The following is a 115,343-nucleotide window of genomic DNA, read 5'->3' as shown; positions in this document are numbered from 1 at the left end:
GCTCTGGTAGTAAGTTTTTCCCGGGTTTACCTTTCCGAACATTTCCTTGAGGATGTAATGGCAGGATCATTAATAGGTGTAATAGCAGCATTTATATCCTATTTGATTATACATAAATCGCAAAATAAATTCCTCGACAACCAATTGCGGATCAGCTTATACAATACAGAAGAAAAGAAACTAAATGAATCAAATTAAGACACAAAAGCTTGACCTGAACTATCTGTTAATTGCTGGATTAAGTGCCTTAATCTTAATTCCTTTTTTAGGGCGAGTACACCTTTTTGATTGGGATGAAATAAATTTTGCTGAATCCGCCAGAGAAATGCTGGTATCTGGCGACTACTTAAATGTTCAAATTAATTTTATTCCATTTTGGGAAAAACCACCACTCTTTATATGGATGCAAGCAGCATCCATGAAAGTATTTGGAGTAAATGAATTTGCTGCCCGCTTCCCTAATGCCATCGCAGGAATATTTACAGTAATTGCTTTATACCATATTGGAAAAAAGCTCTTTGATAAAAAGTTCGGAGGGTTGTGGGTAATGGTTTATTTGGGCTCTATACTACCTTTTTTCTACTTCAAATCAGGCATAATAGATCCCTGGTTTAATTTTTTCATATTCCTAAGCATTTATTTTTTCAATAATTATATCAGTTATGAAGGGGCCAAACAGAAGCTTCATGCTTCATTGTTATCAGGAACCTTACTAGGTTTAGCTGTTTTAACAAAGGGACCTGTTGCTATTTTGTTGTTTTCCCTTTCTGTTTCAGTCTTTGTTCTGCTTCGTAAATTTAAAATACGGTTCTCCATCTGGCATTTGGGAGTCTTTACTATTGCTCTGCTATTAACAGGGGGCTTTTGGTTTATAATGCAAATTATTACTGGCAATGCTGATATCATATGGAGGTTCATTACTTACCAAATTGAACTCTTGCAAACCAAGGGTGCAGGGCATGGAGGCTTTTTTGGCTATCATTTTATAATAATACTACTAGGTGTGTTTCCCGCCTCATTATTTGCGCTACCAATGTTTAAAAGAAATAGTGATTACTCTCCAATTCAAAGTTCTTTTAAAACGATAATGATCATTCTTCTTTTTGTAGTGCTGATAGTTTTTACCATTGTAAAAACCAAGATTGTTCATTACTCTTCTATGGCCTACTTTCCGGTTACCTTTCTGGCCACTTGCTTTATCCATGGTTTACTCAACAAGAAATGGCGTACGCCTGCATTTATGAATTTGCTGATTGTCCTGATAGGACTAATACTATCCCTTAGCTTTATATTACTCACGCTGATTGCGCATTTCAAAGATGATTTGTTAGCTAGCGGATTAATTAAAGACCGATTTGCTTCCGCTAATTTAATGGCCAATGTTCAATGGTCAGGTTTTGAAATACTTATTGGCTTTATACTTCTTACCGGGGTAATCCTTTATAGCCTTTTTATCCTTAAAAAAAGGCCTACTTATGCTATTTACAGTTTGTTTTTAAGCTCCATCCTTTTCATTAATCTAAGCTTGGTATTTATTGTCAATAACATTGAAGGCTATTCTCAAAGAACCGCAATTGAATTTTATAAAAGTATCCGAGATGAGGATGCCTATATATTGCCTTTAGGCTTTAAAACTTATGGTCATTATTTCTATGCTCAAACTCAAGAGCATAATAATCCCAATTATTATAATAGAAGCTGGCTGTTGGAGGGTGAAGTGGACAAGGATGTTTACCTGATTACTAAAATCCATTATGGAGAAAATCTGATGAAAACGAGGCCCGATCTGGAATTGGTTTATGCTAAAAATGGCTTCATCTTTTTAAAAAGAAAATAAAATTCTCAATTATGATTAATCAAAAAATAATCACTGTTGTACTTCCTGCCTACAATGCAGCACGCACACTAGAACAAACTTATGCTGAAATCCCATTCGACATTGTGGACCATGTGATACTTGTGGACGACTGCAGTGGAGATGAAACTATACCTATTGCAAAAAAACTAGGGATCCAACATATTATTCTTCACAAAGAAAATAGAGGGTACGGAGGCAATCAAAAAAGCTGTTATAATAAAGCGCTGGAACTAAAATCAGACATAGTAGTAATGTTACATCCTGATTACCAATATACTCCCAAGCTGATTCATTCCATGTGCTTTTTATTGGCAAATGATGTTTACCAGGTAGTTTTCGGCTCCAGGATACTTGGAAAAGGCGCACTTCAAGGAGGTATGCCTCTTTATAAATATGTCGCTAATAGAGTACTTACCTTATTTCAGAATATACTGATTAACCAAAAACTTTCGGAATATCATACTGGCTACAGAGCTTTCTCTAAAAGAGTGCTTGAAAATATAGCCTATGAATTGAACTCTGACGATTTTATATTTGATAATCAGATGATAGCCCAAATATTTAATGAGGGCTACGATATTGCTGAAATTAGTTGCCCTACTAAATACTTTAAAGAAGCTTCTTCCATTAATTTTAAAAGAAGTTTTATTTATGGATTGGGAGTACTAAGAGTTTCCCTGGAATATTTCCTGCATAAGAAAAAAATTAAAAGCTCATTCTATCTAAAAGGTAAATATCACAATGAATACCTCTACCCCACTGCTCCAGGCTTTATCGAGTAGGGCTTGCTTTCTTACCTTCGATAAATCCTACAAACATTAATTTATTTTTTTTCAGCGAGTCTGGATAGATTGGTTTCTCAAATTAATGATGAAAGAAAAACCTTTTAGTACCTAATGCAGAGATATTTAGAAAATTTTATACAATAAAAAAATATAGAATTATATTCTTCATTGCGCACTTAAAGCAAAATTTTCATCACCCTTTATATACTAAATCAAAATAGTTGCGTTTATAATACAGGTGTGTGAATAATCATGTTAAACGATAAATGATTATTCTTATGGAAAATTCAAAAAATGCTACCCGCAGCTTGTATGCAAAAGGACCTTTATTTTTTAATATTGGTTTAATCATTTCAATTACCCTCTGTTTTATTGCCTTCGAGTTTAAGGTGCATATTACTGATGAGGAAACAGTTGTTCTTCCTGAAGACCCTGGAATTATAATTGTTATGACCGATGTAAAAAGAACTGTGCAACCCCCTAAAGTAAGGCCGGAATTAATCAAACCTAAGAAAGAGATTCTTCCTAACATCGTAGATAAAGAGCCTCCTGTAAAGAATGACACGAAAGAGCTTGCTCCAGTTGACATAGAAGAAATAAATAATGCCATGGATGCTGATGGTCCTCCTGAAGAAATTGTAGAAGACAACACTCCATATCTTCTTGGTGCTTTAGAAGTAAAGCCTGAATATAAAGGTGGTATGGATGCTTTTTACAAATTTTTATCTGAAGAAATAAAATACCCTCGAAGAGAGCAGCAAAGAAATATTGGAGGGAAGGTTTACCTATCATTCGTGATTGAAAAAGACGGTTCTTTATCAGATATAACGGTCTTAAAAGGAGTATCTGAAGGATTGGATCAGGAAGCAATTAGAGTGTTGAAAGCCGCTCCCGCCTGGAATCCCGGAAAACAAAGAGGTCAGCCCGTAAGAGTTAAAATGACCATACCAATTACCTTTCAACTCAACTAAATTTATTAGAATAATTGAATGATTTCGTGAACAAAGTTGTTTATAAAACATTCCTCCCTGCAAGGTCTCCGGAGAATTTACAGTAATGATTTATCAAGCCTTCATCTCCGGAGGCTTTTTTTAATTGTAAGCGAAATGCATTTAAGGAGTGTACTGAAAACTATTTTATTAGTAGCTTACTCTCCTTTCCATTTGCCAATCATTATTCGTACTTTTGCACTTTCATTTTAGCAGCATATGAGCAACTTAACAAAAGAAATTAGTAAGAGGAGAACCTTTGGCATTATTGCCCACCCTGATGCAGGTAAAACCACTTTAACTGAAAAATTATTACTTTTTGGAGGTGCTATAAATACTGCAGGAGCTGTAAAATCAAATAAAATTGATACTGCAACCAAATCCGACTGGATGGAAATAGAGAAACAGAGAGGTATTTCTGTTGCTACATCGGTGATGGGCTTCGATTACAAAGGAATGAAAATCAATTTGCTTGACACACCAGGTCACCAGGATTTTGCTGAAGACACTTACCGTACCTTAACGGCTGTAGACAGCGTAGTGATGGTGATAGATTGTGTAAAGGGTGTAGAGCAGCAAACGGAAAAACTGATGGAAGTCTGCCGTATGCGCAATACTCCTGTTATTTGCTTTATTAATAAAGTAGACCGCGAAGGACAAGATCCTTACGATCTGATTGATGAAATTGAAGAAAAGCTTAACATAAAAGTTTGTCCTCTTACCTGGCCTATTGGCATGGGAAAAACTTTTAAAGGGGTGTATAATCTTTATACAAAAAACCTTTTGCTTTTTCAGCCCAGCAAAAAGAAACTTTCAGCAGAAGCTGTTGAAATTAAAGATCTGGAAAGCCCTGTTTTAGATAAAAATGTTGGAGATACTTTAGCCAACCAACTGAGAGAAGATGCAGAACTAATTGGAGGAGTTTACCCCGAGCTTAATGTGCAGGATTACCTTGAGGGAAAAGTAGCACCTGTGTTTTTTGGCTCCGCAGTGAACAGTTTCGGTGTGAAAGAAATGTTAGATACTTTTATCAACATTGCCCCACCACCAAGAGAACGCGCTACTGAAGAAAGAACTATTAAGCCCGATGAATCTTCTTTTTCAGGATTTGTATTTAAAATACATGCTAATATGGATCCTAAACATAGAAACAGAATTGCTTTCGTTAGAATTTGCTCCGGGACTTTCCAAAGAGGCAATAGTTATCTGAATGTGCGTCACGATAAAAAATTCAGGTTCTCTAATGCCACAGCATTTATGGCACAGGATAAGGAAACTATAGATGAAGCTTTCCCGGGGGATATAGTGGGTTTGTACGATACCGGAAATCTTAAAATTGGAGACACCCTTTCTGAAGGCGAAAAAGGGTTATACAAGGGAATCCCTAGCTTCTCTCCCGAAATATTCAGAGAAGTGATCAATAAAGACGCCATGAAAACCAAACAACTGGATAAAGGTTTGAGCCAGTTAATGGATGAGGGAGTGGCACAGCTATTTACCTTTGAAATGGGTGCCAGAAAAGTTGTTGGCGTAGTGGGCAACCTCCAGTTCGAGGTAATTCAGCACAGGTTAAAGAATGAATATGGTGCTTCCTGCGATTTTGCCCCTATGAATTTATTTAAAGCGTGCTGGATTAGCAGTAAAGACAAGAAAAAACTGGATGAATTCATCAAATCCAAGCATCGTCACATTGCCAGGGATAAAGATGGTAAATTAGTATTTATGGCTGAGACAAGAGCCTGGCTACAAATGGTTCAGGACAATTTCCCTGATATTCAATTCCACTTTACTTCAGAATTTTAAGCTATGACCTACCAGGAATTTTTGCAAATAGTAATGTACGAAGACAACCACTTACTAGTGGTCAATAAACCTTCTGGAATGCTTGTGCAGGGCGATCAAACAGGTGATACACCTTTATCCGAGCATGCTAAACAATATATAGCACAAAAATATAATAAGCCTGGTGCGGTTTTCTGCGGTACTCCTCACAGGATTGACAGACCGGTATCAGGTATTGTAGTATTAGCGAGAACTTCAAAAGCTTTGGAGAGAATGTCAAAAATGTTCCAGAACAGGGAAGTGGATAAGACCTACTGGGCTATCACTGAAAAAAGACCTCCAAAAACAGAAGATACAATTACTCACTGGTTAAAGAAAGACACTAATAAAAACTTTACCCATGCCTACTCCAGTGATAATAAAGGAGGGTTGAAATCAGTACTTGAATACAAGTTGATTAGTGCTATGGGCGATAGGAATTTGATCGAAATCAAACCCATTACCGGCAGACCTCATCAGATAAGAGTGCAGCTGGCTAAAATAGGTTGTCCAATAATAGGAGATGTAAAATATGGCTTCCCCAAACCAACAAAGGATGGCTCTATCGCTTTACATGCAAGAGCAATCTCGTTTGAGCACCCTACCAAAAAGGAACCTCTAAACGTGGTAAGTCCCATCCCTAAAGCTTTTGTGTGGTCACACTTTGAAGGCATTATTTAATGATTTTATGCCATTGATGTAAATACCATTGTACTTTTGTTTTTAACTGATGATCTTCATTTTTGATGAAGCCACTTACTATAACAACTCTATTCTTTTTACTTTCTTTCAACCTATACTGTCAGAACAAAAAAGCAGACTCTCTGTCAATTATGACAATTATTACTGATGTATTTGATGGCATGCGTACTTCAGATACCAGTTTAATGATTCGGCATTTTCACGAAGATGCTGTTATGCAAAGTATTGGTTCGAATAAAGACGGGACGAATAAACTTTCTCCAACCTCATTACCAGAAGGATGGTTCAACGCAGTAGCACAACCCAAAGCCCAAATATGGGATGAAAGAACCTGGAATTATCAACTTCAATTTGATGATAAATTAGCTACTGTATGGATGGATTATGCTTTTTATATAGATAAGAGCTTAAGCCACTGCGGAGTAAATTCATTTACTTTAGCGAAAATAGATGATGTTTGGAAAATAATTTATATTATTGACACACGGAATAGGGACAATTGTAATATCCCTCAACACATTCAACATCATTAATTAACTACTATAAACTAAAAACACATGGAAGAAAAAGTAAGCACATCTAAATTTGCCTTACAGCAAGGATTAATTCTCGCCTTAATAGTAACTATTTATACGTTAGTTATCCAACTTACAGGCCTGTATCAACAAGCATGGGGCAATTATTTATCATATCTAATATATTTAGGTTTCATTATTTATATCTTTAAAAAATTCAAAGATTTGAATAATGGATTTATGACCTTAGGCCAATCTTTAGGGCTAGGAACACTAACCACCCTGGTTTCAGGTGCTATTTCTTCTACAGTATATGCACTCTACATCCAGTTTGTCGATGATTCCAGCATAAAGTATGCAATGGAAAAGCAAGCCGAAGAAATGTACAATAGTGGCATGAGTACAGAACAAATAGAAGCCGCTGAAAAGATGTCAAGCATGTTTCAGGGACCATTATTTCTTATTATAGCAGGAACTATCGGAACAGTTATTCTAGGGTTTATAATCTCTTTAATTGTGGGTCTCATAATGAAACGGAACCCACCACAAGAATTTTAAAATAATTGATACTACAATTAAACTGAGACTGTTTCATAGAGGCAGTCTCTTTTTTTATTAACAGAATAAAGATGTTTGAAAAATTAAAGAACAGATGGAATCTAAAATCAGGTTGGCAGGTAGCAATAGTGCTTCTGGTATTTGCCAGTACAGGTTTTACTGTAATGTTTTTAAAAGAACCTGTATTATCACTCTTTGCAGCAAAAGAAGAACGTAATTGGATTTTCACTACTATCTACTACATCCTTATTCTACCTGTCTACTTCCTCATTCTTCTCTTTTATGGATGGGTATTTGGGCAGTCAAAATTCTTCACCGGATTTGTGAAGAAGACATTTAGCAGGTTTAAAAAGAAGAAAAAGTAAAATCTTTCTCATTAAAAGAAAGAACCTACTGAGGCTTTTAAAGCGGAAAACGATAATAAAAAAGCCGACTCACTTTCATGAATCGGCTCTCTCTTAATAATATTTTAGCTTTAGCTATTCTTCAATCACCTTTTCAGCTAACACAGTAATGCTGTTATTTAGCACTTCCACAACACCACCCTCTACTACCATAGTAGTTACATCTTTACCAGTAGCATAAGATAAATTACCTTTTGCCAATGAGCTGATCATAGGTGCGTGATTATTTAAAACCTGGAAAGAACCATCGCTTCCCGGGAAAGTAGCTGAATCTACATTTCCGTTAAAAACTTTTCTTTCCGGAGTAATTATTTCTAAATACATGTTAGTCCTTTTTTTAAAAGTGAATTAAGCTTCCGCTAACATTTTCTCACCTGCTTCAATTGCTTCTTCAATTGTTCCTTTCAGGTTGAATGCTGCTTCAGGAAGATGATCTAATTCTCCATCCATAATCATGTTAAAGCCTTTGATTGTGTCTTTAATATCCACTAAAACACCTTTCAATCCTGTAAACTGCTCTGCCACATGGAATGGTTGAGATAAGAATCTTTGCACTCTTCTTGCCCGGTAAACAGTTTGTCTGTCTTCTTCTGAAAGTTCGTCCATACCTAAGATAGCAATGATATCTTGCAGTTCTTTGTATCGTTGTAAAATTTCTTTTACTCTTTGGGCACAATCATAATGCTCATCACCAACAATACTTCTTTCCAGGATTCTTGAAGTTGAATCCAATGGATCTACAGCTGGGTAAATACCTAACTCAGCAATTTTACGAGATAATACGGTTGTAGCATCCAGGTGAGCAAAGGTTGTAGCCGGAGCAGGGTCAGTTAAATCATCCGCTGGCACGTAAACCGCCTGTACTGAAGTAATGGATCCATTTTTAGTAGAAGTAATACGCTCCTGCATTTGTCCCATTTCGGTAGCCAAAGTTGGTTGGTAACCTACTGCTGAAGGCATACGACCTAAAAGGGCAGAAACTTCAGAACCTGCCTGAGTAAATCTAAATATATTATCAATAAAGAATAGAATATCTTTTCCTTGTTCGTTGCTATCTTTATCACCGTCTCTGTAGTATTCAGCCAATGTTAATCCTGAAAGAGCAACTCTTGCACGAGCACCCGGAGGCTCATTCATTTGACCAAAAACGAAAGTAGCTTTAGACTCTTTCAAAGCTTCTTTGTCTACTTTTGATAAATCCCAGGTACCTTCTTCCATTGATTTCATGAACTCTTCACCGTATCTTACGATACCTGATTCCAACATTTCACGAAGCAAGTCATTTCCTTCACGCGTTCTCTCACCCACACCGGCAAATACTGAAAGACCACCATGTCCTTTAGCAATATTGTTGATCAACTCCTGGATCAATACTGTTTTACCCACACCAGCACCACCGAACAATCCAATTTTACCACCTTTTGAATAAGGCTCGATTAGATCAATAACTTTAATACCAGTGTATAGCACTTCTGATGAAGTAGTAAGGTCTTCAAATTTAGGCGCTTGTCTGTGGATAGGTAACCTTGTTTTACCTTCCGGCTGACTGATTCCATCTATGGCATCACCAATTACGTTAAAAAGTCTTCCTTTTATATCCTCTCCAGTTGGCATTGATATAGGCGCTCCGGTATCAACTACTTCCATGCCTCTTGTTAAACCTTCTGTACCATCCATCGCAACGGTTCGTACTCTATTTTCTCCAAGATGCTGCTGACATTCCAAAACGATAACTGTTCCGTCACCTTTTGTTACTTTAAATGCATCTAAAATGTCAGGAAGTTTGGAGCCTTCAGCTTCAAAACTCACATCTACTACCGGACCAATTACTTGGGTAATTTTACCAATATTCGCCATATTTATTTATTTATGATAATAATGAGTGCTATGTTCTCTTTCAGGGTGCAAATCTAAGGCTAAAATCGTTTATAACAAAGCTTTCCTGATCAGCATTCAATCTGTTTTTTAAATTAAATCCTAATTTTATTCTACTTTAAACATGAAATGCTACCAGTCTCAAAATAATGAATATTCCGCTCGTGTAATTCAACCCCTAAAATGAGACTAAAAATTTATTTGTTTGTTAATTTAGAACACAAAAATAAATGTAAGTACACATATGAGAAAAATAATAATTAACATGATGCTTTTGGGGCTTATAGCGCTTTATTCCCAGGAGACATCTGCACAATTGTTTGGAAAAAACAAAAAAGAAGAGGAAAAGAAAGAACAACCTTCGAAGAGTAAATCCCCTTATAAAAAGTACTCCGAGGTAATTACAAAAGAGGCAGTTAGTGATGAGGGACTATTCACTTTTCACAAAGTGGACGACAAATATTATTTTGAAATTCCGCAAGACCTGCTTGAAAAGGAAATATTAATTGTTTCAAGAATTTCAGGGCACGTAAAAGGCCTGAATTTTGGTGGCGCAGGTATGAAATCCAGACCTCAGCAGGTAATTCGTTTCCAGAAAAAAGACAATCAGCTACTGATTAGATCTGTTTCGTACAACTCGGTGGCCAATGAGGAAGACCCTATCTACAAATCAGTAAAAAACAACAACTTTGAACCCGTTATTCATTCCTTCAAAATTGAAGCATTAGGAAAAGACTCTTCTACTTATGTTATTAATATAGAAGATTTCTTCACTACTGATATTCCTATGATTGGTGGTTTGTATGACTATCAGAGAAAAAATTTCAAAATCTCTTCAGTAGATAAAAGCCGCTCCATGATTATGTGGGGAAAAGCCTTCCCTGAAAATGTGGAAATAAGACATATTCTTACCTACAAAGGTTCAGAAATTCCTGATAACCAGTTAACAGGTGCGCTCTCAATTGAACTGAATCAATCAATGATCTTGTTACCGGAGGATCCGATGGTGCCAAGAAATCATGATGATAGGGTGGGCTATTTTTCCATTCAACAAATTGACTATTCAAAAGATGAGCAAAAAGCTGCTCGCAACAGGTTTATTACAAAATGGAGGTTAGAACCATCTGATTGGGATGCATATAACAGAGGTGAAGCAGTTGAACCTGTAAAGCCAATTGTTTATTATATCGATCCTGCTACACCTGTAAAATGGAGAAAATCCATTAAGCAAGGAGTAGAAGACTGGCAGTCGGCTTTTGAAAAAGCAGGGTTGAAAAATGCTATTATAGCAAAAGATGCTCCTACAGCAGAGGAAGATCCGGATTGGAGCCCTGAAGATGTGCGCTATTCTGTAATCAGATACATTGCCACAGATATCCAAAATGCGCAAGGACCACATGTACATGATCCTCGCACAGGAGAAATTCTTGAAAGCGATATTTTATGGTACCACAATGTGATGAATTTATTAAGAAACTGGTATTTCATTCAAACCGCTGCAATTAACCCGGAAGCTCAGAAAATTAAATTTGAAGATGAGTTAATGGGTGAATTGATTCGTTTTGTGGCTGCTCATGAAGTAGGTCATACTTTAGGGTTACCACATAACATGGGTTCAAGTGTAGCATATCCTATAGATTCCTTAAGAAATGCTGAATTCATGAAAACTCACGGAGTAGCTCCTTCTATCATGGATTATGCCAGGTTTAACTATGTGGCACAACCAGGCGATGGGGTGACCAACTTCTTCCCTAAAGTAGGTGAATATGATGACTGGGCTATAAAATATGGTTACAAGCCAATAGCAAATGTAAGCAAGCCATCTGATGAAGAAGACACTCTGAATGAGTGGATTCTTGAGAAAGCAGGGAATCCATTGTACCGATATGGTAGACAAAGAGGAAATCCAACTGATCCTTCAGCTCAAACAGAAGACATAGGAGATGACTCTATGCTGGCATCAGAATTAGGAATCGCCAACCTGAAACGAATTACTGACAAATTATTGGTTTGGGGAGTAGAGGAAGGCAAGAACTACGATGAACTACAAGAGCTTTATAATAATGTAGTGGGTCAGTTTAACCGTTATATGGGCCATGTTACTGCTAATGTGGGCGGTATTTATGAGTTCTATAAAACTTCAGATCAGGAAGGCGCTGTATATATTCATACTGAACTTGACAAACAAAAAAGAGCCATTAAATTCCTGAATGAGCAGTTGTTTGCTACTCCGGAATGGATTATTCAACCTGCTATTCTTACCAGAATTGAAGAAGAAGGTATTGTGGATAGAATTAAAGCTTTGCAAACCCGCACTTTAAGCAATCTAATTTCCAAGGACAGAGTAAAAAGAATTCTTGAAAATGAGGCTTTGAACGGAAAAGACGCTTATTCCGCCACTACTATGATGGACGACCTGAGAACCGGTATTTTCTCAGAGTTGAGATCAGGCGCTAAAATTGATACCTATAGAAGAAATGTACAAAAAACTTTTGTAGAACACTTAGGAGGACTTGTGAATTCAGAAGATAAAGACATCAGAACTACTGATATTCCTTCTTTATCCAGGGGTAACTTAGTGGCTTTGAGAGCAGAAATTAACAGAGGAATCGCAAGACAATCGGATCAAATGTCACGATATCATTTACAGGATTTAGTGAGCAGAATTGATCAGATTCTTAATCCGAATGGTTAATTAGTTAAATTTAATTAAATAAAAAGGCTATTGAGAGAAATTTCAATAGCCTTTTTTGTTGATTTTGATTAGGGCACTCTTGATAAATATTCCAATGTTAGAAAACCAAATGAACTTTGCTCTATAAAGCGGGCGGAAGGACAAAAAGGCGGTGAACGCGTGGAATTGCAGCAAGGGAGTCAGCCAAAGGCTGGTCAGCATTTGGCTGGCAACTGAACTTCAAGGTAGATAACTTGAAGCTACTCAGCGATTGTCGACTTCAGATTTTTGAACTCATCCCGATCCGCCAACTGGCGAACCACCCTTCTCTTTTATGAAGAGAAGGGAATATTTGCAGCAGTCATTGTTACGGAACAATAGTAAATTTAATTAATAATATTGATTCTTACGAGATTTCTCCCCTCTATTCTCGGAAGAGAGGGGACAGATTTGTCGAAGACAAATCAGGGGTGAGTTCTAAAAGTCAGCATACCAACCAGCCATCAGAGCTAGATATATAGTATGCAAAAGATTAAGAATAAAATTTGGGTTAATAATTCAGAGCTTTAGTTAAAACCTCAATGCTCAATGAAATTTCTCTTTACTGCGATTTGCACTAATTTTGGTTAATTCTTAATTGTGCACCTTCTACTTCTTAGACTTCTCGGATTTTGTATTATTTGAGCCATTTCTACTGCTTTTAAAAGCACAACCACCATTTAGTACCCATTCAAAATTCCCATCTCACGCTGAAATGATGCTTTCGGTTATTTGATCAGACTATACCAGTTTTCTCTGACAAAAATGTGGTTGCCAAAACACAAGTTTTGAATTTTAGCTCATAATTACAAACGATTGCATTGGAATTCATAAAATTCAAATTACTGACATTCAGATATTTAATTATCAAGGTGTAGTAAAAGTGTATTGGATTATATTAAGAAGTACTCAAAGTGTACCTAAAAAATATGTTTCATTAATAAACATAATTATAATGCCCAAATAATCGATTGTCAAGCCTGAAGCTGTTGGGTTAAAAGCTAAGGGTTGAGAATAGAAAATTATCTAAAACGGAAAGGAGGCAGTTTTTAATTATTAAAGTTAACCCAAATCTAATCAGTACTAAGCTCTAAAAATTAGTTGAGAGCAAAAATAATTTTTAACCAATTAATTAAAACGTATATGGAACATTTTAATAGAACGATTAAGAAAAACACATCTTTATTTGTAATGATGCTGTTATTTTCTGCTTTTTTTATTCAAGTACCGGCTCAGGGTCAGTATATTAAAACTCAGGGAACCCAAATTGTAGGACCAAATGGGCAGCCTTTCCAGATGGTAGGTATCAACCTTGGCAACTGGCTGGTTTGGGAGGGTTACCTGATGATGGGTGATTTCCAATACCGCACGCACACCCAATTCTTTAATAGCGTAAAAGATGCTTTTGGAGGTAATTTGCAGCAGGCTATGGAATTCGAGCACCAATGGCGTTTAAATTACGTTAACCTGCAATCGATTACCGAACTTGGTAATATGGGCTTCAATTCTGTAAGAGTACCTTTTCATTATAATCTTTTTTGGAATGGTTCCGGATTAACGGATAGAGGTTTCCAGTACTTTGACAGAGTAATTAATTACTGCCGTGATAATGGTATGTATGTATTATTGGATATGCACGCTGCCCCTGGTTACCAGAATCCCGGTGACCATAGTGATAACGTAAATTCAAATTCAGGTCAGCCAAGAGGGAGTGTGACTTTTTGGGATGGTAATAATGTAAATATTGCAGCCCAGGTATGGCGCCACATTGCCAACCGCTATAAAAATGAGCCGGTTGTTTGGGGTTACGACCTGATAAATGAGCCTGTTCCGCAGGATGGCAGAGAATATGAGCTATTACCGTCCATGATTGCTATGAGAAATGCCATCCGGGAAGTAGATAATAATCATATTATTGTAGCCGAAGGCAGCTGGTGGGGATCGGATATGCAAAAGCTGGATTGGACTGACCCTCAGGTACAGTCAAATTCGGGCGTAAATTACCGTTGGGACAATAACCTGGTTTACCAGACCCACCATTATACCTTCGGAAATGCTGCCAGCATCAACGATATGAACGGCAGAAAAGCGCTTACCGATAAATTAAATGTTCCCCTTATGTTGGGAGAATACGGTGAGGATACTAATCCTATCATTCGCCAGCTTACCGACTGGTGTACCAATAATAATGTAGCTTACTTTCCATGGTCATTCAAGAAAATGTACCATGACAGGACCTTGTGGACCATTAATCCCGATGCAGGATATAACAGGGTGAGAGATTATATTAGGGATGGAGGGGCACCACCGGCAAATGCCTATAATGATATGATTGGCTTTGCTCAATATAGCATTGGCAACGGAAGTCCGCTCATTACCTATCATTCGGGTTTTTATGATGCCATAAAATACACCGGAAATAGTAATACGAATCCTAATGCATCTTCCGGCTCAGGTGTTCCCATAGGCCAGACTATTTGGCTACGGGGAACCAATGGTAAGTTTGTATCTTCAGAAAACGGTGGCACAGGCATGATGTGCAACAGAAACTCAGTAGGTGGTTGGGAACAATTCACGGTTGTTGATGCCGGAGGAGGAAAAATTGGCCTGAGAGGTACCAATGGATTGTATGTTTCCTCTGAAAATGGTGCTTCAGCGATGATGTGTAACAGAGGTTCAATTGGAGGATGGGAAGCTTTCGATTGGGTAGATACCGGAAATGGAAATATTGCGCTTAGAGGAACCAATGGTCAGTATGTGTCTTCCGAAGATGGCGTTTCTCCCATGATGTGTAATAGAAGCTCCATAGATGGATGGGAGAATTTTACGTACGGAATAGTGGGAAGCAATACACAAGCTAATTCCAATCAAAATGCTGCACTGGAAATGAAAAAGGATGGCTTTTTTGTAGGAAGCGTTTATCCTAACCCGGCAACATCCGGCTTTACAGTAAGTGTTTCTGATCCATCAGTGGTGAAAATTGCGAATATAAACGGCAAAATTGTATTTAATGCCCGGGTGGAAAAAGACGTGAAGATAGATCAGTTGAGAAGCGGTTTATACCTTGTTATTATGACCAGTAATGATAAAGTTCTGACCAGAAAGGTGATTGTAGAGTAAGTATAAAGCAAAGCAGTCTGCAGAACTGTATTTTCTAAATAAATGGAGTGGCTGATGAGAATGACACTTTTCAGCCATTCCTTTTTTCAATGGTTCTACTTCAATTTTATCTTTCCTTTCTTTTTGCTTGAACAAAAAGAAACAAAAATTCAAGGCTGTATTCATTTCATCTGATGTCAATAATATTTTTAGTCAGATGGAATCTCGGGAAAATGATATCTTAAAAAGATATAAATACAAAAGGCTCGATTTCTTAACGACATTTTTTAACGACATTTTGTAGTTCTAACTGGGAAACAAAAAAACTCTCCACTAGCCAGCGGATCAAACATTTTGTTTCTTATCCAATTAGAAATACAAAATCCCTAAAATGAATAAGGCCAATCCGTCTAACGTTATTTAAACTGACAACTGAACCTCAAAGGAGATAACTAGTCTTTTGATGCAGCAGAAAATAGAGATAAAGCTGTTGGTTTTCTGCTGATTTTGATCTGTGCGGCTATCCCCTTAAGGGGATTATAGGGGTGTTTTTTGAGATAGAATAGTTACGCCAGTTAAGAAAATTATATCTTGTTATATAGTAGAAAAAGAAAAGAAAGAGTTTTAAAGCCTGTACCGACTTATCGATAAGTTTCAGTTAGAGAAGTGGAAATAGCATTGGTGGTAAATTATATTTTTTAGGTATTCTCAATTAAAGTAGCAGTGGAAGCTTTAATAAAAAAGAAAGCAATTCCTCACCCCTAATCAATTAGTAAATGCTCTTTTCGATCAACAGCAAATTTTGCACTTCGAGTTTATCAACGGGTGAACTATATTTGTTCCAAATCAAATCCCAAAACCTTTTAAGATAATCCCTTCATAAAAGCTTTCCAGGAGTTGATTAAGTATTGATTTTTTCAAATAAAGTTATGGCAGAATGTACAATTTGTGGAGGATTCACAAAATTTGATGGTGGGCTTTGTTACTCATGTTATAAAGAGAATGGAGAGCCGAAGAAAGCTACAGTGGAAGTTGAGCAATTGCCCCTCAATGTTATGAAGGTGGATGATAAAAAGAAAGATAACCCTTGGGTTTCTGGAGTGATTAAAGGTAGAATAGCAGAAACAATAGTGGAGGAGTTATTTCGATCATTAGGGTTTCAAGTGTTTAGCTATGGAATGGAAAATTCCATTCCAGGTATTAAGGATTTATTGAAAGGTGTTAAGGGTGAGGTGTCTAAAAACATCAGGCAAATGCCTGATTTTGTGATTTTTAAAGACAAACAAGCCCACTTTATAGAAGTAAAGTATAGAGCAAGTGGAGAGTTTAAATTAAAAGATATCTCAAAGTACGGTGATTATCCTTTTGAAAATGCTTTAATTGTGCTTGTCACTAAAAGACATATTAAGTGTATTTCTTTTCAAGAACTGATGGAAGGAAAAGAAATCACTCCAACTTGTCGTAATTATTTAGGTAATAGAAAAGAATTTGATACTGATAAAGAGAAAATCAAAGAGTATTGCGGCTATGCTGTAAAGTTCTTTGAAAATGTATAGTTGTTAACAAATGCACTTTAAATATCGCAAGCGGCCACTTGTGCTTTTGAATATTCTTCAAAATTCCCACACATTAACCCGGTCAGTTTATCTAATAACCTAAGGATCAATCGCATTTTTTCAGTGAAAAATACTATTTTAATAATGAATATGACAACTATTATCCTATATTTACAACTAATCAATTGCCGAAACCTTTATACCCAATCAATTCATAAAGCTTTCTGGGAGGTGAGGATATAATTATTGCTGATATAACTCTTATTATTAGGGCTATTACTAATATAAAACCAATCGTACATTTAAGTACATTTGGTTTTTGCCACCACACAAAGCCAACTCTAAAAAACCAAAAGAGCTAAAATTTTACATCCCTCTAATAAATCTTAGTTATTATTCTCTATAAGTAGCATTTTTTACTACTTTTGTAAAAATTATACTAAAGTGAACGCTAAAGCATTTATCAAGCATCTTTTGTCAATTGAGAGTTATTCCTTTTCTCTTGAAGAAATAGCAAAAAATACTGACGGAGAAGGAACTTCACTAAAATTTCAGCTTGCCAGATTAATAGAAAAACAAGAAATAGTAAACTTTAGAAAGGGGTTTTATTTAATTATACCACCTAGATACTCAAAACAAGGAAAAATCCCAATTCAATTATACGCTGAAAAGCTTTTCAAAAGCTTGAATCGCAATTACTATTTGGGATTTTATACTGCAGCAAAATTTCATGGAGCTAGTCATCAACAATCCCAACAAGAATATGTGATGACAGAAAAACCCAAAATGGGTGACATCCAAAAAAAAGAATTGAAAATTCGGTTTTTCACGGCTTCTAAATGGTCAAACAAAAATATTCAAGAAAGAAAATCGGATGCAGGGATTTTCAAAATCTCCAGCCCTGCCCTAACAGCTGTTGACTTAATTCATCATCAATCCAAATTGGGAGGAATCAATAGGATGTTAGCTGTTTTTGAAGAACTCTCAGAAGAGATAAATCAAGATGATATACAAAATCTCTTAACATGGTACCCACATAAAAGTACATTACAAAGACTTGGTTTCATACTAGAAGAAATGCAAGTAGACGAGACATTGACTCAGCCTATTTTGGAACATCTAATAACAAATAAATATTTCCCAGTATTGCTCTCTCCAAAAACGAATCAAAAAGCTGGAGCTGTTAACAACCAATGGAAGGTAGATGTAAATAGTAAATTGGATAGTGACTTATGATACCTAAACCTGACATAGCACAATGGCAAGAACATGCTCCATGGAAAGACTTTTCTCAGGTAGAACAAGATCTAATTATCAGTAGGGCATTGGTGGAAATTTTCTCTGATGACTATCTAAGGGAACATTTAGCTTTTAGAGGTGGGACCGCATTACATAAACTCTACTTAAACCCCGCTTCAAGATATTCTGAAGATATTGACTTGGTTCAGATTAAGCAAGGCCCCATCAAACCAATCATGGAGCGGATTGGCGAAGTGATTACCTTCTTTAAGGAAGGTAGAAAAACGCAAAACAGAGGGCATGGAATCAAAGCACTATACCGATTCACATCTGAGTATGAAGAAATTCGGATGCGATTGAAACTTGAAATCAACTGTCGGGAGCATTTCAATGTATTGGATTGGGTAGACTTCCCTTATACCGTGCAAAGCGAATGGTTTGAAGGCAATTGTAAAATACGTACGTACAGTATCAATGAGTTGCTAGGTACCAAACTCAGAGCACTATATCAAAGAAGCAAAGGGCGCGACTTATTTGATCTGGATTATGCCAGACGTAATATGGACATCAATATTGATGAAATCCTTGAGTGTTTTCGAGCGTACATTGAGTTTCCTACTGATAAAAAACCTCCAAGTCAAAAGGAGTTTTTGCAAAACATTGAAGCGAAAGAAAATGACCCGGACTTTGTAGGAGATATGGAAGCCCTATTACGGCCGGAAATAGAATACAATCAACAAGAAGCCTTTGAATGGCTGAAAACAGAATTAATTGAAAGGATATAAATGAGCAATATAACATCTATCATAAAATTAATTAGAAACATCATGAGGAAAGATGAAGGGCTTGAGGGTGATACCCAACGGATTTCTCAGATGGTGTGGATGCTTTTTATGAAGATATTCGCTGATAAAGAAGAAGAATGGAAAATATCAAGAAAAACATATAAGAGTCCAATCCCTGAGAAGCTAAAATGGCAAAATTGAGCAGCAGACTAAGATGGTCTGACAGGAGAAGAATTGATAACATTTATAAATGACAAATTATTCCCTGTATTAAAAACTATTGAACCAAACGATACAGATCAATCAGTAATTGTGAAATCAGTTTTTAATGACACATACAATTACATGAAAAAGGGAACATTGTTCTGTCAAGTAATTAACGAGATAAATAAAATTGATTTTTCAAATAAAAACCTGGACAGACATGGTTTTAATGACATTTATGAGACAATATTAAATTAAAAGAACGTAAGCATTTGATAAAAGTATTGGGCTTGTCTAAGTGGCAAACCGAAAGGGTAGTGTTCATAGCCCTCTACGTCTCTTAGCCAATCGTTAGAATTCACAGTATGACGGAAGAAAGTTTAAAAGATTTTATATTACACTACTCAAAGAAAGACTTTGAAGATATAAGCTTCTATTGGAATGGAAGACATGGAGAGGATTTTGAAGACCTAAACTATGACTTAAGAATGGATGTTTGTGAGTATCTTGTCAAAGACTTAAGGTTGGCTCCAGACCAACTTATAGTCGATTTATACACTGAACTTGCCAAATCAGCAGAACAGACATTCGGAGTTTATAATAAGTTTCATTTATTCGCAAATGAGCTGCTTTTAAGAGGCGGAAGTAAATACATTGACATCTATATTAACGGTGCTACAAGAAGCATGGATACAAGTCTAATGAGCAGTCGACTGGATCTTCCTAAATCCATATTAAATGAAATTACTGAGTTTTTAGAACAAAAAATAAAGACAGAACCTCGAAATAAAGTAACTCAACATTATTTACATATGTTAAAACGCTTCACATTTCTAAGAGATAAAAAAAATATAAGTGCCAACAATTAAGCATTTGTATGGTCGGCACGAACTAATATAGCCTGTCTACCCTCTGACGGCACTCTTGCCAGGTGTCTTTGCTGCTATCTCTAAGTAAATCAGTTCATTTAACCCACCCCCCTTTTTATCCATTATCACCCATCTCCAAAGCTCTTGCATAAGTAAGTCCATCCAAGCGAAAGCTTTGATCTCCTGCAGGCAATTCCAATCCCCACTTGTTCATAACCGGGCCTCCGAAAGTCCGTAGAATTGAATTATTGGTGAAAATCAAATTAATAAGCCCACCGTGCGGATTGCCGTGGTAATTAACTGAATTTTTTATATTTTTAATCAGCTACGAATTTACTCACTCGCATGGGTAAGAATGGCCGAACGAAGAAATAAGAAATTTCGTACCTTTGAATATGGAATGGAGAAAACACATAACATCGGATGAAACTGTACTACTTGGAAAGCCTACAGTAAAAGGAACTCGTGTATCTGTTGAACATATCATTGGACTCCTTGCGCAAGGATGGACAGAACAACAAATTCTTGAAAATTATCCTCGAATGAATCAGGAATCACTACAAGCTGTTTTCTCTTACATCCAGGAATGCTTAAAGGACGGCCTTTTATACATTAATTCTTAAATTCACCCAACTTGAAGTATCTAGCTAATGAGAATGTACCATTCTCCAGCGTCACTTATCTCAAATCAAAAGGTTACGACATTAAAGCAATTGGAGTTGACGACCCTAGTATTACGGACGAAGAGGTTATGCAGATTGCTATTGATGAAAACAGGACTATTATCACTTATGACAGCGATTATGGTGAATTAATATTCAAACATGGATACAAACCGCAAGCAGGTGTCATTTTCATCAGGACTCAGCCAACTGAACCATTAGAAACAGCAAAGATTTTAGAAGAGCTCCTTACTAATAGAATTATTTCATTTCAGCGCAATTTGACTGTCATTGACTCCAACACGATTAGACAGAAAAAATATTAACGCTTGGCTTGCCAATCAAGTAGTAAGTCTTAAGCCATAAACTCACAGTGAGGCTCTCCCACTTTGGAGTACGCGCACCGCGTGTGTCTTTGCCAATATCTCTCACCAAAACAGTTCATTTAACCACCCCACTTTTCATCCATTATCACCCATCTCCAATGCTCTTGCATGGGTAGGCCCATCTAAGCGAAAGCTTTGGTCCCCTGCAGGCAATTCCAATCCCCACTTTTTCATTACCGGGGCCTCCAACGCTTTTTGCCTGTATTCATCAGGGGTCATAATCGGAATACCGTAAATAATAGGGAAATAACGCTGACAATCTGAGCAAGTCAAAAGTCCTTCAATAATTTCGTTCTCCTCCTGTTTGAAAATATTGACATTTAAATCACCCTTATCAAAAGGGCAGCACATTTTCTTTAATAGTCTACTTTGCATAATTTTCTATATCTAATCGCTATAATCTAAATCCTGTAGTTTTGCTTTATATTTTTTGGCAGCCGCTTCCGGGTCGGCCTCATTTAAGATCCCTGAAATAACCGCAATGCCATTGAAAGGTAGCTCCTTCAATTGCCCAAAATTTTCCTGATTAATTCCTCCGGAAAGAAAAATGGGCATATTGCTAATTTCCTTTGCGTTCTTGATGCTATCGGGCTGCACAATATCACAGCTTTGCACGGAAGGAGATGGAAATACCGAGCAAAAACTAATGTAAGACAAGCTATTTTGCTCTGCCAGTTGCACTACCTCCATATTATTGGTGACGGTAAGGCCAATATATTGGTCTTTCAACCTAGGCTGAATAGTTTGAAAATCGGCCGGCAGCTGGTCAAAATGCACTCCGTCTAATCCTGTTTCCAGTGCCAGGCTCCAATCCTGATTCATGAGCAGTGGCACCTGAAAATCCTTTGTCAATTCTTTTGCCCGTTGAATAAATTCCAATTTTGCTCCCCTGGGCTGATCATTTGGCCAATGGTCCCAAATTTGTACAATGTCTACGCCCCCTTTCAAAGCCGAATGCAGTTTCTTCAACAAGCTTTCGTGCGCTTGACTAGGGTCAATGACCAAATAGAGTCCTGCTAGTTTCTTCATTTCCACCCTGCTTGAAATGCTTTAAAAAATGCGGCCCAATAAGGATCTACTCCATCAAAAACAAAAGACCTCTGTTCACCATTCTTTTCCACAAGCTGCTTAGCAAAACCTTCCGTGAAAACGCCAATTTTACAAGCTTCCACTCCTTCTTTGGAAAGGCCCTGGATCAAGCGGTCTTCATTTCCCGGCTTTACTGCCATCAGCATAGAGCCGGCACCGATGGAGATAAAGGGATCAATTTCAAACAGCGCTGTAATCTGCTTCACCTCCTCATTAATCTTAATTTTATCTAATTCCACTGTGAAACCGCAACCAGAAGCATCCGCCATTTCGGCCAATGCGCCTAAAATTCCTCCTTCTGTTACATCATGCATGGCATGCAATTCACTGTTCGGCTCCAGGATGCTGGAGGCCGCTAATGCTTCTTTCAGTACAGAAAGATCCCAAAAGTTGTGGGCGGCTATTTTCTGGGTTTCTTCACCGCACTTTTCACTAACCGTTTTAGGGAAAGCATTGGCCAAAAGGGAGGAAGATGATAATGCCGCATGTTTTGTCATGATGATGCTGTCCCCGATCTCCGCATTATTACTGCTCAATATTTTGTCCCTGGGAGCCTGCAAAAACATAGTGCCTCCTCCGGAAATGGTTGATTCCTGTCCCGGAATCTGACCTGTATGGCCACCCGTAATACTTATGTCCAATTTTTTGCATAGTGCATCAATGTGACCCCAATACAAGTTAAAATCTTCCCGCGACAAGCTGACCGGCAGATTAAGCACAAACTGAGCATACTGAGGAGCAAAGCCTGTAGTTGACATATCATTGGCCAATAAGTGCACGGATAAGTGGGCCGAAATTTCCATGCCCAGGGACGGAATCAGGGAAAGCGGATCGCTGGAAGTGGCCAGCGCTTTTCCATTACCCAGATCAACAATGGCGGTATCAACGCCAAATCTAGGCCCACAAATCACTTCTTCTCGTTTTGCCCCGCATTTATTCAGTAAATCCTCTTTAAACACCTGGGCATCTACTTTTCCAAATTGTTCATCGAATGCCGCCATTATACATCATTAAATTGTACATATAAGCCGAAGAAATCGCCATAAGGCAACTTCCACTGCTGCCGTGGAAACCACTTGGGTAAGCCAGTCGCATTCCACTCAATGGTATAGTCCCGGTCGGGGAGTGCCTCAGCGATGAGTTCTTTTAAGGAAGCAGGCGTATAAAAATTAGCCGTTACGTAATAATTGTTCCGTCCAAACAACTGCTGTACTCTTCTTCGCACCAATTTGGGCGTATTGCGATTCATCATCCCAAAAATGATTCCGTATTTACCTACTCTTGCCGCTTCACGGATTACCTCTATCGGTCTTTTGTAATATTCAAAAGTGGTGATGAAGGCCAGCGCATCAAAAGTATGATCTTTGAATGGCATGTGGTGAGAATCAGCCAAAACCAAATCCCCATCGAAGAGGTGAACACCCTGAGCCAGCATAAAAGGAGAAATATCTCCACCTGTAGCCTGAATTCCTATTTCATGCCACCATCGGGTGAAGCGCGTAGTGCCACAGCCAAATTCCAGTAAGCTTTCAACGCGGCTATCTTTCTTGATAAGTCCTTCCAGCGTCTTTTTTTGCCAAACTTCCTGGCGCTTATAGGGTCCTTCGTAATACGCCTCGTAGTGGTCTGTATCGTCCCTGTTAAAAAACCACTCCTGTCTTCCTTGCCAATTGCGCAATTCACCAGTGGCGACATCGAATTTTTCCTTTTTTGAAATTTGTGTCATCGATCTAAGAATTTAAGATCTATGTATGCAGGGGAAGATGAAGTTCGAATGGTGTTCACAATTCCTACGCTAGCATTACCTAGATCAGGTTATTTGGGTATAATCTCAGCCGTTCAGTAGGCACCCCATGTAAAATTCAATACGAAGCTAAGGATAATAAGATACTTAAGCAATGCATTTAAAATTTATCCCTTAGGCATAGGATAATGGTGCAAGCAGACCAATATTACAAAAGGAAACGTTATTGAAACAGTAAAAAATAACTTAACTTTCCGCTAAATTTACAATCCGAAAGAATGCCTAATTCCTAATAAACCGTATTTAAAATGGCTAATAAAATTTTTGCGATCAGATCATTATTTTTATCTGTACTCTTATTTCCTCTTTTCTCCCTTATCATTTCAAGCTGCTCTCAACAGCAGAGCAGTACCGTGGAGGCTCAATCTGAAAATACTGTGAACCCTAAAGATTGGCCCAGTATTAAGCCAATACCTTTAGATCCTGCAATAGAAGCACAAATAGATTCAATACTACCCAAACTGACTCTGGAACAAAAAGTAGGTCAGGTAATTCAGGCCGATAATGGATCTGTCACCCCTGAGGAGGTGAAGAAATACCGTTTGGGTTCCGTGTTAAGCGGTGGGAATTCGGCACCGGGTCCCTTACCGTATGCAGATACAAAAAAGTGGTTAGAACTGGCTGATGAATACTATTATGCCTCTATTGATACGGAAGGTGTTGAAATTGCCATACCTTATATATGGGGAATAGATGCGGTACATGGTCATGCTAACCTTAGTGGGGCTATAGTCTTTCCTCACAATGTAGGGCTTGGCGCTATGAATAATCCCGATTTAATTGAAAAAATTGCAGCAGTAACCGCTCATGAGCTTACAGTATCCGGCCATGATTGGACCTTTGCTCCCACTTTAGCGGTTCCTCAGGATCTGCGCTGGGGGAGAAGTTATGAAGGATTCTCTGAAGACCCTGAAATTGTGAAGTCCTATGCAGATCGGATTGTGTATGGATTGCAAGGACATGTAGGTACAGATGATTTTATGGGCCCAGGCCGTGTTATATCCAGTGCTAAACATTTTTTAGCTGACGGTGCCACCAAAAATGGTGTTGATCAGGGTGATGCCCAAATCAGTGAAAAGGAATTAATTAATGTGCATGCTGCTGGTTATTATAGCGCAATACCTGCAGGCGTGCAAACGGTTATGGCTTCTTTCTCAAGCTGGCAGGGCAGAAAACTCCATGGCGACAAAGAATTGTTAACGGATGTGTTAAAGGGCCAATTGGGCTTTAATGGTTTCGTAGTGGGCGACTGGAATGGTCATGGTCAAGTGCCCGGTTGTACGAATACAGATTGCGCACCGGCTCTGAATGCAGGCCTGGACATGTATATGGCTCCAGATAGTTGGAAAGGGCTGTATGAAAGTACGTTAAAGCATGTTCAGGAAGGAACAATTCCTATGTCTCGCTTAGATGATGCAGTCCGCAGGATTTTGAGAGTGAAAATTGCCTCAGGTATATTTACCAAGGGCGCACCCAGCACACGCAAAAACGCAGGAGATGAAAGTCTGCTAGGCCTTCCAGAAAACAGAGCTATTGCACGCCAGGCAGTGAGGGAGTCAATGGTTTTACTTAAAAATAACGATAACGTTTTACCTATTGATCCTACAAAAACTATTTTGGTAATCGGTGATGGCGCAGCAAGCATTTCCAAGGCAGCAGGCGGGTGGACCTTATCGTGGCAAGGCACAGGTCATACCAATGATGAGTTCCCTAATGGTGAATCTATATTAGATGGCATTAAAGAAGCGGTTAGTTCAGCCGGAGGTAAGGTAATTTTTTCAGCTGATGGAGATACAAACGAGACTGCTGATCTTGTAATCGCCATATATGGAGAAGATCCATACGCAGAGTTTCAGGGCGATAGAGAAAACCTTGACTTTGCTCCAAATGGTTTTGACGTAAACAAATTGGCTGAGTTTAAAAACAAAGACATTCCTGTTGTATCTGTTTTTCTATCGGGTCGCCCACTGTGGGTCAATCCTGAAATAAACCAATCAGATGCCTTTATTGCGGCATGGTTGCCTGGAAGTGAAGGAGGTGGTATTTCCGATCTGTTATTTCAAAGAGATCCTTCCTTTGATTTTACCGGACGTCTGTCTTTCGCCTGGCCTGCAAGTGCCGTGGTATCAGAAGATGCTGAACCCTTATTTAAATTAGGCTACGGCCTTAGTTACGATGATACTGAAGCGCTTGATCAACTTTCGGAAAACTCCGGTTTAGAAAATAGTGAAGTTAGCTCCACTGGTGAGTTTTTCAATAAAGGCCTTGCTGTGGCACCTTGGGGATTATGGTTGAGATCGGGCGATTTGCTTAAACAAATTGCTAGTTTCCCTACTTCTGTGGGAGGCTTGATCATTAGTAAAACAGACCATGAGGCGCAAGAAGATGCCTTGAGAATCAAATGGACTCAATCGGATCGAGACCAAATGCGAATAAGTGCTGCTTCACCAAGCGACATGTCGCGACAGGCAAATGGTGCTATGGAAATTGCTTTCTCAGCAAAATCATTTACAGAAGGTCAGGCAGTTGTACAAATCGGTATGTGCGATTCAGACGCCTCTTGTAATGAAACACTGGATATCAGCATTGCTGCCGGAGACTGGAAAGAGTATCGAATAAGCTTAAGCTGCTTTGATAATCTCGGTGTCGATATGACTACTATAAGCTCAGCTTTCACGATTACAGCCGGAGAAGGTGTTGATATTGGATTGAGTAACATTCGCTTAGCATCTGATGATGATGCTAAGCCAGGATGTGATGGAAATTAATGTTTGTTTCTTTCGGAGAACCTTTAATATATTACAATTCATCCTCCTCTGGTAGGAGGATGAATTCATTCAAGCATTGTAGTACGGATGCAATGATCTCTTAGTATACATTCAATTCGAGTTAAAAACTTGATGTTTGTAGGATCCTCGTTGCAAACGAGGACTAGCGGGAGGGATCTAACTTTCTGCATAATTCTAGGAGATTCCAAATATTTCTCTCGTTCCTCGCGAAATTTTGGAATGACGTACTGAATTGAAGATTGTGGTTTGCATGTGGGCATAGTTTTTTGTCTCATTCAGAACCTTTATCTACTGCTGCCAACAGCAATGGAACCGTCATCCCTGAAAATCAATAAGCCGTAGGATTATTATTTATCAGGGATCCCCTGGCTCACGCAGAAAGCTTAATTGAGGCTATTAAAATCAGTAAACCTTTCAATTTAAAAGCTTTATAGTGCTGTCATAGCGCTCAAAACATGGGATTCCAATTATTTCTCTCGTTCCTCATGAAATTTTTTGCCTGGTCAGCCTTTGGCTGAGAATGACGCACTAGATTAAAGATTTTGGCTTCCTCCTTGTTAATAAATAAACTCCCCATTCTCCCCTTTAACAGTTACCTGCTTCTTTTCAGCAGCTTCTACCCTACCAATAATTTGTGCATCAATATTGAATGATTTTGAGATATCAATAATAGCCTGTGCATCCTTTTCCTCCACATAAAGCTCCATCCTGTGGCCCATATTGAAAACTTTATACATCTCTTTCCAATCGGTGCCTGATTCCTCTTGAATCATTTTGAATAAAGGAGGTGTAGGGAAAAGGTTATCTTTAATTATATGTAAGCCTTCTACAAAATGAAGCACCTTAGTTTGCGCTCCCCCACTGCAATGCACCATACCTGCTACTTTTCCCGGTAATTCTGATAATACTTTCTTAATAACAGGGGCATAGGTTCTGGTGGGAGATAAAACCAGTTTTCCGGCATCAACAGTAACACCTTCCACTTTATCAGTTAGCTTTTTAGAGCCCATATAGGCTAATTCAGCAGGGATTCCATTATCAAAACTTTCAGGATACTTACTTACAAGTTCATTATTAAAAACATCATGTCGTGCGGAGGTTAATCCATTACTTCCCATGCCTCCATTATATTCTGACTCATAAGATGCCTGGCCATAAGATGCTAAACCTACAACCACTTGGCCAGCCTTTATACCACCATTTGAAATAACATCAGATCTTTTCATTCTGGCAGTAACAGTGCTATCTACTATGATTGTGCGTACAAGATCACCCACATCGGCCGTTTCACCACCTGTGCTAATGATATTCACTCCATGATTTCTCAACATTTCAAGCACTTCCTCAGTACCATTGATAATTGCAGAGATTACCTCACCCGGAATAAGGTTTTTATTTCTGCCGATGGTGGAAGAAAGCAATATTTTATCCGTGCAACCTACACAAAGCAAATCGTCAATATTCATGATAATAGCATCTTGTGCTATACCCTTCCAAACAGAAATATCACCGGTTTCTTTCCAGTACATATAGGCTAAAGAAGATTTTGTTCCTGCACCATCCGCATGCATAATGGTACAATAGTCTTCATCTCCCACTAAATGATCAGGTACAATTTTGCAAAATGCCTGAGGAAAAAGCCCTTTGTCAAGGTTTTTAATAGCATTATGTACATCTTCTTTAGAGGCAGAAACCCCTCGCTGGTTATATCTATCGGACATGGTAATTGCAATGTTTGGTCAAAATTAGTGGGATTGTTGAAAGTAAACTAATTGTAGCTTTAGTTTTTCATGCCTGCACAGCTAATTTTAGGTGTGATTGATTCCTTAAGTTATTTCATACAACCGGAAAGAGCATTAAAAATTAATTTGGGCCAAATTGTAGCATAAACATAGAAGTAATAACAGTTGAAATTCTGTGAAATATGTTTTGAATCCAGTAATTTGTGCTATTGATTTATTTCTGATCCGCTGACCTTTACCAAAAAAATAAATCAAAGTAGATAATGCCTGAGGAAATTTTTAAAATAAAATCGCTGACCCAATTGCATGAGGTATTAGGTTATGAGAAGCCAAAGCACCCTCTGATAAGTGTAATTGAAGTGTCTAAGATGCAAATTCCTAAAGAACTGCTGAACATGCGAATGTCGGCCAATTTATATCTAATTTCTATGAAGGGCTCCCACTGCGGAATCCAGTATGGTAGAAACTATTATGATTTTGAAGAAGGTGTACTTGTTTTTACCGCGCCTCATCAGGTGGTTGCTGCTACCACAGAAATTGAGGATGAATCAGAAGCCGGCTGGATGCTTTTCTTTCATCCTGATATCATCAAAGGATCTTCTTTAGATGAAAACATCAGCAATTTTCATTTTTTTGATTATGAATCGCATGAAGCACTTCACCTTTCAGATCAGGAAAAAAACACCCTAAACAACTGCATTGATAACATCAAAAATGAATACAATGAGAGAATTGACAATCACAGTCAGAAGGTGATTGTTTCAAGTCTGGAGTTATTATTAAACTACTGCTCCAGATTTTATGAGAGGCAGTTTAACACAAGGGCTATACAAAATAAGGATATAGTTACTAAAATAGAAAATTTCCTAAACACCTATTATGAAAAAGGGCAATTGGCTGAGTTCGGCAGTCCATCAATTAAATACATTGCAGATCAGGTAAATCTTTCTCCTAATTACCTGAGTGACTTACTGAGAAAAGAAACAGGAAGAAGTGCTAAAGATCATGTAAATGATTTCCTTGTGAACAAAGCGAAAAGTATATTGCTTTCCACCAATAATTCAGTTAGTGAAGTTGCCTACACACTAGGCTTTAATTACCCCCACTACTTTAGCCGTTTATTTAAAACTAAAACGGGACTTACTCCTCAAGAATACAGAGAGTTAAACTAATCGACCTTTTCAAAACCCACCTTATAAGTTTTAAGCTTTACCCGTAAAAAGTGTTTTCTTTCCAGTAATTCGTGTGCTTGTTAAGCTGGCAAAAAACTGAAATTTGTATTCATTAAATCAAAAAAAATGAAAAAAGTTATTTTAATTACAGGAGCCTCTTCGGGTATGGGAAAAGAAACTGCCCTAAAGCTTATTAAAGAAGGACACACAGTGTACGGTGCTGCCAGAAGAGTAGATCAGATGCAGGAGTTGGTTAAAGCAGGAGGACATGTATTAGAGTTGGATGTAACCAATGAAAAACAAATTGTTGACGGGGTAAAACAAATTATTTTTGAACAGGAAAAAATAGATGTTCTATGGAACAATGCAGGCTATGGATTGTATGGTGCAGTGGAAGACATAGCTATTGAGGATGCCCGCAGGCAATTTGAAGTAAATCTATTTGGCCTTGCAAGAGTAACGCAAGAAGTTCTACCGTATATGAGGGCGCAAAAGTCCGGCACCATCATTAACACTTCATCTATGGGAGGAAAAATGTACACGCCACTTGGAGCATGGTATCACGCTACTAAACACGCCTTAGAGGGATGGTCTGACTGCCTAAGACTGGAGTTGAAGCAATTTAACATAGATGTTGTTATTTTGGAACCCGGTATAATTGCAACTGAATTTGCAGATGTATTATATCAGCCTATGCTAAAAAACTCCGGCAGTGGACCTTACAAAAATTTAGCTAAGTCTGTTGCCTCCTCTACGAAAGAGGCTTACGAAAAACAAGGAGCGGCTTCTCCCTCTTCTGTTATTAGCCAAGTGGTTTCCCGGATAATTTCTTCTAAAAGTCCTAAAACGAGGTATGTTAAAGGTAAAATGGCTAAACCCCTTATGTTTATCAGAAAATATTTTGGAGACAGATTATTTGATAAAGCAGTTATGAGTCAGGTAAAGATGTGAAAGCATTAATAAACCTTTATTTGATCTCTTGTTTATACTAAAAGGATGTGGTTTATGTTATCTCATACGATGATGATTCATGTTGAAATCTCTTTCCTGAGAAATTGCAAACCTGAGCCAGGGTATTAACACAGGCTCTGCCTGTATTACTAATTACCTGCTGAAAATCAACATAATACCTGACTTTTGTCAAGAACCGTTACTCTGCTATCACGTTTTGTTTAATAAACAAAAATGCTAATCAGATGAAAAATAAAAGAGTTATAATAACTGGTGGAAGTGGCGCTATAGGTTTGGCTATAGCTAAAACAGTATTGGAAAAAGGTGCTTCTGTACTGATAGTAGACATGAATGAAAACGGTCTGAAAGAAGCTAAAAAGCAGCTAAATTCTGACAAGCTATTTACTTTTAAAGCAAATGTTACCGATGAGCAGGAAGTAAAAGCCTATGTAGATTACGCTGTTGAAAAAATGGGAGGAGTAGATGTTTTCTATAATAATGCTGGGGTAGAAGGTAAAGTAAAGCCACTGGAGGAATACCCTCTTGAGATATTTGACTTAGTAATAGATGTGAATATTAAAGGTGTATACTATGGCCTTAGGCATGTTTTCCCGGTAATGAAAAACAACAAAGACGGTGGGAGTATAATTATTAGCTCCTCAGTTGCAGGCTTAATGGGCACACCCAATGTATTACCTTATGTTACCAGCAAGCATGCAGTAATTGGAATGATGCGGTCTGCCGCGCTAGAGGGAGCCCCACATAAAATCAGAGTAAATACTGTAAACCCTTCTCCGGTAGATAACAAAATGATGCGTTCACTGGAAGAAGGCTTTAGTCCTGGCAAAGGTGAAGAAGCAAAAAAAGGCTTTGAGCAAAGTATTCCTTTGGGAAGGTATGCCTCTCATGAGGACGTTGCCAAGCTCATGTATTTCCTTGGCAGCGATGAAAGCAGCTTCATTACCGGCACCATTAACCCTGTTGATGGTGGAATGACGGCATAATCATGACAGCCCCATTAAGAAAATCCTTTCATGAGCATATTCATGAAAGGATTTTTTTACACTAAGCGCCTATTCAAAATCTTTAAATCTTATCTTTAATTAGGCTACTCATGGAAAATGAAATTGAACTCAAAAACTAGATATACTGACATTAATAAGTGTTTCTCAAACTTTAAAAAAACTATATATAAAACCTCAAAAAAGAGAAGTTTTACTAAATACTGAGGTTTCAATTACACTTTAACGTATTTTAAACAAAATTTTATTCTTTATCTTTTTGCTACTATATAACAAGACTTGATTTCCTTCAATGGAAAACTATTCTATGTCATAAAACACCCCTATAATCCCCTCAAGGGGATAGCCTCACAGATGTAAGTAAGCAGAAAACTAATCAGCTTTAGCTCTATTTTCTAATATAGCAAAAGTCCTGTTATCTCATTTGAAGTTCAGTTCCAATAACTGCGATGACTTGATCAAAAAGACGCAAAAAATCAAGATCCGTCAGCTGACGGACTACCACGCTACAATTCAACGCACTCCCCGCCTTTTTGTCGACCAGCCCGCTCGGTTTTAACAAACCTTATTTGGTTATCGAACAGTGTAGTATTTATCATGAGCTCCCTAATTACTGAGTTAAAGAATAAAACCAGCAGCATCAAATACTTTTAAGCTAGGAATTGTTACATTATTTACTATTTTTTATTTTAAAATAGGTCAGTAATAATGTTTAATTTTAAGTTTCAATTATCAATAAATGATTTTAGCTGCTAACGTAGAAATTCCCATCCTAAGTGACATAGTCGTCATCTTAGGGCTTTCAATAATCGTAATCCTTCTTTTCCGAAGATTAAAAGTACCTCCGATTATAGGTTTTTTAATAACTGGTATTATAGCCGGACCCTATGGTTTTCAACTTATTGATGCTACGGAAGGTGTAAAAGTATTTGCTGAAATAGGTGTAATTCTTCTCCTATTTATTATCGGCATAGAGTTTTCAATAAAAAGCCTTGCTTCTATTAAGAAAGCTGTATTTATAGGTGGTACCGTCCAGGTATTTGGTACCGTTCTGGCAGTGGCTCTAGTAGCTTTTAATGTGGGCTTTGCCTGGAATTCTGCCATCTTCTTAGGATTTATTTTCTCTCTGAGTAGTACTGCCATTGTACTCAATATTTTAAAAGACAAAGGAGAAACCGCCTCTCCTCACGGCAAAACTATTCTGGCCATTTTAATCTTCCAGGACATTATTGTGGTACCCATGATGCTTTTTACGCCATTACTTGCAGGCCAATCAGGTAACATTTGGATAGAAATACTAAGTATGGTTGTAAAAGCGGCTTTACTTATAGCCTTTGTTTTAGTGAGTGCCAGGTACATCGTTCCATGGTTATTCTACCAAATTGCAAAAACTAAAAGCAAAGAGCTCTTCATATTGGTAATTGTACTCATTTGTTTCTCTGTAGCCTGGTTAAGCTCATTTTTAGGACTTTCCCTGGCACTAGGCGCTTTCCTGGCAGGGCTTATCATTTCGGAATCAGAATACAGCCATCAGGCAGCCAGCAATATTTTACCTTTTAGTGAGCTGTTTACCTCTTTCTTCTTCGTATCAATCGGGATGCTGCTTGACATCTTCTTTGTGGCAGATCATTTCTTTATTATTGTAGGCTTAACAGTTGCTGTTATTTTATTAAAGGGTTTAATAGCAACTCTGGCAGGTACGTTCTTAGCCTATCCCGGGCGAACCTCCTTGCGCATAGGTTTTTCGATCTTTCAGGTAGGGGAATTTGCTTTTATATTGGCTACCGTAGGTATCTCCTATGGGCTTATTTCAGAAAATGTGAATCAGTATTTTCTTTCTGTTTCATTGTTTTCTATGGGTATCACTCCTTTTATTATGGCCGTTTCCGGAAAATGGGCTGATTCAATTTCAAGCAATAAAATTGCCTCCCGCCTTGAGGAAACCACGAAAAAAGTCTTTTTCACTTTTTCGGATACCTCAGTAGCTACTAGCGCTGAAGATGAGGAGCTGGATAAGCACATTGTAGTAGTTGGGTTTGGACTTAATGGTCAAAACGTTGCTAAAGCCGCTAAAAGCGTGGGCATTCCTTATATTATATCGGAATTAAATACGGAAACCATAAGAAAATATAAGCACTTAGGAGAGCCTATTATTTATGGAGATGCTGTACAGCCTGAAGTGCTCAAAAGCCTATCAATTCATAGAGCGAAAGTAGTAGTAATAGCCATTTCTGATACTATTGCTACCAGAAGGATTATCAGCAATATACGCCAGATTAGCAATACTGTCCATATTATTGTGAGAACCCGATTTATCACTGAAACAGAAGAAAATTTAAGGCTTGGTGCAGATGAAGTAATTCCTGAAGAGTTTGAAACCTCCGTAGAGATTTTTACCAGGGTTTTAAACCAGTATTTAATCCCTCAGAAAAAGATTAAAGAGTTTGTCCGTAGCATAAGAGCAGATAATTACGAGATGCTTCGAGGTGTTCTGAAAAGGAGCCCTATGCAGAAATTTACAGAAGAGTTTCCTGATCTGACAACAGCCAGTTACGAAATTGAGCGTGACCATTCAGAAATTACCAATAAACCCATTTCCGAGACTAACATTAGGAAGAACTTTGGTGTTACAGTAATCGGTTTGAAAAGAGGAATGGAGCTAAATACACAAATAGGCCCTGAAACTACGCCTAAACAGGGAGATACAATATTTGTATTTGGTAAACCGGAAGATTTGGAACATTTTTACGAGAAAATTAGCATTTAGTAATTAACAATTCAGTGGAGAATAACTATTTAGTAGAACTAGCGCAGAAATATGGTACACCCTTATATGTGTACGATGCTGACAAAATTGCTCAGCAAATTACAAGGTTAAATAATGCTTTCTCTGGCATTAACCTGAAATTGAAATATGCTACCAAGGCATTGAGTAATATTTCTGTTTTAAAGTGGGTCAGAAAAAACGGTGCCGGACTGGATGTAGTTTCCATTCAGGAAGCTTATTTAGGCCTAAAAGCGGGTTTTGAACCTAAAGAAATTCTCTACACTCCCAATGGTGTTTCAATAGATGAAATTATAGAAGCAGTAGACTTGGGCTTGACTATCAATATTGATAACATTTCCATTCTGGAGCAATTTGGTCATCGATACAAAGACACTGTACCTGTTTGCATCAGGCTTAACCCACATATTATGGCTGGTGGAAATAATAAGATTTCAACCGGGCATATTGATTCAAAATTTGGAATATCCATCCTTCAAATGCGTCACTTATTAAGAGTGATAGAGTCCAACAATATTAATGTGATTGGCTTACACATCCATTCAGGTTCAGATATTCTTGACTCCGAAGCTTTTTTAAGAGGTGCTGAAATAATCTTCGAGGCTGCGGAAGATTTCCCCGATCTTAAGTTTATTGATTTTGGCAGTGGCTTTAAAGTGGCCTACAAGCCAGGAGATGTAACAACCGATATTGAAGAGTTAGGAAAAGAATTAACAGCACGATTTAAAGAATTTTGCAAAACTCAGGGAAAGGAACTTGAATTATGGTTTGAGCCGGGTAAGTTTTTAGTAAGTGAGGCTGGGTATTTTCTATCAAAAGTAAATGTAATTAAAACTACACCCGCTACTGTATTCGTAGGTCTTGATACGGGAATGAATCATTTAATGAGGCCCATGATGTATGATGCATACCACAGCATAGAAAACATTTCAAATCCTTCTTCCACCCATAGAGTGTATACCGTGGTGGGCTACATTTGCGAAACAGACACTTTTGGCACTGACAGAAAACTTTCAGAAGTGAGAGAGGGTGATATTATTGCGATTAAAAATGCAGGAGCCTATGGCTTTTCAATGGCTTCCAACTATAATTCCCGCTACAGACCGGCAGAAGTGCTTGTGCAAGGAGAGAAAGATTACTTAATCAGAAAAAGAGAGTCTTTAGATGACATATTAAGAAACCAGGTAATAATAGATTTTGAATAAAATAACCATATCGCTAGTCTGTGCACTATTTAGCACCATATTACCTTCATTTGCACAAGTAAGTGAAAGTACGCCTTACGAAAATAAAACCTATTTTATAACAGGAGTAGGTGGTAGCTATGTAAATGTAATAGATGAAGGGATATCTCCTCTTCTTTATAAAGGTGTGGGTGGCGGTGCGGTTTTAGGTCATTACAGGGAAACAGGTAAAAGTATAGCGCAATCTACTGCCCGTTTTGATTTTAATAATCCGATTAGCAGCATAAGTGGTGCAGAAATGTATACTTACAGGGTAGAGGGCGTGTATCAACATTATTTTAAGCTACCTGCCCAGGAAGATAGAAAGTTGAAAATCCATCCGGGTGCGGCTTTACTGGGTAGGTGGGTATTGAGAGATCATCTGAATTTTACCAATAACAGCCAGCATATTGAAACCCGGTTCTCACTTGCGCCTTCTGTTTTGCTTCAATTACCATTTTCATTATTTAGCAGGAAATTTGAAACAGGTATTTTTTCTCAAATACCAATTATCACCTACGCTTCCAGGCCTATTTTTGCTTCAACTAAATTTTCCGCTTCTTTAAACAAGGATGAGGCTTCTTTCTTCGATTATTTAAAAGGTGGCCAGGTTACTAGCTTCGGCAATTATTTTAGGTGGTCAGCACAGAGTTATTTATTGTTCCATTTAAAAAATAATAATGCAATAAGGTTTGATTATTTTTGGATGTACGAAGATTACAATTCAATCAATCCTATTACCACAGGAGAACACAGCATCATGTTAAGCACCTTCTTTAAGCTATGAAAAAAATATTTTACTTATCCGGCCTACTGGTTTTGCTTATTTTTTCAAATTGTGAGCGATTAGCTATTAAGGAAGAGCCTCAGCCTTCCAACCTTGAGACCTTTGATCATTTGTGGAACACGGTAAATGAGAAATATTCTTTTTTTATAGACAAAAACATTGACTGGGAAGCGGCAAGAAGAGAATTTAGACCTAAAGCACAAGCAGCCCGCAACTCTATTGAGCTTTTTAACACCTTGGCAGACATGCTGTTTATATTGGAAGACGGCCATGTTAACCTTTCAGCAGGTATCGACTTATCTCGTAACTGGCAATGGTACCTGGATTATCCTTCTAATTTTGACTTCGATATTATTGAAAGAAATTATTTAGTGCCAAGTGAAGACTATCAAATTTCCGGACCTTTACACAATACTATAATTGATTCTGTGGGATATATCTATTATGAAAGCTTCTCTTCAAGCGTAAGCACCTCCTTACTTGATTACATCCTTTTTAAATTTCTTGAAAAACGAATAAATAGTTTGGAAGGGCCGGTAGAAGGTTTAATAATTGACATAAGGAACAACGGAGGTGGAAGCATAAGCAATGCATTTACTATAACAAACAGGTTTGCCACAGAAAGAACAAAGGTAGCCGATTGGTATTATAAAAACGGACCGGCTTATGATGACTTTACTGAGCCTGAAGAAAAGATTATAGAGTTTAAGGGTGATGAAGATTTAAAGTTTAACAAACCCATTGTAGTACTTATGAATAGAAGCAGTTATAGTTCTGCCAATTTCTTTGCCAGCATGATGAGTTTTCTGCCTAACGTAACTTTAATGGGCGACAGAACAGGTGGTGGAGGTGGGTTACCCATTAACAATGAGCTTCCTAACGGCTGGAGGTATCGCTTTTCATCCACAAGAACTATTGATGCTAATGGTAAAAATATTGAGTTTGGCGTAGCACCTGATATTGCAGTCTCTTTAACTGACGAAGATAAAGCTGCGGGAGTGGATACAATATTGGAAGCTGCAATTTCCCACATTAAGAACCAATAACCACAATTGTACTATTCTTATATCCGGGTTTTAAATCCACTTTGTATTTTAGTTTGCTTTAATTATAAATTCATTTAATCTGTTTTTAATATTTTTTTAAACCACAGTAAACATTCCGATAATACAACAAGAGAAGCCCTTAGATACAAACGTATAATTTACATTTCATAAGTATTATCAGGTGTTTTAAGACAAAATTTAAAAATTAACAATTTGAAAATAATATTACATCAGCTAAGGGTTAAAACACACTTGTTTTAACTAAATAAAGATTTAAATTTTCAAAGGTTTTTTTATCCACAATTCGCTTTAGTTATCCACATTTTTACAAAAATTATTTGTAAACATTTAAAAATCAAATGATTAACTACTTCCAGTTAAATAAAAGAATTGTGGACAAGTGCCAGCCAATCAGCAACTTAACTTTTTCTTATCCGAAAACATCCATTTATAAACCCTTGTAATAAATGTGTTTATTTGCTTAATCAATTTGTTGCCTGATTAGCTTTTTTCTGTAGGCATTAAATATTCTGGATTTGGAAACAAAGCCTATATACTTCCCCTCATCTATTACCGGTAAGTTCCATGCACCAGTCTTTTCAAACTTGATCATTACAGATTGCATACTTTCTTTGCTGGAAACATAAGTTGGAGGACTGTGCATCAAGGTATTAACAATTATATTTTTTCGAGAATCGGTATCAAACATTATTTCACGGATGTCATCCAGCGTAACTATTCCCATAAGTTCCTGCTGCTCATTTACTACCGGGAAAATATTTCTTTTCGAGAATCTTACTAAATCTACCAATGAACCCAGGCTGGCATTCGGATCAATGGTTAGCAAATCTGTTTCTACAATTTTTTTAAGGTCTATCAAACTTAGTACCTGCCTGTCCTTATCATGATAGATTAAATCCCCTTTCTCAATTAGTGGCTTCGTATAAAGCGAGTATTTCTCAAAATAGGAGATGGTACTATACGAAATAGCTGAAACAATCATCAAGGGTACAAAAAGTGTGTATCCACTGGTAATTTCTGCTATCAGGAATATAGCAGTTAATGGAGCATGCAGCACCCCGCTCATCACCCCACTCATTCCTACAAGTGTAAAGTTACTGGTGCTGATAGGCTCTGCTATCCCTGTAAGATTAATAAGATAGGCAAAAAGATACCCCGTTACACCTCCAATAAATAAGGAAGGGGCAAATATACCTCCACTTCCGCCAGAGCCGAGTGTTAAAGCGGTAGCCACAGGTTTAATAAGAATAATAGCAGCAACAAAAAGTACCATAAAGAAGAAAGAATCAATCTCGCTAAAGAAAAGACTGTTATTAAGTAAATTCTGTGCATTCCCTTGCAGAAGGTTTTTAATGGTGTCATAGCCTTCTCCATATAATGGGGGCAAAATAAATATCAAAAAGCCCAATGAAACACCACCTACCAAAGCCCTGTTAAAATCGCCTTTTACATTTTTAATTAAGCCTTCTACCCTGCCTACTGCTCTCGTAAAATAAAGTGATACTAATCCGGTGAAAACACCTAGAAACAAATAAAATGGAGTATCTGATGCAGCAAAGCCTTCGGTAAGTGTAAAAGAAAACAATACATCATCTCCCAACAGAGTTAAAGAGACCAATGCCCCTGCCACAGAGGCTATTAATAAAGGTATAAACGAACTGATCGTAATTTCTGACAAAATAACCTCAATGCTAAAGATCACTCCGGCTATGGGTGAGTTAAAGATAGCAGAAATAGCACCTGCAGAGCCACAACCAATTAGTAGCGTCCGCTGTTTGTAACTGAGGTGCACCAACCTGCCAATATTTGATCCAATGGCAGAACCTGTTACTACAATGGGGGCCTCCAGACCTACTGAACCCCCAAAGCCTACAGTAAGCGCACTGGTAAGCATGCGAGAAAATGTTTTGGTTCGCTTAACTATGCTGGACTTTTTAGAAATGGTATACAAGATATCAGTAATACCATGCCCCATTTTTTCCTTTAAAATATACTTAGTAAGCAGAACAGTTAAGATAATGCCTATTAAAGGATAGCTTAGATAAAGATAATTGGCTAAATTCTGATGGAAATCTCGGGTAAGTGCTCCTTGAATAACATGTACACTTTCCTTAAGTACCACAGCAGCTACTCCGGCAATTAATCCAATTACTCCACTGATGATAAGTACAAAATTTTTGGTACTGATATGCTTTACTCGCCAAATCAGAAACTTAAGTAACAGGTCATTAAATTTCATGCCTGCAAAGGTATGTAATTAAATATCTATGGTGCTAATAATCAATTGATAGATTTAGATTACTACTTACATTTTTCTCTACTATACATGCTATTTATATCAATTATGATTTAGAGATCATATTTAATGGCCAACATAAAATAACGCTTCTGAATAAAGTACTCATATGTACTGATCAGGTTTTCATTGAAACTATCTCTTCTCACCCCTTTAGTATCTAATAAATTATAAGCTGATATACTGAAATCCCAAGGCTCAGATTCCTTTCGATACCTCAACGTAGCATTCCATATTTTATAAGTACTCGAAGTATTTGTTCCTTGATTTATGTAAGCGTTATAATAATAGTCTGATGTAAAATCGAAATTTTTCAACAGGTTCCAATCCAGTTTTACATAAGGTTTTTGATTTACAAAACTATTATCAGCCAGATCCGATTCATAACTGTTTAACTGAAAATGATAGCCTGCTTCTACTTTTACTTGTTTATAAAAAGTGGTTTGTATTGCAGCTTTATAATCCTGATTGAATGATTGGTTTCTATTCAAACTTTCATTTACATAGGAATAGTTTTTATATCCGTTAAAATTGGCTGACGCATTTACTCTAAAAAGATGGAATTTTTTATCTACTCCTAATTGTGATTGGAAAGACTCATTAACTTGCTCTAAATTGACTACATTATTAATTCGTTCCATTCCTTCAAAACTTATCTGATTCCCGAAATCATTCATTTTACTTACCAGGGAAAGATTCGCATACATATTCATTCCTGCAAAGAAATTGAAGTAATTATAATTGATGTTTCCTGAATGATAAATCCCGTTTTCCAGAAATCTATTGCCATTAAACAAGCCATTATAGTCCGTTAAAACAATCCCTTCTGCCAGTTTCTGTATATCTGCAAACTCCGCTTTAGTGGTATACCTAAAGCTTAAACTTTGGGTACTGCTTAATTCCCATTTACCATAAAAAGAGGGTAGTATTAAATTAATTTGTTGTTCTGCTAAAAACTCGCTCTGGAAATTACTAAGATTATAATGGTGAAAGAATACCCCCGGCTTTATTGTGAAGTTGCCCAATTTAGATTTTAGTGAAATACCTGAATAAACATTCCCTAACTGATAATTTAAGTTATTATAAAATTTCTGATTTGGCACTTCACTACTTATCTCACCTTCACTGGATCGTAAAGCTGACGTCATTGTTTGCTTTAAATAATTAAAGCCTGCTGAGAAATTTAAATGATTTTTCTTAGTGAGAATTCTGTAATAGTTAGCCTCTCCCAGCAAATGATTACTTTTAATCTCCTTGTTCTGAAATAACTGATACATACTATCAGCATCCATATTTAATAAATTAGGAAAAAGATTATCCTGGCTGGCTACATTAAACTCAGGGCTCTGTAGATTATGTTTAAAATTAGTCTCCAATGATAAAATATTCTTTTCATCAATTGTATGGTAAGCCATCAACTGTTGATCAATAGAATAAGAATATTGTCTATCTAATTCAGTAATAATATTTTCAGAAGCTGTGAATTGTGAAATCCGGTTATTAACACTCTCTAAAGTATTTATTTTACCAAAGGCTGCATATTGAATGTGAGTATTAATATTTGGTGTATAAGTACTGCTATATTTCAACAGCCCGGATTGATTCGAAGCATTAAGACGTGAAACTAAGAGCTCCGTATTATCTACGCCCTCTCTTAAGTAAGTCCTTACTGACTTACTTCCGAATTCATTGTTGGAATGAGATGCAATTGTAAAACCGGTATGATTCCATTTTTTAGATGGGTTATAGGTAAAATTGAAAGCTCCTAATTGCGTTGATAAATCCCTTGCATTTTCTTTATCCGCCATTAGAAAGCCCAAACTTTCATTACTTATATTAATGTCAGTACCGGAATTAGCTGTAAAATTTGCCAGACCGCCATTAAACCTAAAATAATCCTGGATAGTAAAAGCACGGTCCCCAATATTATTGGCATCTGCTATCAGGTTTAAGTTTAATTTTGGAGAATAATAGAATAAATTGGCATGGCCCAGATACCTTGTGTCAGGCCCTAAACCAGCAGTTAAATCTCCAAATAAGATATTTTTTTTATCCGCTTTTAACTGAATATTTAAGGCCAGATTGTCCTCACCTCTCATACCGTTCATAGGAGCAACTTCATTATAGTCTTTCAAAACCTGAATTTTATCTACAGCATTTGCAGGGATGTTTTTAGTAGCCATTTTAGTATCCCCATCAAAAAATTGCTTCCCATCTACCAATACCTTATTTACTTTTTCACCTTGTACACTAACTTCTCCATTCTCATCTATCTCCATCCCTGGTAATTTTCCTATAACATCTTCTAATTTCCTTTCTCTGCCATCGGTGAAGGCTTCTGCTTTGTAAATTAAGGTATCACCGGACATCATCACGGGCATTTCCTGTACAACTTGTACTTCGTTCAAATATTCAGGAGCAAATGCCAGCTGAATCATAATATTCTCTGACATTTCTTGTGATGGAGTGAAGTTTTGTTCAAAAGTTTTATACCCTACAAAAGATACTTTTAAAGTATATTCTTTCCCTTCAATAAGCTGTAATTTAAATTTTCCTTCAGTATTGCTTATTGAAAAAGATACAATAGATTTTGTTTCCGGATCAAGAGCAACCACATTGGCATATTCTATTGGCTGTTGTAATGAATCCACTACTTTTCCGGTTACGCTTAAATTTTGAGCCAGAGAAGAACAAGCTATCAAAACCGAAATACAGGTAAAAATAAATTTCATAAGGAAGAAATTAAATGATAATGAGTTGTAGAAATAGATTTTTTATTAGGCCGGATTAACCTCCTACTTCAATTTGTATACTTCCGCCATCTCCTGAATAGCGCTTCATCATCTCTTTCATTTTCTCCTCTGACAATTGATGAAAGGACTTAGAATCCATCACTTTGCCTTTTTTAGGTTTTTCTATATCAACTTCTTCTTTTGGGTTTAGTACTATTTTGGTACAAATAACTACACGCTTACCTGTTTTTACTTCCAGAATAAGACCCGGCAATCCGTAGTATGACTCAGGACCATTACTTACCGGAATATCCATGGTAAACCACGCTTCTGTTTTAATTGTGTCAATGCTCACTTCCATCTCCTCCATCTCTGTTGAGAATTTCTTCACTTCAGTTATTTTTGAATAAATGGCCTTCTGGCAATTATACGCGCCAATTTGCTTTCTTTCATTTGTAAGTTGCCACTCATACACAGGCAAACTATCTTTAATAATAAAGGACTTACCCATTAAGTCTTCTTGTCTTTCATATCTTTTTTCTGCGATATTTTTATACAGAAACCCTCCATTATTCGAGCTTATCATTAAAAAATCCATGCCAGTAGCACCAGGTTTACCAGGTGCCCCACCCAAACTTTCTACATTTCGCCAGGTAGATTCATTGGTTGTAAAATGCAATTCATACTCCTTCTGCATTTTTTTGCTAATCTCGCTTTGTACCCTTTCCTGTTCCGCTTTGGAAACTTTGTCTCCCATATCAATTTGTACATTGGCAGAACTTTTATAAGTGGCAATACCAGTAAATTTCTGAGCTGATAAAGGAAATATAATTCCTACAATGCATAGAATAATAAGAGAGAAAATTGTCTTTTTCATGATTATCAATTTTTGTTTACACAAACAAAAGCGATCATACTCATGAAAAGGGTTAAGAAGTGTTAACGTTTGTTAAATCCGCTTCAAGCTTTGAGCATTTAGTTATATTTGAGCATGAACACCAGGCAGTTTAAAAGGATTGGGATATTTATTTTTCTTATTATCCTCTTCACAGTAATAATACAATCCTTCAGTATTTATGAGAATTATAAAGATGCAAAAAGGCAATATTTAGTAGATGTAAAAAGTGCTTTGGATAAAAGCATTGAGGAGTATTATGCTGAAATAGCTAAATCTGATGTAATAACATTTACTGATTTAGGAGGAGTAGTTCATAATCAGAATATGAGAAATACTATTTACCCTGATAGTGGGAAATTTAATATAAGTTTTTTCCAGCGCTTCAGTTCCAGTAAATTAAGTACAGATCTAATTAGCAAGCTGGATAGTAACCAGGCCATCAACAATGACTCCTTAACTATTTCAAAAATTCTTATTGATAAGGGTAAAAACAAAGCTAAATTCTTAGCCGATCAAATTAATGGAATTGCTATTTTCAAGGGTAAAAGAGCTGCAGATAGCTTAGATAATATTAAAGAACTTACTGATAAAATAGTTATTTCTATTACCAGAGATACCCTTGATTATGACAAATTGATAGGCTTTTTATCTGGTCAACTTTCCAGTATTGATTTAGGGATTGATTATGCAATAAATCATTATAAGTCCGACTCCATTGTTGGAGGATTTAATCAGGATAACATAAAAAATTTAACCCTGGAGGTTCAGGCTAGCAGTACTTATTTACCTGGTAATGAAAAAATTGAAATGTATTTTGAGAATTCTACCCTCGCAATTTTAAAGAAGGGTTTACTGCCTATAGTTGCGTCATTACTTGTTATGCTTTTTGTGGCAGCCATCTTACTATATTTATATAGAGTGATTAAGTCTCAGAAGGAATTATCAGAAATTAAAAATGACCTCATTACCAATATAACGCACGAATTTAAAACACCGATCACTACAATTTCAACTGCTATAGAAGGCATACAAAGCTTTAACACAGAAAAAGACCCCGACAAAACAAGGAAATACCTCAATATCTCGGGCCAGCAACTGAGTAAACTAACTGTGATGGTTGAAAAATTGCTGGAAACTGCTACTTTGGATAGCGATAAATTGATATTGCAAAAGGAGTCAACTGAAATAGACCTTTTAGTTACTTTTTTAATTGACAGGTATAAAGAAGCAGGCAATACAAAACATATTGAAGTTTATATACCTCACGAAACTCAACCTATATATGTGGATGCTTTCCATTTTGAAAATGCTATCTCCAATTTAATAGATAACGCCATTAAGTATGGAGGAGAAAACATAAAAATAACCCTCCTTCAGGAAGAGCGCTTAATCATTATGATAGAAGATGATGGCGGAAATATTTCTAAAGAACAAAAAGAAAAAGTGTTCGATAAGTTTTATAGAATACCAAAAGGTAATATCCATAACATAAAGGGCTTTGGTATAGGCTTATATTACACTAAAAATATAATCGAGAAGCATAATGGCACAATTGAACTATCTGTAAAAAAAGGGAAAACAGTCTTTAAAATAACACTATAAATTATGAATAAAGGTTCAGCAAAAGTTCTGTTGGTAGAAGATGAGGTTTCTTTGGGAACCATAGTAAAGGAAAGCCTGGAAAGCAGAGGCTTTAATGTGGAATACTGCCAAAATGGCGAAGAAGCGTTATCAGCTTTTACAAAGGACAATTTTCATATTTTAGTACTTGACATTATGATGCCTAAGGTTGATGGATTAAGCTTATTAAAAACCATTAGAAAAAAGGATCAATATATCCCTGTAATTTTCTTAACGGCTAAATCACGCACTGAAGATGTGATTGAAGGATTTAAATATGGAGCTAATGATTATATAAAAAAGCCTTTTAGCATGGAAGAATTGATTGTAAGAATGAATGCTTTAATCCATAAACCTACCCAACCCAAACAAGAATGGCTCGCAATTGGCGCTTACTATTTTCACCATGAAAAGCAATTGCTTAAATTTAATGAAGAAGAGCAATTTTTAACCAATAAAGAAGCTGAGCTTCTGATGAGATTATTAGAGAAGAAAAACGAATTGACAGACCGCTCAATTATTTTAAATGCTTTATGGGGCTCAGATGACTTCTTTAATGCGCGCAGTATGGATGTATATATCAGTAAGCTTCGAAAAAAATTAAGCCAGGATCCAAGTGTAAAGATTCTTAATATCAGAGGATATGGATACAAATTAGTTGTATAGGGCTTATGCAATAAAGTTGACCACCAAAATAAAATACATAAGTAATATTATTTTTACCCTGCCTTTCACTTCTTAACATTAGTTAATTCTCTTTTCTTTCAAAGATTTTTATTACGTGATAAATACCTGAATATTAGCACATATATAGCTCTTCACTTAAAGTAATTTCAAAATCTTTTATGCACAAAAACCAACCTAATTACCTGTATAGACCGTATAATCCTAAAATCTTGAAAAAAGAATAGTCTGTTGGCTTATCCTCTTTTTGAGATAACTTATCGATTTTTGTGTTAAATATTACAACCCTTTGGCACATTTATTGGTCTATAGATTTAAATTTACGTTTAGAAAGTGTTTTAAACTTAATAGTTATGGATAGATATAGAATTAGTTTTAAATGTAACAAGTTGCCGGAACAGCACGATGGCTTGCCAGGTTTTAGAATATCCGAATATTATGAAGGAAGATCATACAACGGACTCTTTGAAATAAGTCCTAAGTGGGGCTCAAGCAGAGAAACTAAATTAATTTCAAAAGCATTGTTTGAAAAGTATTTTGAGTTACTAAATGAAGAGCATTTAATGAAAACTTCTGCGTAATGCAGAGTAACAATATATAAAAGTTAAAAAGCCCATTAAGTGGGCTTTTTTCGTACCTAGGCTACTCATGGAAAATAAAATTGAACTCAAAAACCAGATATACTAACCTTAATTAAGTGTTTCTTAAACTTTAAAACTAAGTGTAAAACCAAGAAAAAGAGAAATTTTACTAAATATTGAGGTTTCAATTACACTTTAAAGTATTTTAAACAAAATTTTATTCTTTATCTTTTTGCTTGATCAAAAAGATACAAAAAATCAAGACAAAAAGATGCTCCCACGCTACAATTCAACGCGCTCCCCGCCTTTTTGTCGACCAGCCCGCTCGGTTTTAGCAAGACTTGTCCTGAACGATCGGGATATTATTTGGTTATCAAACAGTGCAGTATTTATCATGAGCTCCCCAACTAAAACTCCATAGTTCTTAAAACTGAACTGCCACTACTTCTCCAAAGTCGGTAATTTGCCCGCTTTTTAATTGTACCTTCAAAGTATACTCGTAGCGTGATCCTTCTTTAACAAAGTAGTCTGAGAAGCTTTTAGTTTCAGGAGAAAATGTTTTATAGCTTTTAAAATTTCTTCCATCCACTGCCCTGTATAATACAAAAGCATGGATACTATTATTCATGTAATTCCACGAAAGATCAACCGAGCCTTCCTGATCATTTTTAGAGACAGCAATATCAGATAGTGACGCTGCTTTTTCTTTTTGTCTCATTTTTATTTTTAAAGGATAAGCCGGAGTGGATTGTAAGCCATCATTATCAATAGTAATTAAACTGTAGCTATAAATCACCCCACTTTCTACATCAAGGTCTTTGTATTGCACTACCTCATCAATGGCTTTGAAACGTTGAATCTCTGAAAAAGCTTGATCACCTGTTGACCTCAATAAAAGATATTCTTCAGCATCTTTGCTTGAGCTATTACCCCAATAAATTTCTATACCTCCCCGGTCCACCTTAAAATCTGTAAAAACGGGGCTGGTCGGAGGAATAAAATCAGGTCGTTTTAATCTAAGCGTATCTGAGCTTACAGATCGGTTAAAATTAACATCCACAGCAATCAGGCAATAGAAAATCTCTTCAGTTAGTGTTTTAACTTGTACTGTATCAGTATACACTGTATCTTGAATGGGATGGTTATTAACAGTGGTGAAAACATGGTCTTTAGCGTTGGAAAAGTAAAGGTTATAACCTTTTATATTTTTTTCAGCCCCCAGTTTCCAGGTTAAAGTCACCAGCCCTGTGCTATCTATTTTTCCCTGAAGCCCTGTCGGAGCAGCCGGTGGAATGCTATCAATCATAGGTGCAAAGCTTATAAGTGAATTGCTAATATTTCCGGCTGTATCCAGCGCACTCACCATATAGTAATTGGTTCCCATTTCCACTGCAGTTTTATCAATAAATTCCCTGGTTCCCGGTTTAAGTGGTTTATCAAAAAGAGGCACAAAAGTACCCTTAAAATCTTGTGAGCGAGAAACTACATACCCAAGGAGGTCTTTTTCTTCTTTATCTTTTTGCCATTTAATTTTTACACGTGAAGAGGAAACGGGCGTGCTTTCGATATTATAAGGTACGGAAGGAGGGGTTCTGTCTCTACCCATCGCTTTAAAGGGTTGAGAAGGTTTAGATATTTCTCCAAATGGACTCAAGCCTAAAATTCGGTAATAATAAACTTTATAATTTTGCTCTAATGAATCACTGTAAACAATGGAAGTGTGGCTTTCCGCAAATTCTTCTGACAAAGCATTGACATAAGGTTGCTCATTCAGCCGTTGAAAATTTTCACCATCGCTGGATCTTTCTATGTAGTAAGCGGAATAATATTGATCGTATATCGCTCTATCCCAATAAAAGGAAACTTTCAATTCCTCTTCCAAAATTTTTGAGGGTGCCACTTCCGGCATTTCAAACACTTTTGAAGTATTAACTACCTGATAGGCAGTATCTATTTTATAGTTTTTAGACTCTTCCGCTAAAAAAATCCGATAGATGTACACTTTATTTTTTTCTATGTTTACATCTTCAAACCTCAAGCCAAGCGCTTCAGCGGTTTCCGGTGAAAAATCAGCTGATAAAAGCGCAAAAGAATAGCGGTTTTTGAATTCATCTGCCTTATCCAAAAGTCCACCTGTATTGTAGCCTTCCCCATATAAAGACTGTGCGGCAATGGCTGCATATTTATCTTTACCCTCTCCGGCAATTTTTTTCCACTCTTCCAATGGCCATGGTTTTACAGGCTGATTCACTATTGCTTCGAACTTTTCCGGATTGTAGGTGCTGTCGCTCTTAATTTCAGTACGCTCTATCATGTACCCCAGCTGATTACCTACATGCCAGCCGCCTGCTTGATCAGGAGACCAACGAAGAATAATAGAATTCCCTGTATATTTTGCTATTGCAAATACCTCACTTTGAAAAGCAATTACAGTATCTTTCTCTACGCTTGGTTGTACTTTTAGGGTGTCGGGATTGATCTGGGCGTAAGCCCCACAGGAACCAAAAGCAAAAATGGCCAGTAAAATTTTACCTAAGTGATTCATCATGATAATTGATATTAAATGATCTTGTAATATTTGACCCCAAAAAACTGCCAGGGTACTTATAGGTGATTTTATAGCGATAAGCGCCATTTCTTAAACTAAAATAGGAAATTGGTAAGGCAATAAACTGTGTTGCTTTTCTATATAAAGCAGGGTTGTCTCTATTTAAAAAATAACCGTTGGTATTTTGACTACCAAATAAACCAAATCCTACTAAATCACGTGCTAGCCACCTACTTACCTGAGACTGAAAATTCATTGCATCCAATTTGACATAGAGGCTGGTCTGAAAATTCAATCCGAAATCCTGCGTGGCAGTGCTCACATTGCTATTGTTCATTGAAAAATTACCCCCCAATGAAAAAACATTAGAGAACTGCCCGTTGATGCCTGAGCTAATGCCTGTGTTGGCTATTATATTATTGCTTAAATTGTTATTTCCTACTCCCGGGGAATTTGAAGTAGAACCAGCAGATGCTTGATTTCCATAAGCACCTATTCCAGCCGCCCTATCCAACTCCCAATCTGCCAATGGCCTGCCAATGTCAGTAATTGTGGCCAAAGAGATAGTTTTGAATGGCGTGACATTAAAGATAGAATAACCTCTTCTTGTAGATTGTAAAGGACCAAAATTTACCTCATACCGACCCGTCATACTGGATCTGCTTGGTCTGCCATTTAGTCTTTCCAGGTCGCTATATAAGTCGTAGAGGTAATAACGTGCCGTATTATAATAGTTATTGGCCGATTGTAAGTCTAAAAAATTCAATAGGGGATCCAGTATTTTAGTACCATTTTTATAATAACCATTCACCTCAAATTCATCAAAGGGTTCCTCCATTTTACCTCTTAACTGTACGTGCTCAAAAAGAGACCCTCCTAAGTATTTGTAGTCTGCAGTTAGGCTCACTGAACCTAATTTTGCTTGCAAAGAATTAAACTGACTGGTTCTGAAATGGAATTTATAAAGGATTTTTTCACGAGGCCGATCGATTTCTGTTGGTAACAACTTTGCTTTGCTGAGACTTAATTCAGCAGTACCTGCATTTCTTAAGGTAAAAGCCCGGGTGATGGTAGTGGCAATCGCAGGGTTAATGCCATTATTACCTTCCAATGCCAGTCGATCCCGAAGTTGATCAGATTGTGATCTTTCAACTATTTTTTCTTTAATAATTTGAACACCATATACCTTGCTATTCTCTAATGAAGTTGGCATCTGGAAATATAATTTCCCACTTCCCAGTGTAATGTCTCCAATCAACTCTTCCTCACTTTCCAGTTGAATATACCTCGCAAAGAAATTATAACGCTGACCTTCTTCATCTTCTTCTTCAAATAAGTAATGTTGGTCTACATCAACATACTTAAGCATTCCTCTTCCCCTGTCGGTCTCATTTTTCAGGAAGTAAGCCTGCCTGTCAAAAGGGTAGGTGTAGGCAACTTGTTCTTCTGCAATCTCATCGGGCCGATCGCCAGTAGTGAATGTTGCACTTTTTGTTTCACTCCAAATATTTCCATTGTTTCGCACCAATGCATGTGTCCCATTAGGGAAATACTCTCTGGCTTTTACAGATACCTCAAATTGATGCCTTGTCTGTGCCTCCAAAGCGCCTGCCTGTTGAAAGGTACCTGAAACGTTTTCCGGATTCATATAATAGCTTCCTGGCACATCCTGATTATTTTTCAGATCACGAAGAGTAGCACGCTCTACAAATGGGAAGAATACTCTTACTTTTTCCGGCTCGTCTTCCAAGCCTGCCGGCAGTTCCATCATTTCTCCTACAGGTAAAGCAAATGCTACTTGTGGCTTTTGAAAAACGCTAATATCTGTGTCGCCATTGTCCGGTACAAAGCCGGAAATAAATTCTATATCAGAAAAAGGGTTAGGATCAGTGTAGGTACATTTTTCACCAGCTTCTACCTTAAAGTTACAGTAACCTTTCACTAGTCCTCCTAAAATTCTGTAGGAAAGCCCGGCACGACCGGTTATCCATACTGGCTTTGGCATTCCTCCTTCCAAACTCACTGCAGCCCCTAATTCAATAATAGGGAAGCGGCCTTTAATAAAGAACAAGTTAACCTGAACACCTAATTCACCTCTAATTGCTGCGTACATCCTACCTTTACCATACCAACCATTTATGCCCGGACTAAGGCCTGTTTCATAACATACTCTGCTTTCATTTCTGGAGATATTCATGTCAAAACCCAGCCATAAATCCAATTTGGCGTAGAAAATGGCAAAATCCATATCAGCCCCAAAATAAAAGTGTGCTCCCAGGGCAAAGCCTGTTCCGTTTTCATATTTATTATTGAGATGTGCCGGAACTTCCCTATTGAGTGTACCAGGGTTTACACTTCCATCAACACTGGCCTGCTGTTCACCATATAATAAATTCCTTACCTCAACTGGTAAAGGAGGAAGATCTGCCGGAATGCCATGCCCTACCATTAGGTAAGTCATAATTTGAGCTCGAATGACGGCCACATTTAAATCCAGACCTGCTCTCTGAGTCTCTGGTTGTTTGCCCATATAAAAGTGCCAGGTATCATTATCCACCAGAAATTCTGCCCGAACAAATAAGTTATCCTCTCCCGCTCCGGTTAAAATAGGATCTACTTTCACAAAAATATCGAAGTTACCATACACTCTTTTACCTCCTTCGCCATCATTAATATAGCCCATTTCTATATTAGCAGTCACTTTAGCATCTTCCCGCTCATCAAAACCGGCCATTACATAGCCATCGCCTCTAATAATGATTGATGCGAGACCATAACCTGCAAATTCTGCTTCTATACCCACATCCATATTAAAGGTTTTAGGTTCTGCCATGGCCATTACCACAGAGGCTTTCAATCCTAACACTGTTGGAAAATAAGGCTGATACACTGCTCCGGAGCCACGTCCTGTTTCTCCTTCAGCACCTGTTACAATGGTTTGTGGCGGAGTAGTTAGCCGCATATGGTGATAGGCACCCCCTCCAAAACCGCGAAGTTCAAAGCCCGGGAATAACGGTACTGTACCTTGGGGTATTCTTAATGAACCATCTACATACCAGTAGGAAAAGTAATTTTCAGTATTAAAACGAGCCGTTTTTGTTCTCCTAACAGTACCAAACTGAACGCCAACATTTACAGCCATATCCATAGGCAGGGTTACAGCTACATTCCCCTTCATTCCATTACCATAAACAGGGTCTTCTTCATAAAATTGCAAAGCTCCTGCAATGCGAATGCCCCCATCCATTGTTTGATCTATTGAAATGGCATCCAATCTGGTTCTGTCGTACGCAAATCGTATTCTGTCATCAGCATCCGTTTCAACCCTGCCAATTATTTGCAGTCCGGCTTCCGCATGAAAACCTGCTTCCGACAACGTAAGTGCTAAATCAAAATCTACAGCCGGGTTGGTAAAGCCTCCACTAAAGCCAATATCATTGATGTTTAGAGGGAATCCTGCTGCACTTTTCTGAGGACTGGTGAATCCAAAATGTTGAATTCTAAACTGATCTTCAGTACTTAAATGCAAGCCTTGAAACTCAATGCCGGGCAATGACAATTCAGGAATACCTAAATCCCCTTCTATAGACATATCTCCACTCAAATCCATTGAAAGTTTAGTATTGGTGGCAGATCCGGTTTCAAAAAGAATTTGAGAGTCGGGATTTAAATTCACCTTAGCTACCCACGCAGTCATATTAAGGGTATCTTTAACAAAAACCCTAAAATTGTATGCAAGGGTATCGTCTACAAAGGAAAGGGCAGTACTATAATGCAGGTAATCATCCTCATCAAAAATTGGCGTACCCAGCTTTCCTCTGAAGCCTCCACTAATATTGGTATTCTGCACTATCCCAAAGGCTATACTATCAAGGGAAAAAGCCCACCCTTCAATTTCTCCATCATCATAATCGATTAAATTTCGGACAGAAACACTGCCTGTAAAGCCGGTTTCGTCAATGATTATATTTTGCACATTGGCTTCTACATCGCCAATTATATCGTCATCAAACTCTTTAGGCGCATGTAAAGCCAGTTCTTTCAAATAAAATCCTTTCCAGGTATTAACTTGTCTTGGATTATCAGCACCCGAAAAGTCGTAATTTTCAGGAAAGGTAAAACCGGGTGGGTTTTCCAGATCAGACCAGTCCAGATAGGCTACTATGGGTTTAAAGCCCCAGCCTTTCATACCTTTCACCTGGAAAGCAGAAAACTCAATGCTTCCCATGTAATTATTGCCCCTGCAACCTTTAAAAGCAAAAGTTCCTTTTACCTGTTCGCCTTCATTTACAGTTTTATCCTCATTCATAGCGATGAGCTTATCACTGGGAATAGAGGCTGTACCACTTAACCTGGCACATTTAAATCCTGTACAATCGAATTCTATATAAGATGCTTTTGTAGTATCACCATCCATAGTACCATTGAAAACAAAGGAGAAATCTCCGGCAGTAGCTATTTCATGATCTCTTGCCAGATACAATGCGTATTCATCTCCAAAACCAGAAGGTGTTATACATAAACCTCTGGCCCCAAAAGCAGGTAATTTGTTACCTAAGGCAGGAATATCAACCCTTGCTACTGCGGTAATGTCAGCCTTTCTCGGATTAAAATTCATCTCAGTAATTCCAATCACAAACCGATAATCATCAATTTCTGTGTCTAAGCCCAAGGGCATTCCCATAGGTCGGGTGCTCCCTAAAAGGCTCACTAATCTCTCTCCTGTTTCAAAAACTTCTTCCAAAGCATCCGATTCTGCCTCACTGAAATCCGGAATACCAGTAGGCACACCATTGATTATGGTGGAAATACTGTCGGTAGTGATGTGAGGTAAATCGTCTTTTGCTTTTGCTTTTCCATCAAAAATCCTCCCTTCAGCATTCGCTTTTATGTTAGTGAAAGCCACGCTCACTTTTACATTGTTAAGAAAGGGAATGCTAATTTCTCCATCACCACTATATTGATCGCTCCCTGTACTATTAACAGAGGTTATTTTCAGACTGAATTTACCCATCCTTAAAGTTGAGCCATTTGTAATCGCCACTGCTGTGGTATCGGTAATTTCTGCATCAAGGCATTCGCTGATACAGCCGGCTGGTGGCTCAGGGGTAGTTTCTCTGGTTGTTGAGTCGGTTGTCCCGATGGTAAAATTCCACACCGGGCTTATGCTGTAAGCCTGAGAGTTTAGATCACCAGGAGTTTTAAGCCATTTTAACCTCCAATAGTAAATACCTTCTTCTGTAAAGGCAGTATCTCTTTGAATTTGTTTGTACAATGCATTGATAATTTCAGTGGAATCGCTCACCCCATTTAAGACAAGGTCATTTATTCGATTATTTGCAGTGAAATAAATACTGTCAAACGTAGATTCCGGGGATACTTCCAATACCCAATGTTCATCTACTGTGCTCGAAAATAAATTCACCGGGCTGCCCCCACTATATTGTGCTATATCGAATTTAGGTACCAATGCTTCAGGTTTCTCGGCAGAGTTCCAACTCAGTGTAATATTTCCGGGTGCCTGTGTGGAACCTGTTGGCGGTGATTCCAGTATTGCAGGAGACATACCTCTGGTGAACGTATTTTCTTCACTAGCGCCATTTAAAACGGCACCATTTCTATACTCCATGCTTCCATTGAAATTCCATGCATACACCTTGCCTCTCCCCAAATTAATGGTCCAATCAGCAGGGTTTTTATAGACCGGCAAATTTTGAGATTGCTCTTCTGTCATGTCACTAAAGCCTAAGTCTCTTTGTTCGATCAATGGACCCCGGGGCCAACGGTTTCTGGCTGGTTTTGTATCAATGGTAGAAAAACTACCGCCCCTATTTTCCTTTAAAGTAAAATCTCCCGTAAAAAGAAAATAGTCGTCATAGGGTGTAAACTTTGTAATGAATGGAAAAATATCGAAAGGAATATAATCGCCATTCTTCGGATAGGCGGCATGAAAAGCAAATGGTTCTCCTCCGCTTGTACTTCCATAGGTAAAATAGCAGACCTCACTGGCACCATTATTTCTGAAAGCAATTTCCTCGCTTGGATCAATGGCTATTACCTGGTAAACATAGGACTTACCAATTTCCAACATTACATCCGAATCTATTAACAAATTAAAGTTATTCGAGAAGAGGCCTCTTTCATCTACAAGATAGGGTGCAGTAGCACTTTGCATGGCATTGAACGGATTTCTGCCGGGTGGATCAATTTCCACCAGCCTAAAAATAAATTCCGTGTTTCCAATTCCATTTGCCGGAGGTGTAAATAGCCAATTGAAGGTAATAGAAGTTGCATCAGCAGAAATAATTGCCCCACATTCCGGATTAATAATTACTGGTGGATCAACATATGCATTTGGTATATTATAACATCCCATCATCAATTCAGGTGGCGGAGAAAGTGCTAACCCTCTGGTTTGGCAACTGAAAGCACGAAGACAAAGTTGATAATCTCCTTCCGGTAATGCCTGATCTCCTCGAATTTGAGAAGCTGTAATTCCTGATAACCTAAGTCTATCCGGGTCAAAAACACCTTCTAAGTCAGCACCTGAGAGTGTGTTCATACCGGGGCTGATGGTAATACAGCTTGAGGTTCGACTGTTGGGATCTGTTTCTATTCTTATCCCCCTGCTATTATTGGTAAGTGTTCCTAAAAAAGTGATGTCATAACTTTGTCCACTGGTGTTGTTTACATTAATGAAAATCTGAGAAGAAATATCAGTGTAATCGGATAAGCGCAAAGGATAGGGAGGTGCTACATTTACCTGCACATCCAAGGGAAACTGAGCCTGTGCCTTTAAGTACAAACTCAAGCTAAAAAATATTATGAGAAGGAGATGTTTTTTCATAATGATACTATTTTAAAAATCTTTAAAAGGCGTAACTATAGGTTAGATTCCCCAAAAATTCATTGAAATTTCTTATGCGTTCGTTAGCCGAATGCTGTCTTATTAAATTGGTACCAAAGCCTATAGAATGCTTTTCAGCAGGTTTGTAGTCACCTCTAATTCCAAATCTTAAAGTTTTACCTCCTTGCTCTCCGTCCAGCTGGGTGACATTGTAAGCCAGGGTACCATTGAGCGAAAATTTATCGTCTGCAAATGACTTGTTTGTATTCAGGTTACATCCCCAGCGAAATGTACTGATGGTGCTATTTTCGAAGTTATTGTAATTGATAGTGCCTCTGTAGCCCCACTTACTATCTCTATTACTAAACCTGAATGTAAAGTGAGGGCTAATAGAGCGAGAGTCACTGTTACCCAAGCCCTCATTACTCATTTCCTGACTCATAGACTGGTTCGTATATCCTACACTAATGCCATAGACTTTCACTTTGTTACCAAAATTATAATTCATATTGAAGGAAAGATTATTGGAAAACTGTACTAATTGCAGAGAGTCAATTACGTCCCGGGTTACTGCATTAATTTGTCTTTGATTGATCTGAAAATTGGTGTAAGACCCGGAAAAGTTGAGTTTTGCTACGGGAGAATAGTTTACCTGAACTGAATTGATTCTTCTGTTGGTTTGATTGCTTTTATCTTCGAATAAGTTATTACGCTGCCAGCCGACACTTGTATTTACTGTTAATTTCCTTTTGAACATGGACCAGCCAGGAGAGAAAGTGATATTTTCCAAATCGTTATTAAAGAAATAGGCCCCCATTGTCTGGTAGTCAGGTTCTATTCTCTGATACTGGAGGCGTAAATTCACCTGTCTTATTCTGAAAGAAAGAGATGATTTTACGGCTGTGAGAAATTGTGTGGAATAGTTTACATCCAGAAAATTATTGATAATTCCTGAGAGAGGTATATCTGTATTATCCATACCCTCTGCAAATAGGTTGCTGGTCCAACCACTTAAACCTACATCTGCTGAGAAAACTAAAGTATTGAAAAGCCTCTGTTGCGTTTTGATTCCTAACACCAGGTTTTCCTGCGGGTTTACAATGACGCTATCGAGGGGCCTATCTATAGAATTAATGAGGTCTCGTCCTTTAAATAAAATCAAGTCAAAGTAATTGCTACTGGTACCATAGCCTATTTTCACAGAATAACCTTTTCTTTTATAAGTAGGCTCCACAAGGTAGTCCTCTGTAAAATCAGGTGAAATCGGTGCTAACAAAGTGCCATACATGGCTCCAAATCGCCAGTTTCCAGGGTCGAGCTCTATTCCCACTCCATTAAAAACATGGCCATTTAAAGTGAAATCAGAAAAAGACATATTCCTGAAACCGATATGTAACTTAATCCACTTATAATAAGGACTTACTCCAAACTGGTTAAAGGGCTGCCTGAACTCTTCATTTTTTCTACTCAGCACAAAGCTAAAAGGTAGGGTTAAACCATAGATGCTTAAGGTTGGGTTTCCATAAACAGACCAGATAAAGGGTTGGCGTGATGGATTTTCTCTACTACTTGCATAAGTCTGCATTCCAAGCCCTACATTCCCTGAAATACTGAGCGGCTTTTGATCTTTTAAATTCTCTAAATCCTGCGCCTGAAGAATAGGACTTAAGAGCAGTAAACTAAATAAGAGAGATATAGCTAGTTGTCTTTTCATTCGATGGTGAGTATTCTAATAGATTTATTATTATAATCTCCCACCAGAATTTCTGAGCTTGAGACAGCCAAAACACTTACTGGCGTATTGAATTGAGCAGATGAGCCGTTCCCGTTCTGGTTACCTGATGAGCCGTTGCCAGCCAGGGTAATAGTTTCCCCATTAGCTATCATTCGTATGCTATGGTTAAGAGCATCCGCTACATAGATATTTCCTTCATCATCCACATCAACATCAATAGGCCGGTTAAATCGCGTTGATTGATTTGTTCCATCTTGGAAACCTGCCTGATTAATTCCTGCCAAAGTGGTTAATTCCAAAGTGGAAAGATTTAATGACCTGATACTATGATTGAGGTAATCAGCTATGATTAAATTGCCATTTCCATCCAACACAATACCCGCAGGAAAATTTAAGCGAGAAACATTTGGGTTGCCATTGACAAAACCTGGCGTGCCGTTTCCGGCAATAGTGCTTACCTGCTGGGTTTGTAAATTGATCCTTCTGATCGCATGGTTTTGGAAGTCCGCTACATAGATCATACTGCCATCGATGGCTACCCCTACAGGATTATTGTATTGGGCTTGTTGCATCATATCCCCATCCGCAAACCCTTCCTGTCCTATACCTGATACGGTTGAAACATTACCACCAGAGACACCTCGTATTGAATGATTGGAGCGGTCAGCAATAATAAGGTTATTGTTACCATCTAATGCCATTCCTGAGGGCAGATTGAATTGAGCATTTGCGGATTGACCATTAACAAAGCCTGGCTGGCCATTGCCAATTGCCGCTACGAATTGATTGGTATTTAAATCATAAAGACGGATAATATGTCCGACATCATCAGCAATTAAAAGGAAATTAGTTAGTTGAATGATGTCAAAAGGGTTTCCAACACCGTCACTTACCAGCGTATTGACAGTAACCACCAAAGGGAGGTTCGTAACTGTAAAGACAGGTCCTTCAGCCTTTTGTCCATTGCTGATTCTGTTAACAACCACAGGACCGGTGGTGGCTCCATCAGGTACAATAAAAACTATCTGGGAATTGGAGACACTAATAAGATTTGTTTCCTCGCCATTTAGTGTTACAGTAATGTCGTTTAAGTCGTTACCGAAATTTTCGCCCGTTACAATTACCTGGGTCAGTTCAGGGCCTGAATCAGGGCTTATCGACTGGATACTTAAAACTTGAGGAGTTAGAATGGTAAATACAGGACCAACGATTGTATCTCCTTCCGAAGCAATGGCTACATTTCCTGTTGTTGAATTAGCTCCTACCGTAAAAAGTATTTCAAAATTAGTTACTGCATCTATTTGCACCGGCTGCCCGGCTAAAAGGACACTTAAATTGTCCTCACTATTTCCAAAATTATTCCCATATATTTTTACCTGAGTAAATGGTAAACCTTCATTTGGGCTGATGGAATCGATAATAATAAGTTGAGGTACACTATCATTCTCACCTAAAACAGTAAAGTCTGGCCCCATACTGATACCATAAGGATTTTGAACTGAAACAGGCCCGGTTAAGCTGTTAAATGGCACGCTAAAGTTGAGATGATCATCCTCAATATTAAAAATAGGGGCACTCATTCCATTTAAAAACAGGGAGTCAACCTCCCGCAGTTGAGAACCATTTAACCTGATAGTATCTCCATAGTAACCTGAAACGGGAAATAAATTCGATACATTTGCAAGCCTTGAATCGGCCTGAGGAATACCCTCCTCCAGGCAGGAGATAAACGGTAAGAAACAGGAGAGTATAAAAGCTAAGTAAACTATCTTTTTCATTTGAGTGCTTTATTTACTTTTTATTTCTTAGTGAAATGCAATTGCTTAACAGGCTTGCCATTTTGAATGATTATAATCTCGTATTGTCCTTTTGCCAGGTGATCCACATTGAGTAAAATTTTTTTAGTCAGGTCAATTTTCAATGCGCCCTCATACCCTTTGTGCGTTTTTTTCACCTTTACATTTTAACATCCTGTTATCCTTTGATGCCTCTGGTTGTCTACATGCAGATTGAATTGTCATTATTACCTGCAAAGGAATTATCGCTTTCCGTTAGCATCCCTCCGAAAGAATCTACCGCTATACCACAACCTAATCCGTTGCGTATAACCGAATTAGTGATAGTTAATTGAGGAGCATCAAAAGCACCATCTTTATCGAGAATTATGTTACCTCTTAGGCCACTTACTAAATCGCTTCCCCCAAACTCTACTACACAATACTCCATGCTGTTTAAATTACTACTACTTCTTATCACTAAGCCTTGCCAATATCCCGGCTGTTTTTCTACAGCAGTAAAAGTGATATTCTTACTTGCTGTACCATTGGCTATGAGTATTCCGTCATTATTACCGCTAAAATCTTCCCTAAAAGTGATGGTTTGATTGGCTTCGAAAGCCAGAGTGGCACCAGCTGCTATGGTCAGTCTCGCCTCGGCTGAAAAAGTTTGTGAAATAACATAATTGGCACCCTCTTTTAAAGAAACCCACGTTGCGTCTGCCGTCAATCTATGGGTAGCGCTGCCACTTGCATTAATTTCTACCCCATCAATTCCATTATTACCAGAAAAGGTGCTATTAGCATCTATTAAATCTGTATTTTCAGCATCAATCCTGACTGCAGCTTCTTTATTATTAAAAAAACTATTGGAGGAAAACTCTCTTAAAACAGCTCCTTGTTCTACAATAAATCCATATCCGAGACATGATTGAATAGTAGTGTTTTTTAATTTTAAGCTTCCATTAAAGCCTGAAGCATCCTCCACTGCGAGTCCTCCCTTCAACTTTACTGAACCGAAAGCCACTAAATCATCACTTCCTGCATATTCTAAAACACAGTAGTTAAGTTCATTCCGCACATCATTTGCCAAAACAGTTATTCCTCTCCAAAACCCGGGTACTTTCTCTATACCTGTAAACAGAATTGGCTTTTGGGATGTGCCCACTGCTCGTATTGCTCCGCTTGCCCCCACTCCTTCAATATAGAATCCGGAGTTGGCCTCGAAAGCAATAACTACACCCGGCTCAATAGTTAGCAAAGCGCGTACATCCAAATAACCTTGCACTATATAATCTGCAACTGAAGGGTCTTCTATTATATCTTCTAAAAGTGTCTCTTCTAATATATCGGACTCAATCAGAATGGTGGCGTCAGTAATAGGACCAATAGGGGTGTCATCTGAATTGCATGCTACTAAAGCAATAAGAAAGAAAATAGGAAGCTTAATCTTGTTCATCTTTTTTTATTTAAAATCCGGACTTGAGGTTGTATTATTTCAAATCTATGGCTTTAAATAAATCGTCAATATGAATTATGTAACAAGAGCTATGAGATATGTAACATGTTCAATTTGAGTGAACAGAGAGCGTTTTTTCGCTATAATTTTTTTTAAGATTTTGAAATTGGAGGCAATAAATGATATGGGAAGTAAAATCATTTAGTGCTATGATCTTCTTTGAAACAGGGAAGAAACTATAAAATCGGAAAAGTGAGCTTTTACTTTAAACCGGAAATTCCCATGAAAAAATTAAACCAGAACCATTTCTTGTATTAGTTAATGCTAGAAACCGTATTGAAAGTAGCATAGCTATGAGGCGTACGACCATAAGTTTCTTTAAAGCATTTAGAGAAATAGGAAGGATCATTGAATCCTACTGCATATGCTACCTCTGCTACTGTTATACCTTTTGTTTTAAGTAGACATTCAGCTAGTTTCATGCGCTGAGAACGGATAAATTCACTGGTACTTAAGCCTGTAAGGGCTTTAAGTTTTCTGTGAAGTTGCATTCGGCTCATGCCTATTTCTTTACTAAACATTTCGGCCGTAAAATCCGGTGCCGACAGTTTATTATCCATGAGGCTTTGGACTTTATCTAAGAAAACTTCATCGGCCGGAGCAATGGCAATATCCATAGGTTTTAAAACCAATTCCTGGCTATACCTTTCCCGCAGCTTTTTCCTTATTTCAATTAGTTTCTCAACTCTGGTTTGGAGAAGTTTATGATTAAATGGCTTTAAAATATAATCATCCGCACCAGTTTCTAATCCACAAAGTTCATTCTCTTCTCCAGCTTTGGCTGTCAGCAATATGATAGGTATATGGCTGGTTTTTTCATCTTTTTTAAGGGTATTGCATAGCGAAATACCATTCATAACAGGCATCATCACATCTGAGATAATTATGTCGGGAATTACGTCAAAAGCCTTTTCAATTCCTTCTGAACCATTTTCAGCTTCTAAAATTATAAAGTTTCGTTGAAATTGCTCGCTTATCAAAAACCTAATATCAGCATTGTCATCCACTACCAGCATAATGGGTAATTCTTCTTCCGGGTTATCACCGGATGTTCTGATTTGCCCATTGCTATTCCAAAGCTCTCTTGTAACATCAGCTGTTTTCGAGCTGCCATTTACCTGAGGTAAAGACACCTCAATAGTTCCTTTTCCTGCTGAAGCTTCCAGCTCTAAAGCAGAATAACTATCTCTTTTCACTGGAATTTCTATTTTAAAATGGTTGAATTTTTCAGTAGCCTCAAAGTATATGTTTCCTTTATGCAATTCCACCAATTCTTTCACTAAAGCCAAACCGATACCTACACCATTTTTCTCCGCATTTACCTGATAAAACCTGTTAAAGATTTTTTCCTGATGTTCTGGCGTGATGATTTCACCGGTATTTTTTACTGAAATCAATAAGGTTCCTTCCTGGCAAGCTACTTTCAAATCAATCTTCCCATGCTCATTTCCATATTTAACAGCATTGGAAAATAAATTTGTAACAGCTTTACTTAGTACCTCAGGATCTATCAATACTACTTCTTCTGATTCAGAACTGGTCTCAAAATTGATCTTAAACTCCTGTTTTTTTTGATTTGCCAGGTAAATATAAGGCTCAACTTGTAGCGATATCCACTGTTTCAGCATTATAGGTTTTACCTTTAAATCCATTTTATGGGCTTCCAACTTTGATAAATCAAGTAGTTGATCCACTAACTCCAACACTCTTTCCGAGTTTTGATCAATAATACTAAGATGCTTTTTAAGGTGATCATCTAAACCCGGGTTATTAAGTTCTATCTGAGCCGATCCTTTAATTAATGTAAGTGGCGTTCTAAATTCATGTGAAATGTTGGCAAAGAAATTAGACTTTAATTGATCTAACTCTCTTAATTTTTTATTGGTTCTTTTTCTGTTTCGAGACAATATAAAGTAGAATACTGCAATAATTAAAATAAGGAAAATGGCTGCTATTAATACAAACAATTGTGTTTTTCTTTCCTTTTCCGCTAATGCAGTCTGAGCTTTCAATAATTGAATTTCTTTTGCTTTTTTATCAGTCTGATATTTTGTTTCGAGTGTGCGGGTTAGCTCATTATTAGCTTTTTTTCGCATACCATCCCTGATGGTATAAAATTTTGCATAATGCTGAAATGCCTTCTCGTGGTCGCCCAAGCCCTTGTATGTATACGCCAGCCCTTCATGTAATCGGGAAAATTCATGCGTTAAAGTATCCTCAATTCCTTCATATATTCTTTTTGCCTTCTTAAACCGGATCAAAGCATTTGGAAAATCGCTCTTATATTTCTCAAAGTAGTTGCCATGGTAAATCAACAGAGTTGCCAATTCCTGAGGGGCTTCTTTTTTTGATATATATTCAACACCTTCTTGTAAATAAAAACCTGCACTATCTAGTTTATCAATTGCAAAATAGTAGTTCATGTAAATTAAATAGAGCCGGCACAGCTTTTTTGTATCATCAGTCGTTTTATAATATTCAAAAGCTTTATCCAGATATATTTTGGTTGTATCATATTCACCGATGAGGCCATACATATCTGCTAACCTCATATATACATCATTTATCAATGCGGCTGAACCGAGAACTTCTGCTAATGCTAAAGCCTCCAGTTGGAGCTCTTTAGCGGCTTCCACCCCTGCATGAGTAAAGGTAGTTCTGGAGATTTCTGAGCGATCTAAAATTGATTTTATTACAGTTTTATTAAGGATGTTATTTTTCCCGGCAAGCGAATCTATTTTTAAATAAATAGGAAGTGCTGAAGTATAATTTCCTTCTTCATAAAACTCCTTCGCCTTCCGGTACAAAGTGTCCAATGAAGAAATATTTGATTGCGTGGTTTGTTTCTGAGAATATAAATTTTTTGAACAAATGCAGATGCACAAAAAGCCTGTTAAGAAAACTCTATAAAAACTAACCATATCTTATAAATTGAAAGTTTATTCAATATATATAAACAAATGTAAATAATTACTATAAACAATTACTTTTATAAGTTGAATAGAGTAAATTGAAAAATTATATTTTAAAATAAGGAAGAGTATCCGCAATTCTATCAACTAAAATCAGATGATTCTTAATCTTATCTTTTCCAGCTCCGTAAAAAGAAGAATTATTAAACTAGAAAATTTATATTTTGCAAGCCATTATTATCACCCAACCAGGAAATGCTGAAGTACTCAAGCTTCAGGAACGAAAAGACCCTGAAATTAAAGAAAATGAAGTATTAATAGAGGTAAAAGCTGCGGGTGTAAACAGACCGGATATTATACAGAGAGAGGGGAAATACCCTGCTCCTGATGGCGTAGATGCAGATATACCGGGATTGGAAGTAGCGGGCATAATAACTGAAGTAGGCAGTAAAGTAAGTCGTTGGAAAGCTGGTGATAAAGTATGTGCATTACTGGCAGGAGGCGGCTATGCATCTAAAGCTGCTGTTCCAGCTGTGCAGTGTCTGCCTATTCCCGATGGGCTTAATTTTCAGGAGGCAGCCTCTTTACCAGAAACGTTCTTCACGGTTTGGACGAATGTATTTGATAGAGCACAATTTAAAAGTGGGGAGAACTTTTTGGTTCATGGGGGAACCTCGGGAATTGGCGTAACAGCCATTCAAATGGTGAAGGCTATGGGAGGTAAGGCTTACACCACCGCGGGCTCGGACGACAAGTGTATATACGCAGAAACCATTGGTGCCACAAAGGCCATTAATTATAAAACCGAGGATTTTCTACAAGCAATTAAAGAGGCTGAGCCTGATGGCATTGATGTTATCTTAGATATGATTGGGGGTGACTATACATCAAAAAATATTGACTTGTTAAATCCTGAAGGCCGATTAGTAATTATTAATGCTATGAAGGATGCGCAATCTGAGGTAAATATGAAAAAAGTAATGGCAAAAAGGCTCACTATCACAGGTTCTACCTTACGCGCCAGATCTGCAGAATTTAAAGGGGACATTGCCTTGAAATTAGAGCAGCACATTTGGCCATACCTGGAAAAGCGCTCAATAAAACCAATAATTTATGCTACATTTCCTTTAGAAAAAGCAGCTCAGGCGCACAAGTTAATGGAAAGCAGTAAACACATTGGTAAAATTGTACTTTCAATTTAAGAAAGGCTCCTGGCACTGAAAATATGAGGGAAACTATTATTAACTCTTTTGATCGCTACTGGCATAATATTCTGGACAGGCTACCGGAAATTCTGATGGGTTTAATACTGCTAATGATTTTCATCTTCATTGGAGTTATTGTGCGGAGAATATTAGTAAACCGTTTAATGCGTCATGAAAAAGATATGCTCCTGGTGAATTATTCAGGCAGAGTAGTTTTTCTCTTTTTCCTGATTATAGGTATTATCATTCTTCTTAACCAACTCGGTTTAGGCAGGGCTGCAGGAGGTCTGCTGGCAGGAGCAGGCGTTTCAGCTCTCATCCTGGGTTTTGCATTTAAGGATATTGGAGAAAATTTTATTGCAGGCTTTTTCCTGGCATTTAGCAGACCCTTTATTACCGGGGATATTATCCAGATAAATGAATTTACAGGTAGGGTAAAGGCCATGACTTTCAGAAATACACATATAAAATCAATGGATGGAAGGGATATTTACATTCCCAACGCACTTCTTATAAAAAACCCACTTACTAACTTTACTAAAGATGGTTATATGAGGCACGAATTCGTGATAGGAATGGATTACGGTGTGGATATTACGGAAGCAACCAAAGTGATTATGGAAACCATCCAATCCCTGGAAAATATTATTAAGGAAGAAGGTTTTTCCCCTTTTGTTACTATAGATAAATTTGGAGCAAGCACTATTAATTTAAAAGTGTTTTTCTGGATTAATACCTATGATTTTCCGGGGTCAATTACTGTGCTTAAAAGCTCGGTAATGAAAGAGGTAGTTACCACTCTAATGCGAAAAGGTTTCAATATGCCTGCCGACATCCTTGAACTGAAAATTTACCAGGAAGAAAAACCTATTCCATTGGCTATAAAAAGAGATGAAATGGCTAAACCTAAAGAAAAATAGCTCTAATGAAAATATGGTTTAAAAAGTTGAAGCGTGTTTATTTATCAGTTATTAACAGCATAGCCTTCTATCCTTCGCTTCTTACAGTATTTTTCTTTTTTGTATCATTTATAGTCATACAAATTGAGTTTAAGGAAATTGTTATTGATTTCAAAGAAAATATTTCTCCGGTTTTAGTGCATAGCAGTGATAATGCACGATTGATCCTGGGTACCATTGTAGGAAGTTTAATTTCATTGATGGTATTTAGTTTTTCCATGGTAATGGTGGTACTAAATAGCGCTACAGCAACACTCTCACCACGGGTGCTGCCAGGGCTTATTTCTAATAAATTTCATCAAATTGTTCTGGGGTTTTATATAGGAAGTATAATCTTTAGCCTCAACCTTATTGTTAATATTGATTCTCCGGATATTGAATACGCCACCCCTTCATTAGGCATCTTTTTCAGTATGCTTCTTTCCATTATTTGTCTAGGCTTATTCGTCTATTTTATCCATTCTATTTCTCAGCAAATACAAGTGGATAATATTATGAACAACATCTACAAAAGCACTCAGACTGAAATAGAAAGATTGGAGACTGCTGATCAAAATGCTGACACAATAGATACTGAAAACTGGATTGAACATCGTGCCGACACTTCGGGCTATTTAAAGCTCATAGATTATGAAGGATTGCAACATTTTTGCCAGACACATCATCTCAAAATAAAGGTGAATATTACTTTGGGAGATTTTGTTACTCGGCATTATCCTTTTTTACAAACTAATTTACAATTGGACGAAGAGAAAAAGAAAAACCTTATGTCCAACTTCATTCTTTACACTCAGGAAAGAGTGGCAGATCACTTTTCCTTTGGTTTCAAGCAAATCTCCGAAATTGCAGTAAAAGCGTTAAGTCCGGGAATTAATGACCCAGGCACAGCTAAGAAAGCGATAGACCTCTTGTCCGATTTATTTATCCAGATGATGTTTATTAAGGAAAAAAATTACCTTACGGATGAAGAAGACCAGGTATGCGTATACCTTAACCCTATAACTTATGAGGATTTGCTTTACAAAACTTTAATCCCCATCAGAGAATATGGCAGCTCTGATATTATGATATTTATGGCTTTACTGGATTGTATGGCAAGGATGCTGTATGTTGACGGAGACCGCCATGAATATTCTTCTATCCTTCAGAAATTTATTCAAAACCTGGTTGACTGTTCAGCAAAGCATGTAAACAATCCTCTTGATAAAGATAGAATAAACAGAAGAATAGTCAATATTAACAATCAGCTACCTTCAAAATTAAAGATAGAAGCCATATAGGAGCTGAAAACAATCAACTTTCTGCCTAAGCAAAAAGCTTGTAATTTCCTCCCTTGCGGAAAATTTCTGTATTTAGCTTTATTTGCTTCCCTCCATTCATATACTTCTTCCTTGCGGCATCAAATAATTGACGAATGATATCCGCTTCAGGACCATCACCCCGCATTCTTCTACTCCACTCCGAGTCGTTCACTTTACCGCCATGTAAAGATGCTACCCCGCTCCATACTTTTTTATAGCGATCAGGAAAATGAGTTTGCAACCACTTTTGAAATACATCTTTTATGGTTCCATTTAATCTAACTACAGTATAGCCAGCATTTATAGCTCCTCTTTTTGCTGCGGCTTCTATAATAGCAGGAATTTCATGGTGATTTAAACCCGGAATGATGGGAGCTGTCATAATGCTCACAGGAACCTTATTTCGGGTTAATATTTCAATTGCCTCCAATTTTTTCCTTGCAGAAGCTGTCCTTGGCTCTAGCTTACTTCTTAAAGCTTCATCAAGACTGGTTATTGATAAAATAACTCTTACAAGATTATCATTTGCAAGGTCCTTTAAGAGATCCAGATCATTTAGAAAAGCGGTGTTTTTGGTAATTATACCTACAGGATGTCTATACTTAGCAAAAACAGCCAGCAGGCTACGAGTGATTCTTAATTGCTGCTCAATCGGCTGGTAGCAATCTGTATTCCCTGACAAAACAATAGGACGTGCTTTCCAGGTAGAATGAAGTATTTCCTTTTCTAATAAAGCCGCGGCATTTTTCTTTACAATAATTTTGGATTCAAAATCCAATCCTGCATTATATCCCCAGTATTCATGCGTTGTTCGGGCATAGCAATAAACGCAACCATGCTCACAACCTTGATAAGGATTTAGCGAATACTCCATTCCTACATCAGGGCTACTAACTTTATTTACTATTTTTTTGGGAGTCTCATAAAAAATTTGGGTAGCAGGCCTTTCCAAATGTGTAAACTCATCAATCGCACTTTCTTCTTCCAGGCTAAATTCCTGAGCAAGAAACCTGTTATGAGGCTTATGCTGTGCACCTCTGCCTTTTATGAAATGATTGGAATCCATTATCAAAATTACTAATATTTATAGCATTTACTAAAATATATAGCAAAAAAATGCTGCCATTTAATAATAGCAGCATTTAAATAGGGTGGATTATCAGCTATGTTTTCCTAATAATCCTTCTTTTTATTTTCCTTTTTAGCCTTTTTATCTGCTCTCTTTTCTTTCAGATTTTTGGTAGGCTCTTTCTTTACAGCTTTTTTAACTGATTTCTCCTTTGACATGGTTTCTAAAGTTTAGTAAAAGTTAACCTTAATTTAAGGCGCGTCCTAGCAGTTATAGGCTATTTATTTTTCCTCAATTATTTTCCAATAAACTACTAAAGATCTGCCGCAGTAGCAGCTACCTCCATAAGGTTTCTCATCTTAAATGTTCCATTACTTCCTAAAGTAGGTGTCCAGCCTCTGTTATTGCCTAAATAACTATTTCTATCTAATTCTAGTAATCCTATTAGTACTTCTGCAACTATTCTTCCTCCGACAGGCCCCAAACCTTCACCTTGAGAAAATTGAGTATCTGAATCCTGCCTTCCAATTACTTCCGCATCTGCCAATATGTAAAACCAGAGTGGAATACCCGCTGAAAGGTCTACATTATGTGGACTCACCTTATTATGTACAAAATCGGTTACTTGCAATATTTCTGCTTCCTCCCTATTAAGACACCTTGCAACGTTTTCCCCTGAAGGTAAAAGGAAGCTTTGCCCTCTTCTGAAGTTTCTTGTAGCTAAAGATTTATCGTCAGGATTAGTGGAAGGTACAAAGGGTAAATTAAGTAATATAGGTGCCAGGGTAGTGTCCAGTTTCTCTGCTTTTTGAAAGTTGTTGTCATAATCAAACAGAGCATCCCATTCAACAGCTTGCTTACTACTTGTAATCCTGCTGAAGCCCTGGCCAAATTCAGGAGAGAAAATGCTATGTGAAGCCCCATCGCTTTGCAGTTTAAGATTTTGGGCAATCATTGTGTGGCCAAATCGGAAAGCAGCTACTGAGAATTCTACCGGTATAAAAGCACTCTTTTTAGGTTGATAATACTTTCTTCCATTACCTAATATATCTTCCACTAAGTATTTACCACACATAATAGGAAGAAATTCATTTACAACTACCCATTGATAGTGCCAAGTTGTTATTTTCCTGGCTTCTTCATACACTTTTTCAGGGCTATAGTTGGGGTGTGCATCTTTTAACTCTTTATAATTAGCATTATAAAAACGAATAAATGCGAGTTGCATTTGAGAAATCACTCTATTCTCATCATTCCTCGGATCACCAATAATAGCAGTTTCCTTACCATTCCTTTGCAGATCGTGCGCTTCAGTTTGTTTATTCTGCCCTAAATTATTATTGGATTTTCCGGTAAGCAGAAAAAAACCTTCACTTCGTGGAGCGTACAGAAAAGGATCATCTTCAGGGCCTCCTCCAAATACACTATCCAAATCCAATTCTGCCGATCTTGAATTCAGTATCTCATTGGGGTGATTAATACTACTGAAGCTTGTAGTGGTGTCGAAAGTTATGTCATGATCGATAAACTGACCAAAAAACACCATTCCTAAAGGCACGGAATTAGTAAACTTAGCAGTATTTCCTCCATCCATAGGCCCTGCCACCTTTCCTAAGCCCGATAAAGATGAAGGAGCATTGTATAGAGGGGGTAAGTCTTTAAACATTCGACCAAATCGGCCGAAACTCTCATCAGAAAATGAGTGAAGTGAACAAAGCACATTTTTACCTTCAAAACTGTGCATTCCATGGTGATTAGAATTTGACATAATTGAAATTGGTTAAGGTTATAATTTATTTGCTATTACTCATGGTTCATATATGAAGCTGATGGCAAAAAATTAGTTATCATATCATCAACTTCAATTCAAAATCTTATCGATCATACATGGATTTTAATCTATTTTACAACTCTGTTTGCAGAATTTATATATAAAAGTATATATTTTTATATAAATGTAATAAAATATTATAATTATTCAAATTATACTAATAAAATTTATTATTATACTTTATACTTGATTTATACAAAGCGTATTTAATGAAAATTGAGCGAATGGAATAGTAGAGAGGAGAAGGATGTATAGCTAATTATTCATTGAATAAAAAACCTAATGAAGCACTGTGTTTTAACTCTTCCAGGGTATCTGGCGACACAGGTTTTGATAAGTATTGAATAACGAATTCGCTGGCTCCGGCTCTGGTTTTGTCATCCTCGTGTACGGAAGAGGATACAATTAAAATTTTAACATTAGCAGGTTCTGTGAAATTCTTAATCTCGTCTAAGAATTCCCAACCATTCATCACGGGCATATTAATATCGAGAAAAATGACATACTTTTCCTCCTTTTTATATACTTCCCGCAAATATTCACTTGCCCTTAAACCATTTTCAAAAGAGATTGGAGCAGGGTGAAAGTGTGTCTCTTCTATCATAAAGGATGAGATCTTAATAGATACCTCATCGTCATCAACCAATAATAAATGCCATTTCATCCTTATATTCTCTTTTCTTTTAAATTTATATTTTACATTTTCCGCACCAAATACTTACAATAACATCTAATTCACAGCATGTTCTAAAAATTAATACTTTTTTTTCTTCAGCAATTAGCTTATTAAAAAAGAGCACATGAATAAGCCAATAATTCTTGCTAAAAGGACTCTCTGTGAATGGAACTTTATTCAGACTATTTATTCAATTTCTCATTTTGCTCTTCTATAGTATACGTCATTCTTTTAGTAATATCCTGAATTGGCTCATTTATAATAAAAATTTTCAATCTTTCTACACACTCCCCCAGCGCTTCTTCTAAAATTGGCAGACCTTCACCACGCCAAATACCTTTAATAGTCATTGACAAAATTGCTCTTTCACATATCCATTATTTCCTCACTGCTGGCTTCGTTAACATACAGTAAAGGAGATACTGCACATTGAATAACTACATAGGCTGAGGGCTCATGGGGAAAAGACCATCATACTTTTTTAAAAAGTTGAATAACATCAAATGTAGTAAGACAATTAAAGAATTAACTGGATTTGTATCAGAGTTCATGCACGCTCTAAAACATGTGATAGAATGCACTCTTAAAATAATCATTTAATAGAAGAAATCATTATCTTCAACAACAAGAATTTTGTATTACCTAATCTATTTCCAATTTATATCGAACATGACCTAATTTAGCTATGAATGGAAATTCATTATTCACCTGTAGAACATATGTAAAACTTATTTTAACGCCGGAAAATTATAAAACAATTCCTTACCAAGAGTATCGATGTAATATTTACCAGACATCTTCTTTCTACTCCTTAAGCACACATATATACTGCAACATTCCCACTATTAACCTTTAGGCACTGTGAAGTAAAAAGTAGTCCCCTTGCCCACTTTTGATTTCAGCCAAATCCGTCCTCCATTATTTTCTATTATTTTCTTTACAATTGAAAGACCCATTCCAGATCCTTTGTACTTATCTTTGGTATGTAATCTTTGAAAAATAATAAATATTTTTTCAAAGTATTTTTCTTCAATTCCTATTCCATTATCCGCTACAGAAAACACATAAGAATCCTTTGTGCTTTTAGCAGAGATAGTAATTTCCGGACTTACATCATCCTTACTGTACTTTAATGCATTCCCTATCAGGTTCTGAAACACCTGTAAAAAAGGAGCCTTTTGTAGCTGTATATCTGGAAGGCTCTCAACTACTATTTTGGCTGAAGTTTGGGCAATAGTTCTTCTTTGTAATAACTGTGCTTCGCTTACAAGCTCTTTAACAGGTAATTTCCCACTTTCATCTACGTTCCTGCCTGCTCTTGAAAACTCTAGCAAATCCAATATAATTTGCCTCATTCTTTTAGCCCCGTCAACAGCAAAATAAATGTATTTCTGTGCTTTTTCGTCTAGTTTGTCACTATATTTATTTTCTAACTGCGCCAAAAAACTGGTAATCATTCTCAAAGGCTCTTGCAAGTCATGCGAGGCCACAAAAGCAAATTGCTCAAGCTCAGCATTGGAAACAGCTAATTCCTTAGCCCTTTTATCAAGCGTTTCATTGAGGCTTTGTAAAGATTGTTCAAACTCTTTTCTATGACTGATGTCGGTCATAGCTCCCAGTACTCTTGTAACTTTTCCTCTCTTGTTTCGGAGAAAAATGGCACGATCAATTACATAGGCATAGGTACCATCAGCTTTTTTAAACCTAAACTCCTCATACCAATTCACACTACTCTTTTCATTCATAAATTGCTGAACCTTTACCGATACCCTATCCCTATCTTCAGGATGGATGAAGCTTGTCAATAATTCAAAAGATGGCTTAATAACAGTTAAATCGTGCTTAAAAAGAGTTTGAAATCCTTTACCCCAAAAAAGTTCATTATCTACTACGTTATAATCCCAAATGGCATCATTAGTAGCTTGTGTTACAATTTCAAAACGTTCGTTCGATTGCCTGATAAGCTCTTCTGCTCGCTTTCTTTCAGTTACATCTTTAAAAAAAGCTGACAATCCTTTTGCAGAAGGGTAAGCACTTACCTCAAACCATTTATTATTTGAAGTTATATATTCTTCAAAATGCACAGTAACCTGCTCCTTTAAACATTTTTGATACATTTTATAAGAAAGGGAATCAGTTGCATCACCAAATACTTTCCATATGTTTTTATTGAGCACTACTTCTTTCGGGGTATCCAGCAGTACTTCTGCTTTTTCATTCCAGTAGGTTACTATCCAATTTTTATCCAGTGCAAAAAATCCATCGCTAATACTTTCAAGAATCATATTCTTCTCTTGAAAAGCAGTATATAAATCCAGCTCTGCCATCTTTCTTTGGTGAATGTCCTGAAGGCTACCATATACCCTGACACATTCGCCTTCCAAAAGATCCGCACGACCTATTAACCTGATCCACTTTTCATTCCCTTTAGCTGTTTCCAATAGCAATTCAAGATCGAAGTCTTCTCCATTATTAATTAGCTTATCAAAAGCAACTTCAATATTTGACCTGCTATCAGGCGTATAAAAATCAAACCCTTTACTAAAAGTAGGTATGTAGTTTTCATCTACTTCTAAAATTTCCCTGGTCATATCTGACCAATACATTACTTCATTGTCAGGCTCTTTTAGATCCAACTCCCAGTTACCAATCAGAGCTATCTGACTGGATCTTTCCACCAAATATTCAAGTTCTTTTTTTTCAGTGATATCAATAATAAAAGAATCCCAGAGGATAGCTCCATTTTGTAGTTTTTGAGGTGTTCCGTATGCCTCATGCCACACCACAGCACCGTTAGGTAATCTACTTTTATATTGACAATGCCAACGATCCATCGTTTCGGCTGATACCTTAAGAGACTCTTTCACCTTTACCAGGTCTCCTGCACTTTCGGCTTGCTTCCAGATAATACTTATATCATTCATGCATGTATCAGCGCTATGTCCCCAGAGTTCTTTGGCGCCTTTGGAAAGAAAGAGAATCTTTTCAGATTTATCAGGTAATAAAATGTATTGAAAAATAGCTCCGGGAACATTATCAGCAATATTTTGCAAACGCAATTCTGCTACTTTTCGCTCATGAATATCTTGAAAACTCCCTATAATTTTCACACATTTTCCATCTCTGAATTCCGGCTTCCCCATACTTCTTACCCAGCATTCATTCCCTTTAGCTGTGATTATAGGCTGCTCAAAATCCCATTCCTTATTTTGTTCGATTGCAGCATTAACTGTTTCTCTAACAAACTGCCTTACGTCTTCTCTGTAAAAATTGATCCCCTCTTCAAGATTGGGTATGTAATTTTCATCCACTTCGTGTATTTCCCTTGTTATTTTAGAGAAATAAAGAGTTTCATTTTCAAAATCCAGTTCCCATCCTCCAATTCGGGCCAGACTGTTAGCGGACTGTAAAAGGTTCTCAAGTTTTCTCTTCTCGGTAATATCTCTTCCATAAGCAAATGCAAGCCCCTCGTTGTTGTATATTTTAGATGAGTTCCACGAAATCCATCTTTGCTCCCCATTTCTGGTTACGTACCTGTTAATAAAACTATCCGCCTCTCTCAGGCCGACTATTGTTTCTGCATATTCCTGCTGAGTCTGGGCACGGTCTTCCGGAAGTATAAAATCAGTAAATTTTCTCTTGGTTAACTCTTCTTCCGAATAGCCCATTAACTTACAAAAAGCTGGGTTAACTCTCTTGAATTTACCATCAGCACCCGCTACACTTAAGATATCCGGAGCATTGTTGAAGAACTGGAAAAACTCATCCTCAAGCATCTTTCTTTTAATTTCTATACCTAATTGTGTTTCCAGTTCCTTGAATAAAAATTCATAAGAGCTCAATGCCTGTTCAGGAAGCCTGGATAAGAAAACCATTACTCCAACAATGGAATTATTATGAAAGAGAGGTATACCTAATCCTGATTTCAGACCTATTTTTTTCGCTGCTTTATTGCGTAAAAACAAATCCTTATTATCCAGATCATTCCAGAGGACAGCTTTCTTAAGTTCCCAAACCTTACCAGGCAAACCAATCCCATATTCAAAATTGATTATATCCAGACTTTCTTCATAAAATATTTGCCCATCCCTATCATTTGCATACTTAGCCAGTAAGTTCACCTTCTTCTTATCCTCATCCAGCAACCATGCTTCAGCCAAAAATATCTCTCCGAACTGAACTAAACGCTTTAGCACCTTCTCCAGAGTAAGTTTTAAGTTGATTTGCTGATTAAAAAGCTGGCTGATCTCATTCAAAAGGTTTTTCTGTAGTTCCTTTCTTATTTGAACAGTTACATCTCGCTGCACAGCAATCCAGTGAGTAAAAACACCTTCTTCGTTTGCTACAGGAACCACTGAAAAATGAACCCAATATTTCTCACCATTCTTCTTATAGTTGACAGTCGTAATTTCATGAGAATGCATTTTTCTTATGGCTGAGCTAAGCTCCTTAATAGCCACTTTATCGGATTCAGGCCCCTGTAAAATCCTGGGTGTTTTTCCAATCACCTCAGCAGGCAGGTATCCCGTCATTTTAGTGAAAGCCTCATTAACATAGATAATACGTGGACCAGGCTCATCTACAGGCTGCGCTTCAGTAATGACAATGGAATCATTTGCATTGGTCACCACTCTTTCCATTAGCTTTAACCTATGTTCTTCTTTTTTCTGTTCCGTACGGTCGCGCAACACCCCAATCATGCGCTTAGGCTTACCTTCACTATCCCTTATTAAATGCCCAATTTCTTCCACATGAGCATAAGTGCCATTCCCTCTCTTGAAACGAAATTCCCTGTTCCACCTGCTTTGTCGCTTATTTGCCAAAAATGCTTCCCAACTTTTGTCTGTATGCTCATGATCCTTAGGATGCATCAGGTTTGCCCAATCCTGAAGACGAAAGGTCTTGTTTTTATAATTGTGAAGAAAAATTCTTTGAAAGCCCCCTCCCCATTCAAAAATATCATTTTCTACGTCCCAATCATAAATGGCATCCTCTGTAGCCCGGTTAACATAATTATACCTCTCATTGCTTGAAAATAGCGCCTCGCCTTTTTGATGGTTTTCCAATATAAGACTTAATAACGTAGCGGAACGTTTAAAAAAATTCAGTTCCTGCTGCGAGGGCTCTTTAATGCTCGGGTAATAATTGGCAAATGTAGCCACCACCTCCTTTTTATAGTTAAAGATTGGTTCTGACCAACAGCTCATTACTCCATTTTCCAATGCCAAGCTTCTGTAGTCTCTCCAAAGCGGATCTGCATTAATATCTGACACTATTACTCTTTCCTTTCTGAAAGCTGCCGTACCACAAGAGCCAGCAGCTTCACCAATCTTCTCTCCTTCAATAGCTTCAATATAGGGTTTGGGTAAAGAGGGCGATACAAGATTATAAAGTTTTCCATCATGCACCATTAAAATAGAAACTTTTAATCCTTCAAATATAGCTTCTAAGCCCCTTACATATTTGTATAACAAACCTTTAAGGTTAAAAACCATCTGAATAGATGCTTCCATTGTTTTTCTTTCAAGTACATCCAGTTCTTTAAGCAACTGATCTTCTGTTACATCATTGAAAATCAACATAATACAATCCTCTTGATTGTAGCTGAACCGATAGCCGGAAAGATGCATTTTTACTGTAGCGCCCTTGCTATTCTTTAAGTTCCAAACACCCAATTCAACAATATTATCATTATCTTTGAATTGCTGCTTTATTTCATCAAACCGTTGCTTATCAATAGAAGTGAATAAATCGGTAAGGACCCAACCACTTAACTCCTGGCGGTTAAAGCCCAGTTTTGACAATGTCGCCTGGTTTACTTCCAAAATACTAAATGTACTAAGAGAGCAAATAATATTAGGTAAAGGGCTATGGTGAAATAGATTCCTGTAGCTTTCATTTTCCTTCATTCTTCCTATTATCACCTCTTTATCAGAATCAAGAACATTGACATAACAAAATGCTTCCTCTGATGAAGCATTCCAACGAGCTACCCATTCTACCTGAACTATAGAGCCATCTTTAGCAATCATTCTATTGATGAGCCTCTGCGATTTAGTGGTGGCATTAAGTGTTTGAAAGAAAGCCTGATTAGCTCCTGCATCCTCTTCAGGCACAAAATCAACTATAGATTTATTCATCAATTCCCCTTTTGTATAACCTAAAAAGACATGGGCTGCATTTCTAAGCCATGTGAATTGACCTTTTATATTTATAGAACAAGTCAGATCATTTGACTCTTCTATTAACTTGCTAATCTCTTTGGCTGTCATTTCAGTAATTCTAAAATATTATGAATACTATGGGTAATTTAGTTTATTGAGAGATGTTCACTTTTCTTACTTCTTCATAAACTTTATAGCACATTCAATATAGTAAATTCACTATTAAAAGTGTAAAAAATCGAAGTAATTCTATAGTTAAACCGGAAGAGCCCTATAAGAGAATTAAACAAATTACTTCTATTCCGTTAATAGTTAAAGCAGTTATCATTTTTTACGCACTAATTAAATTTAGAATTGAAGATATGGCACACACCGTTAAAATTAACAAAATCAGATCTGTTACACACAATGTTAAACAAATCACCACAGAGAAACCGAAAGGCTATACTTTTACACCAGGCCAGGCTACAGAAGTATCTCTTAATAAGAAAGGCTGGAAAGATGAAAAAAGACCCTTTACCTTTACTTCTCTGCCTGAAGATGATTTTTTGCAATTCACTATTAAATCCTACAGGGACCATGATGGAGTAACCAACCAAATTGATGGCTTAGTTGAAGGAGATGAGTTAATTATTGATGAAGCATGGGGTGCCATTAAATATAAAGGAAAGGGTACATTTATAGCTGGTGGAGCAGGCATTACCCCTCTGCTATCCATTATTAAAGATTTGGATAAGAAAGGTGAAATTGAAGGGAATAGCCTTATATTTTCTAATAAAACCCGAAAAGATGTAATTCATGAAGGTTATTTTCAAGATGTATTGGAAGATAATTTTACTTCTACTTTAACTAAGGACAAAGCTGAAGGACATGAGTCAGAGACTATAGGTATGAATTTCCTGAAGAAGCATATAGAAGATTTTTCTCAGGAGTTTTATGTATGCGGGCCGGAGCAAATGGTAAAAGATGTATCGGAGGCTTTGGAAATGCTGGGCGCTAATGTTGACTCTATTGTATTTGAAAAGTAATAGTGGCTATGAATATTTTAGTGAGTGGAGCAAATGGCAATTTAGGTTCAGCTGTAGTTGAACATCTTACCAACCAGGGTAAAAATATTTGGGCTCTTTATGGTAAGGAAGAGGCAACAAAAAACGATAACCCCTCTATAAAAAAGCATGTAGTAGATTTAATGGAAGCTGAAGCTGCTGAAAGTACAGTAAAAAACATGAAGGAGGAGATGCAAATTATTCATGCCGCTGTACTTACAGTGGGTGGGTTTGCCATGGGAGACATCAGTAACACGTCTACTAAAGATATACATCACCAGATCAGTCTTAATTTTGACACTGCTTATCACTTGGTGCAACCTCTGTTGAGAAACATGGAGAAAGGCGGAACTATCTTTTTAATAGGGGCAAAACCTGCTTTAAATACCGATGAGCTAAAAGGAAAGTTAGCATATGGACTATCCAAAAAAATGGTATTTACCTTAGCGGAAGTAATTAATGCCGACACTGAAAAGCATGGCATCAGTTGTTCTGTTATTGTGCCTGATATCATAGATACTCCTCCTAACAGAGAGAGTATGCCCAAAATGGATTTTACCAAGTGGGTGAAGCCTAAAGAAATTGCTGAAACTATCAATTTTTACCTGGATAATTCTTACCTAAGGCAAAACATCATAAAAGCTTATGGCTCATTAAAAAGTTGAAAAATTCGGGAATGAACATTTAATATTGACAGCAGGCGTGTAAACTCTTAATTTTCTTTAAATAATAGGAGCTATCGACTTTAAATTGTTTATAAATAATTGCTACCTTTATAGTATAGTATAAGCTATTTTTTTCACCTGACAGAATAAATTTTTCTCATTATGTCCAAAAAAGTTAAGAATATTCCTTGCGAATTGTGCTTAAGCAGACGAAAATCCATGTTTAATGATTTACCTCATGAGGCGCTGTGTACTTTGTCAGAGAAAAAGAGTACACTATCCCACAATAAAGGCCAGATTTTGTTCCTTGAAGGTACCTTACCTATGGGCTTATTTTGTATCAGCGAGGGCAAAGTGAAAATCTTTAAAACGGATGATTCCGGACGTGAGCAGATTGTAAGGCTGGCGAAAGAAGGAGATTTTCTGGGCTATAGAGCTTTACTTTCCGGAGAAAACTACAACTCTTCAGCAACTATTCTGGAAGAGGCTAAAGTTTGTTTTATTCCTAAAAGTAGTTTTAAAGAATTAATAGGCAAGGACACTAACTTCCAAAACAGATTAATGCAGGCTGTTTGCCACGATTTAGGAATAATGGAGCAGAAAATGGCTGACATGGCTAATAAAACGGTTCGTCAACGTTTAGCCACCACTTTGCTGATGCTTAAAAACTCATATGGTATTGATGGCGATGAGAAAACTGAAATTGACATTGCCTTAACCCGTGAGGATCTTGCCCAGGTAGTAGGCACCGCTACTGAAACAGTAATAAGACTACTATCAGAATTCAAAAAAGACAACCTAATAGATATCAAAGGGAAGAAAATTGCTGTTCTGGATGAAGAAGGACTGGCTAGGGAAATTAATCTTTTTGCCTAAAAAGGATTTCTGACTAAAGGTTTTTTCTCTGTAAATTCACTGCCTGAGTGAACTATTTTATTTGCTTTCTGCTTATGTGGGCTAATTAATGTAAATTTGCATGATGCAAACGGAGGAAAAAGCTACTTTACTACCTAAAGAAATTATTGAGGTAAACCTTTCAAAAAAGGACATCCGAAAAATGTCCGTGGAAGAAATAGCCGAAGAACTAACCGCTAAAGGAGAAAAGGCTTTCAGAGCCAAGCAAATTTACGAGTGGTTATGGGTAAAGTCTGCTGCATCATTTGAAGACATGACTAACCTCTCAAAAGATTTGAGAGAGTGGTTAAGTGAAAACTTCTGTATTAACAGGATTACTATTGCATCCAAGCAGGTGAGTAATGACCGCACCATTAAAGTAGCTTTTCGCCTTCATGATGGCAATGAAGTGGAAGGCGTTTTAATTCCAACGGAAAGTAGAATGACGGCCTGTGTTTCCTCTCAGGTGGGTTGTTCTTTAAGCTGTAAGTTTTGTGCTACCGGATACTTGAAAAGAATGCGAAACCTGGAAGCTGCTGAAATTTACGATCAGGTAGTGATGATTAAAGAGCTGGCTGAACAGCATTATGGCATTCCGCTAACCAATATTGTATACATGGGAATGGGGGAGCCACTGCTGAACTATAAAAATGTATTGGAGTCAATTGAACATATTACTTCTGAAAAAGGGCTGCATATGTCTCCAAAGAGGATTACAGTTTCCACCGCGGGAATTTCAAAAATGATTATGAAGCTTGCTGATGATGATGTAAAGTTTAACCTGGCACTTTCCCTGCATGCAGCTAATGATGATAAGCGTAGCAAAATTATGGCTATCAATGATAGTAATAACCTTCCTATTTTGAGGGATGCTTTGCAATACTACTATCAAAAAACCAAGAATAGAGTTACTTTCGAATACTGCGTGTTTGATAATTTTAACGACACACTGGAAGATGCCAAAGAGCTTTGGCAGTTTACTAAATACGTACCTGCTAAAGTTAATCTGATAGAATATAATCCAATTGACCAGGCAGACTTCGTAAACACAGGGGCAGATAAACTGGATGCATTTGCAGCTTTTTTAGAGAAGAACAAAGTAACTGTAAACGTAAGAAGAAGCCGCGGCAAAGATATTGATGCAGCTTGCGGACAGTTGGCTAATAAGCACTGACTTCTCTCTCCACATTTACTTAATCAATTCCTAAAACTATTATCTTAACCGTATTAGTTGCATATCTATTCTTTTCCTATTGAATAAGCTTTAGTTCAAATTATCCATAATTTAACCCTAGCTTTGCAACATGGCACAAGCAATAAAAAATCAGCAGGAAATTTTAGCTAAAATGGGTATTTCCCAGCTCAATGCAATGCAAGAAGAAGCCTTGCAAATTATAAGAGGTGCCGAAGAAACCATCTTACTCTCACCTACCGGAACGGGTAAAACAATTGCTTTCTTATTACCTATTCTTGAAACTTTAGGTGTTAAGCTTCAAGAGGTTCAGGCTTTAATTTTAGTACCTTCCAGAGAATTAGCCTTACAAATTGAGCAGGTAGTACGTGAAATGGGAAGTGGCTTTAAAGCTAATGCCATTTATGGCGGAAGAGCCGGAGCCAAAGACAAAGAAGATTTAAAGCACAAACCTGCCATTTTAATAGGTACTCCCGGTCGAATTGCCGACCATATAAGAAGAGAAACTTTCCCACTCAATTTCATCAATACTTTGGTATTGGATGAGTTCGATAAATCATTAGAGGTTGGGTTTGAAGCTGAAATGAAAGAGATTGTATGGAGCCTGCCTAATGTGCAAAAAAAGATACTAACCTCTGCTACGAAAGCCGGGGAACTGCCAGCCTTCATGGCATTACGACAGCCCTTTTATATCAATTACTTAAAGGAGGGTGTCAATGAATTATCTGTTAAAATAGTGAAATCACCTGCTAAAGATAAGCTGGAAACACTAGGTTTAATAGTTCAAAAATTGGGTAACCAGCCGGGTATTATCTTCTGCAACTTTAAAGATAGTATTGAAAGAGTGAGTGATTACTTAGCCAAAATCAACATTAGCCATGGTAATTTCTATGGTGGGCTGGAACAAAGAGACAGAGAGCGCTCATTGATTATGTTCAGGAATGGCACTTACAATTTATTGCTCGCTACAGATTTAGCCGCAAGAGGAATAGATGTGCCTGAAATAAAATTTATTATCCATTACCATTTACCAGTAAAAGCTGAAGAATTTACTCATAGAAATGGCCGTACTGCACGAATGAACCAATCAGGAACAGCTTATGTGTTGCAGGGTGTAGATGAAAAACTCCCGGATTTTATTGATGCCGAAACGATTACTTTGGAGCAAATAAAGCCTGAAGAGATTAATGACGAAGTAGAATGGACTACCCTATTTATTTCCGGTGGCAGAAAGGATAAAATTTCGAAAGGTGACATAGCAGGTCTATTTCTAAAGGAAGGAAACCTCAGGAAAGAAGAACTTGGCGTAATTGAGCTAAAGCAAGACTGTGCCTTTGTGGCTGTAAGGGCTGAGAGGGTAAAACTGATTATTAAAGAGTTAAATAATAGTAAACTCAAAAAGAAAAAAGTGAGGATTACTGTGGTGGAGTGAGCAGCAATATGTCAAAGACAATTCGTGCTATTTCTTTCTTAGCATGCTAATCGAAAACCATGCAAGTAGTATAATAATAATTACCATTACTGACCACAGCCAAACCTTATTTTCAAAAATAGGGCTTGCTATCGACACTTTTTTTCTTTCAACTATGATTTCATCTCCGATTTCCAATGTGCGTAAATCGTCAGGAATTTTATTGGCAAAATACTTAATATCATATTGTGCCCTACCTGGTGAATCCCTTCCGTAGGTCATAAAATACTTAGCAGGCTCATTAAATCGTATTACTAATTCATGTACATAAGCTTTCATTACTATAGCATCAATTTTTAACGGCTTATTATCTCCATTATAAATAACTACTTTAATCTTTTGCAACTTAGCGCTACTAAATGTAAACTCATTTTGTTGAAGTGAATTGAGGGTACCAGAAGTCAAGGTTTGGTATTTGTACTTCCAGCCTTGTTGCGTCTCAACACTATCTGAAAGATATTTTATAGAAATGGGTCTAAAGTAGTCAATACTATCCGTAATATTGATTTTAAGATAACTAACAGGCATCACTGCCGGCAATTCAAATTCTATAATGCTTTCTGTGGTTTCTTTGTTTTTCTCAACTGATATTTCATCAATATGATAAGTATTATATCTGCCTTCACTAATTTCATTTTGAATCATTTTTACTGCTAACAGTTCAAGCTTCTCTTGTCCTTTCAATAATAATCGGAAAAAGATATAATTTGAGTTGGGAAATTTAACTTTTGTAAATTCATAATCAGTTAAGTCATTTTTTATGGCTAGAACTCTATAATCATCTAAGATTGTAAACCACTCTTCCTGATCTCGATTCCCCTCTAGCTTTATTGTTCTATCAAAATTTTCCTTATCAAATTCTAATTGAACCTGATTAATTTCTTTCTCTACAGGCACTTTAAAAATGTAATAATATCCTTCATCAGTATAGGAAGTATTAAGTTTCTCAAAGGCTACTTCACTTTGCTTGGTTTGTTCTCTGGCAATTTGAAGTAAATATGGAGCCTCAATTGTATCATTGCCTTCTGTTATTCCGAGAATTCTGATATCTGCAAAATCTGAAGAAATTTTCCCGAAGATTTCTTCCGGCAGTATAATTTTATGCCATAAGTTTGAAACACCATGGATTTCACGTTTATATTTATACTGTTCATTTTGTGCATAGCCAACCGAAGCGTTAAGTAAAAGCAACAAGAAACAGCATTTAATTTTCAACTTCATCAGAAATAATATGTTTATATTTATTATACAGGAAGGATATAATCAGAAGTAAAATACCTAAGACGACAAACACAACTGTTTTGGCAATAGTGTTCAGATGAGAAATATCATAAAAGAATAGCTTTATTAAGGTTAAACCAAACATCACTATAGCTCCCATTCTAAGATGCTTTTTCTTCTTCCAAATACCGTAAGAAATTGTCAGTAAGGAATAAACTCCCCATAATATACTCAAAGCAATTTTATACGAATGAGAGTTATTATAAAGGTCCATCCAATGGATTAATTCGCTACTAAAAATCCATATTAAAGAAATAAATAAGGCCAAATCGAAAATCCTCTTAAGTATCCCCTGCTTAAATTCCTGACTGAGATATTTGTAAACTGTAAAAAATGCTATAGCAATAAATGCATACGAAACATATCTGATGGCAAGATTAAATGAGCCAATTTTATAATATTCAATGAAAGCTCGATTGAGATAACTTTCGCGAAGTTCACTCAGAATATATAGCCCCTGTACTAAAAATACTACTATTGCTAAGGCCGTCAGAAACATATTTATTAGCCCTAATTGCCTTTTCTTTAGTTTGCTATAGTTGACGAATGAAAGGACAGAAACAAAAAACAATGAATAATTAATAATCCAGATGGCTTTAAACTTCAGCAAATCATAATTATTAAAACGATTAAGATAATCTCCGTCTTGTGCAGGGATTGACAGTAGAGAGTCAATGAACAGTTGATCCCAGTAAAAGGCTATCTCCAATCGAAACATATAATATATTGAGAAAAACAAAATGGTAGCAATAGAAAAAGAAATGATTCTTGAAATCTCTTTTCTCTCACTTAAAGCTGAAGTATACTCATTACGTGAATTGAGAAAATAAATAAAACTGAAAGCCCCAACAAAAAATATGGCCGTGAGGAAATTAACATTAAATATTGGAGTCACATTCTTGGTTACAGCTGAAGTTTCATAGTGAAATAAATCATGTACTGTGCTCCAATCATGTATTATGCTAAAAAATGCCAACGCCATCAAAGGATAAGCCAGATTTTCATAGATCGGCACACTTTTAGTACGGCCAATCCAGAATAATAAAGCAGCTTCTCCTGCCCACATAATTGTCACCCAACTACCATCCAGTTGAACCGGAATCGCTAATGTGATAAAAACCAGCACCAATCCCACTACCAAATAAAACAGATTCCTGTCTGCTAACTTTTTCCTAAAAAGAATAATGCTTACCAGAAAATGGATTATCCCATTTGCTAAGGTAAAGAGGCCCAAAAGTTGCTCTCCTATTTCATGTTTGTCCAGTATAGCATAACCTAAGCCATAAAAAACAAATGAGTTTGCTATTAATAATAAAATATCAACTTTTTGGAACTGTTGCTTTTGAAGGACTTTATAAGCCAGGAATGACATGTAAAATATCGTGAAAAATATAAAAAGGAAAATCAGGGACAAACTAAAATAATCTCCACGCTTACCTATTGAAGCAAACCAGGAAAAGTATATAAGCCAGGTAAAGCAAAAGGAAGAATAATATAGTTCTTTCCAATATTTTTTAAATGAAATAACCAGAATACCTATATTGATAACAGCCATATAGGTAAAAAGTACCGCAACATCTCCTGACCCCTCACTTAACAGAAAAGGAATAGCATATGCACCCACAAGTCCAATATGAGCAATAATTTGTTTATTGTAATTAATAGCGGCCAGAACAGCAAAGGCTGTAAAAATTACCATCACTAAAAATGCCAACTTCTGAGGAAATAAATGGTAAAAATTATAGCCGGAATACGTTATAAAATATAGAATAGCTATAGCACCGCTTACCAAAACAGCACTATAATTTTCGTAGTTTTTCTTTAATCTCATGCCAAAGCCTATTAAGCCTATTCCGATTAAATAACCAAAAATAATCCTTGTGAGAGGGCTAACTAAATCGTTTTCTATAGAGTATTTAGCACCAATAGCTACTCCAATCACCGTAATGGCAATTCCAATTTTATTGATTAGGTTTTCCCCTATAAACTTCTCAAAATCTGACTTTATTTGATAGCTTTTTTGGGATTCTGGTTTTAAAAAAGGCTCAGACTTAGCTGGCTGGAGAGACTTCCGAAATTCTGAGAAGGTTTCTTTTTTCTTATCCGCAATAAGCGGAGCATTGTCAGTTTCTGCCACTGTCTTACCAAATTCAGGCGATTCATATAAACTGGAAGCTTTCAGGCTATTGATTTCAGTCCGTAAATCGTTAATTTCTCTTGAGAAATCATCCTGTCTTTGCAACAGTATTTCCAGTTTCCGGACCAGATTATCTATTTGGTTTTGACTGTCTGCCATATTTCAATTAAGCCATGCTCGTGGCATTATTCTATTCATACAAAGCTCAAATCTATCATGTTATCATCTATTAAGCCTTATAATAAGTAATTATTTTTATTAGTGACTCGAATGGCTAGTGAAGAAAAACACCTTTAAAATATAAGCAAAAGCTACCCCACGGTCAATTCCAATAAAAATATGCTACAAAACAATTGGATTATGACTTCTGGAGTAGTCTTTGAGTTTGTACATTTAGACACTTCAGGTATTTAGCCTTTTAATACTCTAATGTCATCCTGTGTGAAGCTGCGGAAGGCAAATTTATATCCTTCATAGCCTGCTATTCCATAAAAAATAACATCCATCACACTAAAGGTTTCTTTCATAAGCGGTATTAAATAATTGTAATCAAACATTGTAAGTGTTTCAAAATAACCCAGAGATTCGTAATCAGCGATGAAGCCAATTGAACTTAAAAAGTTACCAGTTACACAACTTAAAACTGCAATTACCGCCCCAGTTATTCCAAAAATCTGATCAATTCCTTTACCGGCAAAACGCATAGAAAAACCTACTCCAGCACCTATCGCAATAGCCACGTACCCTATCTGATAGCCTGTTGCTACAGTAAGCATTGCCCAAAGTACTGAGCCCACTAACCCAGCAACTACTCCTGCCAATATAGCCAACGGAAGGTTTTGTTCTAATCGTAATTTTTCTAAAACCTGGGAAGACAAGGTGCTGGCAAAATCCTGAGCTATTAAAGGCTCATCATTGTAATGAGAAGTGTCAACTTTTACTGTGGTATCTTCATTGAAATTTTCGCATCGGTCAGTAAAATCTGCTTTCTGACCAGTCAGGCTGCATAGTAACCCTTGTTGCATATCCATTTTTCTATTTGTACAACGCTTGCAAAATTCCAGTTGTTCTCCTCTTGTCATAATTTGTTAGTTACAATAATAATCTGTAGCTAATATAACTGTAATCCTACATTATTTTATTTTACCAATATCTATTTGTATTAATTTTCGATAAACACCCGAAATAAACCAATAAAAACATTTCAAAAGGTTCGGAGTTTTGGTCATCATCAAAAATTCATTTCAACATCCAACTGTCTTCCTTGCTCTTTGGCTTTTTTATCCATAGCTGTACCTACTGCCATTCCTATTACCATTCCTAATGGCAATCCTATTCCCATTAAACCAATATTATCTACAGCGAAGCCAAAAACAACTCCTAAAGGAAGCCCGAAAGCAGACATGCCCAAAACAAGCCATAAATTTCTGTAATGATTTCGTGTAACTAATTTCAACTCTTTCTCAACCAGCGAAAGAATTTTGCTTTTAGATTTACGCATCTGCTTTAAAAAATCCTTCTCTGCTACTAAAGAAACATTAATCTTTTCTACCTCTTTATTTATAACAGCCAATATAGAGATAGGAATTTCTCTTTTCTGCAATTCAAAAATTAGCTTTTTAAATGCTTCGTGTTTTTTCAAAAGCTTTTGATTACTTACAGTTGCTGGCACATCCTTGAGTTGATTAATTTGCATAACAGTGATTATCTATTTTAAACTTATTTTACTTGTGTAGTCATCTACCAAAATATAAAGAAATGCATTAAAAGCTGAAACGATGATCAGTCACCAAAATCCATATATTTGGGTTAACCAGCTTGAGGCACCAGTGAAATGCGCAATAACCACAAAGAGCAGAAATATTTTTGAGAGTTTCCCTGGAAGATAGTAACCTAGTAACGGAATCACAATCAACCAGGCACCACGCACAATAAAAATGCCTGAAACATGCATTTGTTTTGCAGCGCCTCCTATCGGATTCGCTTCATTAGCTTTGCTGAGATCGCCTGCCCAGTACTGCTACTTTTGATAGAAAATTGTGAGAAAAATATCCAAAAAACTAGCCCACATAGCCGGAATTAAAAGGAGGAGCTTACCTGATTTTTGCATGACTTAGTGAATTAAATGAATTGATTTTTAATTTACCACTTGGACATTTAAAATACTAAAGGTGCTAAATAAAGGCCTGCTAAAAAAAGGATCAGAATTGCGATCAAATTCAATACAAATCCCGCTCTCACCATTTGCTTTATGCTGATGTAGCCGCTGGAAAATACAATGGCATTGGGAGGAGTACTGATAGGCATCATAAACGCACAGCTGGTAGCCATGGCTACCGGAATAGCCAGTAAAAGAGGCTCCACAGAGAGTCCTTCTGCTATACTTATCACCATAGGAATGGCAATAGTAGTTAAGGCTACATTGCTCATGAGTTCTGTTAAAAATAATGCTAAACCGGTTAAAATAAGGAGTAGAACCCATACTGGCATTTGATCATACTGACTAATGGCAACACCTATTTGATCCACAAAACCGGCCTCTTCCATTGCTTTTGCCAAAGCCATGCCTCCTCCAAATAAAATTAATATCCCCCATGGAAGCTCTTTCATACTCTCCCAGCTCATGAGCATTTTGCCTTTTCTGTTCAATGGAACAATAAAAGTTGCTAATCCGCCCGACATAGCCGTAACGGTATCATTCAGCAAATCAAATCCAATCAGCGAATTGATCTGACTTTTAGCAATCCAGCAAATAGCTGTTAAGCTAAAAATAAAAGCTACACAATTTTGCTCTTTCGTCCACCCCCCTAAAACTTTTAGTTCAGCTTCAATAAAATCCTCCGCCTGATCAAGTTTTCCAATTCCATGCCTGAAAAGCACTCTGGTAAGCATTAAGTAAACTAACACCAACATGATACTTACTACAGGTAATCCTATAATTAACCATCCTGCAAAAGAAATTTCTCTATCCAGAATATTCTTTACCAGCCCTACCAGTACTACGTTGGGAGGCGTACCGATTATAGTAGCCATACCTCCCACATTGGCAGCATAAGCTATACTTAGAAAAAGAGCAGTTTTAAATTTAGCAAAACCTGAAAAGGTCTGCTCATTTCTGTCAAGAAGACGTACTACAGATAAGGCAATTGGTAACATCATTACAGCAGTAGCTGTGTTGCTAATCCACATACTGAGTACTGCCGTGGCCAGCATAAAGCCCATAATTATTCCATTGGCCTTTGTTCCTGTAAGCTTTATGAGGTTGAGAGCAATTCTCCTGTGCAACTGATGTTTTTCCAGTGCCAGTGCCAACATAAAACCTCCCATGAAGAGAAATATAATAGGGCTTGCATAGGGCGCAGTAGCTTCAGACAACTTAAAAACGTCCATTGTAGGCAATAATACCATAGGTAATAGTGCTGTGGCAAAAATCGGAATCGCCTCGAAAATCCACCAAACCACCATCCAAAGAGCCACCGAAAAGACATCCCACCCTGTTTCAGCAAACCAGAATTGAGGATTAGATAGTTGTATAAGTGTAAATAGCAAAGGTCCTGCTACAAGCGCTAATATTTTATAGGAAAAAGTGGAGCTGGCATTATTCTTCATTGATATACTTTTTTGCACAATCTAAATAAACCTATTTTATTGTAAATCTTTTGATTTTTAAAAAAAAAGAAGGCGCTAAGAAGTAAACTAAGCATTTTCTTTAATAAGCTCTTACTGATATGCCTGTAATTATTAATTGTATAAATGTTGGAATAGTATTTTCTTTACTTTCTAGTTAAGAAGATCCATGTACCTACTTTTTCCCGGCAGGCACCACCTGCTCACGCAATTTCAGTATGATTATCTACTAAGCCTAATTGAAAAATATGGTGAAGATACTATCGAAGGAATTATATTTGCTGTAACCTCGGCTAACCACAGCGGCACCAAAAGAAATCCTGTGCCTTTTTATTTAAGGGCCATGATGATCCAGGATTTTTGTGAGAATATCCCTGTCAAAACATATGTTTTCGGGATTGATGATGTTGGTAATTTAGAAGATTTCGCTTCCTATACACTAAAGCAGATTAATCATCAGAGCGAACATAAGCTCGTGTTAAACAGTAGTAACACCCTTTTGATTTGCTCAACTCCAGTAATGGAAATGTATCAAAAAATAGAATTTGAAGTATTAACAGCTGAGCTCGAAGATAAAAATTACCAGTCTTACAAAACCGCTCTCCCTTGGGAAATGGTAGAAAAAATTGCTGAAAATCCGGATTGGCAGCAATCATCTAATATAAAATCACTGATCCATGCTTCCACCTATAAAATCTGGACCACTTACAGCCTGGACGAAAAAGTGAGGAATATCCTTAATGATCCTATTATTGGAGAAGATGGCGACATCACCGAATCGAGAGATTATAATTCTTATGTGCGACAGATGGATGAAATTGCTGAAATTAAATACAAGGAAACTGCGGAATTCATCAGACCTGGAATTATTGGAGATATTGGCTGTGCTGTAGGCTCATGGATTAAGCAGGCTTCTGAAGATCCACACTTACGCGAATCGGATTTTTATGGAATAGAGGTAACCCGGCAACTCTACGACATTTGCCAGCAAAGAAAAAACAATAGGGAATTTGGTAATCCGTACGTGTTTTTTGCTCAGAAAAATGCTGTCACCTCTCATGTTTTTGAAAAAGAAAGTATGAATACCATCCATACTTCATCACTTACGCATGAAATAGAATCATATGGAAACAGACAGGATTTGCTCAAATTCATCTCTAATAGATATGAAGAGTTAGGCAGCGGAGGCATCTGGATTAACCGGGATGTAATTGGCCCTGAAAATGGTGAGCAAATTGTTCTGATGCAGCTTACGAAGGAGGATGGCAGAAACGAAGACTACGAAGAAAACTATAATGATAATAAGGAATTGGCTAATTATCTGGATGGGCTAAGCACTTTTACTCTATTTAAAAGGTTCTGCAGTGATTTTAGAAGGTCTGAAAATGACATGATATACTACGAAGAGGTGTTGATAGAGGGTAAAACTTACTTTCGTTTAGCATTAAAGGATGCTGCAGAGTTCATGCTCACCAAAGATTACAAGGATAATTGGAATAGTGAGATGCATGAGCGCTTTTGCTTCTGGAGCTTTTCTGAGTGGAAGAAAACACTCGAAGCTAATGGCTTTCATATAAAAGAAGCATCTCACGCCTATACCAATCCATGGATTGCCAGCAACAGATTTGAAGATAAAGTGCAGTTATTCAATTTACAAATGGAACCTCTTGCGCATCCTCCAACAAATGTTTTGCTTTTAGCTACCAAAATTTAGTATATTTTCTCCTAGCTTTGAATAAATTAAAAATGGAGGAAATACAAAATATAAAAGTTGCTGTTGATGCTGTGGTATTTGGCTACAAAGCAAAAGAGGGTATTTCTATATTACTCATCAAAAGAAAAATTGAACCTTTCCAGAGTTCATGGGCACTTCCGGGTGGGTTAGTGAAAAATAATGAAACGTTGGGTGATGCCATTGAAAGAGAACTAAAAGAAGAAACCGGTGTTGCTATCAACTACCTGGAACAACTTTATACCTTTAGTAAGATTGAGCGAGATCCAAGAAACCGGGTGATTTCTGTGGCCTACTACGGATTGATTAAGCCTGATGCCTTTCAACTGGAAGCTGATACAGATGCCATAGATGCCCGATGGTTTAATATAAAAAAGCTTCCAGACTTAGCATTTGATCACCCTCACATTATTGATGTTGCCATTAAAAGGCTTAGAGGCAAAATAACTTATGAGCCGGTGGGCTTTGAGCTGCTCGATAAAAAATTCCCTTTTTCGGATTTGGAAAAACTATATTCAGCCGTACTGGACCGACCCATTGATAGAAGAAACTTTAAGAAGAAAATCCTGAAGTATGGTTTCATTGAAGAAACCAAAGAAAGACAGCAGCTTGAAGGAGCGGGAAGACCGGGCTTTCTCTATCAATTCAACGAAGCCAAGTATTTTGACCTGAAGCAGAAAGGGATCACTTTTGAGGTTTAAGGATTAAATACCTAATTCCATTTATAACTAAATGACTCCCGATTGCATCGCGGGTTGCAGGGAAGAGCTTTTGTTCCATTGGGATACCTCTGGCACAAAGCTCATTTACAATTAAAGTTCAATATCAAAAAGGCTAAACCCTACTTGGTTTTTACCTATTCTGAAATTGAATTCCTTGTTTAGCAAGTAAAACCACGATAAAATCGTAGTTCTCCTAACTCCTCGTTGAAAACGAGGAGAAGATTTACATAAGAACAAAATAATTGTGTAAAAAATACGCAAATAAATTTGCAGCTTTAAAATCTCTTTTTACATTTGTGTATAATTAACGCAATTAATCATGCAAACAGGAGTAATAATAGCCCGATTTCAGACACCATATTTACATGAAGGCCATATGGAACTCATTCAAAAGGTGAAAGAACAGCACGACAAACTCATCATTGTATTGGGTGTTAGCCCGGTCAGAAGTAGTCGCAAAAATCCTTACGACTTCTACACAAGGGAGACAATGATCAAAAATGAATTTAAAGAAATAGTAGTTTTACCGCTCAGCGATCATCCCAGTGATGCGGAATGGTCTAAAAATCTAGACAATATGCTTGAAAGTGCATTTCCTTCAGAGTCGTTTACTTTATATGGAAGCAGAGACAGCTTTATACCGTACTACTCCGGTAAAAAACAAGTAGTAGAATTACCTGAACATGGTGATTATAGTGCTACTGAATTAAGGAAAAAACATGCAGATAAAGTATCTAATTCCAGGGATTTTAGAGCGGGAATTTTGTACGCCTTGCACAATCAATACAGCAAAGTATACCCAACGGTAGATGTAGCTGTTTTTAAAAATAAAAAAACGGAAATTCTACTTGGTAGAAAGGCTATCTCCTCTAACTGGAGATTAGTAGGAGGATTTTCTGACCCGGAAGACAGCAGTTTTGAAGAGGCTGCCTTAAGGGAAATGAAAGAAGAATGTGGCGATTTGCTGGTCGAAAACCTTCAATATGAAACTTCATCAAAAGTAAATGATTGGCGCTACAGAAATGAAGTCGATCAAATAATCACCTTACTTTTTAGCTGCGACTATAAAGAGGGAGTTGTGCAGGCTCAGGATGACATCCAGGAACTGCAATGGTTCAAAATAACTGAATTACCCAAAATGAAAAAAGAAGAAAAGCTTTCTCCTGAACATCAAATGCTGTTTGATTTTCTTGAAAGTAAATACAATATAACTATTAAATAATAAAGCTATGAGCACTAATAATCTGATTTTACTCGCGGATGCCTATAAGTATTCTCATCACAAACTCTATTACCCGGGCACGCAGAAAGTGTATAGTTACCTGGAAAGTAGAGGTGGAAAATTTGATAACACAGTATTCTATGGCCTACAATATTTCTTGAAAAACTTTCTGGAAGGCCAGGCTTTTACTCAAGCTGATTTAGATGAAGCAGAGCCCATACTGAATGCTGTTTTTGGTAGAAATGATGTATTTAATAAAAGTAAATTTCAATATATACTGGATAAGCACAATGGAAGATTGCCTGTACAGATAAAAGCCGTTCCCGAAGGTAAAGCCATTCCCGTTAAAAATGTTTTGATGACTATTGAGAACACTGACCCGGAATGCTACTGGTTACCGAATTTTCTGGAAACACTTCTTATGCAAATCTGGTACCCAAGCACGGTGGCCACATTAAGCCGGGAGATCAAGAAAGTGATCAGTCAATATTATGAAGAAACTGCCTCAGCGGGTACTGAAGCCGGAATTCCACTGGTGCTAAATGATTTTGGTTTCCGGGGAGCTTCCAGTATTGAAAGTGCCGGACTAGGTGGAAGTGCCCACCTCATTAACTTTGATGGAAGCGACACAATCTACGCCTCCCTATTTGCACAAAAGTATTACAAGACTAAACAAGTGTTCGGAAAGAGTATTCCTGCCACTGAGCACAGCATTGTTACTTTGCTAGGCGAAAAAGGAGAGAAAGAAGTCTTTCAGCATGTACTGGAAGAATTTCCGAGCGGAGTGGTGGCTTGTGTTTCCGATAGCTACGATATATTCAGAGCATGCAAAGAATATTGGGGCACTGAATTTAAAGATAGAATTCTTGAAAGAAGCGGCATGCTTGTAATCCGGCCAGATAGTGGTGATCCTGTACAGACGCTTTTGAAAGTTTTTGAAATACTTTTCCAGCAATTTGGATTTACTCAGAACGAGAAAGGGTATAAAGTTTTACCTCCTCAAGTAAGAGTAATTCAGGGAGATGGTGTAAACTATGAAGCTATTCAGGAAATATACACTGCTTTAAAACAGCAAAAGATTAGTGCTGAAAATCTTGTGTTAGGTATGGGCGGGGCATTACTGCAAAAGCTGGATCGCGATACGCAAAAGTATGCTCTAAAATGCAGCTATGCTGAAATCAACGGAAAACCTGTATTGGTACAAAAAAGACCCAAGGAGTTGAATAGTAAAGGCGAATTAATAGAGAGTTTTAAAACTAGTAAAGCGGGGAAATTAAAATTGGTGCAACTAAACAACAGCTACCAAACTGTAAGTCCTAACGAATATCCTCAAATTTCTGATGAACTAATTACTGTTTTTGAAAATGGTAAAATTCTGAAAGAATATAGCTTTGAGGAGATTAGAGAGAATGCAGCTATTGAAACAGAAATGCTATAATATTTTTGGCTCTCTTACTTAGAAGAACCGGCCTTGTTTCTTTTGGGTCAAGCCAAAAGAAAGGATATAATTATTAAAACCGCAGTTACATAAATAATAATTAATAGAATCTTTTATATAACTTCTTGCCATAGTGTCTTACTTCTAGTTTTCGCTAATGGTGATAGAACCGAAAAAGTAATTATATGATCACTAAAGCAATCAAAAAGGCATTTGAATTAGCTAAAACCAGAGGATGGGATAAAACCTATTGGGCAATTGATATTCACGAGACCATATTAGAACCTAATTGGTCTGACAATGAGCTTCCGACAAAATTTTATCCTTTGGCTAAAGAAGCCTTACAGACTTTAACATGTAGAAGAGATATCTGCTGTATCTTATATACTTGCTCACATCCTTCTGAAATTGAGAAATATTGTGCGTTATTTGCAGCGCACAATATTTATTTCTCCTATGTAAATGAAAATCCGGAAGTGATTAACAAGCGATATGGTAACTATTCAAAAAAGCCTTATTTTAATGTGCTTTTTGAAGATAAAGCCGGATTCGATGCTTTGTCGGATTGGAAAAAAGTAATATCTGCATTAGAGCAATATCCGGAGGTCATTAAAGCACAACAAAAATCGTCATGAAAAAAATATTATTCCATACATCAAAATATAAATACCTGGCTGAAAAAGTTCTGGCAGAAGGAAATTTCAAAAGGGGTAAAGTGGAAGTAAAGACTTTTAATGATGGTGAGCGGTACCAAAGGATTTTGAGCAATGTAGAAAACAGAAATCTGGTACTAATCGGAGGAACTTTAAATGATGTGGAGACTATGGAATTGTACGACCTTGCATCCTCTTTAGTGGCTTATGGAGCCAACTCACTCAGCATAGTAGTCCCTTATTTCGGCTATTCCACTATGGAGCGTGCCGTTCAACCAGGCGAAATTGTTACTGCTAAAACCCGTGCCCGATTGCTCTCTTCTATCCCGAAAAGTCACAAAGGCAACAAAATTTATTTATTTGATTTACATACGGAAGGTATTCCGCATTACTTTGAGAATGACCTGCAACCCTTCCATGTGTACTGCAAGAAACTGATTATTGAAGCCGCCAAATCTGTGGGAGGAAAGGATTTTGTTTTAGCCAGTACAGATGCAGGCCGGGCCAAGTGGGTGGAATCTTTAGCCAATGATATTGGTGTAAATGCTGCTTTTTTATTGAAAAGAAGATTATCAGGAGATAAAACCGAAATCAGTGCAGTGAATGCTGATGTAAAAGGTAAAATCGTAGTGATCTATGATGATATGATCCGCTCGGGAGGCAGTATTATCAACGCAGCCAAAGTTTATAAGGAAGCTGGTGCAAGTAAAATTTATGTAATCACCACGCACGGACTTTTTATCAATAATGGATTGCAAAAGCTACAGGATTGCCAATTAATTGAGCAGGTAATTACTACTGATACACATGCTAATATGAATTGCGCTGAGACAGACTTTCTGAAAATTTTTAGCATCGCTCCATTGATCAACGAGCTGTTTGAGTGAAATGAACTATATAGATTTGTTTTGTAATTACTACTATTTTAGTCCCAGTTGTTTATACTTTTCTTCAAGCACCTTTTTATAGGCGCTTTTCATATCCATTGATAGAAATGATCGATCGATCCAATCGAACGCCTTTGGTTTATTTCTTACCATTCTATTAAAACTGCCTCTAATCTGCTTAGAATTCAATTCCAATACCTCTCCTAATTGTTCAAAATTTTCCCTCTTTAGCTTTTTTTTCTTTCCAACGAGGGTCAATGCAAGTTCTTCCAAATCTTCAGGGAATACGATTGCAACATTTAGCAAATCATAAGCAGGAGCTAGCATCCAGCCAGAAGGCTTTTTGATCATTGAAAAGTTTTTCAGGTGCATATCATTATTTCCTGTGAGAAATGAGAAAATAGCTATATCAAAGTAAAATGTTTTGTCCAGCAAAGTATTACTCGAATAGTTACCTAGTGCTTTTCCAACTTTTTCCATAGAACTTTTGTACTTATCAAATGCTTCTGTAATCTGAAACATATCAAGCATATGAATTTTTTCTCCATTCTCTTTCCTGTCAACTCGTTTAGTTATATAAGCTAGTTCTCCTGACAATAACCGGATCAATGATGAGGGTACTATCGGGATTCCAAAGGATTCTGCTATTCGCATGGTTACATGTTCATTCGCAGGCATTTCAGGAAATTTGTCAGAAGGTGGCTTGAAAATGTAGTGCCCTACTAAAGCCCCTACCACTGTCAATCGTGTGTCTGAATTCTCCCTTGTTTCGTTTACTAAGGACATAGAAAGTTTTGGCTGAACCCCTGGCACAGCGATGCTTCGCTCAACCACATTTTTTGCAAGCTCATCCATTTGATCAAGCGTGTATTCTATTTGAGGGGGTGTAGCGACTCCAAAGAATTCAATACAACATTTCTCATGAAAGTCTGATTTGCCTGCAATGGGTTCATAGCAATATAAACATCTATTTTCCATCTTCTCCCTCTGTTGGTTCCACACTCACTGCCCCAATGCAATTTTTACAACAAGCCAGTAATAGACCCATACGGTCATTTTTATTAATTCTCCAATTTTCTGAAGCTATATCTAATAACCAGCCTTCAGGAATCAATCCTTCAAAAAATGGGAAAAGCCGCTTTTCGGTATAGGGTTTATTTGTAACAGGCATTGTAAATGTAATGAAGTCATTAGGATGATCATTTACGTAATCATTATGATATTGAAATACATACTCACCTTCATCTGTTTCAGTGAGGATGCCGGCTAAATAATCTTTGTAAAAAACTTCCCCCTGTCTCATTTATCTATCTCTTTGCTGTTAACAGGGGCTAATTCATGGCCGAACATCATCAACACTATATTAACCTTATCCATATTCAGATTCTTCTTCCCTTGTTCGATTTTACGAACAACAGTAAGCGCAACACCTGCTCGCTCTGCAAACTCTCCCTGGGTAAGATTCACTTCCTTTCTCCTTTCTTTAACAAATTCAGCTAATGACTTCATTATATGCATTTAGATATAATATGAGACAAATATACATAATTATATGTATTTAGATATAATTTTTACTTAAAACACAAAGCTATATGCTAAAACATATAGCTACAAGAGAAAATAAGGTTTACCATGTTTGTTTCAACAATAAAAATAAACCTAAAGACTGCATTATTTTCTATATACCACAATTAACAGCGGTGCTATGGAATTGGCTATTTTATGTTTTACTAATCAGTTTTAATGTTTTCAAATCGTAGATATGGATTTCATTTTGATCAGTCTTATCATACTTATTATTATTGTTTGTATCATAATGACCGGTCACCACCATTCTTCCGGTCAATTGATTTACTATCCAAGTTCTTACAAAGAATTTACTTTCAGTAAGTTGATGCTTTTTTAGTCCATCTGCTGAAAGAATAATAATTTGGGTTGGGTCGTTCCAGTCAATTCCATTTTTGCCATCCAGATCAACTTCCCTTGCTTCAACTAGAATTACATTTAAACCTAAGCTATCAATTTTTATTTGCTCAAGTTTACTGATTATTGCATCATTTGGAAAGTCAACCTTATTCTTTTCGTCAGTGCTGGTATTTATAAATAACAGGTATCTGCTTTTAGTCTCAAACATCTTTCCTTTATCTTCTAAAGAAGCAATAACATATTCAGTTCCCAAAACTTCGGTGAGTTTATTGAAATGGACGTAATTATATTTATCCTGTCCAAAACAGGTCACAGAAAAAGTGACCAGAAGGATTATTAATGAGAGTTTCATGGCTATCGATAAATTTGTTGCTTGAGTCCCTTTTTAATTTGTCGCTTAACGATCAGCTAAAATACTTTTTTTACTCTTGGCTAATGGAATACTAAAGTAGCGAAGCCAAACCATGACTACAACAGGTATGAAAAATTATTCGAATAGCAGAAAAAAATAGACGCACATTTATAGCTAAAAGAAAATAGAAGGTTTAGCAAATGTGTAAAATATGGTGAACCTTCTTAATTAAAAGCAGAAATCAAATGTGTTTTATTTTTTGTTAAATATTGTTTTCTATTGAGTAATTATATGTTAAATTAACATTCATATTTAACATATTTAACATGAAGCTCGAAAAACCCCCAGTTTTTGATGCCAATGAATTGATTTTTGATGAAAAAGAGATTGTTCAAGAATTCTTTTCCAAAAAATTTGAGGAGTTCTTTAAATTAATTAATTCAAGATATTTATACTGGGATGAATTTAAATATAGAAAAGATCTCCCATTTGATTCTGTGAAATCTTGGGCTTTACTCAAATTAAATAGACGTTCAAACTATAAAAAATTATCATTTGGTCAATTTGATTTTAATTTTAATTTAACAGAATCCATTCAGAAAGATCTTCATGAGTTTGATTTAAAACTTGTAGGAGGCCTATATAAAAGCCCTATTACTAGCTTTGAAAGGTCGGAATATTTAAAGAATTCATTGCTTGAAGAAGCAATTGCTAGTTCTCAAATAGAAGGTGCTGCAACAACCACCAAAGTTGCTAGGGAGATGTTGAAATCGGGCAGAACTCCAAGAAATGAATCTGAACAAATGATATTTAATAACTTAAGGGGAATTAAATTCATAGACGAAGAAGTTAAAAGTACTTTAAATTTTAGTTTAATTATTGAGGTGCACCGAATAATGACAGCAAATACTAGTGCTGAGGATTGTGCAGGTTCTTTTCGCGATGGACAAATTTATGTACAAGATCATATAGATGGAGAAATTGCCCATACACCACCAGAGCATAAATTATTAGAGTCTTTAATGCAAGCGTTGTGTGACTTTGTTAATGAAGATAAAGTTTTTATTCACCCAATTATTAAAGCCTCAATTATTCATTTTATGATAGGGTTTATTCATCCGTTTAAGGATGGTAATGGTCGTACTGCTAGAGCATTGTTTTATTGGTATCTATTGAAAAAGGAATATAGTCTTATTAAAAGTATATCAATATCACGGGCAATCTTAGATTCAAGGATACAGTATGACAAAGCCTTTTTAAAAACTGAAAATGATGATAACGATCTTACTTACTTCATAATGTATTCAATTAAGAGTTTAAGAGTAGCATTCGAGAGCTTAGTTCGTTACAGAGACAAGAAAAAAGGTGAAAGGGAGAAGTCGAATTTGATTGCTTATAAATTAATAGAAAAAGGCTTACATAAACGTCAAGCAGATTTAATTGGCTATTTATATACAAAAGATTCAAATAGAGTAAATATTTCATCACATTCTCAAAAACATGATATTGTTAGGCAAACAGCAAGGAAGGATTTAAATGACCTTCAAAAACTTGGACTAATAGAGGAAGAAAAAGTAGGTCGAAATGTGTTTTTTAAATTGACTTCAGCCGATAAGGTGGACAAGTATTTAGGTTCCTAATAAAATCTAACCTCCGACTAAAATAACCATAGCGTGTTTTATCAAGCTTATAATGCTTTAGCAACGTCAAAAACACTATAAACCCATACAAAAATTCTTGAGGCTTACTTTATTCAAAATAGCTTCTTCTTTCTTTAAACCTTAACTATTCATCAAAGAGAATGAGAATAGCAAAACACCTATACTACTTTTTATTCTCGCTAAAAACAACTTTTAATCCGTACTACACCTCCTCGATAAATCGCTCTAGCTTCTCAATGGTTACATGGTCCATCACCACTACTTTGTACCATTGAGGATTTTTATGATTATCCGGTACCAAGCCGTATTTCTTGCATACTTCAGCTTTTAAATATTGTGCCTCAATGGTGACAATATTGGCATCAGGATGTCTGTAAAATGCAATTGCCTTTTCTTTGAGCTTTTTACAAAGCCACTCCGCTCTGTGGTTCAGTACCATGTTTTTTTCATACCAGCCATTTGGGCCATAAGTCATTAAGATCATCCAGATGGCAATGGCATTCGCTCCAGAGCGAGAGCCTATCAGCGTATAATCTTCTCCTTCCACATAACTGGCTTCCTGCGTATTGGCATAGGTCATCCAGTTTTTCCTAATAAGAAAAATACCAGTCCCATAGGGCGCCTGCAGCATTTTGTGCGCATCAAGAGTAATTGAATTTACATCAGGGTTACTGAAATTCAAACTATTTTCCGGCTTGGAAAAAGGATAGAAAAAACCACCGTAAGCACCATCAACATGTAACTTAAAAGGAAGATCCAATGCCCTCATCACTTCAGTATAACACGCTACATCATCTACAGAGCCGAACATGGTAGTCATCATATTTGCTACTACTATAAAGTACTTTTTACCTTCCTGCTTTGCCGTTTCAACAGTCTGCTTCACAGCCTCGTGGTTTATTTTTCTATTTTTATTTTCTACGGGCACCCTAAAGAAGGAAATCTGAAAAACATTGGAAGCTTTAGCAGAAGAATAATGAGCATCTTCTGAACTGATAAGGGCTATTTCATCTAACGTAGCACCAAATTCCTGCATAAAATAATTTCTGTATATCCAGACAGCCTGCATATTCGCCTCTGTTCCACCCGATGCCACATAGCCGTCAAAATCATCATCTTCTCCACCTTTCAAAATATTGCCTGCACAAATTTCTATCACTTCCTTTTCAATAGCCTGTGTTCCTTTGAAAAAGCTCTCGGAGCTTCCAAGCGTATGGCAGCCAATATGGTTGGGGTTATGAATTAAGGCAGAGAGAAAAGGAGCATCCTCCAGAAAGGGAGCATTTTGATAAAAGACTTTATCGTCCAGATGAGAGGCCGGAATCCCTACTTTATCCTCATTATAATAATTTACATTCTCTTTAAGCGCTGAAAATATACGTTCATTAATCTGTTGATGAGACAGTTTCTTCCACTGTGGCATAATTTCTTAATTTATTTTAAAAGTTAATGTGATAGCAAAATAGCGACTCCTCGTGCGGATGTCTTTGATAGGTACGACCAAAAATAAAAAAAGTCGCCTGATATACCAAGCGACTTCTTGTAGTAAGTAAACACTAATATTTAAGGCAGCTCAGCAATTATTGTGCGTCCACCTTTGGTCTTATCACCTATGTCTACATTTATTTTAGCATCCAATGGTAAAAACACATCCACTCTTGAGCCAAACTTAATGAAACCAAACTCTCCACCTTGTTCTACAACATCGCCTTCTTTCACATACCATTTAATTCTTCTGGCTACCGCTCCAGCAATCTGACGAAACAATACCTGCACTCCGCCTCCGTTTTCAACCACTATAGTAGTACGCTCATTTTCAGTACTTGATTTTGGGTGCCACGCTACCAGGTATTTACCTGCATGGTATTTACAAAATTTTACCACTCCTGAAACAGGACTTCTGTTCACATGCACGTTTACAGGCGACATAAAAATAGAAATCTGCTTTCGCTTCTCGTTAAAATACTCTGTTTCCTCAGTGTCTTCTATTACCACTACTTTGCCGTCAGCAGGTGCCAAAACGTGCTTTTCATTGGTATTAATAACGAATTTAGGACTTCGGAAAAATTGCAGAATGAGCAGGTAAAAAATGATTAGCAACCCTAAAACACTGTTGCTCAGCCAGCTTGGAGTTACGATAACATACTCTAATAGATAAAATATAGCTGCAAAAACAATCAGCGCTATAAATAATATTTTCTTTCCTTCTTTATGTAAAGTCATTGTTCTTTCAATATTTCAGATCAAATATAAAAAAAGCGCAGGGAAACTGCGCTTTTGCATTTACTTTCTTAACAGTAAAAACGAGAAAAAATTCCAGCCGGCTTAATATCCACCACGGAATTTATATGTTTTCGCCACTTTGTCTATAGCTACTATATAGGCTGCTATTCTCATAGGCACATCATACTGCAAAGATGTTTTGTAAACCACATCAAATGCATCTTTCATAATCCTGTCAGAGCGTCTGTTAACCCTTTCAGCAGTCCATTTATAACCTAATCGATTTTGTACCCATTCGAAATAAGATACAGTAACACCACCGGCATTAGCTAAAATATCCGGGGCAACCATTATTCCTTTATCGTTAATTATTTTATCAGCTTTAGAAGAAGTTGGTCCGTTGGCACCTTCCACAATTAACCTGGCTTTTATATTATTGGCATTTTCAGCTGTGATAACATCCTCCTTGGCAGCAGGAATCAACACATCTACTTCCAATGTCAGCAAGTCGTTACCGTCAATTTTCTCTGCACCTAAAAAGCCTTCCAGCGTTCCATTGTTAAGGTTCCTGAATTCAATCGCCTCCTGAATGTTGATTCCTTTTTCATTGTAGTAAGCACCTGAAATATCCGATACTGAAACAATTGTCCCTCCTCTTTCGGCTAACAGAAGCGCAGCAAATGAACCCACATTACCAAATCCTTGTACAGCAAAAGTAGCTTTATAAGGGTTGATTTTTAATTTCTCCATAGCGGCAAGTGCCGAAACCATTACCCCACGGCCTGTCGCTTCAGTTCTTCCCAGGGAACCACCTAATACAATAGGCTTTCCAGTTACAACTGCATTCACCGTCATACCTTTGGAACGGGAATAAGCATCCATCATCCATGCCATTTCACGTGGGCCTGTACCCATATCCGGAGCCGGAATATCGCGGTCAGGACCAAATACATCTACCATTGATTCGGTATAGGAGCGGGTTAGACGTTCTATTTCACCGGCAGACATGGCTCTTGGGTTACATTTAATACCACCTTTTGCACCTCCGTAAGGAATATCCACAACAGCACATTTCCACGTCATCCAGGCGGCCAAAGCTTTTACCTCATCAATGTTTACACCCATATCGTACCTTACTCCCCCTTTCGAAGGACCTAAAATGGTAGAATGAATTACTCGATACCCTTCAAAAACCTGAATGGATCCATCATCCATAGTAATTGGCAAGGAAACTATCACCTGACGAGCCGGAGATTTAAGTACATTGTAAACTTCGTCATCAAGGCCTAAATGTTGTGCAGCGATATGAAATCGCGACATCATCGACTCAAAAGGATTCTCTAAGTCTTTAATTGGAGCCGGTTCTATATAACCCATATTGTTTTTGTTTTTTTTTAAAAACTTTGAGGTAAAATTAAGAATTTGTTACTTCATTTTTGTTTTTTTCATCTGAAAGTTAAAGATTTCAGTCGAAAAGCATTAAAAAAGCAGAAATAAAGGGCGCAGCTAACAAAAGTCCGTCAAATCTATCCAGAAATCCTCCGTGACCCGGAATAATAGATCCTGAATCCTTAATAGAAATACTCCTCTTAAACAAGGATTCCATCAAATCACCGTAGGTTCCTGCAATAACAATAATCCCTGCTATGCATAACCATTGCCAGTCTGCAATTTCATCAAAATTACTAGCCATAATAATGGCAAAAATAAATGCCAGAATGGTGCCTCCTAAAGCTCCCTCCCAGGTCTTTTTGGGAGATATCCTTTCAAATAACTTTGTACGGCCAAACTTTACACCTGCAAAATATGCTCCGGTATCACTGGCCCACAGAATAAACAGCGCCCCTAAAATAATTTGGAAACTATATGTACCATTATAAAATACTGCTATATGTAACAATGAGAATGGAACGGCTACATATATAATCCCCAGAAAGGTAAAGGCTATATTAGTGAAAGGTTTTTTATCATTTTTATTATAAAGTTTTACAAAATACACAGTAGCGGCTATAGGCGCAATGGCAAAATAGATTCGAGGATCCAGGTGTTCTGCCCTTACCAGAAAAGTAATGGTATAAATTGATAGGCCGGTAATAGTACCCCAAAATTTAAGTGGCAACATACCATCCATGCCCACTAATTTGTAAAATTCCAGTTGAGTGAAAGCACAGAGCACAAAAAATATAACAAAGTAGGTCCATTGTCCATAGATAATGGCTGATAAAATAATGGCTACCCCTACTAGTGCCGCTATAATTCTTTGTGTTAGGTTGTTGTATTTATCCAAACGTGATCTCATTCTCAATTATTTTAATTGCTTTTAGTACTTCATCCGAAGTTACCATTACCTCATAATACCCAAATTGGTAGGCTGAATCTTTCTTATCCACAATGATCGGCTGAAGAGACTGATCAGAAAGACAATCCTTCACAATTTCAGCCCTATAAAGCTTATCAGTTTTAAATATACTCTGCCAGCTCGCCATTATATCTATACCTCTTCAGATTTCATACTTTTTATAAACTGATAAAAGAGGCCTCCACATATTAGTAACGCTACTAATGACATTGTGGGCGGAACACTTGAATCTATTTCCTGCGGATTCCAATCTTCAATATACCGTGGCCCAATATACATTACAAAAACGGCTAATCCGTTATTAATAAAATGGGCAATAACAGGATACCAAATATTTCCGGAATAATAATAAATATATCCAAATAAGGCCCCCAACAATATTCTTGGCACCACACCAAAAAACTGCATGTGAAAAGCACCGAAAATAATGGCTGTAACCCAAATGGCCAGATGAGCATTTTTAGAAACCACTAATAATTTATTCTGTAGTAAGCCTCTGAATATGAGCTCTTCCCCTATGGCAGGTAAAATCCCTATTACCAGCATAGCCACCAGCATTTCACTCAGGTTAGCATAGCTGCTTAGTGCTTGTGTTACTTCCAGCAATTGATCCTCCATATTTCTGGCCCACACCTCGAAGCCTTTCATGAATTCAGGAAATTCAACATTCATATTCCATTCTATAACAATGGAATTGAATAACATGAAGCTTATAGTCATCAAAACTACTAAAGCAGCTCCTGAAATTGACAAACTATTAAAATGAAAGTAGCTCTTGATTTTTTGGTGATCGAAGAATTTAATAAAAAGCAACCCAAAAACAGTAAAGCCAAGAAAGTGACTAACACCTTGTACCCAATAGAGAAAACGTTTGCTTTCCGCAGTAAATGGCGGCTTCATAACCTGTTCAATCTCAAGGAAATTAATGCCTGAGAAGGCTAAAGCCAGACCTGTCCCTATCAGTTGACCGACCAGATTGCAGGCTACAAATAATAGCACAAGAAAAAAAATGGAGTTCCAGGGATTTTTCTGGTGAATTTGTGGGTTTTTATGCTCGAAAGAATTCATATATAGCGTAAATTTACATCAAAATTCAGATTTACAAATTGGTAAAGATAGGAAACATAGAATTAGGAGACTTTCCATTGCTTTTAGCACCTATGGAAGATGTGAGCGATCCGCCTTTTAGAGCAGTATGCAAAGAAAATGGCGCTGATTTAATGTTCACTGAATTTATTTCTTCCGAAGGTTTAATTCGTAATGCAGAAAAAAGTGTTCAGAAATTGGACATTTATGATTACGAACGCCCCATTGGCATTCAGATTTTTGGAGACAAAATAGAATCAATGAGAGAGGCTGCTGCTATTGCTGAAGAAGCCAATCCTGAAATAATTGATATTAATTATGGTTGCCCTGTAAAAAAGGTAGCTTGCAAAGGAGCAGGTGCAGGAATTTTACTGGATATACCAAAAATGCAAGCCATGACTGCCGAAATAGTAAAGCAGGTGAATAAACCTGTTACTGTAAAAACAAGATTGGGTTGGGACGATAGCACTATTAAAATACAGGAAGTAGCTAAAAGATTGCAGGATGTAGGTATTCAGGCACTTTCAATACATGGCAGAACGCGCCAGCAAATGTATAAAGGCGAGGCCAATTGGGATTTTATTGCAAAAGTTAAAGAAGACCCTGCCATTCATATTCCTATTTTTGGCAATGGAGACATTGACTCACCTCAAAAAGCCAAAGAGTATAAAGAAAAATATGGAGTAGATGGCATTATGATTGGCCGTGCAGCAATCGGCTATCCATGGATTTTTAATGAAATTAAACACTACCTCAGAACAGGTGAAATTCTGGAAGGTCCTGATTTGAGTGAAAGAGTAAAAGTAGCAAAAGCTCATTTGAAATTCTCGGTTGAGTGGAAAGGTGAGAAAAAAGGAATTTTTGAAATGAGGCGGCATTATACCAATTATTTCAGAGGAATTGTCAATTTTAAGCCTTACAGAAGCCGATTGGTGGAATCTGAAAAATATGAAGAGGTGTTGGCTACACTTGATGAAATAAATGAGGTATTTACTGACCAGGCTATTTTAAGTTTATGAGCGAAAGACCTGCCGCAAACCCATGGTTGGTTTGGACTCTATTGATAACCCTTGCACTCATATGGGGAAGCTCTTTCATCTTAATTAAAAAAGGGTTGCAGGTATTTTCTGCGGGAGAAGTAGGAGCGCTACGAATTTTCTCGGCAGCCATTGTTCTTTTACCTCTTTCTTTACCTAAACTAAAAACACTCAGCGCCAGACAGTGGAAATGGCTTTTCATTTCCGGAATGTTAGGAAGTTTTGCCCCGGCTTTTCTTTTTGCTTACGCACAAACTCAACTACAAAGCGGAGTTACAGGTGTATTAAATGCCTTAACGCCTATTTTTGCATTATTAGTAGGGGTTCTGTTTTTTAGAGGCAAACTTAAAAGACAAGATATTATAGGGATTACATTAGGCTTTGCAGGCACTATATGTTTAATAGTAGCCGGCTCCGGAGGAGAACTTGGCAATTTCAATTTCTATGCAATTTTTGTAATTCTAGCTACATTATGTTACGGCTTTAACCTTAATATTTTGAAGTTTCAGTTTAGTGTGCTTACTCCTAAAATTATTACAAGTATTTCTCTTTTCTTGATCAGCCCCATAGCAGCCTGGTACCTGTTTGTACAGAGCGATTTCATCTTGAAAATGCAAACAGTTCCTGAAGCAAAGATAGGCTTGTTCTATATTTGCATATTGGGAGTTATAGGTACAGCCATTGCACTTATCATGTTTAACAGGCTGGTACAACTTACCTCTCCCGTGTTTACAAGCTTTGTCACCTACCTTATCCCTATTGTGGCTGTAGTTTGGGGCTTACTGGACGGGGAAGTGCTTTATGCAGGCCATTATTTAGGAATAGTTTTCATTATTATTGGAGTAGCTTTTGCCAACAGGCCTAAAAAATAATATTTGGACTATTTTTATGAGAAGCAAATTATCATCTGATAATGATGTAATAACATTGCGTTAATAGCAGTTTTTTATTTCAAAAATAATTTTTGCTTTTAACGCAAACCTTATATTTTTGCGCCCAAATTAACTTAATAAGTAAGCCATGAGTGAAAATGTAAAAACAAGATATACCTCTGAGGAATTAGTAGAGTTTGAAGAGTTAATTACCCAGAAATTAGAGAAAGCAAAGCAAGAACTGAGCTACATTAAGGCGACAATTACTCGTTCTGTAGATTCAGGGACAGATGGAACTGTAGGAAATGTGAAGGTACTTGAAGATGGTGCAGACACCATGGAAAAGGAAAACATGAATCAATTGGCTGCCAGACAGCAGAAATTTATTAAAAATTTAGAGAATGCTTTAATCAGGATTAAAAATGGCACCTATGGCATTTGTTCTGAAACAGGAAAGTTAATTCCTAAAGAAAGATTGAGAGCTGTTCCTCATACAACACAATCAATAGAAGCAAAGCTGGCCCAGGATAGCTAATGGATTTTCTGCTTAACCATATTGAAGCTTTAATATTTTGTGCTACTTCACCTTTAAAGCCACAGGAAATCCATCGATGTCTTTCTGAAATGTTTGAAGCTGACGTGCCTTTAAAAGATATTGAAGCTGCATTAGAGAAAATCCTTGTTAAATATCAATCGGATGATTATGCCTTTCAGGTAGAGAAAGTAGCAGGAGGTTTTCAATTCATGACCAAGCCGGCTTATCAAGCCAGTATTGGCATAATGTTAAAGCAACAATCTAAAAAGAGACTTTCTACATCCGCACTGGAAACTCTTTCTATAATTGCATACAAACAGCCTATTACCAAAGGTGAAATGGAGCAAATAAGAGGTGTAAATTGTGACTACACTGTGCAGAAGCTTCTTGAAAAAGAGCTTGTAGAGATAAAAGGAAAAGCAGACGCAATCGGCAGACCTCTTCTTTACGGCACAAGTCAGAATTTTATGGAATATTTCGGAATCAATGACCTGAAAGATCTTCCGACTCCAAAAGATTTTAGCCAGGAAGAAAATCAAATAGGAAAGGAAAGTGAGGAATAATCACTTTCCTTTTTTTATCTCATCATTTTTAAGCACAGTATAAAGTGTAGATTAAGAGATGAGAATGAATTTCCATTCTAAGCACACAGAAAGCCAATGATTGTTTTACCTTTGTGCTTGTTATGGCTAAGAAACCCTTCAAAAAGAAATACTCGTCTGAAAAAAGACTCCCATCAAAAAAACAACCTAGAAGAGATGTTGAACAAGAAGAAACATCTTACAAGGAAGTAAAGAAGAAAAAGGTGATGGAAGATCAGGCCAGAGCAGAAGAAAAAGTACCCTCAGATGGTATCCGATTAAACAAATACCTAGCCAACTCCGGTATTTGCTCGCGAAGAGAGGCTGACCAGTTAATTGCTGAAGGAAAAGTAAAGGTTAATAAAAAGACCATTACTGAGATGGGCTATAAGGTAATGCCTAAAGACACTGTGTACTTTGAAGGCAATCCTATTACGCGTGAAAAGCTGGTTTATGTACTGCTTAATAAACCTAAAGGCTTCCTCACTACTATGGATGATCCTAAAGAGCGTAAAACTGTCATGGACTTAGTTAGTAAAGCATGCGAGGAACGCATTTATCCGGTGGGCAGGTTAGATAAAAATACAACAGGTCTTCTGCTGTTCACCAATGATGGCGACCTGGTGAAGAAGCTGACTCAGCCGGGAAATAAACTCAGAAAAATTTACCAGATTGTACTGAACAAGCCAATAGAGGAGAAAGATTTCCTCTCCATTGAAAGTGGACTTACACTTGATGATGGAGTAGCCAGGGTGGAAAAAATTGCTATTCTTACTCCGGATTTCACCACTATAGGAATAGAAATTGTGATGGGCAAAAACAGAATGGTAAGAAGAATTTTTGAGCATTTAGGCTATGAAATAGAAAAGCTGGATAGAACGCTTTATGCCGGCCTTACAAAAAAAGATTTACCCAGAGGAAAATGGCGTTTCCTAAAGGAGAAGGAAATAATTAACCTAAAACACATGAGGTAGGAGCTACCAGTTCTCTACATTTTTATAGTAGCAAAGGCAGCCATTATTGGGAGCAATTAAAGATTACTGCGAATAATTCTCTTAAGGGCAGAATTAAATGCTCCCAATAACCATTCATGGACAAAACTAATCAATCCACTCAAAGCCAGCGTAAGGCTGCAATACCTCAGGAATACGGATCCCCTTCTCAGTTTGATTATTCTCCAAAATAGAGGCTAAAATCCGAGGAAAAGCTAATGCACTTCCATTAAGAGTATGGAGTAAGTGCTTCTTATTGTTCTCATCTTTGTAGCGAAGTTTCAACCTATTAGATTGATAAGTCTCAAAATTAGAAACAGAACTTACTTCTAGCCATCTTTCCTGGGCCGCTGACCAAACTTCCATATCGTAAGTCATAGCGGAAGTAAATCCCATATCTCCACCACAAAGCCTTAAAACACGATAAGGCAACTCCAGTTTTTGTAACAGGCTTTGGACATAAGTACTCATTTCCTCCAGAGCTTTATAAGAATTATCCGGAAGATGAATCTGCACTATTTCAACCTTATCAAACTGATGTAATCTATTCAATCCTCTCACATGTGCTCCCCAAGAGCCCGCCTCTTTTCTGAAACAAGGAGTATAAGCGGCAAGTTTAATAGGCAATTCCTGCTCATCCAAAATCATATCCCTAAACATGTTGGTTACAGGAACTTCAGCAGTAGGAATAAGGTACAAGTCCTGCTCTTTATCATGGTACATCTGACCTTCTTTATCAGGAAGCTGCCCTGTTCCTATACCAGAAGCTTCATTGATTAAAATAGGCGGTTGAATTTCTTTGAAACCTTGCTTCTCCGCTTCATCTAAAAAGAAATTCAGCAAAGCCCGCTGTAAACGTGCACCTTTTCCTTTATAAACAGGAAAACCAGCTCCTGATATCTTCACTCCCAGGTCAAAATCTATAATATCGTACTTCTTAATTAATTCCCAATGTGGCGTTTTTCCCTCATAAAGAGTAGGTTTTTCCCCATGCTCAGACATCACCTCATTATCATCAGCACCTTTTCCTTCCTTAACATCTTTAAATGGAATATTAGGGATTTGGTACAAGATATCCTGCAAAGCTTGCTCTTTACTTTGAAGTGCTTCCTGCAAATTTTTACTTTGCTGCTTCAGTTCTGAGGTTTTCGCTTTTACCTGCTCGGCTTCTTCCTTTTTCCCCTGTTGCATTAAAGCTCCGATACTTTTAGCTATCTGGTTGGATTCTGCTAATACAGCATCTAACTGCGTTTGCAAATCTTTTCTTTCATCATCCAGCGAAATAACAGTACCAATCAACTTTTCAGGTTCAGCAATATTTCTCTTTTTAAGGCCATCTATGGCTCTTTCCTTTTCTGTACGAAGTTGTGCAACTTGAAGCATGTATTTAGTAAATTTTTGACAAAATAAGTTATTTTTGACTGCATTCGGAACAGAAACTGCAGGTAAATCGTAAAATCTATTTTATATTTCGCTATTTACTTGACAATTAACTTCACTTAGCATATCATTGTAGTATCCAAGAGAGTGAGAAACATTTGTCGAGGTTTCACGCTTTATATAATCCAAATTCATATTATCAAATTTATCATACCAATAATTTCAGAATACACATTCTGAGCAAGTAAAAGCCCTTTTATGTACAACATTGAAGAATTAAATTTAAAGCTTCTTTCAGAATTGAAAGAAATCGCTGAAAAGTTAGGTGTATCCCAATACAAAAAACTTCCTAAAAAAGAATTGATCTACAAAATCCTTGATCAACAAGCACTACTTCCTGAAACTGAACTACCTAAAAAAGAAAGTAAGAAAGAGGGAAAAGAAACGGCTCCTGCTAAAGAAAGAACGGCTCAAGCTCCAAAAAAAGAAGCTGACGCTAGTCAAAAGCAAGAAAGGACAGCAGCAGCAACAAGACCGGAAAGAAAACCACGTACTGAAGAGAAAAAAGAGCCTAAGGCAGAAGAGAAAAAAGCTGAAGCCAAGCAGGAAAACAATAACACTTCTGAAGACGACAACCAGGATAAGAGAAACAAGCAAAGGCAGGCAAATGCTAACAGAGAAAAAAGACCCGAAAAGACTGATCGTAATAACGACAGAAAAGAGCGTCAACCGAGAACAGATAGACCAGATAATAAAGTAAAAAAAGCAAATATCACCGATTTTGATGGCATCATAGAAAATGAAGGTGTTTTAGAAATGATGCAAGATGGCTACGGTTTCTTAAGGTCATCAGATTATAATTACCTTGCCAGTCCTGATGATATCTATGTTTCCCCATCTCAAATTAAATTATTCGGACTAAAAACAGGGGACACAGTGAGGGGCCAAATCAGACCCCCTAAAGAAGGAGAGAAATATTTCGCATTATTAAGAGTCTCTTTCGTAAATGGTAAAACCACTGAAGAAATTAGAGACAGAGTACCTTTTGAATACCTCACCCCACTTTTTCCTGAAGAAAAATTTAACCTTAGCACTAAACCCAACAGATATTCTACAAGGATACTGGACTTGTTTGCCCCAATTGGTAAAGGGCAGAGGGGTATGATTGTGGCACAGCCTAAAACAGGTAAAACCGAGTTGCTAAAAGAGATAGCAAATTCCATCTCTGAAAATCATCCTGAATGTTACTTATTGATTTTGCTAATTGATGAAAGACCTGAAGAGGTAACAGATATGGCGCGTTCTGTAAAGGCTGAAGTAGTTAGCTCTACTTTTGATGAGCAGGCAGAAAGACATGTAAAAGTAGCTAGCATGGTGCTGGAAAAAGCTAAAAGAATGGTTGAGTGCGGTCATGATGTGGTAATTCTGTTAGATTCTATTACTCGTTTAGCCAGAGCTTACAATACAGTAGTTCCTTCATCAGGTAAAATTCTATCCGGTGGTGTAGATGCAAATGCATTACACAAACCAAAACGTTTCTTTGGTGCGGCCAGAAATCTTGAAAACGGAGGCTCTTTAACCATAATAGCTACCGCATTGATAGATACAGGTTCAAAAATGGATGAGGTGATCTTTGAAGAATTTAAAGGTACCGGTAACATGGAACTTGTGCTTGACAGAAAACTATCCAACAAGAGAGTGTACCCTGCTATTGATATTCTTGCATCAGGTACCAGAAGAGAAGACTTATTAATGAGCAAAGACGAGCTACAACGTGTTTGGATACTTCGTAAATTTATGTCGGATATGAACTCAGGAGAGGCTATGGAACTTTTATTAACAAAAATGAAAGGCACTGTAGACAATGATGAGTTCCTGATTTCCATGAATGGATAAAATTGCCAGGAAAATAATTAACTTACCTAAGCGGCTCCTTGTAGAGGAGCCGCTTAACTTATACTCTGGTGTAAGGGGTATGTTCCGCGACAGCCACAAAAGAGCAGGTTTACCTCCAGGCCAGCCATTTTACACAGGCGTAAGAACTGATATTCCTTTTAGCATTTCCGTTTTTTCTTATTCTGCTACTGATATTATTGAAAAAGAAAACATTAGTATAGAAGAACTAAAAGCCTTAAGTGATTCTGAAAAATACTTGTGGGTAAACATTGAGGGTATTCATCATGTAGATGAGGTGAAGAGTATCTGTGACTTCTACGAAATTCATCCACTTACAATGGAAGATATACTTTCCGTAGAACAACGCCCTCAAATAGATGAAAGCGAAAACTACTTATTTATCGCTTTAAAAATGCTTCAATTTGATCAGGAAAATAGGAAAACCTTAGGTGAGCAGGTAAGCTTTATTCTCAGAGAAAATATGGTAATCACTTTTCAGGAGAAAAAAGGGGATACTTTTGAAGCTGTAAGAGTAAGGTTAAGAGCAGGTAAAGGCCGAATCAGAAATGGTGGTAGTGACTATTTGCTTTACGCGCTCATTGACACAGTGGTAGATAACTATTTTGTTGTATTAGAGAAATTCGGAGACGAACTAGAGGAAATTGAAGAGCGTATCATGTTAGAAGGTCGTAAGCGTGATTTTTCCATGTTATATGAGCTAAAGAGAGAGATGATTCATATAAGGCGTTCTGTATGGCCTTTAAGAGAGGTTGTGAGTAAACTTGAGCGTGACGACATAAAACTGGTCAAGAAAAGCACCAGAGTGTACATTAGAGATGTATACGACCATACAATACAGGCGATTGATTCAGTAGAAACATATAGGGATTTTATTTCCAGTTTAAGTGACTTATACCAATCTGTAATAAGTAATAAACTAAACGAAGTGATGAAAACCCTCACAATTCTTTCTGCCATTTTCATCCCTCTTACCTTTATTGCAGGAGTCTACGGAATTAATTTTGAGAATGTGCCAGAATTCAGCTGGGACTATGGCTATGCTTATTTTTGGGGATTAATCATAGTGGTCGGTGGTTTAACAGGACTCATTTTTAAAATCAAAAGATGGATTTAAACCCTTTAGATTTTAGAATATAATTAAATACAAAAAGGGGCTTTCGCCCCTTTTTTCTTAACATGTTTCTCATCGTAAAATCACATTGAAGGATTTCCTTCTTCCAGAGTAATGGTTCTCTCCACAGGATTATAGGGACTCGGAATTAACTCTCCATTCGCATCCAAAAGCTCTAGTTTAACTGTCATATCTTCTATTTTATGACCTTCAATAACATATGGCTGCCATTTGTCAATCATGAATTCCTGACCATTGATAGTAGCTCTTACTTTATTTCCTTCAGCGCTTAAATCAGTGTTTAATAAATAAAAATCCAGCAGTATTCTTTCTGCATCCTTTCCTGCATAAGATCCTTTTGGCCTGCTATAAAACATATGAGGAGCTGAAAGATCTATTCTTTCATTATCCTGAGTTTCTCTTCCTACAGTGAATTGTCTCACATTACTAGCTCCATAACTTTTCACACTTTCATGGTAAGAACGCGATAAAAAAGAAAGTGCTACATAATGGCCTTCTTCCAAGTCTTTAGTAAAATTAGGTTCATAATGTGCAGAATAAGGGTTATTGTTCAAAATTAAGTGAATATGTTGCCCTTTATCTGAATTAGCAAGGTTCTTACCAGACGCATCGCTTGTTTGCGCACCTAACTCATAATTCTTAACATTATAAGAGAAACTCACTTCTCCTGCATTAATGTTTCCTTCATTTTCCTTTGGCGCGGTCATTTCCAGCATCGCATCCTCAAATGCAGGAGACTCCACGGGCGTTAGTGAAATATCTCCTGAGGTTTCATCTGAAGGAGCTTCAGTGGCTGTTTCAACATCTTCTGTATTATTTTCTTCCTTCTTACCTGTATTACAGGCAAAAATCCCAGCAATTAACAATAATATGCCTAATCTTAATGTGGCTTGTTTCATGGTTTTGTTATTTTTGTTTTAAATTTAGTATACTAAAGGTAGCCGTAATATGTTACACAATCAACTTACTTATAAACATCATGAGCAATAAGTTATATAACGAAATACCATCCCTGGACCTAAGAAACTTCACAACAGGTTCAGCAGCAGATAAAAAGCAATTTGTGAACGATTTAGGAAATGCATATAATACTATCGGTTTTGTCGCAATAAAAGGTCACTACTTAAGCGATGAGCTCAGCCAGAAGCTATACCAGATTGTAGAGCGATTTTTTAAACTTTCTACAGAGCAAAAAAAGCAATATGAAAACCCTGAGTTGGCCGGACAAAGAGGATATACCAGCACGGGAAGAGAGCAAGCTAAAGGCCACAGCGTACCAGATTTAAAAGAATTTTACCAGATTGGTCAGTTTGTACCTGAAGAGCATCCTATGAAACCAGAATATCCTGACAATCTATGGCCTGCGGAAATACCTGAAATGGCAGAAGTAGCTAAGGAGGTATACCAAAAATTAGAAAAAACAGGTGTGGAAATGCTCAGAGCTATTGCTCTCTATCTTGAACTACCGGAAGATTTCTTCGATAAAAAGGTAGAATATGGTAACAGCATTTTACGCGCAA

Annotated in this window: 92 protein-coding genes and 1 riboswitch (2 of these 93 running past the window's edge); of the genes, 52 read left to right on the top strand and 40 right to left on the bottom strand. The window is 37.1% G+C overall.

Translation table 11 applies throughout. The features are described from left to right. From IEV85_RS12605 to IEV85_RS12565, 9 genes are all read left to right on the top strand, one after another. On the top strand, positions 1-198 hold the 3' end of the coding sequence (locus IEV85_RS12605; RefSeq protein ID WP_188463849.1) for a phosphatase PAP2 family protein. 480 nt of this gene lie to the left of the window's left edge; the window shows 198 of its 678 coding nt (coding positions 481-678); its start codon lies off the left edge, out of view; it ends in the stop codon at positions 196-198. After that, positions 185-1,837, top strand: a complete 1,653-nt coding sequence (locus IEV85_RS12600; RefSeq protein ID WP_188463847.1) for an ArnT family glycosyltransferase — start codon at positions 185-187, stop codon at positions 1,835-1,837. Before IEV85_RS12605 ends, IEV85_RS12600 begins: the two co-directional genes overlap by 14 nt. Before the next feature lie 11 nt (positions 1,838-1,848). Next, entirely contained in the window at positions 1,849-2,640 is a 792-nt protein-coding gene (locus IEV85_RS12595; RefSeq protein ID WP_188463844.1) for a glycosyltransferase family 2 protein, read from the top strand. A 281-nt stretch (positions 2,641-2,921) separates the two neighbouring features. Beyond that, positions 2,922-3,614, top strand: a complete 693-nt coding sequence (locus IEV85_RS12590) for a TonB family protein (protein WP_188463842.1) — start codon at positions 2,922-2,924, stop codon at positions 3,612-3,614. Between the two features lie 237 nt (positions 3,615-3,851). Next, positions 3,852-5,435: a peptide chain release factor 3 gene (locus IEV85_RS12585; protein WP_188463840.1), complete on the top strand. Its 1,584-nt coding sequence runs from the start codon at positions 3,852-3,854 to the stop codon at positions 5,433-5,435. 3 nt (positions 5,436-5,438) lie between these two features. Further along, positions 5,439-6,134 (top strand): RluA family pseudouridine synthase, encoded by a 696-nt coding sequence (locus IEV85_RS12580; protein ID WP_188463837.1) that lies wholly within the window; start codon positions 5,439-5,441, stop codon positions 6,132-6,134. Between the two features lie 152 nt (positions 6,135-6,286). Next, on the top strand, positions 6,287-6,688 hold the full coding sequence (locus tag IEV85_RS12575) for a nuclear transport factor 2 family protein (protein ID WP_188463835.1): 402 nt from the start codon (positions 6,287-6,289) through the stop codon (positions 6,686-6,688). A 24-nt stretch (positions 6,689-6,712) separates the two neighbouring features. Then, entirely contained in the window at positions 6,713-7,228 is a 516-nt protein-coding gene (locus tag IEV85_RS12570; RefSeq protein ID WP_188463833.1) for a DUF4199 domain-containing protein, read from the top strand. 71 nt (positions 7,229-7,299) lie between these two features. Further along, positions 7,300-7,593 (top strand): DUF6787 family protein, encoded by a 294-nt coding sequence (locus tag IEV85_RS12565; RefSeq protein ID WP_188463831.1) that lies wholly within the window; start codon positions 7,300-7,302, stop codon positions 7,591-7,593. 114 nt (positions 7,594-7,707) lie between these two features. Here IEV85_RS12565 and atpC read toward each other — a convergent pair whose 3' ends face one another. After that, positions 7,708-7,956, bottom strand: a complete 249-nt coding sequence (gene atpC / locus IEV85_RS12560) for an ATP synthase F1 subunit epsilon (RefSeq protein WP_188463829.1) — start codon at positions 7,954-7,956, stop codon at positions 7,708-7,710. Positions 7,957-7,980: 24 nt separating this feature from the next. Then, positions 7,981-9,489, bottom strand: coding sequence for a F0F1 ATP synthase subunit beta (gene atpD, locus IEV85_RS12555; RefSeq protein ID WP_188463827.1), 1,509 nt, complete (start codon positions 9,487-9,489; stop codon positions 7,981-7,983). 262 nt (positions 9,490-9,751) lie between these two features. Here atpD and IEV85_RS12550 point away from each other — a divergent pair, with 262 nt between their 5' ends. The 7 genes from IEV85_RS12550 to IEV85_RS12520 all read left to right on the top strand — a co-directional run bounded on the left by IEV85_RS12550 (position 9,752) and on the right by IEV85_RS12520 (position 19,972). Next, positions 9,752-12,202: a zinc-dependent metalloprotease gene (locus tag IEV85_RS12550; protein WP_188463825.1), complete on the top strand. Its 2,451-nt coding sequence runs from the start codon at positions 9,752-9,754 to the stop codon at positions 12,200-12,202. A 1,161-nt stretch (positions 12,203-13,363) separates the two neighbouring features. Beyond that, entirely contained in the window at positions 13,364-15,340 is a 1,977-nt protein-coding gene (locus tag IEV85_RS12545; RefSeq protein WP_188463823.1) for a cellulase family glycosylhydrolase, read from the top strand. Positions 15,341-16,248: 908 nt separating this feature from the next. Next, complete coding sequence (locus IEV85_RS12540; RefSeq protein ID WP_188463821.1) at positions 16,249-16,875, top strand: hypothetical protein; 627 nt, start codon at positions 16,249-16,251, stop codon at positions 16,873-16,875. Between the two features lie 444 nt (positions 16,876-17,319). Next, complete coding sequence (locus tag IEV85_RS12535; RefSeq protein ID WP_188463819.1) at positions 17,320-18,111, top strand: type IV toxin-antitoxin system AbiEi family antitoxin domain-containing protein; 792 nt, start codon at positions 17,320-17,322, stop codon at positions 18,109-18,111. Next, positions 18,108-18,899, top strand: coding sequence for a nucleotidyl transferase AbiEii/AbiGii toxin family protein (locus IEV85_RS12530; protein WP_188463817.1), 792 nt, complete (start codon positions 18,108-18,110; stop codon positions 18,897-18,899). The genes IEV85_RS12535 and IEV85_RS12530 overlap by 4 nt, the downstream gene beginning before the upstream one ends. Continuing rightward, the gene (locus IEV85_RS12525) at positions 18,900-19,100 is read left to right on the top strand and encodes a hypothetical protein (protein ID WP_188463814.1); all 201 of its coding nucleotides are present in this window, start codon (positions 18,900-18,902) and stop codon (positions 19,098-19,100) included. It abuts the gene before it with no gap. A 368-nt stretch (positions 19,101-19,468) separates the two neighbouring features. Then, positions 19,469-19,972, top strand: a complete 504-nt coding sequence (locus tag IEV85_RS12520; protein ID WP_188463812.1) for a hypothetical protein — start codon at positions 19,469-19,471, stop codon at positions 19,970-19,972. Between the two features lie 115 nt (positions 19,973-20,087). Here the strand turns inward: IEV85_RS12520 and IEV85_RS12515 are convergent, their stop codons facing one another. Next, entirely contained in the window at positions 20,088-20,234 is a 147-nt protein-coding gene (locus IEV85_RS12515) for a hypothetical protein (protein ID WP_188463810.1), read from the bottom strand. A gap of 133 nt (positions 20,235-20,367) precedes the next feature. Here IEV85_RS12515 and IEV85_RS12510 point away from each other — a divergent pair, with 133 nt between their 5' ends. Together IEV85_RS12510 and IEV85_RS12505 are read left to right on the top strand one after the other, a co-directional pair. After that, a complete protein-coding gene (locus tag IEV85_RS12510) occupies positions 20,368-20,595 on the top strand; it encodes a DUF433 domain-containing protein (protein WP_188463808.1) in 228 nt (75 codons plus the stop codon). 11 nt (positions 20,596-20,606) lie between these two features. Continuing rightward, positions 20,607-20,960, top strand: a complete 354-nt coding sequence (locus tag IEV85_RS12505; RefSeq protein WP_188463805.1) for a DUF5615 family PIN-like protein — start codon at positions 20,607-20,609, stop codon at positions 20,958-20,960. Between the two features lie 135 nt (positions 20,961-21,095). Here IEV85_RS12505 and IEV85_RS12500 read toward each other — a convergent pair whose 3' ends face one another. From IEV85_RS12500 to IEV85_RS12485, 4 genes are read right to left on the bottom strand one after another with little or no spacing between them, the layout of a single operon-like run. Continuing rightward, entirely contained in the window at positions 21,096-21,395 is a 300-nt protein-coding gene (locus IEV85_RS12500) for a Trm112 family protein (protein ID WP_188463803.1), read from the bottom strand. 12 nt (positions 21,396-21,407) lie between these two features. Beyond that, the gene (locus IEV85_RS12495; protein WP_229712582.1) at positions 21,408-22,049 is read right to left on the bottom strand and encodes a thiamine phosphate synthase; all 642 of its coding nucleotides are present in this window, start codon (positions 22,047-22,049) and stop codon (positions 21,408-21,410) included. Next, a complete protein-coding gene (locus IEV85_RS12490) occupies positions 22,046-23,110 on the bottom strand; it encodes an AIR synthase-related protein (protein WP_188463800.1) in 1,065 nt (354 codons plus the stop codon). Before IEV85_RS12490 ends, IEV85_RS12495 begins: the two co-directional genes overlap by 4 nt. Next, positions 23,110-23,835, bottom strand: a complete 726-nt coding sequence (locus tag IEV85_RS12485; RefSeq protein WP_188463798.1) for a class I SAM-dependent methyltransferase — start codon at positions 23,833-23,835, stop codon at positions 23,110-23,112. The genes IEV85_RS12490 and IEV85_RS12485 overlap by 1 nt, the downstream gene beginning before the upstream one ends. Before the next feature lie 43 nt (positions 23,836-23,878). Beyond that, a riboswitch (TPP riboswitch) is annotated at positions 23,879-23,973 on the bottom strand. 188 nt (positions 23,974-24,161) lie between these two features. Here IEV85_RS12485 and IEV85_RS12480 point away from each other — a divergent pair. After that, a complete protein-coding gene (locus IEV85_RS12480) occupies positions 24,162-26,681 on the top strand; it encodes a glycoside hydrolase family 3 N-terminal domain-containing protein (protein WP_188463796.1) in 2,520 nt (839 codons plus the stop codon). 578 nt (positions 26,682-27,259) lie between these two features. Here IEV85_RS12480 and IEV85_RS12475 read toward each other — a convergent pair. Beyond that, complete coding sequence (locus IEV85_RS12475; RefSeq protein WP_188463794.1) at positions 27,260-28,423, bottom strand: AIR synthase related protein; 1,164 nt, start codon at positions 28,421-28,423, stop codon at positions 27,260-27,262. A gap of 284 nt (positions 28,424-28,707) precedes the next feature. Between IEV85_RS12475 and IEV85_RS12470 the strand changes: the two genes are divergently transcribed. From IEV85_RS12470 to IEV85_RS12440, 7 genes are all read left to right on the top strand, one after another. After that, positions 28,708-29,616, top strand: a complete 909-nt coding sequence (locus IEV85_RS12470; RefSeq protein ID WP_188463792.1) for a helix-turn-helix domain-containing protein — start codon at positions 28,708-28,710, stop codon at positions 29,614-29,616. A 126-nt stretch (positions 29,617-29,742) separates the two neighbouring features. Next, on the top strand, positions 29,743-30,567 hold the full coding sequence (locus IEV85_RS12465; RefSeq protein WP_188463790.1) for an oxidoreductase: 825 nt from the start codon (positions 29,743-29,745) through the stop codon (positions 30,565-30,567). A 245-nt stretch (positions 30,568-30,812) separates the two neighbouring features. After that, entirely contained in the window at positions 30,813-31,571 is a 759-nt protein-coding gene (locus tag IEV85_RS12460) for an SDR family NAD(P)-dependent oxidoreductase (protein WP_188463788.1), read from the top strand. Between the two features lie 757 nt (positions 31,572-32,328). Beyond that, positions 32,329-34,356: a monovalent cation:proton antiporter family protein gene (locus IEV85_RS12455; RefSeq protein WP_188463786.1), complete on the top strand. Its 2,028-nt coding sequence runs from the start codon at positions 32,329-32,331 to the stop codon at positions 34,354-34,356. 14 nt (positions 34,357-34,370) lie between these two features. Next, complete coding sequence (gene lysA, locus IEV85_RS12450) at positions 34,371-35,579, top strand: diaminopimelate decarboxylase (RefSeq protein ID WP_188463784.1); 1,209 nt, start codon at positions 34,371-34,373, stop codon at positions 35,577-35,579. Next, positions 35,572-36,384, top strand: a complete 813-nt coding sequence (locus IEV85_RS12445; RefSeq protein ID WP_188463782.1) for a hypothetical protein — start codon at positions 35,572-35,574, stop codon at positions 36,382-36,384. Before lysA ends, IEV85_RS12445 begins: the two co-directional genes overlap by 8 nt. Further along, on the top strand, positions 36,381-37,430 hold the full coding sequence (locus tag IEV85_RS12440) for a S41 family peptidase (protein ID WP_188463780.1): 1,050 nt from the start codon (positions 36,381-36,383) through the stop codon (positions 37,428-37,430). Before IEV85_RS12445 ends, IEV85_RS12440 begins: the two co-directional genes overlap by 4 nt. 481 nt (positions 37,431-37,911) lie before the next feature. On the opposite strand, the gene IEV85_RS12435 is transcribed toward IEV85_RS12440, so the two are convergent. From IEV85_RS12435 to IEV85_RS12425, 3 genes are all read right to left on the bottom strand, one after another. Then, positions 37,912-39,690 (bottom strand): chloride channel protein, encoded by a 1,779-nt coding sequence (locus IEV85_RS12435; RefSeq protein ID WP_188463778.1) that lies wholly within the window; start codon positions 39,688-39,690, stop codon positions 37,912-37,914. A gap of 110 nt (positions 39,691-39,800) precedes the next feature. Continuing rightward, positions 39,801-42,479: a TonB-dependent receptor gene (locus IEV85_RS12430; RefSeq protein WP_188463776.1), complete on the bottom strand. Its 2,679-nt coding sequence runs from the start codon at positions 42,477-42,479 to the stop codon at positions 39,801-39,803. A 55-nt stretch (positions 42,480-42,534) separates the two neighbouring features. Next, positions 42,535-43,356, bottom strand: coding sequence for a GLPGLI family protein (locus IEV85_RS12425; RefSeq protein ID WP_188463774.1), 822 nt, complete (start codon positions 43,354-43,356; stop codon positions 42,535-42,537). A 114-nt stretch (positions 43,357-43,470) separates the two neighbouring features. On the opposite strand from IEV85_RS12425, the gene IEV85_RS12420 reads away from it, so the two are divergent. The 3 genes from IEV85_RS12420 (at position 43,471) to IEV85_RS12410 (ending at position 46,262) form a co-directional block, all read left to right on the top strand. Further along, positions 43,471-44,979, top strand: coding sequence for a sensor histidine kinase (locus IEV85_RS12420; protein ID WP_188463772.1), 1,509 nt, complete (start codon positions 43,471-43,473; stop codon positions 44,977-44,979). Between the two features lie 3 nt (positions 44,980-44,982). Beyond that, the gene (locus tag IEV85_RS12415; RefSeq protein WP_188463770.1) at positions 44,983-45,663 is read left to right on the top strand and encodes a response regulator transcription factor; all 681 of its coding nucleotides are present in this window, start codon (positions 44,983-44,985) and stop codon (positions 45,661-45,663) included. A 371-nt stretch (positions 45,664-46,034) separates the two neighbouring features. Continuing rightward, entirely contained in the window at positions 46,035-46,262 is a 228-nt protein-coding gene (locus IEV85_RS12410) for a hypothetical protein (RefSeq protein WP_188463768.1), read from the top strand. Between the two features lie 424 nt (positions 46,263-46,686). Here the strand turns inward: IEV85_RS12410 and IEV85_RS12405 are convergent, their stop codons facing one another. From IEV85_RS12405 to IEV85_RS12375, 7 genes are all read right to left on the bottom strand, one after another. After that, complete coding sequence (locus IEV85_RS12405) at positions 46,687-48,810, bottom strand: fibronectin type III domain-containing protein (protein ID WP_188463766.1); 2,124 nt, start codon at positions 48,808-48,810, stop codon at positions 46,687-46,689. Then, the gene (locus IEV85_RS12400; protein WP_188463764.1) at positions 48,791-55,657 is read right to left on the bottom strand and encodes a hypothetical protein; all 6,867 of its coding nucleotides are present in this window, start codon (positions 55,655-55,657) and stop codon (positions 48,791-48,793) included. Before IEV85_RS12400 ends, IEV85_RS12405 begins: the two co-directional genes overlap by 20 nt. Before the next feature lie 22 nt (positions 55,658-55,679). Next, positions 55,680-57,371: a hypothetical protein gene (locus IEV85_RS12395; protein WP_188463762.1), complete on the bottom strand. Its 1,692-nt coding sequence runs from the start codon at positions 57,369-57,371 to the stop codon at positions 55,680-55,682. Further along, on the bottom strand, positions 57,368-59,170 hold the full coding sequence (locus IEV85_RS12390; protein ID WP_188463760.1) for an IPT/TIG domain-containing protein: 1,803 nt from the start codon (positions 59,168-59,170) through the stop codon (positions 57,368-57,370). Before IEV85_RS12390 ends, IEV85_RS12395 begins: the two co-directional genes overlap by 4 nt. 20 nt (positions 59,171-59,190) lie before the next feature. Next, on the bottom strand, positions 59,191-59,346 hold the full coding sequence (locus tag IEV85_RS12385) for a hypothetical protein (RefSeq protein WP_188463758.1): 156 nt from the start codon (positions 59,344-59,346) through the stop codon (positions 59,191-59,193). A 44-nt stretch (positions 59,347-59,390) separates the two neighbouring features. After that, positions 59,391-60,626 carry a hypothetical protein gene (locus tag IEV85_RS12380; protein ID WP_188463756.1) on the bottom strand — a complete coding sequence of 412 codons (1,236 nt, stop codon included), beginning with the start codon at positions 60,624-60,626 and terminating at the stop codon, positions 59,391-59,393. A 314-nt stretch (positions 60,627-60,940) separates the two neighbouring features. Next, positions 60,941-63,502 (bottom strand): hybrid sensor histidine kinase/response regulator transcription factor, encoded by a 2,562-nt coding sequence (locus tag IEV85_RS12375; RefSeq protein WP_188463754.1) that lies wholly within the window; start codon positions 63,500-63,502, stop codon positions 60,941-60,943. 320 nt (positions 63,503-63,822) lie between these two features. Here IEV85_RS12375 and IEV85_RS12370 point away from each other — a divergent pair, with 320 nt between their 5' ends. The 3 genes from IEV85_RS12370 to IEV85_RS12360 are packed head-to-tail and all read left to right on the top strand — an operon-like array spanning position 63,823 to position 67,042. Then, positions 63,823-64,800 (top strand): NAD(P)H-quinone oxidoreductase, encoded by a 978-nt coding sequence (locus tag IEV85_RS12370; protein ID WP_188463752.1) that lies wholly within the window; start codon positions 63,823-63,825, stop codon positions 64,798-64,800. Between the two features lie 23 nt (positions 64,801-64,823). After that, a complete protein-coding gene (locus IEV85_RS12365; RefSeq protein WP_188463750.1) occupies positions 64,824-65,723 on the top strand; it encodes a mechanosensitive ion channel family protein in 900 nt (299 codons plus the stop codon). 5 nt (positions 65,724-65,728) lie between these two features. After that, positions 65,729-67,042 carry a DUF2254 domain-containing protein gene (locus IEV85_RS12360; RefSeq protein ID WP_188463748.1) on the top strand — a complete coding sequence of 438 codons (1,314 nt, stop codon included), beginning with the start codon at positions 65,729-65,731 and terminating at the stop codon, positions 67,040-67,042. A 25-nt stretch (positions 67,043-67,067) separates the two neighbouring features. Here the strand turns inward: IEV85_RS12360 and IEV85_RS12355 are convergent, their stop codons facing one another. The 5 genes from IEV85_RS12355 to IEV85_RS12335 form a co-directional block, all read right to left on the bottom strand. Then, positions 67,068-68,129 carry a PA0069 family radical SAM protein gene (locus IEV85_RS12355; RefSeq protein ID WP_188463746.1) on the bottom strand — a complete coding sequence of 354 codons (1,062 nt, stop codon included), beginning with the start codon at positions 68,127-68,129 and terminating at the stop codon, positions 67,068-67,070. A 316-nt stretch (positions 68,130-68,445) separates the two neighbouring features. Beyond that, the gene (locus IEV85_RS12350) at positions 68,446-69,900 is read right to left on the bottom strand and encodes a peroxidase family protein (RefSeq protein ID WP_188463744.1); all 1,455 of its coding nucleotides are present in this window, start codon (positions 69,898-69,900) and stop codon (positions 68,446-68,448) included. Between the two features lie 322 nt (positions 69,901-70,222). Further along, positions 70,223-70,627, bottom strand: coding sequence for a response regulator (locus IEV85_RS12345; protein WP_188463742.1), 405 nt, complete (start codon positions 70,625-70,627; stop codon positions 70,223-70,225). A 194-nt stretch (positions 70,628-70,821) separates the two neighbouring features. Further along, entirely contained in the window at positions 70,822-70,989 is a 168-nt protein-coding gene (locus IEV85_RS12340) for a hypothetical protein (protein WP_188463740.1), read from the bottom strand. A 495-nt stretch (positions 70,990-71,484) separates the two neighbouring features. Then, positions 71,485-76,911: a PAS domain S-box protein gene (locus tag IEV85_RS12335; protein ID WP_188463738.1), complete on the bottom strand. Its 5,427-nt coding sequence runs from the start codon at positions 76,909-76,911 to the stop codon at positions 71,485-71,487. Positions 76,912-77,165: 254 nt separating this feature from the next. Here IEV85_RS12335 and IEV85_RS12330 point away from each other — a divergent pair, with 254 nt between their 5' ends. The 5 genes from IEV85_RS12330 (at position 77,166) to IEV85_RS12310 (ending at position 82,032) form a co-directional block, all read left to right on the top strand. Continuing rightward, entirely contained in the window at positions 77,166-77,831 is a 666-nt protein-coding gene (locus IEV85_RS12330) for a ferredoxin reductase domain-containing protein (protein WP_188463736.1), read from the top strand. Between the two features lie 8 nt (positions 77,832-77,839). After that, a complete protein-coding gene (locus IEV85_RS12325; RefSeq protein WP_188463734.1) occupies positions 77,840-78,514 on the top strand; it encodes an SDR family NAD(P)-dependent oxidoreductase in 675 nt (224 codons plus the stop codon). Between the two features lie 162 nt (positions 78,515-78,676). Continuing rightward, the gene (locus IEV85_RS12320; protein WP_188463732.1) at positions 78,677-79,390 is read left to right on the top strand and encodes a cyclic nucleotide-binding domain-containing protein; all 714 of its coding nucleotides are present in this window, start codon (positions 78,677-78,679) and stop codon (positions 79,388-79,390) included. A 103-nt stretch (positions 79,391-79,493) separates the two neighbouring features. Further along, complete coding sequence (gene rlmN, locus IEV85_RS12315; protein WP_188463915.1) at positions 79,494-80,582, top strand: dual-specificity RNA methyltransferase RlmN; 1,089 nt, start codon at positions 79,494-79,496, stop codon at positions 80,580-80,582. Between the two features lie 130 nt (positions 80,583-80,712). Then, positions 80,713-82,032, top strand: a complete 1,320-nt coding sequence (locus tag IEV85_RS12310; protein WP_188463730.1) for a DEAD/DEAH box helicase — start codon at positions 80,713-80,715, stop codon at positions 82,030-82,032. Positions 82,033-82,059: 27 nt separating this feature from the next. Here the strand turns inward: IEV85_RS12310 and IEV85_RS12305 are convergent, their stop codons facing one another. From IEV85_RS12305 to IEV85_RS12285, 5 genes are all read right to left on the bottom strand, one after another. Continuing rightward, a complete protein-coding gene (locus IEV85_RS12305; protein ID WP_188463728.1) occupies positions 82,060-83,262 on the bottom strand; it encodes a DUF3999 family protein in 1,203 nt (400 codons plus the stop codon). Positions 83,263-83,275: 13 nt separating this feature from the next. Then, on the bottom strand, positions 83,276-85,648 hold the full coding sequence (locus IEV85_RS12300) for a DUF2339 domain-containing protein (protein WP_188463726.1): 2,373 nt from the start codon (positions 85,646-85,648) through the stop codon (positions 83,276-83,278). 251 nt (positions 85,649-85,899) lie between these two features. Further along, the gene (locus IEV85_RS12295) at positions 85,900-86,571 is read right to left on the bottom strand and encodes a hypothetical protein (protein WP_188463724.1); all 672 of its coding nucleotides are present in this window, start codon (positions 86,569-86,571) and stop codon (positions 85,900-85,902) included. Positions 86,572-86,720: 149 nt separating this feature from the next. After that, positions 86,721-87,185: a hypothetical protein gene (locus tag IEV85_RS12290; RefSeq protein WP_188463722.1), complete on the bottom strand. Its 465-nt coding sequence runs from the start codon at positions 87,183-87,185 to the stop codon at positions 86,721-86,723. 461 nt (positions 87,186-87,646) lie between these two features. Continuing rightward, positions 87,647-89,098, bottom strand: coding sequence for an SLC13 family permease (locus IEV85_RS12285; protein ID WP_188463720.1), 1,452 nt, complete (start codon positions 89,096-89,098; stop codon positions 87,647-87,649). Between the two features lie 187 nt (positions 89,099-89,285). On the opposite strand from IEV85_RS12285, the gene IEV85_RS12280 reads away from it, so the two are divergent. The 6 genes from IEV85_RS12280 to IEV85_RS12255 all read left to right on the top strand — a co-directional run bounded on the left by IEV85_RS12280 (position 89,286) and on the right by IEV85_RS12255 (position 95,770). Next, entirely contained in the window at positions 89,286-90,830 is a 1,545-nt protein-coding gene (locus tag IEV85_RS12280) for a class I SAM-dependent methyltransferase (protein WP_188463718.1), read from the top strand. A gap of 32 nt (positions 90,831-90,862) precedes the next feature. Then, positions 90,863-91,549 carry an NUDIX hydrolase gene (locus tag IEV85_RS12275; RefSeq protein ID WP_188463716.1) on the top strand — a complete coding sequence of 229 codons (687 nt, stop codon included), beginning with the start codon at positions 90,863-90,865 and terminating at the stop codon, positions 91,547-91,549. A gap of 340 nt (positions 91,550-91,889) precedes the next feature. After that, on the top strand, positions 91,890-92,792 hold the full coding sequence (locus tag IEV85_RS12270) for an NUDIX domain-containing protein (RefSeq protein WP_188463714.1): 903 nt from the start codon (positions 91,890-91,892) through the stop codon (positions 92,790-92,792). A gap of 7 nt (positions 92,793-92,799) precedes the next feature. After that, positions 92,800-94,230 (top strand): nicotinate phosphoribosyltransferase, encoded by a 1,431-nt coding sequence (locus tag IEV85_RS12265; RefSeq protein WP_188463711.1) that lies wholly within the window; start codon positions 92,800-92,802, stop codon positions 94,228-94,230. A gap of 185 nt (positions 94,231-94,415) precedes the next feature. Beyond that, complete coding sequence (locus tag IEV85_RS12260; RefSeq protein ID WP_188463709.1) at positions 94,416-94,865, top strand: hypothetical protein; 450 nt, start codon at positions 94,416-94,418, stop codon at positions 94,863-94,865. Then, complete coding sequence (locus tag IEV85_RS12255) at positions 94,862-95,770, top strand: ribose-phosphate diphosphokinase (RefSeq protein ID WP_188463707.1); 909 nt, start codon at positions 94,862-94,864, stop codon at positions 95,768-95,770. Before IEV85_RS12260 ends, IEV85_RS12255 begins: the two co-directional genes overlap by 4 nt. Before the next feature lie 33 nt (positions 95,771-95,803). On the opposite strand, the gene IEV85_RS12250 is transcribed toward IEV85_RS12255, so the two are convergent. From IEV85_RS12250 to IEV85_RS12235, 4 genes are all read right to left on the bottom strand, one after another. Continuing rightward, positions 95,804-96,748 (bottom strand): HipA domain-containing protein, encoded by a 945-nt coding sequence (locus tag IEV85_RS12250; RefSeq protein WP_188463705.1) that lies wholly within the window; start codon positions 96,746-96,748, stop codon positions 95,804-95,806. Beyond that, on the bottom strand, positions 96,738-97,073 hold the full coding sequence (locus tag IEV85_RS12245; RefSeq protein WP_188463703.1) for a HipA N-terminal domain-containing protein: 336 nt from the start codon (positions 97,071-97,073) through the stop codon (positions 96,738-96,740). Before IEV85_RS12245 ends, IEV85_RS12250 begins: the two co-directional genes overlap by 11 nt. Then, on the bottom strand, positions 97,070-97,279 hold the full coding sequence (locus tag IEV85_RS12240; RefSeq protein WP_188463701.1) for a helix-turn-helix domain-containing protein: 210 nt from the start codon (positions 97,277-97,279) through the stop codon (positions 97,070-97,072). The genes IEV85_RS12245 and IEV85_RS12240 overlap by 4 nt, the downstream gene beginning before the upstream one ends. A 211-nt stretch (positions 97,280-97,490) precedes the next feature. Continuing rightward, positions 97,491-98,048, bottom strand: a complete 558-nt coding sequence (locus IEV85_RS12235; RefSeq protein ID WP_188463699.1) for a hypothetical protein — start codon at positions 98,046-98,048, stop codon at positions 97,491-97,493. 326 nt (positions 98,049-98,374) lie between these two features. Between IEV85_RS12235 and IEV85_RS12230 the strand changes: the two genes are divergently transcribed. Beyond that, positions 98,375-99,688, top strand: a complete 1,314-nt coding sequence (locus IEV85_RS12230) for a Fic family protein (RefSeq protein WP_188463697.1) — start codon at positions 98,375-98,377, stop codon at positions 99,686-99,688. Positions 99,689-99,911: 223 nt separating this feature from the next. Here IEV85_RS12230 and IEV85_RS12225 read toward each other — a convergent pair whose 3' ends face one another. The 6 genes from IEV85_RS12225 to IEV85_RS12200 all read right to left on the bottom strand — a co-directional run bounded on the left by IEV85_RS12225 (position 99,912) and on the right by IEV85_RS12200 (position 105,359). Continuing rightward, positions 99,912-101,132, bottom strand: coding sequence for a pyridoxal phosphate-dependent decarboxylase family protein (locus IEV85_RS12225; protein WP_188463695.1), 1,221 nt, complete (start codon positions 101,130-101,132; stop codon positions 99,912-99,914). Between the two features lie 140 nt (positions 101,133-101,272). Continuing rightward, positions 101,273-101,932 (bottom strand): phosphatidylserine decarboxylase family protein, encoded by a 660-nt coding sequence (locus IEV85_RS12220; RefSeq protein ID WP_188463693.1) that lies wholly within the window; start codon positions 101,930-101,932, stop codon positions 101,273-101,275. A gap of 102 nt (positions 101,933-102,034) precedes the next feature. Beyond that, on the bottom strand, positions 102,035-103,309 hold the full coding sequence (locus IEV85_RS12215) for a Glu/Leu/Phe/Val family dehydrogenase (RefSeq protein WP_188463691.1): 1,275 nt from the start codon (positions 103,307-103,309) through the stop codon (positions 102,035-102,037). A gap of 88 nt (positions 103,310-103,397) precedes the next feature. Continuing rightward, on the bottom strand, positions 103,398-104,231 hold the full coding sequence (locus IEV85_RS12210) for a phosphatidate cytidylyltransferase (RefSeq protein WP_188463689.1): 834 nt from the start codon (positions 104,229-104,231) through the stop codon (positions 103,398-103,400). Then, positions 104,212-104,418 carry a putative signal transducing protein gene (locus IEV85_RS12205; RefSeq protein WP_188463687.1) on the bottom strand — a complete coding sequence of 69 codons (207 nt, stop codon included), beginning with the start codon at positions 104,416-104,418 and terminating at the stop codon, positions 104,212-104,214. Before IEV85_RS12205 ends, IEV85_RS12210 begins: the two co-directional genes overlap by 20 nt. 5 nt (positions 104,419-104,423) lie before the next feature. Continuing rightward, complete coding sequence (locus tag IEV85_RS12200) at positions 104,424-105,359, bottom strand: CPBP family glutamic-type intramembrane protease (protein WP_188463685.1); 936 nt, start codon at positions 105,357-105,359, stop codon at positions 104,424-104,426. 38 nt (positions 105,360-105,397) lie between these two features. Between IEV85_RS12200 and dusB the strand changes: the two genes are divergently transcribed. From dusB to IEV85_RS12175, 5 genes are all read left to right on the top strand, one after another. Further along, positions 105,398-106,396, top strand: a complete 999-nt coding sequence (dusB, locus tag IEV85_RS12195; RefSeq protein ID WP_188463683.1) for a tRNA dihydrouridine synthase DusB — start codon at positions 105,398-105,400, stop codon at positions 106,394-106,396. After that, positions 106,393-107,286 carry a DMT family transporter gene (locus tag IEV85_RS12190; RefSeq protein ID WP_188463681.1) on the top strand — a complete coding sequence of 298 codons (894 nt, stop codon included), beginning with the start codon at positions 106,393-106,395 and terminating at the stop codon, positions 107,284-107,286. Before dusB ends, IEV85_RS12190 begins: the two co-directional genes overlap by 4 nt. Before the next feature lie 148 nt (positions 107,287-107,434). Beyond that, complete coding sequence (locus tag IEV85_RS12185) at positions 107,435-107,821, top strand: TraR/DksA family transcriptional regulator (RefSeq protein WP_188463679.1); 387 nt, start codon at positions 107,435-107,437, stop codon at positions 107,819-107,821. Continuing rightward, positions 107,821-108,384, top strand: coding sequence for an SMC-Scp complex subunit ScpB (scpB, locus tag IEV85_RS12180; protein ID WP_188463677.1), 564 nt, complete (start codon positions 107,821-107,823; stop codon positions 108,382-108,384). The genes IEV85_RS12185 and scpB overlap by 1 nt, the downstream gene beginning before the upstream one ends. A 122-nt stretch (positions 108,385-108,506) precedes the next feature. Continuing rightward, on the top strand, positions 108,507-109,376 hold the full coding sequence (locus IEV85_RS12175) for a pseudouridine synthase (protein ID WP_188463675.1): 870 nt from the start codon (positions 108,507-108,509) through the stop codon (positions 109,374-109,376). A 126-nt stretch (positions 109,377-109,502) separates the two neighbouring features. On the opposite strand, the gene serS is transcribed toward IEV85_RS12175, so the two are convergent. Then, positions 109,503-110,777, bottom strand: a complete 1,275-nt coding sequence (gene serS, locus IEV85_RS12170) for a serine--tRNA ligase (RefSeq protein WP_188463673.1) — start codon at positions 110,775-110,777, stop codon at positions 109,503-109,505. A 255-nt stretch (positions 110,778-111,032) separates the two neighbouring features. Between serS and rho the strand changes: the two genes are divergently transcribed. After that, positions 111,033-112,670 carry a transcription termination factor Rho gene (rho, locus tag IEV85_RS12165; protein WP_188463671.1) on the top strand — a complete coding sequence of 546 codons (1,638 nt, stop codon included), beginning with the start codon at positions 111,033-111,035 and terminating at the stop codon, positions 112,668-112,670. Continuing rightward, the gene (corA, locus tag IEV85_RS12160) at positions 112,663-113,805 is read left to right on the top strand and encodes a magnesium/cobalt transporter CorA (RefSeq protein WP_188463669.1); all 1,143 of its coding nucleotides are present in this window, start codon (positions 112,663-112,665) and stop codon (positions 113,803-113,805) included. Before rho ends, corA begins: the two co-directional genes overlap by 8 nt. 80 nt (positions 113,806-113,885) lie before the next feature. Here corA and IEV85_RS12155 read toward each other — a convergent pair whose 3' ends face one another. Next, complete coding sequence (locus IEV85_RS12155; protein ID WP_188463667.1) at positions 113,886-114,722, bottom strand: phosphopeptide-binding protein; 837 nt, start codon at positions 114,720-114,722, stop codon at positions 113,886-113,888. 80 nt (positions 114,723-114,802) lie between these two features. On the opposite strand from IEV85_RS12155, the gene IEV85_RS12150 reads away from it, so the two are divergent. Further along, positions 114,803-115,343 carry the 5' portion of an isopenicillin N synthase family dioxygenase gene (locus tag IEV85_RS12150; protein WP_188463665.1) on the top strand. The gene runs 437 nt beyond the window's last position, so only the first 541 of its 978 coding nucleotides appear in the window; the start codon lies at positions 114,803-114,805; its stop codon lies off the right edge, out of view.

The organism is Marivirga lumbricoides (assembly GCF_014636295.1).
In the GTDB taxonomy this organism is placed as follows: Bacteria; Bacteroidota; Bacteroidia; order Cytophagales; family Cyclobacteriaceae; genus Marivirga; species Marivirga lumbricoides.
This window is presented reverse-complemented; position numbering and strand designations above follow the sequence as displayed.

Excerpts from the sequence above, each read along its gene's own strand:
- IEV85_RS12280 (WP_188463718.1), top strand. The coding sequence starts at position 89,286 with ATGTACCTACTTTTTCCCGGCAGGCACCACCTGCTCACGCAATTTCAG.
- IEV85_RS12240 (WP_188463701.1), bottom strand. The coding sequence starts at position 97,279 with ATGAAGTCATTAGCTGAATTTGTTAAAGAAAGGAGAAAGGAAGTGAAT.
- IEV85_RS12270 (WP_188463714.1), top strand. The coding sequence starts at position 91,890 with ATGCAAACAGGAGTAATAATAGCCCGATTTCAGACACCATATTTACAT.
- IEV85_RS12255 (WP_188463707.1), top strand. The coding sequence starts at position 94,862 with ATGAAAAAAATATTATTCCATACATCAAAATATAAATACCTGGCTGAA.
- IEV85_RS12430 (WP_188463776.1), bottom strand. The coding sequence starts at position 42,479 with ATGAAATTTATTTTTACCTGTATTTCGGTTTTGATAGCTTGTTCTTCT.
- IEV85_RS12475 (WP_188463794.1), bottom strand. The coding sequence starts at position 28,423 with ATGTCCGATAGATATAACCAGCGAGGGGTTTCTGCCTCTAAAGAAGAT.
- IEV85_RS12155 (WP_188463667.1), bottom strand. The coding sequence starts at position 114,722 with ATGAAACAAGCCACATTAAGATTAGGCATATTATTGTTAATTGCTGGG.
- IEV85_RS12230 (WP_188463697.1), top strand. The coding sequence starts at position 98,375 with ATGAAGCTCGAAAAACCCCCAGTTTTTGATGCCAATGAATTGATTTTT.
- IEV85_RS12490 (WP_188463800.1), bottom strand. The coding sequence starts at position 23,110 with ATGGCGGCATTCGATGAACAATTTGGAAAAGTAGATGCCCAGGTGTTT.
- IEV85_RS12310 (WP_188463730.1), top strand. The coding sequence starts at position 80,713 with ATGGCACAAGCAATAAAAAATCAGCAGGAAATTTTAGCTAAAATGGGT.
- IEV85_RS12325 (WP_188463734.1), top strand. The coding sequence starts at position 77,840 with ATGAATATTTTAGTGAGTGGAGCAAATGGCAATTTAGGTTCAGCTGTA.
- IEV85_RS12220 (WP_188463693.1), bottom strand. The coding sequence starts at position 101,932 with ATGACTTTACATAAAGAAGGAAAGAAAATATTATTTATAGCGCTGATT.
- IEV85_RS12190 (WP_188463681.1), top strand. The coding sequence starts at position 106,393 with ATGAGCGAAAGACCTGCCGCAAACCCATGGTTGGTTTGGACTCTATTG.
- corA (WP_188463669.1), top strand. The coding sequence starts at position 112,663 with ATGGATAAAATTGCCAGGAAAATAATTAACTTACCTAAGCGGCTCCTT.
- IEV85_RS12440 (WP_188463780.1), top strand. The coding sequence starts at position 36,381 with ATGAAAAAAATATTTTACTTATCCGGCCTACTGGTTTTGCTTATTTTT.
- IEV85_RS12285 (WP_188463720.1), bottom strand. The coding sequence starts at position 89,098 with ATGAAGAATAATGCCAGCTCCACTTTTTCCTATAAAATATTAGCGCTT.
- IEV85_RS12420 (WP_188463772.1), top strand. The coding sequence starts at position 43,471 with ATGAACACCAGGCAGTTTAAAAGGATTGGGATATTTATTTTTCTTATT.
- IEV85_RS12200 (WP_188463685.1), bottom strand. The coding sequence starts at position 105,359 with ATGAATTCTTTCGAGCATAAAAACCCACAAATTCACCAGAAAAATCCC.
- IEV85_RS12550 (WP_188463825.1), top strand. The coding sequence starts at position 9,752 with ATGAGAAAAATAATAATTAACATGATGCTTTTGGGGCTTATAGCGCTT.
- IEV85_RS12585 (WP_188463840.1), top strand. The coding sequence starts at position 3,852 with ATGAGCAACTTAACAAAAGAAATTAGTAAGAGGAGAACCTTTGGCATT.
- IEV85_RS12460 (WP_188463788.1), top strand. The coding sequence starts at position 30,813 with ATGAAAAATAAAAGAGTTATAATAACTGGTGGAAGTGGCGCTATAGGT.
- IEV85_RS12425 (WP_188463774.1), bottom strand. The coding sequence starts at position 43,356 with ATGAAAAAGACAATTTTCTCTCTTATTATTCTATGCATTGTAGGAATT.
- IEV85_RS12265 (WP_188463711.1), top strand. The coding sequence starts at position 92,800 with ATGAGCACTAATAATCTGATTTTACTCGCGGATGCCTATAAGTATTCT.
- atpD (WP_188463827.1), bottom strand. The coding sequence starts at position 9,489 with ATGGCGAATATTGGTAAAATTACCCAAGTAATTGGTCCGGTAGTAGAT.
- IEV85_RS12275 (WP_188463716.1), top strand. The coding sequence starts at position 90,863 with ATGGAGGAAATACAAAATATAAAAGTTGCTGTTGATGCTGTGGTATTT.
- IEV85_RS12455 (WP_188463786.1), top strand. The coding sequence starts at position 32,329 with ATGATTTTAGCTGCTAACGTAGAAATTCCCATCCTAAGTGACATAGTC.
- IEV85_RS12235 (WP_188463699.1), bottom strand. The coding sequence starts at position 98,048 with ATGAAACTCTCATTAATAATCCTTCTGGTCACTTTTTCTGTGACCTGT.
- IEV85_RS12575 (WP_188463835.1), top strand. The coding sequence starts at position 6,287 with ATGACAATTATTACTGATGTATTTGATGGCATGCGTACTTCAGATACC.
- IEV85_RS12295 (WP_188463724.1), bottom strand. The coding sequence starts at position 86,571 with ATGACAAGAGGAGAACAACTGGAATTTTGCAAGCGTTGTACAAATAGA.
- IEV85_RS12380 (WP_188463756.1), bottom strand. The coding sequence starts at position 60,626 with ATGAACAAGATTAAGCTTCCTATTTTCTTTCTTATTGCTTTAGTAGCA.
- IEV85_RS12335 (WP_188463738.1), bottom strand. The coding sequence starts at position 76,911 with ATGACAGCCAAAGAGATTAGCAAGTTAATAGAAGAGTCAAATGATCTG.
- IEV85_RS12215 (WP_188463691.1), bottom strand. The coding sequence starts at position 103,309 with ATGGGTTATATAGAACCGGCTCCAATTAAAGACTTAGAGAATCCTTTT.
- IEV85_RS12290 (WP_188463722.1), bottom strand. The coding sequence starts at position 87,185 with ATGCAAATTAATCAACTCAAGGATGTGCCAGCAACTGTAAGTAATCAA.
- IEV85_RS12590 (WP_188463842.1), top strand. The coding sequence starts at position 2,922 with ATGGAAAATTCAAAAAATGCTACCCGCAGCTTGTATGCAAAAGGACCT.
- IEV85_RS12300 (WP_188463726.1), bottom strand. The coding sequence starts at position 85,648 with ATGGCAGACAGTCAAAACCAAATAGATAATCTGGTCCGGAAACTGGAA.
- rlmN (WP_188463915.1), top strand. The coding sequence starts at position 79,494 with ATGCAAACGGAGGAAAAAGCTACTTTACTACCTAAAGAAATTATTGAG.
- IEV85_RS12340 (WP_188463740.1), bottom strand. The coding sequence starts at position 70,989 with ATGACTATTAAAGGTATTTGGCGTGGTGAAGGTCTGCCAATTTTAGAA.
- scpB (WP_188463677.1), top strand. The coding sequence starts at position 107,821 with ATGGATTTTCTGCTTAACCATATTGAAGCTTTAATATTTTGTGCTACT.
- IEV85_RS12565 (WP_188463831.1), top strand. The coding sequence starts at position 7,300 with ATGTTTGAAAAATTAAAGAACAGATGGAATCTAAAATCAGGTTGGCAG.
- IEV85_RS12520 (WP_188463812.1), top strand. The coding sequence starts at position 19,469 with ATGACGGAAGAAAGTTTAAAAGATTTTATATTACACTACTCAAAGAAA.
- IEV85_RS12525 (WP_188463814.1), top strand. The coding sequence starts at position 18,900 with ATGAGCAATATAACATCTATCATAAAATTAATTAGAAACATCATGAGG.
- IEV85_RS12465 (WP_188463790.1), top strand. The coding sequence starts at position 29,743 with ATGAAAAAAGTTATTTTAATTACAGGAGCCTCTTCGGGTATGGGAAAA.
- IEV85_RS12350 (WP_188463744.1), bottom strand. The coding sequence starts at position 69,900 with ATGTCAAATTCTAATCACCATGGAATGCACAGTTTTGAAGGTAAAAAT.
- rho (WP_188463671.1), top strand. The coding sequence starts at position 111,033 with ATGTACAACATTGAAGAATTAAATTTAAAGCTTCTTTCAGAATTGAAA.
- IEV85_RS12395 (WP_188463762.1), bottom strand. The coding sequence starts at position 57,371 with ATGAAAAGACAACTAGCTATATCTCTCTTATTTAGTTTACTGCTCTTA.
- IEV85_RS12225 (WP_188463695.1), bottom strand. The coding sequence starts at position 101,132 with ATGCCACAGTGGAAGAAACTGTCTCATCAACAGATTAATGAACGTATA.
- IEV85_RS12355 (WP_188463746.1), bottom strand. The coding sequence starts at position 68,129 with ATGGATTCCAATCATTTCATAAAAGGCAGAGGTGCACAGCATAAGCCT.
- IEV85_RS12260 (WP_188463709.1), top strand. The coding sequence starts at position 94,416 with ATGATCACTAAAGCAATCAAAAAGGCATTTGAATTAGCTAAAACCAGA.
- IEV85_RS12400 (WP_188463764.1), bottom strand. The coding sequence starts at position 55,657 with ATGAAAAAACATCTCCTTCTCATAATATTTTTTAGCTTGAGTTTGTAC.
- IEV85_RS12470 (WP_188463792.1), top strand. The coding sequence starts at position 28,708 with ATGCCTGAGGAAATTTTTAAAATAAAATCGCTGACCCAATTGCATGAG.
- IEV85_RS12485 (WP_188463798.1), bottom strand. The coding sequence starts at position 23,835 with ATGACACAAATTTCAAAAAAGGAAAAATTCGATGTCGCCACTGGTGAA.
- IEV85_RS12500 (WP_188463803.1), bottom strand. The coding sequence starts at position 21,395 with ATGCAAAGTAGACTATTAAAGAAAATGTGCTGCCCTTTTGATAAGGGT.
- IEV85_RS12540 (WP_188463821.1), top strand. The coding sequence starts at position 16,249 with ATGGCAGAATGTACAATTTGTGGAGGATTCACAAAATTTGATGGTGGG.
- IEV85_RS12320 (WP_188463732.1), top strand. The coding sequence starts at position 78,677 with ATGTCCAAAAAAGTTAAGAATATTCCTTGCGAATTGTGCTTAAGCAGA.
- IEV85_RS12595 (WP_188463844.1), top strand. The coding sequence starts at position 1,849 with ATGATTAATCAAAAAATAATCACTGTTGTACTTCCTGCCTACAATGCA.
- IEV85_RS12365 (WP_188463750.1), top strand. The coding sequence starts at position 64,824 with ATGAGGGAAACTATTATTAACTCTTTTGATCGCTACTGGCATAATATT.
- IEV85_RS12330 (WP_188463736.1), top strand. The coding sequence starts at position 77,166 with ATGGCACACACCGTTAAAATTAACAAAATCAGATCTGTTACACACAAT.
- IEV85_RS12405 (WP_188463766.1), bottom strand. The coding sequence starts at position 48,810 with ATGATGAATCACTTAGGTAAAATTTTACTGGCCATTTTTGCTTTTGGT.
- IEV85_RS12570 (WP_188463833.1), top strand. The coding sequence starts at position 6,713 with ATGGAAGAAAAAGTAAGCACATCTAAATTTGCCTTACAGCAAGGATTA.
- IEV85_RS12360 (WP_188463748.1), top strand. The coding sequence starts at position 65,729 with ATGAAAATATGGTTTAAAAAGTTGAAGCGTGTTTATTTATCAGTTATT.
- IEV85_RS12175 (WP_188463675.1), top strand. The coding sequence starts at position 108,507 with ATGGCTAAGAAACCCTTCAAAAAGAAATACTCGTCTGAAAAAAGACTC.
- IEV85_RS12410 (WP_188463768.1), top strand. The coding sequence starts at position 46,035 with ATGGATAGATATAGAATTAGTTTTAAATGTAACAAGTTGCCGGAACAG.
- IEV85_RS12210 (WP_188463689.1), bottom strand. The coding sequence starts at position 104,231 with ATGAGATCACGTTTGGATAAATACAACAACCTAACACAAAGAATTATA.
- IEV85_RS12580 (WP_188463837.1), top strand. The coding sequence starts at position 5,439 with ATGACCTACCAGGAATTTTTGCAAATAGTAATGTACGAAGACAACCAC.
- IEV85_RS12530 (WP_188463817.1), top strand. The coding sequence starts at position 18,108 with ATGATACCTAAACCTGACATAGCACAATGGCAAGAACATGCTCCATGG.
- IEV85_RS12250 (WP_188463705.1), bottom strand. The coding sequence starts at position 96,748 with ATGGAAAATAGATGTTTATATTGCTATGAACCCATTGCAGGCAAATCA.
- serS (WP_188463673.1), bottom strand. The coding sequence starts at position 110,777 with ATGCTTCAAGTTGCACAACTTCGTACAGAAAAGGAAAGAGCCATAGAT.
- IEV85_RS12345 (WP_188463742.1), bottom strand. The coding sequence starts at position 70,627 with ATGAAATGGCATTTATTATTGGTTGATGACGATGAGGTATCTATTAAG.
- IEV85_RS12600 (WP_188463847.1), top strand. The coding sequence starts at position 185 with ATGAATCAAATTAAGACACAAAAGCTTGACCTGAACTATCTGTTAATT.
- IEV85_RS12185 (WP_188463679.1), top strand. The coding sequence starts at position 107,435 with ATGAGTGAAAATGTAAAAACAAGATATACCTCTGAGGAATTAGTAGAG.
- IEV85_RS12245 (WP_188463703.1), bottom strand. The coding sequence starts at position 97,073 with ATGAGACAGGGGGAAGTTTTTTACAAAGATTATTTAGCCGGCATCCTC.
- IEV85_RS12435 (WP_188463778.1), bottom strand. The coding sequence starts at position 39,690 with ATGAAATTTAATGACCTGTTACTTAAGTTTCTGATTTGGCGAGTAAAG.
- IEV85_RS12510 (WP_188463808.1), top strand. The coding sequence starts at position 20,368 with ATGGAATGGAGAAAACACATAACATCGGATGAAACTGTACTACTTGGA.
- IEV85_RS12545 (WP_188463823.1), top strand. The coding sequence starts at position 13,364 with ATGGAACATTTTAATAGAACGATTAAGAAAAACACATCTTTATTTGTA.
- IEV85_RS12415 (WP_188463770.1), top strand. The coding sequence starts at position 44,983 with ATGAATAAAGGTTCAGCAAAAGTTCTGTTGGTAGAAGATGAGGTTTCT.
- IEV85_RS12495 (WP_229712582.1), bottom strand. The coding sequence starts at position 22,049 with ATGAAGAAACTAGCAGGACTCTATTTGGTCATTGACCCTAGTCAAGCG.
- IEV85_RS12205 (WP_188463687.1), bottom strand. The coding sequence starts at position 104,418 with ATGGCGAGCTGGCAGAGTATATTTAAAACTGATAAGCTTTATAGGGCT.
- IEV85_RS12390 (WP_188463760.1), bottom strand. The coding sequence starts at position 59,170 with ATGAAAAAGATAGTTTACTTAGCTTTTATACTCTCCTGTTTCTTACCG.
- atpC (WP_188463829.1), bottom strand. The coding sequence starts at position 7,956 with ATGTATTTAGAAATAATTACTCCGGAAAGAAAAGTTTTTAACGGAAAT.
- IEV85_RS12480 (WP_188463796.1), top strand. The coding sequence starts at position 24,162 with ATGGCTAATAAAATTTTTGCGATCAGATCATTATTTTTATCTGTACTC.